This is a genomic window from Grylomicrobium aquisgranense (genome assembly GCF_033971865.1).
Lineage (GTDB): Bacteria > Bacillota_I > Bacilli_A > Erysipelotrichales > Erysipelotrichaceae > Bulleidia > Bulleidia massiliensis.
The window spans coordinates 1-115,343 of record NZ_JALBUR010000003.1; the positions used below are offsets into that span (position 1 = coordinate 1).

Annotated in this window: 106 protein-coding genes, 6 pseudogenes and 1 riboswitch (1 of these 113 running past the window's edge); of the genes and pseudogenes, 75 read left to right on the forward strand and 37 right to left on the reverse strand. The window is 47.7% G+C overall.

Translation table 11 applies throughout. The features are described 5' to 3' along the window. Window positions 1-490: 490 nt before the first annotated feature. Window positions 491-1,924, reverse strand: coding sequence for an aminotransferase class I/II-fold pyridoxal phosphate-dependent enzyme (locus MOZ60_RS02025; protein WP_370595454.1), 1,434 nt, complete (start codon window positions 1,922-1,924; stop codon window positions 491-493). A gap of 65 nt (window positions 1,925-1,989) precedes the next feature. Here MOZ60_RS02025 and MOZ60_RS02030 point away from each other — a divergent pair, with 65 nt between their 5' ends. Then, window positions 1,990-3,738 carry an ABC-F family ATP-binding cassette domain-containing protein gene (locus MOZ60_RS02030; protein ID WP_370595455.1) on the forward strand — a complete coding sequence of 583 codons (1,749 nt, stop codon included), beginning with the start codon at window positions 1,990-1,992 and terminating at the stop codon, window positions 3,736-3,738. A 57-nt stretch (window positions 3,739-3,795) separates the two neighbouring features. On the opposite strand, the gene MOZ60_RS02035 is transcribed toward MOZ60_RS02030, so the two are convergent. Continuing rightward, window positions 3,796-4,848, reverse strand: coding sequence for a threonine aldolase family protein (locus MOZ60_RS02035; RefSeq protein ID WP_370595456.1), 1,053 nt, complete (start codon window positions 4,846-4,848; stop codon window positions 3,796-3,798). Between the two features lie 150 nt (window positions 4,849-4,998). On the opposite strand from MOZ60_RS02035, the gene MOZ60_RS02040 reads away from it, so the two are divergent. Continuing rightward, entirely contained in the window at window positions 4,999-5,814 is an 816-nt protein-coding gene (locus MOZ60_RS02040; RefSeq protein ID WP_370595457.1) for a Cof-type HAD-IIB family hydrolase, read from the forward strand. A 30-nt stretch (window positions 5,815-5,844) separates the two neighbouring features. Here MOZ60_RS02040 and MOZ60_RS02045 read toward each other — a convergent pair whose 3' ends face one another. From MOZ60_RS02045 to MOZ60_RS02055, 3 genes are all read right to left on the reverse strand, one after another. Continuing rightward, window positions 5,845-7,092: an ABC transporter permease gene (locus tag MOZ60_RS02045; protein WP_370595458.1), complete on the reverse strand. Its 1,248-nt coding sequence runs from the start codon at window positions 7,090-7,092 to the stop codon at window positions 5,845-5,847. Next, window positions 7,089-7,979, reverse strand: coding sequence for an ABC transporter ATP-binding protein (locus MOZ60_RS02050; protein WP_370595459.1), 891 nt, complete (start codon window positions 7,977-7,979; stop codon window positions 7,089-7,091). Before MOZ60_RS02050 ends, MOZ60_RS02045 begins: the two co-directional genes overlap by 4 nt. Window positions 7,980-8,075: 96 nt before the next feature. After that, window positions 8,076-8,822: a MurR/RpiR family transcriptional regulator gene (locus MOZ60_RS02055; RefSeq protein WP_370595460.1), complete on the reverse strand. Its 747-nt coding sequence runs from the start codon at window positions 8,820-8,822 to the stop codon at window positions 8,076-8,078. Window positions 8,823-8,964: 142 nt separating this feature from the next. Between MOZ60_RS02055 and MOZ60_RS02060 the strand changes: the two genes are divergently transcribed. The 4 genes from MOZ60_RS02060 (at window position 8,965) to MOZ60_RS02075 (ending at window position 12,063) form a co-directional block, all read left to right on the forward strand. Next, window positions 8,965-9,531 (forward strand): DJ-1 family glyoxalase III, encoded by a 567-nt coding sequence (locus tag MOZ60_RS02060; RefSeq protein WP_370595461.1) that lies wholly within the window; start codon window positions 8,965-8,967, stop codon window positions 9,529-9,531. Then, complete coding sequence (locus tag MOZ60_RS02065; protein WP_370595462.1) at window positions 9,528-10,085, forward strand: DJ-1/PfpI family protein; 558 nt, start codon at window positions 9,528-9,530, stop codon at window positions 10,083-10,085. The genes MOZ60_RS02060 and MOZ60_RS02065 overlap by 4 nt, the downstream gene beginning before the upstream one ends. Window positions 10,086-10,346: 261 nt before the next feature. Then, complete coding sequence (pepD, locus tag MOZ60_RS02070; RefSeq protein ID WP_370595463.1) at window positions 10,347-11,783, forward strand: beta-Ala-His dipeptidase; 1,437 nt, start codon at window positions 10,347-10,349, stop codon at window positions 11,781-11,783. Window position 11,784: 1 nt separating this feature from the next. Further along, a complete protein-coding gene (locus MOZ60_RS02075; RefSeq protein ID WP_277635388.1) occupies window positions 11,785-12,063 on the forward strand; it encodes a DUF1905 domain-containing protein in 279 nt (92 codons plus the stop codon). A 42-nt stretch (window positions 12,064-12,105) separates the two neighbouring features. On the opposite strand, the gene MOZ60_RS02080 is transcribed toward MOZ60_RS02075, so the two are convergent. Next, window positions 12,106-12,273, reverse strand: coding sequence for a winged helix-turn-helix transcriptional regulator (locus MOZ60_RS02080; protein ID WP_445972106.1), 168 nt, complete (start codon window positions 12,271-12,273; stop codon window positions 12,106-12,108). Here MOZ60_RS02080 and MOZ60_RS02085 point away from each other — a divergent pair. Further along, entirely contained in the window at window positions 12,193-12,534 is a 342-nt protein-coding gene (locus tag MOZ60_RS02085; protein ID WP_445972107.1) for an aldo/keto reductase, read from the forward strand. The two genes, MOZ60_RS02080 and MOZ60_RS02085, sit on opposite strands and share 81 nt — an antisense overlap. Here the strand turns inward: MOZ60_RS02085 and tnpA are convergent. After that, a complete protein-coding gene (tnpA, locus tag MOZ60_RS02090) occupies window positions 12,531-13,001 on the reverse strand; it encodes an IS200/IS605 family transposase (protein WP_370595465.1) in 471 nt (156 codons plus the stop codon). The genes MOZ60_RS02085 and tnpA overlap by 4 nt on opposite strands. Before the next feature lie 67 nt (window positions 13,002-13,068). On the opposite strand from tnpA, the gene MOZ60_RS02095 reads away from it, so the two are divergent. The 13 genes from MOZ60_RS02095 to MOZ60_RS02155 all read left to right on the forward strand — a co-directional run bounded on the left by MOZ60_RS02095 (window position 13,069) and on the right by MOZ60_RS02155 (window position 25,962). Further along, window positions 13,069-13,245: a hypothetical protein gene (locus MOZ60_RS02095; RefSeq protein WP_370595466.1), complete on the forward strand. Its 177-nt coding sequence runs from the start codon at window positions 13,069-13,071 to the stop codon at window positions 13,243-13,245. After that, a complete protein-coding gene (locus MOZ60_RS02100; RefSeq protein WP_370595467.1) occupies window positions 13,242-14,420 on the forward strand; it encodes an IS200/IS605 family accessory protein TnpB-related protein in 1,179 nt (392 codons plus the stop codon). Before MOZ60_RS02095 ends, MOZ60_RS02100 begins: the two co-directional genes overlap by 4 nt. 416 nt (window positions 14,421-14,836) lie before the next feature. Continuing rightward, a complete protein-coding gene (gene lacZ, locus MOZ60_RS02105; protein WP_370595468.1) occupies window positions 14,837-17,884 on the forward strand; it encodes a beta-galactosidase, LacZ type in 3,048 nt (1,015 codons plus the stop codon). A gap of 147 nt (window positions 17,885-18,031) precedes the next feature. Continuing rightward, window positions 18,032-18,358, forward strand: a complete 327-nt coding sequence (locus MOZ60_RS02110) for a MarR family winged helix-turn-helix transcriptional regulator (protein ID WP_370595469.1) — start codon at window positions 18,032-18,034, stop codon at window positions 18,356-18,358. 67 nt (window positions 18,359-18,425) lie between these two features. Next, window positions 18,426-19,580, forward strand: coding sequence for an iron-containing alcohol dehydrogenase (locus MOZ60_RS02115; protein ID WP_370595470.1), 1,155 nt, complete (start codon window positions 18,426-18,428; stop codon window positions 19,578-19,580). Between the two features lie 260 nt (window positions 19,581-19,840). Beyond that, window positions 19,841-21,157 (forward strand): MATE family efflux transporter, encoded by a 1,317-nt coding sequence (locus MOZ60_RS02120; protein ID WP_370595471.1) that lies wholly within the window; start codon window positions 19,841-19,843, stop codon window positions 21,155-21,157. A 117-nt stretch (window positions 21,158-21,274) separates the two neighbouring features. Beyond that, window positions 21,275-21,643: a RidA family protein gene (locus MOZ60_RS02125; RefSeq protein ID WP_277010354.1), complete on the forward strand. Its 369-nt coding sequence runs from the start codon at window positions 21,275-21,277 to the stop codon at window positions 21,641-21,643. A 2-nt stretch (window positions 21,644-21,645) separates the two neighbouring features. Next, window positions 21,646-22,464 (forward strand): SagB/ThcOx family dehydrogenase, encoded by an 819-nt coding sequence (locus MOZ60_RS02130; RefSeq protein ID WP_370595472.1) that lies wholly within the window; start codon window positions 21,646-21,648, stop codon window positions 22,462-22,464. 36 nt (window positions 22,465-22,500) lie between these two features. After that, window positions 22,501-22,788 (forward strand): DUF5963 family protein, encoded by a 288-nt coding sequence (locus MOZ60_RS02135; RefSeq protein ID WP_277645176.1) that lies wholly within the window; start codon window positions 22,501-22,503, stop codon window positions 22,786-22,788. A 47-nt stretch (window positions 22,789-22,835) separates the two neighbouring features. Then, entirely contained in the window at window positions 22,836-23,159 is a 324-nt protein-coding gene (locus MOZ60_RS02140) for a nucleotide pyrophosphohydrolase (protein ID WP_209451737.1), read from the forward strand. Window positions 23,160-23,189: 30 nt separating this feature from the next. Next, window positions 23,190-24,968 carry a DUF2075 domain-containing protein gene (locus tag MOZ60_RS02145; protein ID WP_370595473.1) on the forward strand — a complete coding sequence of 593 codons (1,779 nt, stop codon included), beginning with the start codon at window positions 23,190-23,192 and terminating at the stop codon, window positions 24,966-24,968. Between the two features lie 96 nt (window positions 24,969-25,064). Next, complete coding sequence (locus tag MOZ60_RS02150) at window positions 25,065-25,412, forward strand: iron chaperone (RefSeq protein WP_370595474.1); 348 nt, start codon at window positions 25,065-25,067, stop codon at window positions 25,410-25,412. 1 nt (window position 25,413) lies between these two features. Continuing rightward, entirely contained in the window at window positions 25,414-25,962 is a 549-nt protein-coding gene (locus MOZ60_RS02155) for a histidine phosphatase family protein (RefSeq protein WP_370595475.1), read from the forward strand. Here the strand turns inward: MOZ60_RS02155 and cls are convergent, their stop codons facing one another. Continuing rightward, window positions 25,963-27,477: a cardiolipin synthase gene (gene cls, locus MOZ60_RS02160; RefSeq protein ID WP_370595476.1), complete on the reverse strand. Its 1,515-nt coding sequence runs from the start codon at window positions 27,475-27,477 to the stop codon at window positions 25,963-25,965. 148 nt (window positions 27,478-27,625) lie between these two features. On the opposite strand from cls, the gene MOZ60_RS02165 reads away from it, so the two are divergent. Continuing rightward, window positions 27,626-28,987, forward strand: coding sequence for an MATE family efflux transporter (locus tag MOZ60_RS02165; RefSeq protein WP_370595477.1), 1,362 nt, complete (start codon window positions 27,626-27,628; stop codon window positions 28,985-28,987). A 105-nt stretch (window positions 28,988-29,092) separates the two neighbouring features. On the opposite strand, the gene MOZ60_RS02170 is transcribed toward MOZ60_RS02165, so the two are convergent. After that, window positions 29,093-29,254, reverse strand: a complete 162-nt coding sequence (locus tag MOZ60_RS02170; protein ID WP_167836254.1) for a DUF6110 family protein — start codon at window positions 29,252-29,254, stop codon at window positions 29,093-29,095. Window positions 29,255-29,785: 531 nt separating this feature from the next. On the opposite strand from MOZ60_RS02170, the gene MOZ60_RS02175 reads away from it, so the two are divergent. From MOZ60_RS02175 to MOZ60_RS02220, 10 genes and pseudogenes are all read left to right on the forward strand, one after another. Beyond that, window positions 29,786-31,423, forward strand: coding sequence for a peptide ABC transporter substrate-binding protein (locus MOZ60_RS02175; RefSeq protein ID WP_370595478.1), 1,638 nt, complete (start codon window positions 29,786-29,788; stop codon window positions 31,421-31,423). Window positions 31,424-31,498: 75 nt separating this feature from the next. Then, window positions 31,499-32,434, forward strand: coding sequence for an ABC transporter permease (locus MOZ60_RS02180; protein WP_108774682.1), 936 nt, complete (start codon window positions 31,499-31,501; stop codon window positions 32,432-32,434). Window positions 32,435-32,437: 3 nt separating this feature from the next. Beyond that, window positions 32,438-33,475 carry an ABC transporter permease gene (locus tag MOZ60_RS02185; RefSeq protein ID WP_108774683.1) on the forward strand — a complete coding sequence of 346 codons (1,038 nt, stop codon included), beginning with the start codon at window positions 32,438-32,440 and terminating at the stop codon, window positions 33,473-33,475. An 11-nt stretch (window positions 33,476-33,486) separates the two neighbouring features. Next, on the forward strand, window positions 33,487-34,590 hold the full coding sequence (locus MOZ60_RS02190; RefSeq protein WP_108774684.1) for an ABC transporter ATP-binding protein: 1,104 nt from the start codon (window positions 33,487-33,489) through the stop codon (window positions 34,588-34,590). Beyond that, window positions 34,577-35,530: an ABC transporter ATP-binding protein gene (locus tag MOZ60_RS02195; RefSeq protein WP_370595479.1), complete on the forward strand. Its 954-nt coding sequence runs from the start codon at window positions 34,577-34,579 to the stop codon at window positions 35,528-35,530. The genes MOZ60_RS02190 and MOZ60_RS02195 overlap by 14 nt, the downstream gene beginning before the upstream one ends. A gap of 141 nt (window positions 35,531-35,671) precedes the next feature. Then, window positions 35,672-36,961: an ATP-binding protein gene (locus tag MOZ60_RS02200; RefSeq protein WP_370595480.1), complete on the forward strand. Its 1,290-nt coding sequence runs from the start codon at window positions 35,672-35,674 to the stop codon at window positions 36,959-36,961. A gap of 158 nt (window positions 36,962-37,119) precedes the next feature. After that, entirely contained in the window at window positions 37,120-37,668 is a 549-nt protein-coding gene (locus tag MOZ60_RS02205) for a GNAT family N-acetyltransferase (protein ID WP_370595481.1), read from the forward strand. A gap of 108 nt (window positions 37,669-37,776) precedes the next feature. Continuing rightward, window positions 37,777-38,048: pseudogene (locus MOZ60_RS02210) on the forward strand (glutathione peroxidase); the annotation flags it as partial. 93 nt (window positions 38,049-38,141) lie between these two features. Continuing rightward, a complete protein-coding gene (locus tag MOZ60_RS02215; RefSeq protein ID WP_370595540.1) occupies window positions 38,142-38,318 on the forward strand; it encodes a hypothetical protein in 177 nt (58 codons plus the stop codon). 57 nt (window positions 38,319-38,375) lie between these two features. Continuing rightward, complete coding sequence (locus MOZ60_RS02220; RefSeq protein ID WP_277635098.1) at window positions 38,376-38,918, forward strand: glutathione peroxidase; 543 nt, start codon at window positions 38,376-38,378, stop codon at window positions 38,916-38,918. 87 nt (window positions 38,919-39,005) lie between these two features. On the opposite strand, the gene MOZ60_RS02225 is transcribed toward MOZ60_RS02220, so the two are convergent. Next, window positions 39,006-40,214, reverse strand: a complete 1,209-nt coding sequence (locus tag MOZ60_RS02225) for a CapA family protein (RefSeq protein ID WP_370595482.1) — start codon at window positions 40,212-40,214, stop codon at window positions 39,006-39,008. A gap of 85 nt (window positions 40,215-40,299) precedes the next feature. Then, window positions 40,300-40,659 (reverse strand): hypothetical protein, encoded by a 360-nt coding sequence (locus MOZ60_RS02230; RefSeq protein ID WP_370595483.1) that lies wholly within the window; start codon window positions 40,657-40,659, stop codon window positions 40,300-40,302. Window positions 40,660-40,990: 331 nt separating this feature from the next. Between MOZ60_RS02230 and MOZ60_RS02235 the strand changes: the two genes are divergently transcribed. The 11 genes and pseudogenes from MOZ60_RS02235 (at window position 40,991) to MOZ60_RS02290 (ending at window position 55,451) form a co-directional block, all read left to right on the forward strand. Beyond that, window positions 40,991-42,358 carry an MATE family efflux transporter gene (locus MOZ60_RS02235; protein ID WP_370595484.1) on the forward strand — a complete coding sequence of 456 codons (1,368 nt, stop codon included), beginning with the start codon at window positions 40,991-40,993 and terminating at the stop codon, window positions 42,356-42,358. A gap of 20 nt (window positions 42,359-42,378) precedes the next feature. Then, the gene (locus MOZ60_RS02240) at window positions 42,379-43,284 is read left to right on the forward strand and encodes a LysR family transcriptional regulator (protein ID WP_370595485.1); all 906 of its coding nucleotides are present in this window, start codon (window positions 42,379-42,381) and stop codon (window positions 43,282-43,284) included. A 19-nt stretch (window positions 43,285-43,303) separates the two neighbouring features. Next, window positions 43,304-44,049, forward strand: a pseudogene (locus MOZ60_RS11545) (carboxymuconolactone decarboxylase family protein). A 107-nt stretch (window positions 44,050-44,156) separates the two neighbouring features. Beyond that, window positions 44,157-45,023, forward strand: coding sequence for an NAD(P)/FAD-dependent oxidoreductase (locus tag MOZ60_RS02255; RefSeq protein WP_277645649.1), 867 nt, complete (start codon window positions 44,157-44,159; stop codon window positions 45,021-45,023). A gap of 277 nt (window positions 45,024-45,300) precedes the next feature. Next, window positions 45,301-45,651: pseudogene (locus MOZ60_RS02260) on the forward strand (ATP-binding cassette domain-containing protein); the annotation flags it as partial. A gap of 135 nt (window positions 45,652-45,786) precedes the next feature. Then, window positions 45,787-46,347, forward strand: coding sequence for an ECF-type riboflavin transporter substrate-binding protein (locus MOZ60_RS02265; RefSeq protein ID WP_370595488.1), 561 nt, complete (start codon window positions 45,787-45,789; stop codon window positions 46,345-46,347). A 79-nt stretch (window positions 46,348-46,426) separates the two neighbouring features. Then, window positions 46,427-48,139, forward strand: coding sequence for an ABC transporter ATP-binding protein (locus MOZ60_RS02270; RefSeq protein WP_370595489.1), 1,713 nt, complete (start codon window positions 46,427-46,429; stop codon window positions 48,137-48,139). Further along, window positions 48,136-48,978 (forward strand): energy-coupling factor transporter transmembrane component T family protein, encoded by an 843-nt coding sequence (locus tag MOZ60_RS02275; protein WP_370595490.1) that lies wholly within the window; start codon window positions 48,136-48,138, stop codon window positions 48,976-48,978. The genes MOZ60_RS02270 and MOZ60_RS02275 overlap by 4 nt, the downstream gene beginning before the upstream one ends. A 15-nt stretch (window positions 48,979-48,993) precedes the next feature. Then, window positions 48,994-49,857 carry an SAM hydrolase/SAM-dependent halogenase family protein gene (locus MOZ60_RS02280; RefSeq protein WP_370595491.1) on the forward strand — a complete coding sequence of 288 codons (864 nt, stop codon included), beginning with the start codon at window positions 48,994-48,996 and terminating at the stop codon, window positions 49,855-49,857. Next, the gene (locus MOZ60_RS02285; RefSeq protein ID WP_370595492.1) at window positions 49,854-50,699 is read left to right on the forward strand and encodes an SAM hydrolase/SAM-dependent halogenase family protein; all 846 of its coding nucleotides are present in this window, start codon (window positions 49,854-49,856) and stop codon (window positions 50,697-50,699) included. The genes MOZ60_RS02280 and MOZ60_RS02285 overlap by 4 nt, the downstream gene beginning before the upstream one ends. Before the next feature lie 72 nt (window positions 50,700-50,771). Next, window positions 50,772-55,451, forward strand: coding sequence for an EAL domain-containing protein (locus MOZ60_RS02290; RefSeq protein WP_370595493.1), 4,680 nt, complete (start codon window positions 50,772-50,774; stop codon window positions 55,449-55,451). A gap of 170 nt (window positions 55,452-55,621) precedes the next feature. Here the strand turns inward: MOZ60_RS02290 and MOZ60_RS02295 are convergent, their stop codons facing one another. The 4 genes from MOZ60_RS02295 to treR all read right to left on the reverse strand — a co-directional run bounded on the left by MOZ60_RS02295 (window position 55,622) and on the right by treR (window position 60,448). Next, window positions 55,622-55,951, reverse strand: a complete 330-nt coding sequence (locus MOZ60_RS02295) for a putative quinol monooxygenase (protein WP_371832618.1) — start codon at window positions 55,949-55,951, stop codon at window positions 55,622-55,624. Between the two features lie 60 nt (window positions 55,952-56,011). Next, a complete protein-coding gene (treC, locus tag MOZ60_RS02300; RefSeq protein WP_370595494.1) occupies window positions 56,012-57,655 on the reverse strand; it encodes an alpha,alpha-phosphotrehalase in 1,644 nt (547 codons plus the stop codon). Between the two features lie 11 nt (window positions 57,656-57,666). Continuing rightward, window positions 57,667-59,622: a PTS system trehalose-specific EIIBC component gene (treP, locus tag MOZ60_RS02305; protein ID WP_370595495.1), complete on the reverse strand. Its 1,956-nt coding sequence runs from the start codon at window positions 59,620-59,622 to the stop codon at window positions 57,667-57,669. 109 nt (window positions 59,623-59,731) lie between these two features. Further along, window positions 59,732-60,448 (reverse strand): trehalose operon repressor, encoded by a 717-nt coding sequence (treR, locus tag MOZ60_RS02310; protein WP_370595496.1) that lies wholly within the window; start codon window positions 60,446-60,448, stop codon window positions 59,732-59,734. Window positions 60,449-60,650: 202 nt separating this feature from the next. Next, a riboswitch (TPP riboswitch) is annotated at window positions 60,651-60,749 on the forward strand. Between the two features lie 92 nt (window positions 60,750-60,841). Between treR and MOZ60_RS02315 the strand changes: the two genes are divergently transcribed. The 5 genes from MOZ60_RS02315 to MOZ60_RS02335 all read left to right on the forward strand — a co-directional run bounded on the left by MOZ60_RS02315 (window position 60,842) and on the right by MOZ60_RS02335 (window position 65,958). Then, entirely contained in the window at window positions 60,842-61,471 is a 630-nt protein-coding gene (locus MOZ60_RS02315) for an ECF transporter S component (protein WP_370595497.1), read from the forward strand. Window position 61,472: 1 nt separating this feature from the next. Next, window positions 61,473-62,351: an ABC transporter substrate-binding protein gene (locus MOZ60_RS02320; protein ID WP_370595498.1), complete on the forward strand. Its 879-nt coding sequence runs from the start codon at window positions 61,473-61,475 to the stop codon at window positions 62,349-62,351. Between the two features lie 2 nt (window positions 62,352-62,353). Continuing rightward, window positions 62,354-63,739, forward strand: coding sequence for an ABC transporter ATP-binding protein (locus MOZ60_RS02325; protein ID WP_370595499.1), 1,386 nt, complete (start codon window positions 62,354-62,356; stop codon window positions 63,737-63,739). Beyond that, a complete protein-coding gene (locus MOZ60_RS02330; protein WP_370595500.1) occupies window positions 63,736-64,464 on the forward strand; it encodes an energy-coupling factor transporter transmembrane component T in 729 nt (242 codons plus the stop codon). The genes MOZ60_RS02325 and MOZ60_RS02330 overlap by 4 nt, the downstream gene beginning before the upstream one ends. 102 nt (window positions 64,465-64,566) lie before the next feature. After that, a complete protein-coding gene (locus MOZ60_RS02335; RefSeq protein WP_370595501.1) occupies window positions 64,567-65,958 on the forward strand; it encodes an MATE family efflux transporter in 1,392 nt (463 codons plus the stop codon). Window positions 65,959-65,996: 38 nt separating this feature from the next. Here MOZ60_RS02335 and MOZ60_RS02340 read toward each other — a convergent pair whose 3' ends face one another. Both MOZ60_RS02340 and MOZ60_RS02345 read right to left on the reverse strand, forming a co-directional pair. Then, window positions 65,997-67,181, reverse strand: a complete 1,185-nt coding sequence (locus MOZ60_RS02340; protein ID WP_370595502.1) for an MFS transporter — start codon at window positions 67,179-67,181, stop codon at window positions 65,997-65,999. Between the two features lie 11 nt (window positions 67,182-67,192). Further along, complete coding sequence (locus tag MOZ60_RS02345; protein ID WP_370595503.1) at window positions 67,193-68,029, reverse strand: Cof-type HAD-IIB family hydrolase; 837 nt, start codon at window positions 68,027-68,029, stop codon at window positions 67,193-67,195. A 141-nt stretch (window positions 68,030-68,170) separates the two neighbouring features. Between MOZ60_RS02345 and MOZ60_RS02350 the strand changes: the two genes are divergently transcribed. Beyond that, complete coding sequence (locus MOZ60_RS02350; RefSeq protein ID WP_370595504.1) at window positions 68,171-68,683, forward strand: QueT transporter family protein; 513 nt, start codon at window positions 68,171-68,173, stop codon at window positions 68,681-68,683. 51 nt (window positions 68,684-68,734) lie between these two features. Here the strand turns inward: MOZ60_RS02350 and MOZ60_RS02355 are convergent, their stop codons facing one another. Next, window positions 68,735-69,739 carry a serine hydrolase gene (locus tag MOZ60_RS02355; protein ID WP_370595505.1) on the reverse strand — a complete coding sequence of 335 codons (1,005 nt, stop codon included), beginning with the start codon at window positions 69,737-69,739 and terminating at the stop codon, window positions 68,735-68,737. 202 nt (window positions 69,740-69,941) lie between these two features. Between MOZ60_RS02355 and MOZ60_RS02360 the strand changes: the two genes are divergently transcribed. Together MOZ60_RS02360 and MOZ60_RS02365 are read left to right on the forward strand one after the other, a co-directional pair. Next, window positions 69,942-70,475 (forward strand): NUDIX hydrolase, encoded by a 534-nt coding sequence (locus tag MOZ60_RS02360; RefSeq protein WP_370595506.1) that lies wholly within the window; start codon window positions 69,942-69,944, stop codon window positions 70,473-70,475. Window positions 70,476-70,734: 259 nt separating this feature from the next. After that, window positions 70,735-73,260: an MBL fold metallo-hydrolase gene (locus MOZ60_RS02365; protein WP_370595507.1), complete on the forward strand. Its 2,526-nt coding sequence runs from the start codon at window positions 70,735-70,737 to the stop codon at window positions 73,258-73,260. An 83-nt stretch (window positions 73,261-73,343) separates the two neighbouring features. On the opposite strand, the pseudogene MOZ60_RS02370 reads toward MOZ60_RS02365, so the two are convergent. Then, window positions 73,344-74,108, reverse strand: a pseudogene (locus tag MOZ60_RS02370) (M15 family metallopeptidase); the annotation flags it as partial. Window positions 74,109-74,357: 249 nt separating this feature from the next. After that, the gene (locus MOZ60_RS02375) at window positions 74,358-75,359 is read right to left on the reverse strand and encodes an IS1595 family transposase (protein ID WP_370595509.1); all 1,002 of its coding nucleotides are present in this window, start codon (window positions 75,357-75,359) and stop codon (window positions 74,358-74,360) included. A 370-nt stretch (window positions 75,360-75,729) separates the two neighbouring features. On the opposite strand from MOZ60_RS02375, the gene MOZ60_RS02380 reads away from it, so the two are divergent. Continuing rightward, window positions 75,730-76,575, forward strand: a complete 846-nt coding sequence (locus MOZ60_RS02380) for a hypothetical protein (RefSeq protein ID WP_370595510.1) — start codon at window positions 75,730-75,732, stop codon at window positions 76,573-76,575. 346 nt (window positions 76,576-76,921) lie between these two features. On the opposite strand, the pseudogene MOZ60_RS02385 reads toward MOZ60_RS02380, so the two are convergent. From MOZ60_RS02385 to MOZ60_RS02400, 4 genes and pseudogenes are all read right to left on the reverse strand, one after another. Next, a pseudogene (locus tag MOZ60_RS02385) lies at window positions 76,922-77,311 on the reverse strand (transposase); the annotation flags it as partial. Between the two features lie 140 nt (window positions 77,312-77,451). Beyond that, window positions 77,452-77,970 carry a transposase gene (locus MOZ60_RS02390; protein ID WP_370595511.1) on the reverse strand — a complete coding sequence of 173 codons (519 nt, stop codon included), beginning with the start codon at window positions 77,968-77,970 and terminating at the stop codon, window positions 77,452-77,454. Then, window positions 77,944-78,051 (reverse strand): annotated as a pseudogene (locus tag MOZ60_RS02395) (hypothetical protein); the annotation flags it as partial. The pseudogene MOZ60_RS02395 and the gene MOZ60_RS02390, both read right to left, overlap by 27 nt. 18 nt (window positions 78,052-78,069) lie before the next feature. Beyond that, window positions 78,070-78,195 (reverse strand): hypothetical protein, encoded by a 126-nt coding sequence (locus tag MOZ60_RS02400; protein ID WP_370595512.1) that lies wholly within the window; start codon window positions 78,193-78,195, stop codon window positions 78,070-78,072. Window positions 78,196-78,297: 102 nt separating this feature from the next. Between MOZ60_RS02400 and MOZ60_RS11550 the strand changes: the two genes are divergently transcribed. The 8 genes from MOZ60_RS11550 to MOZ60_RS02435 all read left to right on the forward strand — a co-directional run bounded on the left by MOZ60_RS11550 (window position 78,298) and on the right by MOZ60_RS02435 (window position 84,874). Then, window positions 78,298-78,672 (forward strand): transposase, encoded by a 375-nt coding sequence (locus MOZ60_RS11550; protein ID WP_371832619.1) that lies wholly within the window; start codon window positions 78,298-78,300, stop codon window positions 78,670-78,672. A 116-nt stretch (window positions 78,673-78,788) separates the two neighbouring features. Beyond that, window positions 78,789-79,415, forward strand: a complete 627-nt coding sequence (gene tmk, locus MOZ60_RS02405) for a dTMP kinase (protein ID WP_277645243.1) — start codon at window positions 78,789-78,791, stop codon at window positions 79,413-79,415. Then, entirely contained in the window at window positions 79,408-80,397 is a 990-nt protein-coding gene (locus tag MOZ60_RS02410) for a DNA polymerase III subunit (RefSeq protein ID WP_167836263.1), read from the forward strand. Before tmk ends, MOZ60_RS02410 begins: the two co-directional genes overlap by 8 nt. Beyond that, a complete protein-coding gene (gene ricT, locus MOZ60_RS02415) occupies window positions 80,381-81,589 on the forward strand; it encodes a regulatory iron-sulfur-containing complex subunit RicT (protein ID WP_370595513.1) in 1,209 nt (402 codons plus the stop codon). Before MOZ60_RS02410 ends, ricT begins: the two co-directional genes overlap by 17 nt. Further along, window positions 81,586-82,443, forward strand: coding sequence for a 16S rRNA (cytidine(1402)-2'-O)-methyltransferase (rsmI, locus tag MOZ60_RS02420; RefSeq protein ID WP_108774751.1), 858 nt, complete (start codon window positions 81,586-81,588; stop codon window positions 82,441-82,443). The genes ricT and rsmI overlap by 4 nt, the downstream gene beginning before the upstream one ends. Window positions 82,444-82,513: 70 nt before the next feature. After that, entirely contained in the window at window positions 82,514-83,224 is a 711-nt protein-coding gene (locus tag MOZ60_RS02425) for an FHA domain-containing protein (protein ID WP_277635652.1), read from the forward strand. Between the two features lie 47 nt (window positions 83,225-83,271). After that, entirely contained in the window at window positions 83,272-84,318 is a 1,047-nt protein-coding gene (locus MOZ60_RS02430; RefSeq protein WP_370595514.1) for a zinc ribbon domain-containing protein, read from the forward strand. Then, window positions 84,305-84,874: an alpha/beta hydrolase gene (locus MOZ60_RS02435; protein WP_370595515.1), complete on the forward strand. Its 570-nt coding sequence runs from the start codon at window positions 84,305-84,307 to the stop codon at window positions 84,872-84,874. The genes MOZ60_RS02430 and MOZ60_RS02435 overlap by 14 nt, the downstream gene beginning before the upstream one ends. An 11-nt stretch (window positions 84,875-84,885) precedes the next feature. On the opposite strand, the gene MOZ60_RS02440 is transcribed toward MOZ60_RS02435, so the two are convergent. From MOZ60_RS02440 to MOZ60_RS02460, 5 genes are all read right to left on the reverse strand, one after another. After that, the gene (locus tag MOZ60_RS02440) at window positions 84,886-86,247 is read right to left on the reverse strand and encodes an MATE family efflux transporter (protein ID WP_370595516.1); all 1,362 of its coding nucleotides are present in this window, start codon (window positions 86,245-86,247) and stop codon (window positions 84,886-84,888) included. 4 nt (window positions 86,248-86,251) lie between these two features. Beyond that, window positions 86,252-87,127, reverse strand: a complete 876-nt coding sequence (locus MOZ60_RS02445; protein ID WP_370595517.1) for a histidinol-phosphatase HisJ family protein — start codon at window positions 87,125-87,127, stop codon at window positions 86,252-86,254. Beyond that, on the reverse strand, window positions 87,124-88,104 hold the full coding sequence (locus tag MOZ60_RS02450) for a hypothetical protein (protein ID WP_370595518.1): 981 nt from the start codon (window positions 88,102-88,104) through the stop codon (window positions 87,124-87,126). Before MOZ60_RS02450 ends, MOZ60_RS02445 begins: the two co-directional genes overlap by 4 nt. Window positions 88,105-88,182: 78 nt before the next feature. Next, window positions 88,183-91,314, reverse strand: a complete 3,132-nt coding sequence (locus MOZ60_RS02455) for a UvrD-helicase domain-containing protein (RefSeq protein WP_370595519.1) — start codon at window positions 91,312-91,314, stop codon at window positions 88,183-88,185. 2 nt (window positions 91,315-91,316) lie between these two features. After that, the gene (locus MOZ60_RS02460) at window positions 91,317-93,890 is read right to left on the reverse strand and encodes a PD-(D/E)XK nuclease family protein (protein ID WP_370595520.1); all 2,574 of its coding nucleotides are present in this window, start codon (window positions 93,888-93,890) and stop codon (window positions 91,317-91,319) included. A gap of 182 nt (window positions 93,891-94,072) precedes the next feature. Here MOZ60_RS02460 and MOZ60_RS02465 point away from each other — a divergent pair, with 182 nt between their 5' ends. The 5 genes from MOZ60_RS02465 to MOZ60_RS02485 all read left to right on the forward strand — a co-directional run bounded on the left by MOZ60_RS02465 (window position 94,073) and on the right by MOZ60_RS02485 (window position 98,676). After that, on the forward strand, window positions 94,073-95,005 hold the full coding sequence (locus MOZ60_RS02465) for a hypothetical protein (protein ID WP_370595521.1): 933 nt from the start codon (window positions 94,073-94,075) through the stop codon (window positions 95,003-95,005). An 8-nt stretch (window positions 95,006-95,013) separates the two neighbouring features. Beyond that, complete coding sequence (locus MOZ60_RS02470) at window positions 95,014-97,065, forward strand: AAA family ATPase (RefSeq protein ID WP_370595522.1); 2,052 nt, start codon at window positions 95,014-95,016, stop codon at window positions 97,063-97,065. Window positions 97,066-97,199: 134 nt separating this feature from the next. Further along, a complete protein-coding gene (locus tag MOZ60_RS02475; protein ID WP_370595523.1) occupies window positions 97,200-97,562 on the forward strand; it encodes a DUF3796 domain-containing protein in 363 nt (120 codons plus the stop codon). Beyond that, complete coding sequence (locus tag MOZ60_RS02480; protein WP_108774763.1) at window positions 97,555-97,755, forward strand: helix-turn-helix transcriptional regulator; 201 nt, start codon at window positions 97,555-97,557, stop codon at window positions 97,753-97,755. The genes MOZ60_RS02475 and MOZ60_RS02480 overlap by 8 nt, the downstream gene beginning before the upstream one ends. Before the next feature lie 132 nt (window positions 97,756-97,887). Then, window positions 97,888-98,676 carry a CPBP family intramembrane glutamic endopeptidase gene (locus tag MOZ60_RS02485; RefSeq protein ID WP_370595524.1) on the forward strand — a complete coding sequence of 263 codons (789 nt, stop codon included), beginning with the start codon at window positions 97,888-97,890 and terminating at the stop codon, window positions 98,674-98,676. A gap of 17 nt (window positions 98,677-98,693) precedes the next feature. On the opposite strand, the gene MOZ60_RS02490 is transcribed toward MOZ60_RS02485, so the two are convergent. The 6 genes from MOZ60_RS02490 to MOZ60_RS02515 are packed head-to-tail and all read right to left on the reverse strand — an operon-like array spanning window position 98,694 to window position 102,760. After that, window positions 98,694-99,344, reverse strand: a complete 651-nt coding sequence (locus MOZ60_RS02490; RefSeq protein WP_108774765.1) for a DUF5028 domain-containing protein — start codon at window positions 99,342-99,344, stop codon at window positions 98,694-98,696. Further along, window positions 99,337-99,978, reverse strand: coding sequence for an ATP-binding cassette domain-containing protein (locus MOZ60_RS02495; RefSeq protein WP_108774766.1), 642 nt, complete (start codon window positions 99,976-99,978; stop codon window positions 99,337-99,339). The genes MOZ60_RS02490 and MOZ60_RS02495 overlap by 8 nt, the downstream gene beginning before the upstream one ends. After that, entirely contained in the window at window positions 99,971-100,819 is an 849-nt protein-coding gene (locus MOZ60_RS02500) for a DUF2705 family protein (RefSeq protein ID WP_135358304.1), read from the reverse strand. The genes MOZ60_RS02495 and MOZ60_RS02500 overlap by 8 nt, the downstream gene beginning before the upstream one ends. Beyond that, window positions 100,806-101,618, reverse strand: a complete 813-nt coding sequence (locus MOZ60_RS02505) for a hypothetical protein (RefSeq protein WP_108774768.1) — start codon at window positions 101,616-101,618, stop codon at window positions 100,806-100,808. The genes MOZ60_RS02500 and MOZ60_RS02505 overlap by 14 nt, the downstream gene beginning before the upstream one ends. Window positions 101,619-101,667: 49 nt before the next feature. Then, window positions 101,668-102,294, reverse strand: coding sequence for a hypothetical protein (locus MOZ60_RS02510; RefSeq protein WP_135358305.1), 627 nt, complete (start codon window positions 102,292-102,294; stop codon window positions 101,668-101,670). 4 nt (window positions 102,295-102,298) lie between these two features. Next, a complete protein-coding gene (locus MOZ60_RS02515; protein ID WP_370595525.1) occupies window positions 102,299-102,760 on the reverse strand; it encodes a DUF2712 domain-containing protein in 462 nt (153 codons plus the stop codon). Window positions 102,761-103,019: 259 nt separating this feature from the next. Here MOZ60_RS02515 and MOZ60_RS02520 point away from each other — a divergent pair, with 259 nt between their 5' ends. The 5 genes from MOZ60_RS02520 to MOZ60_RS02540 all read left to right on the forward strand — a co-directional run bounded on the left by MOZ60_RS02520 (window position 103,020) and on the right by MOZ60_RS02540 (window position 108,282). Then, window positions 103,020-103,484 carry a GyrI-like domain-containing protein gene (locus MOZ60_RS02520; protein WP_108774771.1) on the forward strand — a complete coding sequence of 155 codons (465 nt, stop codon included), beginning with the start codon at window positions 103,020-103,022 and terminating at the stop codon, window positions 103,482-103,484. 143 nt (window positions 103,485-103,627) lie between these two features. Then, window positions 103,628-104,203 carry a ferritin family protein gene (locus MOZ60_RS02525; RefSeq protein ID WP_108774772.1) on the forward strand — a complete coding sequence of 192 codons (576 nt, stop codon included), beginning with the start codon at window positions 103,628-103,630 and terminating at the stop codon, window positions 104,201-104,203. 105 nt (window positions 104,204-104,308) lie between these two features. Then, on the forward strand, window positions 104,309-106,126 hold the full coding sequence (locus MOZ60_RS02530) for a bifunctional UDP-sugar hydrolase/5'-nucleotidase (protein ID WP_370595526.1): 1,818 nt from the start codon (window positions 104,309-104,311) through the stop codon (window positions 106,124-106,126). 43 nt (window positions 106,127-106,169) lie between these two features. Beyond that, window positions 106,170-107,327, forward strand: coding sequence for a toxic anion resistance protein (locus MOZ60_RS02535; RefSeq protein WP_370595527.1), 1,158 nt, complete (start codon window positions 106,170-106,172; stop codon window positions 107,325-107,327). Window positions 107,328-107,388: 61 nt separating this feature from the next. Then, window positions 107,389-108,282, forward strand: a complete 894-nt coding sequence (locus tag MOZ60_RS02540) for a glycoside hydrolase family 25 protein (RefSeq protein WP_370595528.1) — start codon at window positions 107,389-107,391, stop codon at window positions 108,280-108,282. Here the strand turns inward: MOZ60_RS02540 and MOZ60_RS02545 are convergent, their stop codons facing one another. Beyond that, on the reverse strand, window positions 108,283-108,891 hold the full coding sequence (locus tag MOZ60_RS02545) for a YigZ family protein (protein WP_277010687.1): 609 nt from the start codon (window positions 108,889-108,891) through the stop codon (window positions 108,283-108,285). A 65-nt stretch (window positions 108,892-108,956) separates the two neighbouring features. Here MOZ60_RS02545 and mutL point away from each other — a divergent pair, with 65 nt between their 5' ends. From mutL to MOZ60_RS02575, 6 genes are all read left to right on the forward strand, one after another. Continuing rightward, complete coding sequence (gene mutL / locus MOZ60_RS02550) at window positions 108,957-110,864, forward strand: DNA mismatch repair endonuclease MutL (RefSeq protein ID WP_370595529.1); 1,908 nt, start codon at window positions 108,957-108,959, stop codon at window positions 110,862-110,864. Further along, window positions 110,864-111,766, forward strand: a complete 903-nt coding sequence (miaA, locus tag MOZ60_RS02555) for a tRNA (adenosine(37)-N6)-dimethylallyltransferase MiaA (RefSeq protein ID WP_370595530.1) — start codon at window positions 110,864-110,866, stop codon at window positions 111,764-111,766. The genes mutL and miaA overlap by 1 nt, the downstream gene beginning before the upstream one ends. Further along, entirely contained in the window at window positions 111,763-112,344 is a 582-nt protein-coding gene (locus MOZ60_RS02560) for a zinc ribbon domain-containing protein (protein ID WP_370595531.1), read from the forward strand. The genes miaA and MOZ60_RS02560 overlap by 4 nt, the downstream gene beginning before the upstream one ends. 126 nt (window positions 112,345-112,470) lie before the next feature. After that, window positions 112,471-113,196, forward strand: a complete 726-nt coding sequence (locus tag MOZ60_RS02565; RefSeq protein WP_370595532.1) for a Bax inhibitor-1/YccA family protein — start codon at window positions 112,471-112,473, stop codon at window positions 113,194-113,196. A 58-nt stretch (window positions 113,197-113,254) separates the two neighbouring features. Then, window positions 113,255-113,950 (forward strand): hypothetical protein, encoded by a 696-nt coding sequence (locus tag MOZ60_RS02570; protein WP_135358308.1) that lies wholly within the window; start codon window positions 113,255-113,257, stop codon window positions 113,948-113,950. Then, the gene (locus tag MOZ60_RS02575) at window positions 113,950-114,597 is read left to right on the forward strand and encodes a CpXC domain-containing protein (RefSeq protein ID WP_277652590.1); all 648 of its coding nucleotides are present in this window, start codon (window positions 113,950-113,952) and stop codon (window positions 114,595-114,597) included. Before MOZ60_RS02570 ends, MOZ60_RS02575 begins: the two co-directional genes overlap by 1 nt. A gap of 79 nt (window positions 114,598-114,676) precedes the next feature. Here the strand turns inward: MOZ60_RS02575 and MOZ60_RS02580 are convergent, their stop codons facing one another. Further along, window positions 114,677-115,343, reverse strand: the 3' portion of a protein-coding gene (locus MOZ60_RS02580) for a site-specific integrase (RefSeq protein ID WP_370595533.1). The gene runs 479 nt beyond the window's last position; the window shows 667 of its 1,146 coding nt (coding positions 480-1,146); its start codon lies off the right edge, out of view — the gene reads right to left on this strand; it ends in the stop codon at window positions 114,677-114,679.

A 115,343-nucleotide genomic window follows, 5' to 3' on the forward strand; every position in this document is an offset into this window, starting at 1 on the left:
TTGAACAGATTCCATTTACCTGTGCGGAGATCCCAAAGCTTAAAATGCCAATTAACCTCTATGAGGCATATAGCTCATGATATTTTGGTGTTTACAGCCTCATCAACTAAATCTTTGAAAATAGCGTAATAGAAAAAAAGGATCAAAAGAAATGGCTGGCACTGTTATCTGTGATTTTCATATCCATTCCCGGTTTTATTACCATTGTCTGCAGTAGAATCGATCAATACCGTGATTTTTCATTCCCCTCAATATTGCTTCTTTATGTATTCATATGTCTTGCCATTGCGTTGCTCGCCGGGTGTCTTGCAAAGTATCTCTTATTCACGCGTATCCTGGAAAACGTGTAAAGGTAAAATGTCCGCAATCGTTAGTATTGGGCATTTCATTGCAATATAGTTTCGCTCAATACCATAAAAATTGCCTGAATAACCGAAACGGATGAATTCTAATACCCGGTTTACAATCTGCGATTAAAAGTAACTTGCTTTCAACGGCACACTTCCAGATGATGCGGAAAGCCATGACTTGCGGAAACGACCTGCAGGCCGGCATTCTGCATCTTTTTCAAATAGGAAAGCTGTTCTTTGGTAATGACTTCCCCCGGCACAAGAATGGGAATGCCAGGCGGATAGGCAAAGACGGCTTCTCTTGCAATTCTGCCAATGGCTTTGTCTGGCTCTGCATTTTCAGCCTCTTTTTCCATAGCCTGCGATGGTGATAGTGTACCGGTAGTAATGGTATCTGGCAGTGAGATTGGATTCTGGTGATCTTCCTGTGCTTTCAGTTCTGCATCAATTTCCAGCAGTGCTTTTTCCAGCCGGTGGAATCCTTCTCTGGTATCGGCAACACTTGTCATGGCAAGTACGGCATCCATGCGGGTGTATTCTGTTTCCAGATGATACGTTTCCCGCAGTATCTTTGAAAGCGCTGGCCCGGTGATACTGGTGCCCTTTGTACTGATCAGGATCTTGCCAGGATCAAAGTCATAGAATCCAGGATGATTTTCTTTTGCATCGCTGCCATGGCAGAGGATATGCAGGTGCTGCAGACTTTTCATTTCCTGATCAAAACCGGTTAATCTTTGCCAGTATGCATCAAACAATTCTCTGCCATGGTCCTTCATCAGATGAATGCACTGATCACAGCTGCATACCAGTATATAGCTTGGTGAGCTGGTCTCTTCCACCGCAATCATTCTTCTGATCGTATTGGGATCCATTCTGTCTGAGCACACATGTAATATGGCAGTCTGTGTTAAGCAGGGAAGCGTTTTATGCAGACTCTGCACAACGACATCCGCCCCTGTTTCAATGGCACTCTTTGGGAATCTGTGATCTAAGGCAAGATGGGCGCCATGGGCTTCATCAATCAACAGTCTTGCCCTGTGTCTGTGGACAATGTCAGCGATCCCGCTGATATCTGACAATACACCTTCATAGGTTGGCGATACCAGGATGACAAGAGCAATGTCAGAATGTTCCTGGAAGGCCTGCTGGATCTGCTCTGGCTGGATGGAGGCACAGATGCCATCCCTGTCCATTTTGGGCCAGAGATAAATGGGATCTAATTGTGCAAGGGCAATGGCATTGTAGATTGAGATGTGGCAGTTTCTTGCCACAAGTACTTTCTGATGCGGCTTTGAAAGAGCAAGTACAGACGCGATCAAAGCACCAGTAGAGCCATTGACCGTATAAAAAGAGTATCTGCTGTGAAACAGCTCTGCGGCCAGCTTCTCGGAATCTTGAATCCATCCTGCTTTGTCATCTGGATTGTGCAGATCATCGAGATCTGTGATTTCAGTAGAATCAAACATGTACGGATTCATCATGCGTATCAGCTCTGTATTGCGCTTATGCCCGGGCATATGAAACGGATACATATCTCCTTTGGCATAACGTATGTAATTGTCATAGAGTGTCATGGGTGCCTCCTTTTGGTGCAGGTTTGTTTGGATCGTGTACAATAACACAGGAATTGAGGTGGAACATGTTACTGTCTTTGGAAAATGCCAGTTTTAAATATAATACCGAACCGATTCTGGATCATGTGAACTTTGTTGTCAATGACCGTGACAAATGGGGTGTGGTTGGCAGAAACGGTGCCGGCAAGAGTACGTTTCTTGCCGTGATGGCTCAGAAGCAGAAGCTGGATACGGGTGAGATCACAGCAAAGAAGGATCTGGTGATTTCCTACTGCCCGCAGGCAAGTGAGTTTCCTTCAGGCAGAACAATCTTTCAGACGGTCCAGGATGCATTGAAAGAGAAGGTGGAGGATTACCAGATTCAGTCCATTCTGAATAAGCTTGGTCTGACAGATTATGATGCCATGACAGATGTATTGTCAGGCGGTCAGAAGAAGCGCCTTGCGCTGGCCATTGCTTTGATCAGGAAGGCAGATCTCTATCTTCTGGATGAGCCGACCAACCATCTTGATCAGCAGATGATTCTCTGGCTGGAGAAGTATCTGATGAAATCGGACAAAGCCGTGGTACTGGTCACCCATGACCGCTATTTCCTTGCCAGGATTACCAATCACATTGTTGAAGTAGACAGGGGACATCTCTACTGCTATACAGGGGATTATGCGGATTATCTGGAACAGCGTGAAATCCGCAGGGAACAGGCCGAAGCTTCCCGGGCCAAGCGGGAAAACTACCTGCGCCATGAAATTGCATGGATCCGTGCCGGAGCCCAGGCAAGAAGCACAAAACAGAAGAGCAGAATCCAGCGGTATGAAAAGATTGCCGCGATCAAAGATCCTGCTCAGGAACAGACACTGCAGTTACAGGCTGGTGTTACCCGTCTTGGCGGCAATACAATCCTGCTGGAGGATGTTTCAAAGGCATATGGAGATCATGTGCTGTTCTGTCATTTCAGCTATGAAGTGCAGCATCATGACCGCATTGGCATCATTGGTCCCAATGGGTGCGGCAAAAGCACACTGTTAAAGGTCATTGTCGGCCAGATCAGACCGGATACAGGTACGGTGCGCATTGGTGAAACGGTGAAGATCGGCTATTTTGCCCAGCACAATGAAGTGTTCAAAGAGGATGAACGGGTCATGGACTATTTGGAATCCTTCGGCCATACGATCACAACCGCAGATCATGAAACCATTACAGCCAGCCAGATGCTGGAAAGATTCCTGTTTCCTAAAGAAAAGCAGTATCAGCCGATCAAAAAGTGCTCTGGCGGTGAGAAGAGAAGACTGTATCTCTGCAGTATCCTGATGCAGTCTCCGAATATTCTGATTCTGGATGAACCGACGAATGACCTCGATACCGATACGCTGACCATCCTGGAAAGCTTTCTGCAGGATTTCCCGGGTGCGGTATTAGCTGTATCGCATGACCGTTATTTCCTGGATCGGATTGCAGAAAGACTGTTTGTTTTTAACAATGGCACGATTGAAATCCATCAGGAAAGCTATTCTGATTATCTGGATGCACAGGCGGCGGAAAAGAGTGAAGAGAAAGAAAAGAATAAGGAAGTGCGAAAGGTTAGTGCACCCAAGCCGTCCAACCGTCTGAGCTATATGGAAAAGAAAGAGCTGGAGAAGCTGGAAAAAGAGATTCCAGGTGCAGAGCAGAACGTCAGGGATCTGGAAGAGCAGCTGAACAATGCTACTGACTATCCTGAGATCCAGAAGATCAGTGCCGATCTGGAAACAGCCCGCAGTCAGATGGATGAGATGGAAGAACGGTGGATGGAACTGTCTGAGAAGGCAGAAAACTGAATAAAAAAAACAACAGATGATACGCTCCATTAAAAGCGATGATCTGTTGTATCTTGCTTATCGTGTTTCCCGGATGATCTGGCACAGTTTGTCCACATCTTCTTTTGCTGTGGACCAGCTTGTCGCAAAGCGGATCACAGCATGTGTTTCATCATACTTCTCCATGTAGCTGTAGACTGCTTTCTGGCCTAATGTCTCCAGTTTATCATTTGCAATGACGAAGAAGATCTGGTTGGTTGGGGAGTCGAAGTACAAGCTGTATCCATCTTTGACAAGTTCCTGCTTGATCTGGTCTGCATACTGAACCGCATTTTTACCAATGTGCATGTAGAGATCATCTTTGAACAGCTCATCAAACTGGATGCCGAGCAGCCATCCCTTGGCAAGCAGGGCTCCATCCTGCTTGATGATTGTAAAGAAGTGCGGAATCAGATGGGGATCCGGGATGACAACGGCTTCACCAATGAAGGCACCGCACTTGGTGCCGCCGATGTAGAACACATCACACAGTCTGGCCAGATCAGAAAGTGCTACATCATTTTCCTCTGCGGCCAGGGCATAGGCCAGTCTTGCCCCGTCCACATATAAAGGCAGATGATACCTATGGCATACAGCACTGATCTCTTCCAGTTCCTTTCTGGAATATAGCGTGCCAAACTCGGTCGGCTGGGAGAGATAGACCATGCCCGGCATGACTATGTGATCATGGTTATCATCCTGTTCATATTCCTGCATGCATGCTTCAATCTGAGCTGCGCTGATCTTGCCGCATTTTCCCTGAAGCGGAAGTACCTTATGGCCGGTATGCTCGATGGCACCGGCTTCGTGTACACTGACATGACCGCTGTCTGCCGCAATCACACCTTGATATGGCTTCAGCAGCGCCCCGATGACAACGGCATTGGTCTGGGTGCCGCCGGCAAGAAACTCTACTTCCGCATGCCTGCAGTCACATGCTCGGCGAATATGTTCCTTGGCCTGTGCACAGATTTCATCCGTGCCATATCCTGGCATCGCTTTCTCGTTCGAGGCTGCCATAGCCGCAAGAATGGCGGGATGGGCACTGTTTTGATAATCAGAAGCCATCATGATCTTCTCGTTTCTTTCCATAGGAGATCTCCTTTTTCCTGTAAACAGTTACATAGTAGTATTCTTGCCGCCGTCACACAAGCATCTTTGCGGCAGGAGGAGAGATGCAATCATATCTGGCGTTTTTGAGTGCCCAGACGCAAAATGAAAGCAGATAAAGGAGATAATAGTATGTATCGCTTGATTGCATGTGATCTGGATGAGACATTGTTACGGAAAGACAAGACGGTTTCAATGGGAAACCGGAAGGCCATTGCGGATTTTGAGGCTGCCGGCGGCATCTTTGTGTGTGCAACCGGCCGGCCGTTCTGGACGGCGGAAGGCACACTGAAAGAGATCGGCCAGTACAGGCGGTCTGGCTCTTATGTAATCTCGTTCAATGGCGGTGCCATTACCCGCAATGAAGATGACAGGCTGCTCTTTTTTGCAGGAATCAGCTGGGACCAGGCAAATGGTCTGTTTACCAAAGGAAAGCAGTACAATGTCTGCCAGCATATCTATACTCTGGATACGGTATGGGCATACAACATGAATCCTGGTGAAGTGGATTATCTGAATGGCAGACAGGCATTTACCGAGTTTGATCATGATGACTTGTCTTTTCTGAAAGGGCAGGACATCGTCAAGTGCCTGTATGAAAACACAGATACTGACTATCTGCACAGGATTGCCAAAGAACTGGAACCCATGACAGCAGACATGGATGTCAGCTATTCCTCCAACCGCTATCTGGAATTCAATAAGAAAGGCGTCAATAAAGGCACCGGCCTTCAGCACCTTGCCAGCATTCTGGACATAGATATCAAGGACACCATTGCCATCGGTGATAATTACAATGATCTGAGCATGATCCAGGATGCCGGTCTTGGTGTGGGTGTTGCCAACACGGTGGAAGAAATGAAACCATTGTGCGATGTCATTACGGAACATACCTGTGAGCAGGATGGCGTGGCGGAAGTGATCTACAAGTATGCACTGAAGAAGTGATCATAGCAAAAAAGGGCAGAGCCCTTTTTCTTATGCCTTCCAGATCATCTTCAATAATGTGACAGGCTTAATCTTCTGACCATACATCAAGACACCGGTACGGTAGATCTTGGCGGACAGTTTGCCAACCAGGAAGACCGAGATGATCAGGATGCCGATGGAGATCATGATTTCCCATGCAGGTACCGTGGTCATGGCAATTCTTGTGAACATGACCATTGGTGAGGTGAACGGGATGTACGAACATACCTTGATGAAGGTGTTGTCGAGGTTGCCGGATGACATGGAGAACATGGCAATCATGAAGCAGATGACTAGGATCATGGTGATTGGCGTGATGGCTGTGCCAAGGTCTTCGATGCGGGATACGGTGGAACCGATGGCGCCGAACAGAAAGGCATAGATCAGCAGTCCCAGCAGGAAGAAGATGATCATATAGCCAAGCAGTGATCCGGGAATGTTGAAGATGGATGAAAGCAGAGGACTGCCTGCCCAGACGGACCTGTTCAGCTTTGCAAAGAGAATAGCAGAACCGAAGATGACGGTGATCTGGAAGATACCGGCAATACATGCTGAGATGACTTTGCCAAACATCAGTGAAGTCGGCGAAGCACTGGAGATCAGTAATTCCATTGCGCGGGAATCTTTTTCGGCCGCTACTCTTGAGGCAACCATCTGTCCATACATGGCAATGACGGTATACAGTGCCATGACCATGATATAGGCATAGATGAAGGAAGTGGACATGTCTGCACCAAGATTGACAATATCATGAGAGGCACTCAATGACAGGATCGCACCTGCCTTGGCAGCAGACACATTCTCTTCTTCCAGTGCTTTCTGCTGCAGGGCAGTCGTGAAGATGCCGTCGAATGCTTCTGTATTGGCATCATACATGGACTGGTCCTTGACATAGTAGGTATACCGGGAAAAGTCAGCCGCATTGATCATGACAGCGCCATCCAGCTCTTCATCTTTGACTTGTTTCTGCAGCGTGTCCGCATCATCTGTGACAAACTGTACATCATCGGTCGGCAGTGCTTTTGTGATCGCAGACTGGATCGCAGTGACATCCGTCTGATTCATCGTATCCCAGTCAGCACTGACGGCAATCGTATTATTGCTTAAGGAAGAAGGTGTCAGGATGGTCTTGATGAGCTTTGGCACAAACATGATCAATGCCATGATGATCACCGCAATGATGGTCACAGCTTTGAATGCCTTGGAGGAAAAGATTTCTTTCAGCTCAAAGCGCAGAATGATTCCAAACTGTTTCATGCCTTGGCCTCCTTTCCAGCATAGTCCACAAAGATATCTGCCAGTGTCGGCATCATGATGCGCATCTCATCCAGATCATAGCTTTCACTCAGTTCCTGCATCAAAGCATGCTTGTCAGCTTCCTGTTCCATCGTGATGACGGCACCATCTGTCTCAAACGGCTGTGCGTCATACTTCTCAATAATCTCGCTGATATTCTGACTGCGCACAAGCAGCCTGTTCTGCGGATAGGAAGCACGGATATCACGCAGAGATCCGGCAAGTACAATCTTTCCATCCCGCAGGATGGCAATGTCATTGCAGAACTCTTCAATATAATTCATCTGATGGCCGGAGAATAACACAATCTTTCCACGGGCAATCTCTTCCCGCACAGCATCTTCCAGCACCCGGGCATTGACCGGATCCAGACCCGAGAACGGCTCATCCAGAATAACAATGTCCGGATCATGAACCAGTGCGGTAATCAAGGCCGTCTTCTGCTGGTTGCCCTTGGAAAGGGTATCCAGCTTCTTATTTGCATATGCATCCAGGCCAAACTTTTTCAGCCATGCCATACACTGCGCCTTTGCATCAGAATATGCCATGCCCTTCAGCTGTGCAAAATAAATTAGCTGATCCAGAATCTTCTTCTTTGGATAGAGCCCCTTTTCCTCCGGCAGATAGCCAAACCTGATTTTTGTTCGATCAATCGGCTTTCCATCCAGCAGAATCTCACCGCCATCCGCGGGGAAAAGATCCAGCAGGATACGGATTGTTGTCGTCTTGCCGGCACCATTGCGGCCAAGCAGTCCTAAAGCACTGCCGCTTTCTGCCTGCAGACACAGATCCTTCAGTACCTGTTTGCCGGTAAAGGACTTCTGCAAATGTGATATGGTCAGTTTCATCAGACAATCTCCTGTAAGTGTCTATATTATACAGGAGATGACACAGTCTATTGATTAAGAATGCGTAAAGGTATGGTAAAGAAAAAGAAAACAAGCTCAGCGCTTGTCTTCCAGGTATGCCTGCATGATCAGATTTGCCATGTAGATCAGCGAATATGGATGGCTGGCCTTGTCCAGGCGGGATGGATACGGCACAAATAAACTTGTCAGATTTGGATACATGTTTTTCCCGCCGCTGATCATGATCACCGGGGCATGGATGTGCAGATTTTTTGTCTCATTGATGTCAAAGTAGCTGCCGGTATAGCTGAACAGAATGATCAGTTCATCTTTTCCTGCTGCTTTGATGCATGCCATCTGCTGGGTATGGGAAAACAGAGTCGCTGCATCCTTACCCGCAAGGCAGAGATCATCCGCAAGACAGATCGCGGCTGCCTCCGCTTTCATCAAGCCAAACACCCAGATTTTCTGATAGCGGGCAATGGCCTTTGCACACTGCTTCACTGCCTGCATGTTTACAGTACTGGCCAGCCTGATGCCGGCTGCAATCTCTTCCTCTAACACAATTCTGGCATCCTGATCCACCTTTTTCACAGGCTCCGGCTTGTCCAACCCTTCTTTGAGCATGTCCCGCAGAGAGGAAAAGTCTTCAAAGCCAATATCTTTGACAAAGCGGGAAACAGATGCGATGCCGACATGGGCACCATCCGCAACTGCCCTGATGGAAAGCTGGTCAGGATCTGACTGGTGCAGCAGCCAGCGGGCAATCGCCGCATTGGCGGAATCCGGCTTTTCACTGGCAATTTCATTCAGCAGAATAACAGCTGGCTTTCCATAGATCATGACAATTTCCTCCTGCTTTCATCTTACCTTCACAAGGTCTGTTCAGCACATGGAATATGAATGTTTTCCACAATCTGGAAATATCGCATGATCTGTGTTTTGATGCATATTCTTACATGTGCAGCAGGGAGGCAAAGAGGAAATGAAGAAAACAGTTTTGATATTACCCGATGGATGTGAAGAAGGAGAAGCACTGACAATTGCGGATGTGCTGCGCAGGGCAGAGATTGACTGTAAAATGTGTGCGCTTGAAAACAGAGAAGTTACCGGTGCATGGGGCAATGTGATCAAAGCAGATCGGGTGTTAAGCAGAGCGGATGAAGCGGCGGATATGATCATTCTGCCTGGTGGATACAAGGGTGCAGAGAATATGTGTGCAGACAGGCAGCTGCAGGAAATGCTGCAGCAGATGAACAGAGAAGGGAAGATCATTGCAGCAATCTGTGCGGCACCGTTGGCTCTTGAGAAGGCAGGGGTTCTGAAGGGCCATTGCTATACGAGCTATCCCGGGATCAGGGACAGGCTGACGGATGGAACATGGCGTGATGAACTGGTTGTCAGTGATGGCAATCTGATTACTTCACAGGGGCCGGCTCTGGCATGGCGGTTTGCCTATGCGCTGGTACAGGCACTGGGAACTGATCCAGAGGCAGTGAAACAGAGAATGGTGTATGACAAGGCATTTGATGAGAAAGGAGAGCAGGCATGAAGAAGGCAGCGGTATTGATGATGGAAGGCTTTGAAGAAAGTGAAACTGTACAGATTGTGGATCTGCTGCGCCGGGCTGGTGTGACTGTTGCAAAGTTCTGCTTTCATGAGGATCTCTGGGTGCATTCCATGCAGGGAATGGATATCAGGGCAGATGAACCATTTGATGCTGAAAAGGCAAAGGACTGTGACATCATCATTGTGCCTGGCGGCAGGACATCCTGGACGAAACTGATGGAAAACAGTGAGGTTATGGATACTCTGTGCTGGTTCAATGATCACAATAAGCTGATTGGGGCAATGTGTTCCGGGACAAAGGTTGTCCATGCGGCAGGTGTCATGAAAGGAAAGACCGTTACCGGCTATACCGGCTATGACAAAGTTCTGACAGATGGAAACTTTGTGGATGCCCCGGCAGTATGGGATCACAACCTTGTTACCTCACAAGGGCCGGCAACGCCATATCCCTTTGCCTTCAGGATCATGGAGGCACTAGGCATTGATCCTTCCCCTTTGAAGCAGCGCCTTTTGTATCACAAAGCAGGCGGCAGATAAATAAAAGAACCCGGCATGACTGCTGCCGGGGTGCGAATGTAAAAATCTTTGACAGTCTGTTCTTCTGCAATGCCGGAAAACCATGATGAATACAGGTGATCTGGCTTTTTCTGATAGAAGAAAAGTGTAGTATGTGAAAGTCAGGATGAAAAAGATTGCAGAGAGCAGAACAAAAGAAGAAATGGCGGTCTCAAACAGAGTTCTGCTATAGGCAGGCAGAATATTTCAGCTTATCATTAGTGTAATAAGGAGATGGAAGCGATGGAATTTGATCTGCAGAAAAGACAGTGTTACTGGTTCAATGAGATTGCAAAGATTCCGCATGGTTCCCGCAATGAAAGAGAGATTTCTGACTTTGTGGTGCAGTTTGCCAGAGATCATGGATTTCCATGGCATCAGGACAAAGCATACAATGTCACAATTGACAAGCCTGCCAGCAAGGGGTATGAAAATGCATCTGTGCTGATTCTGCAGGCGCATATGGACATGGTATGTGAAAAGACAGCTGACAGTGATCATGACTTTACCAAGGATCCGCTGGATCTGTATGTGGATGGCGATTTGTTAAAAGCAAAAGGTACCACCCTTGGTGCAGATGATGGCATGGGTGTGGCCTATATGCTTGCTATTCTGGAGGATGACAGTCTTGCCCATCCGCCGCTGGAATGTATCTTTACAACGATGGAGGAAATTGGTCTGCTGGGAGCGGAAAAGCTTCATAAAGAAGATCTGCACGGGCATCGGCTGATCAGTCTGGATGGCGGTGGGGAAGTGGTTACGGCTGCTTCCTCTGCCGGCGGCTGTGATGTGAATCTTGACTATGACATGCATATGGCAGAAAACAGTGATCCTGGTTATGTTCTGCATGTATATGGCCTGCAGGGTGGTCATTCCGGTGGTGAAATTCACAAAGAGCGCGGCAATGCCAATATCCTTGCCGCAAGAATATTGGAAGAAGCACAGTGCAATGGCATCAGGGTGAATCTTGTATCACTGGAAGGCGGCAGTAAGGATAATGCCATTACCCGAGAGGCAGAATATATCTTTACAACACCTGCAGATGTATCCTGCCTGCAGGCATCTGTGGAAAAAAGTGCAGCAGCGATCAGGGAAGAGTTACGCATCAGTGATCCTGGCTTTATGGTTGATTGTAAGCCGGATTCAAAGCCTTTGCAGCACGCAGATGACGACTCTTCTGCAGCCCTGCTGGATATGATCTATCTGATGCCGGATGGCTTCCAGCATCGTTCTCTGGCCATTGAAGGGCTGACCCTGACATCATTGAATCTTGGTATTGTTCATACGGACGGAAACAAGGTACACATGCAGACACTGATCCGCTCGGCCCTGGAAAGCGGGGTGGATAACCTGATTGGCATTCTGCAAAGATTATCAGAGCGGCTTGGCATCAGAATGGAAGTTTCTGCAAGGTATCCTGGATGGAATTATGCTGAAGTCAGCCCGATGCGGGAAAAGTATGCCAAAGTGGCAGCTGCCCATGGCAGAAAGCTGGAAGTCATAGCGGGACATGGCGGCCTGGAGTGCGGTATTTTCAAGGGACTGGATCCGGAAATGGATATCATTACGTTTGGGCCGATCGCACATGGTGCCCATACACCGGATGAGGAACTTGACCTGGCATCCTTTGACAGAGCATATGAAATGCTGAAAGAGATCATTGCCCTTTGCAAGGACTGATATGGCCAGAGAATATTCGTTTACTGCCATCCTGCATGAGATTCCTGACAAGGGCGGTGCCTACATCATCTTCCCCTATGATATTCGCAAGGAGTTTGGCAAAGGCAGAGTCAGAGTCCACGCTTCATTTGACGGCATCCCCTATGATGGCAGTATCGTCAATATGGGCGTCAAGGATGAACATGGCAAGATCTGCTACATCATCGGTGTGCTGAAATCCATCCGGAAACAGTTAGGCAAAAAGGATGGTGACAGCATACAGGTAAAGATTACGGCATAGTAAAAAGCGCAGGAGCTTAACCGCTTCTGCTTTTTTAACATGCTAGAATGTTCCAGACATATTTTCTATGCCCCATTCACACAGACTATAGACCACTTTCTTCAGTGTCTTTCCGCGCTCTGTCAGGGAATACTCCGGCTTTGGCGGCACCACCGGATATACTTCGCGGTGAATCAGTATGAAAGCAATTCGCTGCATCCTGCCGATCATGTGATTCCCTTCTGCCAGGCCCATGACATTGTCGTTCAGGCATGGGGACCACTAGGCCAGGGACAGGGCGGTCTGTTCACAAATCCCATCGTGACACAGATCAGTGGAAAACATCACAAAACACCTGCCCAGATCATCCTGCGCTTCAGCCTGCAGAAAGGCATTGGCATCATTTCAAAATCCGTTCATCTGGAACGCACGAAACAGAATCTTGATTTAGTTGCGGCGCATACCCCGTTTATAGCAACACATGTCGTTTAGGCGGGGCTAGCCGCATTTCTTCTTCCTGCATGACGGTGATATCCTTCATTATCACGCTTTCCCTGTTCCTGAATATAAATTCTTATTGCTTCTTCTGTAGCATCGGATACGGTACTCAGGAAGTAGCTGTCAGACCAGAATGGATCATTCCAATCATATTTTTCCAATGCAGACGAAAACTCTTTTCGCAGCAGACGGGAAGTAACGGTTTTATAATTATTCACCAATTTAGAAAGCTGCGTCTGCGGAGATGCTTCAAAAAGAAGATTCACATGATCTTTATCTGTGTTAATTTCCAGAATCTGGCATTTCCAATCGTCTTCTATCACTTTGTGGCTGATCTGGATCAGCCGATTCGAGAGTTCTCCTGTGAGCACTGGATGCCTGTATTTTGTAACGACAACTAAATTGTACTGAAGCTTGTAGATTGCGTGCCTGTTCTTATGATATTCAGTGTAATAGTCCATATTAATGACTCCTTCTGCATAATATTACCGCTAAATATGTTGTACTGTACATAGAAGGAAATAAACCATGCAGGTTGTTGGCAGCTATGGTGTGCGTATTCGGGATGACTATGATGCACTGAAAAGAACAGCAGATCTCTTTTCGAATGCCATTGCCGATCTTGTCCGCCCTGCACTTGAAAATTGGAAAACCTTTGTGAAGAAAATACCTCGCAAAGGCGTCAGAGAATGCTTGAATGCATGATTCATTCTTCTGATGGGTTCTCTTCATCCGACTCCTTCGATCAGAGGTTCCCAAAATTTCCATCCTATTATCGCAGAGCTGCTATTACACAGGCACTTGGCGTCGTTTCTGCTTATCAGTTAGCACTGAAGAACTGGAAGGAAAACGGCCGCAAAGGAGAAGTGCCAAAGCTGGATTCTTGCAGTCATCGGATGCCGGCATTGTATCGCGGCAACACATACAAGCCGGTAATAGACAAAGAAACCGGCGAAGTGCTGCCTTATGCAGCAAAGATCAAGGTGTTCCGCAATAACGACTGGGTATGGGATACCGTTCGCCTATCTAAGACAGATGTTGACTACCTTGGCAAAAGAGGCAGAAACGGAGAAATTTCTGCTCCTGTGTTGGAAAAGAAGCACGGCTGCTGGAATCTGAGATTTGTGGTAACGGAAACTATAGAATTATCCGCAAAGCCTGTATCGGAGCAGAAAATCTGTGCTGTTGACCTTGGCGTAAATACAGATGCAACATGCAGTGTCATGGACTCTAAGGGTACTGTCCTGGCGCGTAAGTTCATTATGCGCGGAAGAGAAAAAGACTCTGTGAACAATGCCCTGCATCGGGTATCTGTATTCCAGTCTCTGCATGGATCACATGATTCCGGACGGCTTTGGAATATTGCAAAACGAAGAAATGCGAATCTTGTACATCAGATCGCGCGGGAGATTGTCAACTTTGCTATTGCGTATGAATGTGATGTCATTGTCATGGAGCATCTGGATACAAAAGGCAAAAAACGTGGCAGTAAGAAGCAGAAGCTTGCCATGTGGAAGCACGCTGACATTCAGAAAACCGTAGAAAGTCTTGCCCATCATTATGGGATTCGTATTTCCCATGTCAATGCGTGGGGTACAAGCCGCCTTGCATATGACGGAAGCGGGCGTGTCAGGCGAGGGAGAGAAGTATCAAAAGATACGCCATATGACGTCTGTGTATTCAAAAGCGGGAAGATCTACAATTGCGACCTTTCCGCCAGCTACAACATCGGAGCCCGTTATTTTATCCGCGGGGTGTTTATGGAATCACCCAATCTTATGACAAAAGTCTCTGGGATTGGGAGTGGAACCCAAAGGACGTTGGCTGACCTATGGAAGATCAACAGGGTCTTGTACCCTCTGCTTCCTGCGACAGTCTGACGATCCCGACATAAGTCTGCGAAACGTTAGTACAGATGGGCACATAAGCTTCGGCTTGTGTGCTGTGCTGTTACCGTATCGTTTGTGTAGACGTAAGTCTGAGGGAACACAAGCCCTCAGAAGCCCCGTCTATAGTGCGTCAGCACTTAGGCGGGGAGGTTCACATCCTGGATTTCTCGCTGTCTGAGACAGAAATGAAGCAGATTTCATCGCTGCAGACTAAGGATGCAAGCTTCCTGCATTCGCCTGACTTTGTTCAGATGCTTTGCAGCAAGTGGCATGCCGCCAGATAACGCCGAAGAACTGTTATCCCTGCACTGCAGAGATGGCAGTTTTTTACGTCTTGGCTGGACATTGCGTCTGGAAGCATCACGGGCTATGATGGTCATACAAGCATCAACAAGGAGAAAGATCATATGGAAGAAGATATCAGAAAGACTGTTGAGAATGTCAGAACATGCAGGCAGAATGTGCTGCCGGCACATTCAGATCATGTGTGGTACCGAAGTGAAGAAGAACTGCAGGCACAGAAGTCATCGTATCGGATGTGCCTCAATGGCATCTGGAAGTGCTGCTATGCAGAAAACTTTGACGGTACACCGGATGGCTTTGAACAGTGTGACTTTGATGTATCAGACTGGGATGAGATTCAGGTTCCTGGTCATATCCAGCTGCAGGGCTATGACAAGCCATCCTACAATAATGTTCAGTATCCATGGGATGGCAGAGAACCGCTGCACATCCTGGAAACACCAGAGAAATACAACCCAGTCATGAGCTATGTCACCTTTTTCACTGTGCCGCAGGCAATGCAGAGCGAAGAAATGCGCATCTCATTTGAAGGTGTGGAATCCGGCATGGCTCTCTGGTGCAATGGCAGCTATGTTGGTTACAGCGAGGATTCCTTTACACCGCATGACTTTCTGCTGAGTCCGTATCTGCATGTCGGCATCAACCGCCTTGCCGTCCAGGTCATCAAGTGGACACCATCCTCCTGGCTGGAGGATCAGGATATGTTCCGCTTCTCCGGGATTTTCCGTGATGTCTGGCTGTACAGCGTTCCCCATGATCACATTGAAGATCTCAAAGTGGAAGGCAGCTGGAACGAGCAGAAAAATATCGGTACGCTTCATACAGAGCTGCAGATATCTCAGCCTTCTGGCTGTACAAGCTGGAAACTGCTGTATCAGGGAAGAGAGATCGCATCCGGGACAGTTGAAAACAAAGAACATGTCAGCTTTGACTGCATCGTGGATCAGCCAAAGCTATGGAGTGCAGAAGCACCCCATCTGTATCAGCTGCTGTTATATACCGGAACAGAATGGATCGTGCAGGAAACAGGTTTCCGTAATATTGAAATCAAGGACAGGCAGATCCTGCTGAATGGAAAACGGGTTGTGTTCAAGGGTGTCAACCGGCATGAGTTTGACTGTGACCATGGCAGAGTGCCAGATCCAAAGCAGATCAGGCAGGATGTGGTTCTCATGAAGCAGAACAACATCAATGCGCTGCGTACTTCCCACTATGCCAATGCACACTGGATTTATGAAGACTGTGACCGGTATGGCATCATGATGATTGCCGAAAACAATCTGGAATCGCATGGTATTTTCGATATGGTTCTGCAGGGTAAGATACCACAGTCTGAGGCACTGCCTGGAGACCGTGAAGAAGTGCTCGATCTGCTATTGGACAGAGTCAACAGCACCTATCAGTGCAATAAGAATCATGTGTCCATCCTGATCTGGTCGGTTGGCAATGAATCCTATGGCGGCAAAGATATCTATGAAATGTCACAGTTGTTCCGCAAGCTGGATCCTCACCGTCCTGTGCACTATGAAGGCATCATGCACGACCGCAGGTACAATGACACATCCGACATGGAATCACAGATGTATACACCAGCTGCCCAATGTGAGCAGTTCCTTCAAAAACATCCTGAAAAGCCGATGATTCTGTGTGAATGTTCCCATTCCATGGGCAACTCTACCGGCGGTCTGCATAAATATATCGAACTTGCCTATCGCAATCCTTTGTTTCAGGGATGTTTTATCTGGGATCTGGCGGACCAGACCATCCGCAGAAAGAATCGCTTTGGACAGGAGTATCAGGCATATGGCGGCGACTTTCTGGAGCGGCCAAATGATGCGGACTTCTCTGCTGATGGCTTACTGACAGGTGAGCACAAACCATATGCCAAGATGCAGGAAGTCAAAGCCGTCTATCAGGACATCACAGCGGTGATCAATAAGGATACGATTCAGATCACAAACCATGCTCTGTTTACCAATACAGATGCGTATGATGCCGAGATTGTGCTGAAACAGGAAGGCATGGTACTGCAGCGGATGCCATTGCACGTATGTGTCAAGCCAGGTGAAACAGCAGAGATTTCCAATCCGATCACAATCCCGGATGCACCGGGTGAATATACAGAAACCATCAGCTGGCAGCTGACGCACGATACGCCATGGAATCCAGAGGGTACAGAAGTCTGCTGGGCACAGGGTGTATTTACAAACAAGATGAAACAGGAGGTGCATGCCGGCAGTCTGAAAGTGATTCATGGTGATTACAACATTGGAGTCATTGGTGATGGCTTTGACTTCCTGTTTGAAAAGAACAAAGGCGGTCTGACATCGTGCCGGACCGGAAACTGTGAATGGCTGGAGGCAGTGCCGCGACTGAACTTCTGGCGGGCACCAACCCAGAATGACAATGGCTATGGCATGCAGCAGAGAATGGGAATGTGGAAACTGGCATCACAATACCAGACAGCCTTCCCAGTGGAAATGTCAGAGGCAGAAAAGCAGGTTTTTGCTGGATATCCAATTGTCAAAGAACAGGACAATTGTGTTTCGATCACATGGAAATACTGGCTGCCTGGTACAGGCGGACAGACAGCAGATCTGACTTATCAGATCTACGGGGATGGCACGGTGCACATGGAGGCAGTCATGGATCCAAAGGAGGGCCTGGCAGACATGCCTGAATTTGGCATTCTGATGAAATGGGATGCGGCCTTCTCACATCTGAAATGGTATGGCCGAGGTCCGGCGGAAACCTATTGTGACCGCAATCATGCAAAGATCGATGTGTATGCCAACGCGGTAAAGGACAATGTGCAGCCCTATATCGTGCCACAGGAAACCGGGAATCATAACGGCACTCGATGGGCCGAAATTTCAGATGAGGAAGGAAACAGAGTCCGCTTGATGTCAATGCAGAAAGACGGCATGGATTTCTCTGCCATTCCGTATACACCTGCACAGTTGGAAGAGGCCAAGCATCCATATGAGCTGCCTGCCAGCAGTTATACCGTTGTGCGCTGCAGCCTGAAACAGATGGGTGTTGGCGGTGATAACAGCTGGGGTGCGCAGCCATTAGAGGAATATCATCTGAAACCAGATCACAGACTGGTCTTTGATATGGCATGGAAAGTGATACCAGCCAGCAGAAAATAGAAGAGGTATCATCTTCCTGCAGTTAAAACAGGATCGTTTCTCTTAAAACAGTAATAAACGATTGCTATCACAATATCGTATTAATGAAGCACCAATGAAGCAGAACGTATCTGATGTGATAGAAGCCTATTATGAATATATGCACGCATGGATGCGGCATATGCCGAATATGCCAGGTCTGTCGGATTGAATGAATCCTGTCTTTCGGTATTGTCAGTGATCTGTGCACATGACAACTGTACGCAGACGATGCTGAAAGAGATGTGCAGCCTTCCCAAGCAGACGATGTATACCGCGGTGACATTCTTTCTGAAGAAGGGATGGATCCAGATGGACGATATGCCGGATGATCGCCGGAACAAGACGATTCACCTGACCAAAAAGGGAAAGAAGGAAGCTGGCAGTATCGTCAAAGCAGTGCGTGGAAGTGAAGAACAGGCAATGTCAGATCTCAGCAGATCAGAACAGAAATAACTGCTTGCTTTAACGGAACGATATGTCAGTGCCTGCAGTCAGGCAGTCCAGGACAGGAGGAAATAAGATGGAAAGCTTTGAATATCAGGCTGGAACAAAAGTGTTGTTTGGCAAGGGGCAGATTGAGCATCTGCCTGAAGAAATTGGAAAATTTGGCAGGAAGGTGCTGCTTTGCTATGGCGGCGGCTCGATCAAGCGCAATGGCATTTACCAGCAGATTTATGATCTGTTGAAAGACTGTGAAATCTATGAACTGGCTGGCATTGCCCCCAATCCCAGAATCACCAGTGTCAAAGAAGGCATTGCCCTCTGCAAGGAACATGGCATTGATGTGGTTCTGGCTGTTGGCGGCGGCAGTGTGATTGACTGTGCCAAAGTTGTAGCAGCTGGGGTGTATTATGACGGTGATCCCTGGAAGATGGTGTCTGAAAACATCCAGACCGAAAATGCTCTGCCGCTTGTCAGTGTGCTGACTCTGGCTGCGACGGGCAGTGAGTATGATGATGGTGCTGTCATCACCAACCTGGATACCAATGAGAAACTTGGCTACGGCAATCCGCTGACCATGCCAAAGGTGTCCATTCTGGATCCAACCTATACGTATACAGTACCGGCAAAGCAGACTGCAGCTGGCTCCATTGATATCATGTCCCATCTGCTGGAACAGTACTTTGGACCAGATAATACATATCTGGCAGATCAAATGCTGGCAGGTGCGATCAAGACAGTGATCCGCTATGCGCCTGTGGCAGTCAAAGAACCTGACAATGCCCAGGCAAGAGGAGAACTGATGTGGACATCATCGCTCGCCTGCAATGGGATTCTCTCTCAGGGCTGTGCCTATGGCGGCTGGTGCTGCCATGCGATTGAACATGAACTGAGTGCTTTCTATGATGTTACCCATGGTGTTGGTCTTGCCATCATCACGCCTAGATGGATGCGCCACATCCTTAATGAAAAGTCGGTTGGCCGCTTTGCCCAATATGGCAGAGATGTCTGTGGCATCACAGGTCTTGATGATCAGGAAACAGCCGAAAAGGCCATCGATGAAACCGAGAAGTTCTTTGCGTCACTAGGTGTACCAATGACACTGAGGGAGCTTGGCATTGGTGAAGAACACTTTGATGAGATGGCGGAGCATGCTGGCAGAGGCAGACTGGCAAATGCCTATGTTCCACTGTTGAAAGAGGATGTCAAAGCTATCCTGCATGACTGTCTGTAAGCGATGAAAACAAAGCTGCTGTATTAAGAAAACATGACAGAGGATCTGAAGATTTCAGCGCTGTTTGGAATGGGAGAAAGCTGGAAGACTCTGCGCATTTCACCAATCATGATCGTTGTATGGAGCATTAGCTGCATCATTACAGCATACTATGAAGGAGTGAAGGAAGACACGCAGAAAGATGCTGCGCAGATGGCGAAACAATGCACAGCCCGCCGGAAACAACAGCAAAATCACTCTATTTTTTGTACAATGGCCATATGCAAAATGAAATCTTTACAACAATGCCTGTACACAAGGCATATTTCAAAGCAGCCCTGCCGGTAGTCATGGGCATGGTTGTCTCTCTTGTCTACAATCTGGTAGACACATGGTTTATTGCCCAGACTCAGAATACATCACTGGTGGCAGGTGTTTCCCTGTGTGCACCAATCTTTTCTTTGATGATTGCCTTTGGCGATATCTTTGGCCTGGGGGCAAGCACAGCCATATCACGGTTTCTCGGTCAGAAAGAGTATGACAAGACCTCAAAGATGAGTTCTTTTGCCATCTATGCCTCTATTGGCACCGGCATCGTCACTGCACTGGTTCTGGTGCTGCTGCGCTATCCGATCCTGCATCTTTTAGGAGCGCGGGAAGATACGATCCAGTATGCGATGTCCTATTACATCTGGATTGCCATTGGTGCACCGGCGATTATTCTCAACATCGTGCCCAACAATCTGCTGCGGACAGAAGGCTTTGCCGGCACAGCCATGATCTGTACGATCATCGGTTCTGTATGCAACATCATCCTGGACCCGATCTTCATCTTCACATTGCATATGGGGGCAGCCGGTGCTGCGGTTGCGACTGTGATCAGTAATGTGATCTCCGATATTCTCTTCCTGTATGTCATTCATCACAGAACAAATTATCTGTCTTTGGACATACATCAGGCAAAAGCACAAAAGCAGCTGGTCAAAGAAATGCTGGTTATCGGTATTCCGGCATCGATTACCAATACGATGCAGAGCCTGGCCGTCTTGTTAACAAACCGTTTCCTGCTGCCCTATGGCACCAGTCAGATCGCAGGATATGGTATTGCCGCAAAGGTGAATATGGTCAGTGTACTGATCATGGTTGGCTTTGCCTTCGGTGCACAGCCATTGCTGGGATACAGCTATGGCGCCAAAGATAAAACAAGACTGAACGAAGTCATCCGCTTCGATATCATGGTCGAATGCATCACCGCATTCATCTTCCTCATCGTATCCATGATCTTTGCCCCGCAGCTGATCCGGTTGTTCATCCAGCAGGCAGATGTTGTCACAGCAGGCAAAAACATCCTGCGCTGCATGATGGCAACAACACCTGCCATCGGCATCGTCCTGGTATGTACAACGCTGTTTCAGGCAGAAGGCAGAGCCATGCCAGCCTTTGTACTTTCTATTTCCAGACAGGGTGTCTTCCTCATCCTCTTCCTGCTTGTGCTGTCTGCCATCTTTGGCTATTGGGGTGTGCTCTTAGCACAGGCGGCTGCAGATATCGCAACATTACTGATTGGACTTGCCTTCCTGAAGAAAACAACTGCATGACATCGTATCAGTGATGACCTGTTTCTATATGAGAGACAGGTTTTTCTTTGCCTCAGACAGCAGTTTTGTGGCTATACTGCATACATACAAGACTTCAGTCAGAAAAGAGGAAAGAATATGAAAGAGATTATTACGAAAGATGCACCGGCAGCGATTGGACCGTATGCCCAGGGCTATATTTCCGGGAACTATGTGTTTACATCCGGTCAGATTGGCGTGGATCCTGTTACTGGAAAGGCGCCGGAAGGGATTGCCGCCCAGGCCGCACAGTCCTGTAAGAATGTGGGTGCTGTGTTAAACGCAGGCGGCAGTGATTTTACCAAAGTGATCAAGACAACTTGCTTTCTTGCGGATATGAGCGACTTTTCTGCTTTTAATGAAGTGTATGCAAAGTACTTTAAAGGCAAGCCGGCAAGAAGCTGTGTTGCCGTGAAAACACTGCCAAAGGGACTATTGTGTGAGATTGAGGCAATTGCGGAGCTTTGAAAATGACACAAGAAGAAATCAAGAAGCTGATACAGGCAAACCGTGATTTCCTGAAACCGATGGAAGATGTACCGGATTATCAGAGTGATCAGGACCTGAAGAAACCGCAGCCGCCATTGGTCAAAGAACCAATGACGGATCAAAGCATCAAACTGCCTGTGAACTATCAGGATCTTATGATTGACAATGATTTCCTGCATGTGATCAACAACCGTCAGTCGCACCGTGTGTATACACAGCAGAAGATGAGCTTGCTGCAGGTAAGCTATCTGCTCTGGTGTTCCCAGGGAATCAAAGGCATACGTGGAAAACACTATGCCACACTGCGGACCGTTCCCTGTGGTGGAGCCCGCCATGAGTTTGAAGTCTATATGGCTATTCAGAACGTGGAAGGCTTAAAAGACGGTCTTTACCACTACCTGCCGATGACGCATTCCATTGAGCTGCTTAAAACAGTGTCTGATCTGAAAGACTTCATTTCTCAATCATTAGATGGCCAGGTCTGGGCATCAAAGGCAAATGTTGTCTTTTACTACGGCTATGTATGTTACAGAGCAGAATGGAGATATGGTATCTATGCCGGCAGGATGATCATGGCAGATGCTGGCCACATCACTGAGAATCTCTACCTTTCTGCAGCAAGCATTTCGCTCGGTGGATGTGCCATTGGCGCTGTAAATGGGAAACTGGCAGACCAGACATTCGGTCTGGATGGCAATGATGAGTTCATTCTGTATGCCATGAGTGTCGGCACTATATCAAAGCAGGACAAAGACAAGGAAGATGATATCTATGCCTTTGTGAAAGAGCAGGGACTTTGATGGTACAATAGCTTTGCATCATCCGAAGGCTGGCTAGTGAAGAAGAAAAACATCAGAATCATGATTGCACTGACGATGGGATTTGTACTTGCAATGATATGCATGAGCATTGCCATCTATTATGGCTACACAAAGGCATACCGTACAGATGTAAGTGCACTGACAGTCCGAATGCTTGGCATTCCGATTTACCAATTAACACAGACTGGCGCAAAGTATGCAGGCAGCCCCATGGGCCCTTATATGGGTGCTGTGTGTGGAATCTTCATGATACTTTCTGTCTGCGTGGAAGAAACCATTCGAAACATGCATCATCATAGATGAACATCCAAAGATAATATATACAGAAGCTTGGGCAGGAGAAAATGACAATGATTACGGATGAAACAATCAAGCGTATCATTCAATTTACAAAGGATCGTGACTGGGACCAGTTCCACAGTCCGGAAAATTTAGCCAAATCTATTTCGATAGAAGCTGGTGAACTGCTGGAATGCTTTCAATGGGATGGAAACCATTATGACAGGCAGGCAGTAAAGGAAGAACTGGCGGATGTAATGAACTACTGCCTTCTTCTTTCCGACAAGCTGGATCTTGATCCGGACCGGATTATCAATGAAAAGATTGATCAGAATGAGAAGAAATATCCTGTTGAGAAGGCGAAAGGAACAAGTAAAAAGTATACTGAATTATGATATGAAGTGTGCTGCATAGGGGTGAGAGGAATGGATAATCCGGTGATCTATCAAATCAAAGATAATGAGACGGCACTGAAATGTCTGGAAAATGAACTGGAAACAGGACCGGATCAGAAGAATGCCAGATTTATCCTGCGATATCCAACTGTGTATATCCACAATCTCAAAGGCAGCGATCATTACGAGGTGTATATCGGCGAGTCCAATAATATCATCCAGAGAACGATGCAGCATTATGAGACGGCAAAGCAGAGTGATACCTGGCAGCATCGCTTTATTCAGGATGAAAACGCAAGACTGTTCATCATCGGACATGATCACTTCAATAAGTCTCTGACACTGGATGTGGAAAACCGTCTGATGCATTACATGCTTGGCGTGCAGAAGGTGGAACGCATCTATAACCGCCGCGGCAATGAGCAGGACAAGTATTTCCCGGAAGAAGAATTCAATGAAATTTTCCGCCGGATCTGGAAACAGCTGCATCATCTCAATGCAGACTTGTTTCCGGAGCAGCGGCTGATTGAAGAATCGGATATTTTCAAGGCATCCCCTTTCCATAAGCTGACTGATGAGCAAAAACATGATAAAGATATGATTCTGGAGATCATTGATACAGCTTTGCAGAGCCATGAAATCGGTCAGTTGATCTTTGTCTCAGGAGAAGCAGGTACTGGCAAGACTGTCCTCAACAGCAACCTGTTCTATGAACTGTGCACTGCAAAAAAGACGGATGGTTCTCTGTATAACTGTCATCTGATTGTCAATCATGACCAGCAGTTGAAGGTATACCAGCAGATTGCCAGGAAGCTTGCTTTGAAGAGCGTGGACCGGGATATTGTTACCAAACCAACAGCCTTTATCAATAACCATATTGGCAGGCCGCCGGTGGATGTGGTGTTTGTGGATGAGGCACATCTGCTGTGGACACAGGGCAAGCAGTCCTACCGCGGGCATAACCAGCTGGAAGATCTGAGGAGGATGGCCAAAGTCACCGTCATCATGTTTGACGAACATCAGACCCTTCATACGCAGGAATACTGGGATCCTGACTATGTAAGCAGGCTCAGGTCCGAGGCAAGAAATCAGATCGGTTCGAAAGGCATCAGCTACTATTTTGAGCTGAAACAGCAGCTGCGTATTCAGGGCAGTCAGGAAACGGTGCACTGGATCAGAAATTTCACAGATCATCTGCAGCTGGATCCGATTCCGGCAGATGAAAACTATGATCTGAGAGTGTTTGACAGCCCAAAGGAACTGGAGCAGGCAATCCGGGCAAGGGCAAGCCATGAACATACAAAGCTGTCCAGGATTCTTGCTACATTTGACTGGGATTATATTGATAAAAAGAAGCCGGAACAGGATGATTACTGGTATGTCACGATTGGCGACTGGAAGATGCCATGGAACCTGCAGCTGCCCCGCGTTGCAAATGGCAGAAAGCAGCAGAAACAGCTGAAGGAAATGTCGTGGGCAGAACAGCCTGTTTCTCTTAATGAAGTTGGTTCCACCTTTACAATTCAGGGCTTTGATCTCAATTATGCCGGAGTCATCCTGGGTCCTTCGGTAAAATACAGAAATGGCAAAATTGTCATCGATCCTTCGCAGAGTGCAGATAAGAAAGCTACCCAGTTCCGCACGCTTGCAGATGGAAGCCGGGCACAGTTTGGCAGGGAATTCATCCGCAATGAGATCAACGTGCTGCTGACAAGAGGGGTACAGGGATTATATCTGTATGCGGTGGATGATGAGCTGAGAGCAGCATTGCTGAAAGCGGCAGGACCTGCCATGAAAAGATATTCCTGAAATGGCGGCGGTTTTTGCCTGCTGAAAAGATGATTCAGGAGATTGCTGAAAACGGCAGGTGTTTATTGACAGGACATATGAGGGAGGAAGTGTCTCTTGAACCCGATTGATGAATATATTGCTGCACAGGATGAAATGGTGCAGGAAAATCTGAATGAAGTGCGTGATGTGATCCGGGCACAGCTGCCGGATGCTGTTGAAAAGATATCCTGGGGGATGCCTACATGGTGGGATCAGCATAATCTGATTCATATGGCAGCTGCGAAACATCACATTGGTATCTATCCTGGCGGTGATGGTGTAGAATACTTCACTGCTGAGCTGAAAAAGCGCAATCTCCGTTACAGCAAAGGGGCGATTCAGATTCCTTATGGCAATCAGTTGCCCCTGGATCTGATCAGAGAACTGGCAGACTGGTGCGGTGTGCATCACCGGGAGAAATGATATGGGAAAAGTATATTTTGTCCGCCATGGTCAGACGGTATGGAACGTGGAAAACAAGATCTGCGGATCCACCGACAGTCCATTGACAGAAAAGGGAAGACAGCAGGCGAAGGAAACCGGCATGGAATTAAAGAGAAGAATCGATGCTGGTGAAGTGCATATTGATGAGATTCTGTGCTCGCCATTGAGCCGTGCACATGATACTGCATCTGAGATTGCAAAGATTACGGGTCTTCCTGTACGCGTGGAGCCAAGACTGCGCGAACAATGCTTTGGCAAATGGGAAGGACTTGCCCGTGACAGCAGGGAATTTGCTTTGGCAAGAAGGAACTTCTGTGACAGCTATGACGGCGGGGAATCCATGATGCGGATGGCGCAGCGCATCTATAATCTGCTGGATGAATTGAAGCAGGATACAGATAAGACCTATCTGCTGGTCGCACATAATGGCATTGCCAGAATCACGGAATCCTACTTCCATGATATGACCAATGAAGATTTCGCTGCCTATGGCATCAAAAACGGTCAGATCATTGCATACGATTTCTGATCACATTTGTGCTGCAAACAGCTTGATGAAGCCGATAGCCATTCGCTGGAAGATGTTTTCTTTAATGTCGCCTTTGTGCATCTGATGAGATACATGATAGCATGCAATCATATCATCTCTGATATTCATGACTTTCTTTGAACCGCACAGATATGTGCCGTTTTCAAAGTGCAGATACAAAGAGCGGTAATCCAGATTGATGGTGCCTACAGTGGCAGCTTTATCATCGCTGACAAAAACCTTGGCATGATTGAAGCCGGGTGTGTATTCATAGATCTTCACACCTCCCGCAATCAGATTCTGATAGAACGATCTGGTGATATACCAGACTGTTTTTTTATCCGCAACACCAGGAGTCAGAATTCTGACATCCACACCCCGCTTTGCGGCAAGAATCAGAGCATTCTCCAGTTCTGTGTCAATAATCAGATAGGGCGTAGAGATATATACATACTTCTTTGCATTGTTCAGGATGTTCATGTAAACATTCTGACCGGTGCTTTCATTGTCAAACGGGCTGTCTCCATAGGCGGCAATATAGCCATCCGCTTTACCCTGTTCAGCCTGGGCGTGAAAGATGCTGAAATCCTCATCCGTTGGCCGCAAAGCATTCCAGTTAGTCAGAAACAGAACAGTATAGGACCAGACAGCTTCACCCTTGATGCGGATACAGTTATCTTTCCAGTGTCCGTGTTTTACGATGCGGTTGATATATTCATCCGCCAGGTTGATACCGCCGGAGAAAGCTGTCTTACCATCAATCACCATGATCTTGCGGTGATCCCGGTGATTCATGACTGCACCAATGACAGGATTGAGCTTGTTGAAACGCACACATTTGATGCCTTCCTGCTCCAATTGCTTTGCATAAGAAGCTGGCAGAGTGGCAAGAGAACCCATGTCATCGTACATCACCCGTACATCCAGGCCCTGCTGTGCCTTCTGCTTCAGAATCTCCAGCATGCCATCCCACATCACACCTCTTTCAATGATGAAGTATTCCAGAAAGATGAACTTCTCTGCTTTGCGCATCTCTTCCAGCATGACAGGATAGCCGTCATCTCCGAGTGGATAATAGTCAAAGCCGGTATTGTGATAGATCGGGAAGCCGGCAGTGGCACTGAGATAGTGCACATCACCGGACAGATCCGGCATTTCTGCCTGCAGATCATGAAGAACCCTGGGATCCTGCTGCAGACAGCAGCTGGCTTTTCTGGTTTCCCTGACAAGAGCAGAGATTGTTCTGGAAGCGACCAGATTGGCACCCAGGAATAAGTAGATCAGTGTTCCTGGCAGCGGGAACAGTAGAATCAGCAGAATCCACATCATATCAAATGACAGGTGGCGGGAATTGTTAATGACAGTGATGACAATGACCGTGCTGATCAGTCTGAGTACCAGATCTACCCATGCAAAGCTTGTAAAGAAGTGGAATAATCCCAGAACAATTGCGATTTCAATGATACCGCCCAGAATCAGAATTGCCGGCCGCAGCAGTTTCTCAACATATTTCATAAGCAGTGATGCCCTTTCCGACATAATGTGAGCCGTTATGGTGCTATTATACGACATCCTGCCAGAACAAATTTCCAACATTTGGAAAAACAGTAAACACAATGGTAAATCTCTGCTAGAGTTACTGCATCAAAGGGAGGAAGAGGAGATGGAACAACAAACAGAGACATATGACCGCAGAAAACTGCTTCAGGAAACAGTGAAACTGGCATGGCCCGCTGTTCTTGAAAGCTTTTTTATATCTCTGGCAGGGATGATTGACACCATGATGGTTTCCTCCCTTGGCACCTATGCGGTGGCAGCAGTTGGTCTGACCACCCAGCCAAAGTTCATTACCCTGGCAGTCTTCTTTTCAACAAATGTGGCCGTTTCTGCCCTGGTTGCAAGAAGAAAGGGACAGAATGACAGGCGCAATGCTAATGAAGTATTGGTAACAGCACTGTGGTTTACAGTGATTGTCTGCATTGCTTTGAGCATCCTGTCTGTTGCATTTGCCAGCCCCATCATCAGACTCTGCGGTTCCAACAGTGATACCCATGATGCGGCTGTGATCTACTTCCGGGTCATCCAGGGCGGCATGATCTTCAATGTACTGACCATGGTGATTAACGCAGCCCAGCGCGGCGCCGGCAATACCAAGATCGCCATGACAACCAATATCGTTTCTTCCCTTGTCAACATTTGTTTTAATTATTTACTGATCAACGGCAACTTTGGTTTCCCGGAATGGCATCTGTTCGGTGCTGCTGTGGCAACGGTGCTTGGCACCATCGCTTCCTTTGCCATGTCACTGCAGTCCCTGTTCAAAAAGAACTCTTTTGTTTCGATTCCCTATATTGTAAAAGAAAAGGTCAGTGCTTCCTGGAACGTCATGAAGTCCATCTGGCATCTCGCCTATAACCTGTTGATTGAAAACTTTGCAATGAGAGTGGGCTTTATGACAACGGCCGTCATTGCTGCAAGACTTGGCACCGATGCCTTTGCGGCCCACCAGGTAGGTATGAATTTCCTGAGCCTGACATTCTCCTTCGGCGATGGCATGCAGGTCGCTGCGGTTGCTTTGATCGGCCGCTCCCTTGGTGAAAAGAAACCAGATCTGGCAAAGATCTATGGCAGCCTCTGCCAGCATGTCGGTCTGGCCATCTCCATCGTTGTTGCCATCATCTTCTTCTTTTTCGGCAAAGCATTATTCTCCATGTTCTTCAATGCCCCGGACATCCTGTCAGATGGTGTGCTGATCTCCAGATTCATCATCGTCATTGCCCTGTTCCAGGTCTCTCAGGTCATCTACGGCGGCTGCCTGCGCGGTGCCGGTGATGTCAAATACTGCCTGTTTGCCTCACTGCTCAGTGTGACGCTTATCCGTACCATTGTTACATGGCTGCTGACATCCGTATTTGCACTTGGCCTGACGGGTATCTGGCTCGGTGTTCTTTCTGATCAATTCTCACGCTTTGTTCTTCTCAGATACCGTTTCGAGAAGGGCGAATGGACACAACTGCGTATCTAAAAAGACATGCCTGCTTATATCAGACATGTCTTTTTATCAGGAGGATCTAGGCAATTGCTGTCTTGTCTGCATGTATGCTTTCCTTCTGCTTTGGCAGCAGGGATGTCATGCTGTGAAGGTCTTCATCAATGAAGTGCCGCCCCGCTTGCAGGCAGCGGTCACATGCGTATAAACTTGCTTGGCATCCCTGCTGGCCAGAATCGAAACACCGGCAGTGCCAAGCAGGAAACCGTACGCAATCATTCTTGCATTTGTCCAGGAACTCATGAATCTATTCTCCTTTTTTATACAGTTAGTATATATAAACAAACTAGTTTTGCTTTAACGCATACACAGATTTTGTCAATGTGCATTTGTACTGGCTTCAACAGTCTTTTTGCAAGTAACACAAATTTGAAATGATGACTTTCAGATATGAAAGCGCGATGGGGGAACATTGCAATCAGATACGTATGCGATTTGGTACATGGTGCTGCATCTGAAGGGACACATGCCATGCCTTTGCCAAAATATGCATTTTTGTTTTTCTGATCATAAATCAAAAATCTTTTGAAAAACAGACAATAACAAGGTATGCATTTTGCAGAATTTGTTTTTCTATAGCACAAACTGGCGAAGAAAAACAGAAAAAAGTGTCTGAAATATGATTTTAAAAGTAAAAATCAGGGCCAAATGTAAAAAATTACATGAAAAGTGGAGATAGAGTTAACAAATTATGAAAAAATTATGAAATTTATGATTGTAAATTTCATCAATGACCTCTAAAATTTCAAGTAATTCCAGAGAGGGGGAATATAAATGACAGCTTACAAGAAACCACTGGCATTGGCTCTTGCTTTGGCAATGCTGGCGGGCTGCGGAGGCAGCGGTGGTGGTACTGCTGCAGCCAGCAGCGGAACATCTGGATCCGGCAAGACGGTAACCGTCGCAATGGATGCAGATTTGAACACAATGGATTATGAGTATGCAACAGATGGCAACTCCTTCATCATGCAGTCAATGTGTGAAGCAGGACTGGCACAGCTGGATGCGGATGGTCAGGCACAGCCTGATCTGGCAGAGAGCTGGGATGTCAGCGATGATGGCAAGACATATACCTTCCATCTGCGTGATGGCATCAAGTGGTCCAATGGTGATCCGGTGACTGCTTCTGACTTTGTCTATGGATGGCAGCGTCTGGTCGATCCTGATCTGGCTTCTGAGTACAACTTCATTGAAACAACAATCGGTGTTGAGAATGCGGCTGATATTATTGCCGGTACCAAGGATAAGAGTGAGCTTGGTGTTGAGGCAACCGATGACAAGACATTTGTTGTTCATCTGACCCAGCCATGCGGATTCCTGCTTTCACTGATGGCATTCCCGTCCTTCTTCCCGCTGAATCAGAAGTTCTATGAGTCTGAAGGCGACAATTTTGCCCAGAGTATTGATGATCTGCTGTACTGTGGTCCGTATACAATGACAGACTGGCAGACAGGCAACCAGTATACATTCACAAAGAATGATGATTACTGGGATGCATCCAATACAGATGTTGATACTGTAACCTTCAAGTTCCTGCAGGATACACAGTCCGCTATGCTTGAATATCAGTCTGGCAATATTGATGTTGTCAAGCTGGCCAGTGAGCAGGTTGATGCATATAAGGATCAGGAGGGCTTTACAACCCGTCTGCAGGGCTATGCTTGGAGACTTGATTATAACTTTGACAATGCAACACTGCAGAACAAGGACCTGCGTGAGGCAATCACGCTTGCCATTGACCGTGACAGTATTGCCAAGGATGTTCTGAAAGATGGTTCTGTTGCGGCAGAGGGCTTCATTCCGAAGGAATTCGCATATGGACCGGATGGCAAGGATTATCGTGATACTGCCGGTACACTGATCAAGGAAGATGTTACGGCTGCGCAGGCTGCATATGCCAAGGCTAAGGAAGCTCTGGGTGGAGATGTCACAGTTACCCTGTTGTTCGAGGATTCTGAAGCGAGCAAGGCTGTGGCTGAGAACCTGCAGCAGCAGCTGCAGACGAATCTGCCTGGCCTGACTGTCAATCTGGATTCCAAGCCTAAGAAGACAAGACTGGATCTGATGACAAAGCATGAGTATGAGATTGGTCTGACCAGATGGGGTCCTGACTATGCAGACCCGCAGACATATCTGGATCTGTTCAAGTCTGATATTGCTGGTTACAACGGCTCTTACAGCAATGATGATTACAATGCGCTGCTGAACAAGGCTGAAACAGGTGATGATGCATCTGATGCTGAGGCACGCTGGGCTGATCTGGTTGCTGCAGAGAAGATGCTGCTGGATGATTATGCAACCTGCCCGGTATATCAGAATGGCGGTGCTATGATGATCAATCCGAAGGTTACAGGAATTGAGTTCCACAACGCAGGTGTCGATTCCTATCGTCATATGAAGAGAGCTGCTTAAGGCTCATTCATCACACAACGATCATGGAGCGGGTTTAACAAAACTCGCTCCATTCTATGTTAGAAAGGATAGTTTATGACAAAATACATACTGAAGCGATTGCTGATCAGTATCCTGACCCTGCTGGTCATCATCTTTGTCCTGTTCCTGATGCTGGATCTCATGCCGGGATCTCCATTCAATGATGAGAAACTGACAGCATCCCAGAAGGCTGCCCTGTATGCCAAGTATGGGCTGGACAAGCCATTCTTCGTGCGATTCCTCAAATATCTCGTCAATATGCTGCATGGAGATCTCGGTGTCTCCTACGTATTGACCAAGAACAGATCAGTCACAGCAATGCTGATGGGACCGCTTGGCGTATCCATCCGCATTGGCGCCCAGGCCATGGTGCTTGGCTCGATTCTCGGACTTCTGCTTGGCATTGCCGCAGCACTCCATCATAACAGCTGGATTGATTCCCTGTGCTCTGTTGTCTCCATTCTTGGTGTCTCCATTCCATCCTATGTATTCGCCCTGCTGCTGGCCTTCTACATCGGCTTCAAGCTCAAGTGGGCACCGATCCTCTACAACACCTCCATCCCCTTCTCATCCAGTGTTCTCCCTACGATTGCACTTGCCATGTTCCCAATGGCTAACATCTCCCGTTTCACCCGTTCTGAAATGATCGATGTGCTGGGATCTGATTATATTTCCCTGGTTGAAGCAAAAGGCGTCAAGGAACGTCCGCTGATTGTCCACCATGCCCTGCGTAATACCTTGATTCCGCTGGTTACCATCATGGGACCGCTGCTGGTCAACCTGCTGACAGGTTCCATGGTCGTGGAAAAGGTGTTTGCCATTCCCGGCATTGGTATGTTAATGGTGCAGGCGATTCAGTCCAATGACTATAACGTTGTCATTGCGTGTGCCTTCACGTATTCCGCCATGTATATCATCATGATGCTCATTGTTGATGTGCTCTATGGCGTCATTGATCCTCGCATCAGAGTGGCGAAAGGAGGAAATTAACCTATGAGTGAAACAAGCAGACCTGTTCTGACAGATGAAGTCATCGACGATTATACAGAAGATGATTTCCAGTTTGTTCAGCAGAACGAAAAGCTTCATGACAAGGTGTATAAGACAACATCGTATGCGCACGATGTCTGGGTATCCTTCTGCAAGAACAAGGGCGCTGTTGTCGGCATGGTCATCATTCTGATCATTATCTTCTTCGCTATTGTCGGTCCGATGATCTCAGGCTATTCCGGTGAAGCGATCAACCAGGCAGAGCAGTCACTGCCGCCCCGTATTCAGGGCCTTGCAAAGCTCGGTATCTTTGCCGGCAAGGAAAACGGCGTCAATGTCTATGCACAGAAAGGCTTCACGAATGTGTATCACTGGTTTGGCACCGATACCAACGGCCGTGACCTGTTCACCCGTGTCTGGGAAGGAACCAGAGTCTCACTGATTATTGCCTTTGCCGCAGCCATCATCGATATTGTGATCGGTATGTCCTATGGTCTGATCTCCGGCTACTTCGGCGGTAAGGTGGATATGGTCATGCAGAGAATTGTCGAAGTGCTCAATGGCATTCCGACCCTGGTTGTTGTTACCCTGCTTGGCCTGGTACTGCCAAGCGGCATTACCTCCATCGTGTTTGCCCTGATGATCACCGGATGGATCGGCATGTCACGTATTGCCCGTGCTGAAATGCTGAAACTCAAGGAAAGTGAATATGTTCTTGCGTCCAGAACCATGGGTGCCAAGAGTTTCTACATCATCTTCAAGGACATCATGCCCAACATCTTCGGACAGCTGATCATCATGTCCATGTTTTCTATTCCCAATGCCATCTTCACTGAAGCCTTCCTGTCCTTCGTGGGTCTGGGCATCCAGCCTCCGCAGGCATCCCTTGGCTCTTTGATCTCTGATGGCTACAAGTCCATGACCGTGCATCCATTCATTCTGGTTGCGCCGATCATCGTGCTGGCTCTGCTGATGCTGAGCTTCAACCTGTTCGCAGATGGCATTCGTGATGCCTTCGATCCGAACCAGAAGCAGGGATAAGGAGGAAGCGTATGTCACTTGTACCACGTAAGAAAGAGGACCGTGTCCTTTCTATCCGCGATCTGAATATCTCATTTGAAACATCTGCCGGTAGAGTCAATGCCATCCGCGGTGTCCGCATGGACCTGTTCCGCGGCGAGACCATTGCCATCGTTGGTGAGTCCGGCTCTGGCAAGTCCGTTACCGTCAAGACCATCATGGGCATCCTGGCCAGCAACGGCCGCATTGATTCCGGCACGATCAACTATACGTATACGGATGAAAAGGGTGAAAAGCAGACCGTCGATCTGACCAAGCTGTCTCAGCGTGAAATCCGTTACCGCTTCAATGGCAAGCACATTGCCATGGTCTTCCAGGATCCGATGACGTCTCTTGATCCAACCATGCAGATTGGCAAGCAGATCATGGAGCCGATTACGACTCATGAGAATGTGTCTAAGGAAGAAGCCCGCAAGAGAGCTCTGGATCTGCTGAGGGAGGTTGGTATTGAGAATCCTGAGAAGCGTTTCAAGGAATATCCGCATCAGCTGTCCGGCGGCATGAGACAGCGTGTTGTCATCGCCATTGCCCTGGCCTGCAATCCGGATATCCTGATCTGTGATGAGCCGACTACGGCACTGGATGTGACCATCCAGGCCAAGATCCTGGAGCTGATCAAGAAGCTGCAGGAAGAACATAACATTTCGGTTATTTACATTACCCATGATCTTGGTGTTGTGGCAAAGGTAGCAGACTATGTGGATGTCATGTATGCCGGCCGCATCATTGAGAAGGGTGATGTCAATGAGATCTTCTATGATCCGCGCCATCCGTATACATGGGGCCTGCTGGCTTCCATGCCGGATACAGATACGGATTCCACCCGTCTGTTTGCCATTCCTGGCACCCCGCCGAACCTGCTGGAAAGAATCCAGGGTGATGCCTTTGCACCGCGCAATCCGTATGCGCTGGCCATTGATTACAAGGCGGAACCGCCGATGTACAACGTTGGCGGCAAGCACAGAGTTGCCTCATGGCTGTGTGACCCGAGAGCGCCGAAGGTTGAGATGCCTGAGCAGCTGAAAGATCGACTGAAGAAGATGAAGGAGGAGGATGAACGCTATGCCGGAAATTGATTACAATCAGGAACCGCTGCTGCATGTGGAAGGCCTGAAGCAGTACTTCCGCATCTCCCGCAGCTATACAACCAAGGCTGTGGATGGCATTTCCTTCGATATCTACCGTGGTGAGACATATGGCCTTGTCGGTGAATCCGGCTCGGGCAAGTCTACCACCGGCAGAGCCATCATCCGCCTGTATGATCCAACTGCCGGCAAGATTATCTTTGACGGTCATGATATCTCGGGCAAACTGTCCAAGAAGGATGAGTCCTTCCTGAGAATCAATATGCAGATGATCTTCCAGGATCCGATGGCGTGCCTGAACCCTCGTAAGAAGGTCAAGGAAATCATTGCCGAAGGACTTGAGCTGCATCACCTGTATAAGGATAAGGAAGACCTGGATAACAAGGTCTATACGATTCTGGATCGTGTCGGTCTTTCTCATGAACATGCGACCCGTTATCCGAACCAGTTCTCCGGCGGCCAGAGACAGCGTATTGGTATTGCAAGAGCATTGATCATGCATCCGGAGCTGGTCATTGCTGATGAAGCCATTTCCGCCCTGGACGTTTCCATTCAGGCACAGGTTGTCAACCTGATGAAGGACCTGCAGGATGAAATGGGCATTACATATCTGTTCATTGCCCATGACCTTGCCATGGTCAAATACATCTCTGACAGAATCGGTGTCATGCACCTGGGATACATTGTCGAAACAGGCACGACGGATGAAATCTTCTCCAATCCGATTCATCCGTACACAAGATCACTGCTGTCTGCCATCCCGCATCCAAATCCTATTGTGGAAAAGAAGAGAGTGGCACTGAGCTATGATAAGGACAAAGAAGGTGTTGATTACAGCAAGGGTGTCATTCACCAGCTGAGCAAAACACATTCTGTCCTGGCCACAGACGAAGAATTCGCCAAGTGGTCCAAAGAACATTACAACGCATAATTTACCCTTACATATCCTCCTTGATGGAACCTGCAGAATGAGCCCTGCAGGTTCTTTTATTGCTTGTGATAAAAAACTTTGCATGATAATATGCAGTCGAAAGAAGACAATAATTATTAATAAATTCCGGATGGTTATACTATGATAGAAAGAAAAATATATCTTGAAAAACTGATAAGGAAACAATGGAACGGTCGGATTAAGATTGTAACTGGTATTCGCAGGTGTGGAAAGAGTACCTTGCTTTTTGATCTGTTCACAGATTATCTGAGAACACAGGGTGTGTTGGACAATCAGATTATTGCGGTCGCTCTTGATGATGATCAGAATGCGGATCTGCGGAATCCGGACCATCTGTCTTCTTTTGTTCGTGAAAAAGCATCTGACCGTACGCAGAAGTACTATGTGCTGATCGATGAGATTCAATATGCAATTTCAAAAGAAGAGCTGAAGCAGGAGGACAGGCCTATCAGGCTTTATAGTGTCTTAAATGGGTTCCTGCATCTGAAGAATATTGATGTTTATGTGACTGGAAGCAATTCAAAAATGCTTTCCAAGGATATTTCAACTGAGTTCAGAGGACGCGGCGATGTTATCCATATGTATCCGCTGTCTTTTGGTGAATATTACGCAGCTTCCAACCTTGATAAACAGGATGCTTATAACGAGTACAGCATGTATGGCGGCATGCCCTATCTGCTGAAATTAGATGAAGATGAGGATAAATTCGACTATCTTTCAAACCTGTTTGAAGAAATCTATTTCAAGGATATAGAAGAAAGATACACGATTGCGCTTCCCTCTGTTCTGAAATCTCTGACTGATGATTTATGCTCTTCGGTTGGCTCTCTCACAAATGCTAGTAAGATTGCCAGAACACTTCAGAGTACTCAAAATATTCATGTAAATCCGGAAACAATCAGTAATTATCTGAATTATCTTACGGAAAGCTTTTTGTTTTCAAAAGCGGATCGATATGATGTGAAGGGAAAAAAGTATTTTGAATATCCCTCGAAATACTATTGCACTGATGTTGGTCTGAGAAATGTCCGACTCGGTTTAAGACAACAGGAAGAAACCCATATTATGGAAAACATGATTTACAATGAGCTTCTTGTCAGAGGCATGCATGTGGATGTGGGGGTTGTTCCTGTATCTGAAAAAACCGCTGATGGAAAATATATCCGTAAGAACTGTGAAATCGATTTTGTGGCGAATAAAGGATACAAACGGTATTACATCCAATCTGCGCTGAATATGGATTATGAAGAAAAAGAACAGTCAGAGCTGAGGCCATTAAAGTCTGTACAGGATTCTTTTAAGAAAATCGTAGTGTCAAAGTCTTATGGAAAAAGTTGGATTGATGAAGATGGCATACTGAGAATCAATCTGATTGATTTCCTTCTGGATCCTGACAGCTTGGATCGATAAATCCAGGTAGTTATCATCAATGCATGTGCTGAATAAGCTCTTCAGGCATACTTTGTGAGAACTAAAACGATAATCACATCCGGAAGTTACTCATAAATTAGATAAAATTACGGATGATCATTGAGAAGAGACCTGGCATAGAAAATGGAGAATAAACAATGAATCATTGTGGAACCTGTAATATAGAAACCAAAAGACTATTGCTAAGAAGATTTGAGATTGAGGATGCTGCGGTAATGTATCACAACTGGGCATCTGATCAGGAAGTCACTAAGTATCTGACCTGGCCTGCTTATACAAGTGTGGATGATGCAGAGAAGACATTGAGGGAATGGATTTTTCCCTATCAGAATTCTTCCTATTACCAATGGGCAATTGTGCCAAAGGATCTCAATGAACCAATTGGCTCCATTTCGGTTGTTGGCATGGATGAAAAGACAGAAATGATGGAAATCGGATACTGCATTGGCAGAAAGTGGTGGCATCAGGGAATCACATCCGAAGCACTCAAAGCAGTCATTGATTTCCTGTTCGACCAGGTAAAAGCTAATCGGATTCAGGCAAGGCATGATGTCAATAATCCAAATTCCGGCCTGGTGATGAAAAAGTGCGGAATGCAGTATGAAGGCACGATGCGCTGTGCTGCGATCAATAACCAGGGACTTTGCGATATGAGTTACTATGCAGTGTTGAGATCAGACAGGTAATCAGGAATCTGGCATACGCTTTTTGTGTGGAATTGTGAGCATCTCGTTTGAAGTATGATGCAACTAACTATATGATCGTGGCAGAAACCAACAAAGGAGAAAACTACCATGAGTAACGTATATGATTATTCTGTTCCTACCGTTGACGGCGGTACAAAGTCACTGAGAGATTTCCAGGGCAAGGTCATCCTGATTGTCAATACAGCAACAGGCTGCGGCTTTACACCGCAGTATGAACCGCTGGAAAAGATGTATGAGGACCTGCATGACAAGGGACTGGAGATTGTGGATGTTCCGTGTAACCAGTTCTATGGTCAGGCCCGGGCAGTGATGAAGAGATTCATGAGTTCTGCACACTGCACTATCATACAACCTTCACGCAGTATAAGAAGAGTGATGTCAATGGTGACAATCAGCTGGATCTTTACCGCTATCTCAAGAGTGTGAAGGGCTTTGAAGGATTCAGCGGCCCGATGGCAGACAAAATGAATGATCTGCTGTCCAAGGTGGCACCGGACTACATGACAACCACAGACATCAAGTGGAACTTCACAAAGTTCGTTGTGGACCGTGAAGGCAATGTCGTCAAGCGCTTTGAGCCGACGGCTGACATGGCTGATGTCAGAGCATACGTTGAAAGCCTGCTGTAAGAAACACGATTGTGAACGAATGAAATTCTGCTATCATTGGCACTGGAGACAATGACAATGAAAAAGATTGAGACATACAGTCTGCCATGCATGGATGGCAGCCAGCAGTCACTCCGGGATTTCAGCAATCAGGTATTACTGATCGTCAACACGGCGACGGAATGCGGCTTTACCTGGCAGTATGAGCAATTGCAGCAGATGCAGGAAGACTTTCATAACAAAGGCTTTACCGTGCTGGATATTCCCTGCAACCAGTTCATGGGACAGGCACCGGGATCAGACAAGGATATCCATGACTTCTGTGTGGAAAACTATCACATTACATTTCCCCAGTACCACAAGAGTGAAGTCAATGGCATCCATGAACTGCCCCTGTATACCTATCTGAAATCACAGCAGACATTCCATGGCTTTACAGGTGAAGAATCAGAATTAATGGATGATCTGTTACAGGAATGGAAGCCAGACTATAAAAAGACATCAGATATCAAATGGAATTTCACCAAGTTTGTCGTTGACCGCAAAGGCAATGTCATCAAACGGTTTGAATGCACCGAAGATATGGACGATGTCAGAAAGTGTATTGAGCAGACTCTGTAAGACAGAACCAGAAAATGCAGACCACATATCCTTATGGAAGTGTGGTCTATTTTTGCAATCTGGACAATTTCTACATGCTGGCATTCATTATTCCAATCCAATATCAATACTGTCATCCATGGCATGAATGATCCGGATATCATCCTGATAATATATGTCATGATCTGGCAGTTCTTCATCCGTGAGATCCTTGAACATCCTGCCATGAATATTTCCCCAGTGATCATCATGGGCTGTATAGATCACATCGGCACGTACATCAGAGATGCTTGTCTGTGCAGTTCCGTCTGTTTCTGTTTTTGTGACCGTAACAGAGCCAATGAGTCCGGTTAATACGGATTCCGGTGTGCCGCCCATGGTGGTGTCCTGGGAAGAAATACCATTGCCAAGTGCATAGAAGACAACGGCATGATCACCGATGTGGGTGACCGGCTGGATGTTATGGGGATGGTTGCCGATGATGATATCTGCACCGGCATCTGCTAACTGCTGGGCAAGGGATAATTGTTCCTCGTCAGGCTGGCTTATGTATTCGGTTCCCCAGTGCATGGAGACAATCACGACATCTGCTTTCTGGTCTGCTTCTTTTACCCAGTCCAGCATCTTCTGCGGATCATCCCGATAACAATTCACCAGATATTCTTCGCCATCCGGGCATACATTGCCATTCATGCCATACGTCCATGCATTGAAGGCATAGGTAATGCCATTGCACTCATGCACATCAACCGCATCCTGCTCTGCCTGGGATTCGTTTGTACCTGCTGATATGACACCAGCTTTTGAACTCCAGTACGCATCACTGTTATGAATAGCCTGCTCTCCTCGATCCAGACAGTGATTATTTGCCTTGGACACCAGATTGAAGCCTTTGGATACCATATAATCACCAAATGCCTGCGGACCATTGAAGGTGGGAAAGTAGCTGATGCCTAGATGATCACCACCCAGAATGGATTCCTGATTGTAGAAGGCAAGATCGTACTCTTTGGCCTGATCTGTAATGTCATCAAACATACTGAAATCCCAACTGCCGTCTGCCTGCTGTGCCTGGGCCAGAAGCTGTTCCTGGGTGAGGGCATCCCCCAGCAGGAACAGACGGAAGGAATGCGTATTGCTTTCTGGTGAGGAAGAAGGAGATGAAGATGACTGTGCAGTCACCTGTTCCACTTCTTCTTTCTGATTACTGCCTGTACATGATCTGAACAGGAAAGTGCCTGTGATCAGGCAGGCACAGGCAAGTAATGAAACCTTGATGCTTTTACGCAGATGACGCTTCTTTTTCTTCTTGGACATGATGATCTCTCGTGCTCATTATATATAAGAAAGAGCAGGAATCCAGAAGAACAGAAGCATCACCGGAATAAATAAGGATACGGTATTATTGATCTTCTTCCGTGCAGATGTCACTTTTCTCAACAAATTTGATGATTTTTAGCTTCTCCACCCAAGCTGGCCTGAAAAAGGAAAGAAGAAAAGCCAGCACGATTTCTATAAGAAAAACGATCCATTCTCCGTATCTGGTAAAAACCATTTTCCCGGCAATTGCCCGTGATACGAAATCAAGTAATTTCATGACAATATATAATTCGATAAAGAAGAGCGGCCAATTATACTTCACAACAAAAGTTTTATGACAGCTGCCGCAGGTATATGTGTCCTTGGAAAACCGTTTCTTTGGTTTGTTGATATGCAGTTTTGCCCCGCAGTTCGGACATTTGAAGTTTGGATTGCGTCTCATATCATTCTTAATATTAATATTTATACATTTGGGAGGCAATCTTACAAGTGTATGGCGCTATTCTTAATGAGGGATGATCTGTCCGCCTATATGTTCCGATTGTGTAACCCTCCGGATAAACAAATTCATGATAAATAAGCCAACTGCAACTATTATGAACTTAGCTGTTTCTGCTGATATTTGCGTCATATGCGGTGTAATGTGTCCAGATATAACTGATTGTGAAAGATATGCATAATTTGAATAGCACGCTATGATGCAATAAGCATTTCTGATAATTTTGACTGAGTGCTATTCTTTTTCTGCAAGGAAAGTGAATGGTGATGCAGAAATGGCAGAAGCAGTGAAGGATACAAAAAGAGGCAGGGAATTGTTTACAGACCGTGATCTGAAGCATCTGATTCTGCCGTTCCTGGGGGAACAGCTGCTTGTTTCCCTGGTGGGAATTGCAGATGCGTTCATGGTGAGCTTTGCCGGTGAAGAGGCAGTGTCGGGCGTAACGCTGACCAATATGCTGGTGACGTTTTTCCTGTATGTGTTTACAGCTCTGGCATCCGGCGGGGCAGTCGTAGTCAGCCAGTATATTGGCAAGGGCAGCCGGGAAGAGTCAAATGATGCGGCCAGTCAGCTGCTGATGGTATCTGGCGTGATATCCGGCCTGTGCATGGTTCTGGTCCTGCTGTTCAACAGACCGTTGCTTTCACTGCTGTTTGGCAGAGTGGAGCCGGGTGTCATGGCAGCCTGCGTTACGTACCAGCGTATTGTTGCTCTGTCATTTCTGCCATTAGGCATTTACAATGCCGGGGCTGCTGTCTGCCGCAGCATCGGCCGCACATCGATCACAATGAAGATCTCCATTCTGGCCAACATCATTAATGTTGTCGGAAATTCCATCGGCATCTTTGTCCTGCATGCAGGTGTTGCCGGCGTTGCCTGGCCGACCTTTCTGTCCCGTCTTTTCTCTGCAGTTGCCGTCACCATGATCTGCTTTCACAGGGAACTGCCGGTATATTATGAAAACAGGCATATCTTCGCTTTTGAAGGTGATATGGTTCGCCGCATTCTTGGCATTGCCGTTCCCAACAGCATTGAAAACGGCATCTTCCAGCTGGTCAAAATCGTTCTCAGTACCATCCCGACAATGTTTGGCACTGCCCAGGTAGCTGCCAATGGCATTGCCCAGACCATCTGGTCGCTTGCCGCTTTGATGGTCATTACCATGGGACCAGTCTACATTACGGTCATCGGGCGGTGCATGGGTGCTGGTGATACTGAAGCAGCGGAATATTACTTCCGCAGGCTGAATAAAATCACGGTTGTTTCTGCAGTTGCCTGGAATGCGGTGATTCTTGCACTGACACCGCTGTTTATGAGAGTCTATCCGGTATCGGATGAAGTCAGGCACCTGGTTGTTATTCTGGTATTGATTCACAACCTGTTCAATGGCGCTGTCTGGCCATTTGGCGGTGCTCTGCCCAATGGTCTGCGGGCAGCCGGCGATGTGCGCTTCAATATGATTGTCTCCATCGCTTCGACAGTTCTGGTCAGATTTGTATTCTCTTGGGTGCTTGGCGTGCAGATGAAAATGGGTGTCATTGGCGTGGCGCTTGCCATGGCAATGGACTGGTGTGTGCGGGCTGTGATCTGCCTGTGGCGCTATAAGCAGGGTAAGTGGAAGACAATGACAGTGATACAATAAGAAAAAGATGAGGTAGAAGAATGGAACTGAGACTGCTGGAGTATTTCCTGATTACTGCCCGCGAGCAGAGTATGAACAGGGCTGCGCAGGTCATTCATATCTCGCAGCCTTCGCTGAGCCGGCAGATAGCCCAGCTGGAGAAGGAACTTGGCGTAACGCTGTTTGTGCGCAGCAGTCATGGCATCTGTCTGAGTGAAGAGGGCATTCTGCTGGAAAGAAGGGCACGGCAGATCCTGGATCTTGTGGATAAGACGCAGGAGGAGCTGCAGGACAGTGAAAGTCAGCTGGAGGGTACGATTGGGATCGGCTGTGGTGAGCTCAAGGCCATGAAGGAAGTGGCGCGGATGATGAAGGACTTCCAGAAGGCGCATCCCCGTGTGAAATTTAACGTGTTTACAGGAAGTGCGGATGATGTCAGTGAGCGTCTGCAGCGCGGCCTGCTTGACATGGCAGTTCTGCTGAAACCGGTGGATCTGACAAAATATGCCTATATCCAGTTGAAAAGCGCGGAGCAGTGCGGAGTGCTGATGAAAACGGATGATCCGCTTGCCCGGAAAACCGGCATTGAGGCAGCAGATCTGCTGCACAGGGAGCTGATCGTTCCATCCCGTCCGGAAGTGCTGAATGATCTGGAGCACTGGTTTGGCAGGTATTATCCGCAGATGCAGATCCGCTGTACAGACAACCTCGCTGTCAACAATGCCTATCTTGTGCAGGAAGGCGTCGGAATCTGCATCATGGTCAACAGCATCACCGAGCTGCTGGATCCTTCTCTCTTTGTTTTCAGGCCATTGAAGCCGGCTTTGTGCCAGGGCTGTGTTCTGGCATGGCCGAAGGATCTGCCGCTGTCCCTTGCTGGCAGAAAGATGATTGCACAGCTGAAGGAACAGTACAGCATGCAGGATCAGATTGAGGAAGCATCATAAAAAAGGAGAAGACAGGAGTATGAAAAAGATTGTTCAGACAGCAGGCCGGGATGCTTTGGGGGAGTTTGCACCGGATTTTGCTCATTTTAATGATGATGTTCTGTTTGGCGAGAATTGGAACAATACCGATATCGATGTCAAAACACGGTGTATTGTGACCGTGACGGCACTGATTGCCAGCGGGATTACGGACAGTTCGCTCGCCTATCATCTGCGCAATGCCAAAGCACATGGTGTTACCAGAAAGGAAATTGCTGCCATCATTACGCATATTGCCTTCTATGCCGGCTGGCCAAAGGCATGGGCAGCTTTTACGATTGCCAGGACAGTATGGGAAGAGGAAGCAGAGGAAGACAAAGATGCCTTCCAGAATGAGTCTTCTTTCCGATCGGAGAACCGAATGCTTTGTCAGCGTATTTCTCTGGCAGAAGCTGGCTGTCAACAATCTGTGAGAAGCCGTTTGCAATCTATAATGTAACGTTTGAGCCGGGCTGCCGCAACAACTGGCATATCCATCATGCAAAGCAGGGCGGCGGCCAGATCCTGATCTGTGTCGGGGGATCCGGCTGGTATCAGGAATGGGGAAAGGATGCCGTACAGCTGAAACCTGGCACGGTGATCACTATTGCCCCGGGGGTCAAGCACTGGCATGGCGCTGCCAGAGACAGCTGGATGGCCCATCTTGCCATTGAAGTGCCAGGCGTGGAAACTTCCAATGAGTGGTGTGAACCGGTCAGTGATGCGGATTACGGCAAGCTTCAGTAACAGAGCGAAGGGGACTGCAGAAATGCAGTTCTTTTTGATATTGGGCATTCTGTTTGGTTAAAAATGGCTTACCTGCGTATAATGTGAAAACAACGGAGGTTTACGATATGGAAAATCGTTATGATATTGCCGTGATCGGCACGGGGCCGGCTGGACTGGAGGCTGCCATTACTGCCAGAGTGCGCAATAAGAATGTGATTCTTTTTGGATCAAAGGATCTCAGCAATAAGATGCAGGTAGTCAAGCATCCGATTCTGAATTATCTTGGTCTGCCGTCGGTGACAGGAGAGCAGATGGCTGCTGCCTTTAACAAGCAGCTGGAAGAGCTTGGCATCACCATCACCGAAAAGCGAGTGACAAGTGTGTATGCAATGGGTGACTACTTCACTTTGCAGCTGGATGACAACACGATGGCAGAGGCCAGCACGGTCATCCTGGCAACAGGTGTGGTTGCCGGCAAGCCGTATCCTGGTGAAGAGAAGTTCCTGGGCAGAGGTGTCAGCTATTGTGCAACATGTGATGCGCCTTTATATAAAGGAAAGGATGTTGCGGTCATTGGCGGTTCAAAGAAGGAAGAAGCGGAGGCAGACTTCCTTGGTGAAGTGTGCTCCAGCGTAACGTACTTCCCGCTGTACAAGGATGAACCGGAATTCAAGAACAATGTCAAAGTTGTCAGAGAAATGCCGAAGGAAATCCGCGGTGAAAAGAAGACAGAGGCGCTTGTTACATCCGGTGGTGAATATCCGGTGGACTGTGTATTCATTCTGCGTGAGGCACAGTTCCCTGGCCAGCTTGTCCCGGGTCTTGAGACCGATGGCAATGCCGTCAAGGTAGACCTGCAGATGAAAACAAACATCCCGGGTCTGTTTGCGGCGGGTGATATTGCTGGGCGTCCCTACCAGTACATCAAGAGTGCCGGTCAGGGCAATATTGCTGCCCTGTCAGCAGTGGATTACCTGGCATCACTCAGGTAATGCATGCAGGAGTCTGTCTCCTGCTTTTTTTATGCGAGCTGAGTTTATTGTTCATGTTAGCTGTGACAAACTCTAGCATGATTTCAGACGCATGAGCTTTGAGGGGGGAGAATATGATCAAGACGCGTCTGATTCGATTGCTGAAGGCATTGGGAAAATATGTGGTGATGCAGGTGGTGTAGCAGTGGATTTCCCTGCATGCCCAGATCATGATTGTGACTAAGATTGCCGGTCTGATCGGGGTGTATGGCAGCACCGGGTGACACAGAGGACTGTTGTATCGGCAGCTGCCAGAAAGGCAAGCATTCATGACTTCATTATGCGTCTGCCTGATGGCTATGACACCAATGTTGGTGAGCTTGGTGATACATTGTCGGATGGTGAAAAGCAGAGGATTGGCCTGACCAGGGCATTCCTGCATGATGCTGCCTTCATCCTGCTGGATGAGCCGACAAGCAATCTGGATGCACTGAATGAAGGCATCATCCTGAAATCATTGGCGATGGAAAAAGAGGGAAAGACGATTGTTCTTGTCTCCCACCGCAAATCTACTTTATCCATTACTGACCATATCTATGAGATGGAAAAGGGCAGGCTGGAAACAACCGGATCTTCAGAGCAGGCATAAACCTGCTTTTTTTGCATGGCATTCATTCAGGATGAATTGCAAACGCTCACAATGAAATTATTTTCTGAAAAATAATAAGAATATGTGTAAATAATGTTATAATCATGCCGTTTCATTAATAAAGGGGATGAAATGATGGATAAGAAATTTTCTACAAAGTCAATTGTCGCTACGGGTCTTGGTGCAGCTGTTTTCCTTGTGCTGTTCATGTTTGTCAAGATCCCTTCTCCGGTACCGGAGACCAACCTGCAGATTGCCTATGGCATCTCTGGTTTCTTCGCTGCCCTGTATGGTCCTCTGTGCGGCTTCCTGGTTGCCTTCATCGGCCATGCACTGAATGACTTTATTGCCTATGGCAGCCCATGGTGGAGCTGGATTGTTGCTTCTGGTCTGAGTGCTTTGATCACAGGTCTTTGCGCCAAGAAGATTGCGCCGCAGGTTGAGGATGGCAAGTTCTCCGGCAAGGAAGCAGGCACATTTGTGCTGTACACCGTGATTGCTCATGCAGTCAGCTGGATCGTTGTGGCACCGGTTCTGGATATTGTCATTTATGGTGAATCTGCCAAGCTGGTCTTTGCCCAGGGTGCCATTGCCTTTGTGACAGATGCCATCACAGCTGCTGTGGTTGGCTTACTGCTGCTGAAGGCATACAGTGCAACCAAGGTTTCCAAGGGATCTCTTGCAAAAAACAAGTAAGTAACAGCATTTCAGTTTCATGCAGGAACATTGCCCTCTTTAGGGCTGTGTTCCTTTTGTGGTTTTAAGGAGTATGCAAATGGATAACGATGTCATCATAGAATTCCGGCATTTCAGTTTTCAGTATTATGCCCAGGCAGAGCCAACCCTGCATGATATCAATCTGAAAATCCACCGGGGTGAAAAGATTCTGATTGCCGGGCCAAGCGGCAGTGGGAAAAGCACGCTTGGCAATTGTATCAACGGCCTGATCCCCAATGCCTACCGGGGTGAGATGAAAGGCGATCTGATCATTGATGGCATCCAATGTCCTGCTTCTTTATTTGCTTTGTCACAGAAAGTCGGCACGGTGCTGCAGGACAGCGACGGCCAGTTCATCGGTCTTTCGGTTGGCGAAGACATTGCCTTTGCTTTAGAGAATGACCGCATTGGACAGGATGAGATGAAGCAGAGAGTCGCAAAGATCGCAGCCAGTGTCGGCCTTTCGGATCTATTGCATCAGAATCCGCATGAACTTTCCGGCGGTCAGAAACAAAGATGTTCCATGGCTGGTGTCATGGTGGATGATGTCGATATCCTGCTGTTTGATGAACCTCTGGCCAACCTCGATCCATTGACAGGCAGAACTGCCATTGAGCTGATCAATGATCTGTGCAGAGATGGCAAGACGGTCATCATCATTGAACACCGCCTGGAGGATGTGCTGCACTGTCCGGTGGACCGCATCGTACTGGTCAATGATGGCAGAATTGTCATGGATGATACGCCGGCAAACCTTCTGTCTGCCGATGTGCTTGGAAAATACGGCATCCGGGAACCACTGTATCTGACCGCATGCCGCTATGCCGGTGTAAAGATCACGGAGGATATGCATCCGGAATCACTGCAGACGATGGACCTGACACAGGCAAAGCCCAGCCTGGCAGCCTGGTTCCATCAGAATGCTTCCAATCCATCCCAGCCAGAAAGAGAACCTCTGCTGAACATCAGCCACATTTCTTTCAGCTATGATGGCATCAAGCCAATTCTTTCGGATGTATCTGCGGTTGTCCACAAAGGTGAGATGTTAAGCATCGTCGGTAAAAACGGTGCCGGCAAATCTACCTTGTCCAAGATCTTGACTGGCTTTATCAAGCCAGATGCCGGTACGGTCACAATGGAAGGCACCGACTTATCCCAGTACACCATTTCCGAGCGTTCTGCCTTCGTCGGCATCGTTCTGCAGGATCCCAACCAGATGATCTCCAAGACGGGCATCTTTGATGAGGTGGCTTTAGGGTTGAGAATCAGAGGCGTGGATGAGAAGAAAGTGGATGAAAGAGTCACGCGTGTATTGCAGATCTGCGGATTGTCTGAGTTTAAAAACTGGCCGATCAGTGCCTTGAGCTATGGACAGAAGAAACGGGTGACCATTGCGTCTATTCTGGTATTGAATCCAAAAGTATTGATTCTGGATGAGCCTACGGCCGGCCAGGACTACTATCATTACAGCGAAATCATGGAATTTCTGAAGAGTCTGAATGAACAGGGACAGACGATCATTCTGATCACGCATGACATGCATCTGATGCTGGAATATACACCAAGGGCAATTGTATTGTGCGATGGAAAGATTCTGGCAGACGGGCCTTCCTATCAGATTCTTTCCAATAGAGAACTGAGTGAGAAAGCCAATCTGAAGATTACATCCCTGTATGAGCTGGCTGAGAAAGCCGGTATTGATCAGCCTCAGGAATTTGTGAAGTGCTTTATTGAATATGACCGCAGGGCCAGAAAGGAAATGACAAGATGAATCTGAAACTGAAAACATTCTCCTATGCCCAGCTGAATACCTTCCTGCACAGGCTGAGCGGCGTGACCAAACTGATCTGTTTCCTGCTTCTGACAAGTGCCGTCATGTTTACCTATGACATTCGTGTCATCCTGAGCATCATGGTCATGTCACTCATACTCATGAAGATTGCAAAGATCCGCTTCTCTCAGGTGCGAATCATGTATATCTATGTCTTCATCTTTCTGATTGCCAACTTCTTTCTCACTTTCCTGTTTGATCCCCAGTATGGTGTCAGAATCTATGGCACAAAGCATATTCTGTTCACCATTGCCGGCAGTTACATCGTCACCCAGGAACAGCTGTTCTATGAGATTTCCAAGTTCTGCAAGTATCTCAGTGTCATTCCGCTTGGCATCATCTTTGTTCTGACAACCAATCCGAGTGAATTCGCCTCATCGCTCAATGGCATCGGCATCAGCTACAAGGTCGGCACAGCCCTGTCTTTGACGCTGCGCTATTTCCCGGATGTGGCCGGTGACTATGAGACGATCAAGATGGCCCAGGAAGCCCGCGGTCTGGATATGTCCAGGAAAGCAAGCATGGGTTCCCGTCTGAAAAACTCTTCTGCCATTCTTTCCCCGTTGATCATGACAACCATGGACCGCATTGATCTGATCTCCAATGCCATGGATCTGCGCGGCTTTGGCAAACATAAGAAAAGAACGTGGTATGTCAGAAAGCCATTGACCAAAGAAGACTATCTCAGCATTGTCATCAGTGCCCTTGTCTTATTCGGCGCTTTGTATGTTCGTTTCTTCATCAACCATTCCTATTTCTATAATCCATTCATCAAATAACAGGAGGTATCTATCATGTCATCCATCATTTCTCCGATTCAGGAAATGCTCGTATTTCAGACCGACTTTGGCTATAAGGATTCAACCGTGGCTGCCATGTATGGGGTCGTCAAGAGTGTCGACCGCCATATTGAGATCATTGACAGCACCCATGAACTGCCTCAATTTGATATCTGGAGTGCATCCTACCGCCTGTGGCAGGCAATGCGTTTCTGGCCAAAGGGAACCATCTTCGTGGCAGTAACTGATCCTGGGGTCGGCACCGCCAGAAAGGCATGTGTATGCTATACAAAAGACGGCTATTACATCGTCACGCCGGACAACGGTTCTTTAACACATGTGGCAAAGTACAACGGTATTCAGGAAATCAGGGAGATTGATGAAACAATCAATCGCCTGCATCATGCCGGTACCGATGAGACATCTGTCTTCCATGGCAGAGATTTGTTTGGCTATTGTGCTGCCCGTCTGGCGGCCGGCATCATCGACTTTGAACAGGTTGGACCTGCCTATGATCCAGCTGATGTTGTGAAACTGCCCATGCCGCAGGCCAAGTACTGTGATCAGAAAGCTGCTGGGATGATTGAGATCGATGATCCCAACTTTGGCAATCTGTTTACCAACATCGATACCAACGCGCTTCTTGCCCATGGCTTTGCGTATGGAAAGAAGATTCATGTCATCATCCGTCATGGTGATGATGTTGTCTTTGACAGAGATCTGCCGTTTGAAAAGTCCTTTGGCATGGTGAACAAGGATGAGCCGCTGGCTTATAACAATGAGCTCATGAATCTCAGTTTTGCCGTATCACAGGGCTCCTTTGTCAACACGTTCCATGTCGGATTTGGCAGTGAATGGACCGTTGAGGTAACGGCATGAAACCAAGTATTGTCCTGCAGACAGATTTTTCTTTGTCCTGGTCTGCGGTATCTGAGATGAAGGGCGTGATCCGCATGGTGGACCATGATGTCGAGATTGTAGACAGCTGTCATGAGATCCGCCAGTTTGATCCGTTTGAGGCATCACTTGCTTTGGAAACCATTGAGCCATACTGGCCTAAAGGCACGATCTTTGTCTCAGTCGTGGATCCAGATGTTGGTACAGACCGAAGGGCATGTGCGGCGCTTTTGAATGATGGCAGTATTGTCATCACACCGGATAACGGCTCATTGACACATCTGAAATATTCTGTCGGCATCAAAGAAGTGCGCCAGATTGATGAACGCATCAACCGGTACCATGGTCCGCATGAGGCAGCCGTTTTTGATGGCAGAGACTTGTTTGGCTATTGTGCCGCGAAGCTGTCTGCCGGCATCATTACCTATGAGCAGATTGGTCCTGCCTATCCGGTCAGTGAGGTAGTGGAATGCGAAGAGTATCATCTGAAACCAGAGCTGAAAGACAATGTGCTTTCGTGCTTTGTGATGACAGGACTGCCTCACTTTGGCGGCATTCAGTTCAATGTGGACAATGCAATGTGGCGCCGTCTGGAGATTCCAACTGGCACATTGATTCATGTGGTGATTTCACATTCCGGGCATTGTGTCTTTGATCAGAATGTGGTCTATGCCAGAAGCTTTGGCTATGTCAAACAAGGCGAACCCGTGCTGTACTGCGGTTCCTCCGGCTATCTGAGTCTGGATTGCAACAAGGATAACTTCATGGCGAAGTATGGCGTTTCCTTTGGTAAAGACTGGCAGATACAGCTGCGATTGTCCTGATTTTCTGTCTCTGCGCGGTATGATAGCAGTGTAGATGCTGCGACACACCTTGTTGACAGCAGGGAGCATGTTATGAATGAGCTTTCAGCATTTCATCAGTTTTATGATGATATGATTCATGGTATATGCATTGTCCGGACAGATGGCACAGATGCGATTGTGTATGCAAACAAACGTATGCTGGCGATGTATGACTGTCAGACAGAGAAGGAATTTCTTGCTCTGGCAGAGGGACATGTGCAGGGTTTGTTTTTTGAAGGGGATGACCAGCTGGACTGGAAAGCATTTCTGACCACGGGTGGGCATGCGCATGTGACGTATCAGACTTTACAGAAGTATATGCGTTCTGCTGAGTGTGCTTTTCGTCCTGTGACGTTTGGCAGTCAGACGTATATTCTTGTTCAGATGATGAATCTGGAGGTTGCTCTGCAGGCACACAATGTGGATGACCTGACTGGCTTTCCGGCAGTTTCCAGGTTTTATCAGCAAGCGCTTGAACTGGCCAGAAAGAAGCTGGAAGATGGCAGCTTTACGCAAATGTGTCCGGTAAGATTCAATATTGCCAATTTCCGGGGCTTTAACCGTGAATATGGCATTGATGCCGGTGACCGCTGCCTTGGCTATGTGGCAGCCCAGCTGAAGCGGGTGTTTCCTGATGGTCTGTTCAGCCGGGCAGACGCGGATAATTTTGTGGCACTGCTGCCAAGGAAGGATCTTCAGGATAAGATTGATGAAGTGTGTACTGCCGTCAATCATTATCTGGGGCAGAGAAGTTTTGCCATGAAGGCAGGCATTGTCGTATTTGACAGTGATGCGCCTTCTGATGTCATCCGCCATTCTTTTGATATGGCAAAGATTGCCTGTGACAGCATCAAGAATGATGGTGAGCACTCCTGGGCTGTATTCAGGAAAGAGATGGAGAGGCAGCTGGAAATGAGCCGCTTCGTTCTGGATCATTTTGACCAGGCTCTGGAGAAGGGCTATATCAAAGTGTACTATCAGCCGGTGATCCGTACTTTTTCAGGACGGATGTGCTCGGCAGAGGCACTGGCAAGGTGGGAGGATCCGCAGCTTGGCATGATTTCTCCGGAGATCTTTGTGCCGGTTCTGGAACATGCCAGAAGGATCGGCCGTCTGGATCAGTATATGATTGAGCATACCGTGCAGAGTCTGCATGATATGCTTGCCAGCGGCAGGGCGGCTGTGCCGGTATCCCTGAATCTGTCTCAGCTTGACTTTGATCTGATTCAGCCGCTGAAGTGTCTGAATGAAGCCTGTGCGAAGTATCAGGTGCCGCATCACTACTTTCATGTAGAAATTACAGAACGGGTGCTGGCTGAGAATCAGCAGCACATGGCCAGCATCATTCGCGGCTTCCATGAGGATGGCTATGAAGTCTGGCTTGATGATTTTGGCTCTGCGTATTCTTCTCTGAAATCACTGAATCGGTTTTCTTTCAATCTGATCAAGCTGGATATGGATTTCTTCCGCAGCTTTGATGCGCGCAGCCGGGATATCATCACCAGTATTGTCAGTATGGCCAAGCGTCTTGGCATTCATACCCTTGCCGAGGGCGTGGAGACGCAGGAACATCTCGATTTTTTGAAAGAGATTGGCTGTGAACGGATTCAGGGGTATTACTACAGTGCACCGGTGCCGCTGCTGTCCCTGGGGGATGTGCTGGCCAGAAAGATGGTGACGCTGGAAACGGGGCTGGAAGCTTCTGTCTATAGCAGGGCTGGCCTGCAGGACATCATTGACAATGATCCGTCCGCTCTGTTTCTGTGTGAGAATGGAACCGTACGGATGCTGGCAGGAAATGCGGCTTTCCGTCAGGAACTGAAAGAGATTGGCATCAGTATCTCTGATGCACAGAATGGTACGCTGCTGGCTGGCAATCATACGTCAAAGCAGAGGGTAATGCAGTATCTGAAGAGTGTGTTTTCCGGGCCTGAAGAGCCGTACCTGTTTGTGGATAATGGCCATTATCTGAGACTGCAGGCTGAATTTGTGTCAGGTGTTTCCGGTTTCTGGGTTTTCCGGGCAAGCCTGCTGAACCTCAGTCTGGAAGATCAGATGGCAGGCAGCAGGCAGGAACGTTACCTGATGCAGACAGGACCACTGTTTGACGGCATGTATCTGATGGATCTGCAGAAAAATGAAATCAGGGTGATTCAATGTGTGCATCCCAGGGTTTCCGTTGGCCAGGTATTCCCGGATATAGCTGAATCCTTTGCTTCTTTCAGCAATGAGCTAGTTTATCTGGATGATCAGGAGCGCTTTCTGAAGTTTATTTCTGCTGCCCGTCTGGAGGCGGCTCTGTCTGCCTCGCAGTCCGGATATATCCAGGATGTATTCCGGATCCGCCGGGAAGATGGCAATTACCGCTGGACGATGTTTTCTGTGGTGAATGCAGATGATCCTGCCGGCAGGAAGCTGCTGCTGTGTGAACAGAAAGTATTCTTTGAACTGGAACAGGGACCGCAACAGCAGCCGCTGTTTGTATCCTCTCTGCATCCGGCGTGGACGCAGGATCAGGAAGTTCTGCATCAGTATATCCGGGATGCAGGCTTGCTGAATGCATTTTACCGGTTTGGCGGCATTCCGCTGTTCTGGAAAGATACAGAGGGAAGATTTCTGGATGTCAATCAGGAGATGCTTGACGTGCTTGGTCTGAAGCAGCGTCATGATGTCATTGGCAGAACTGCTGAGGAACTTGGCGTATTTGTGGATGCAGGCATGATCAGTGAGAGAGAACACCGGGTGCTGAGCCATGGTGAAACGGTGCATTTCAGTGCTCTGACGGTGTGTGACGGCATCAGCAGAACGGTGCCGGTTTGTGTCTTTCCATGGTATTATGACAGTTATATCGGCGGCACTGCCGGCGTGGTCCTGAAGGATGAGGCTGAGAAAGAGCAGTCATTTTTAAAGGATGCTGCTACTGGCTTCCTGAATGATTATGGTGCTTTACTGACGGGGAATGCTCTGGATAGGGCACTGCGCAGCAATGAGGCGGATTACACTGCCATTCTTCTTTCCCTGCGTGGCTTTGACCATCTGATCAGAGTCTTTGGAAAAGAATTCAGCCGCAGGGTTCTTAAGGCAATTGCCGGCGTTATCCGCCAGAGTTCTCTGGATGCAAGGGCGATCTGCGCTTATCTGAATCAGGGCAGGATTCTGCTGCTGGGTGTTCAGGAGATAGCTGCGGGCTTGATCATCTCCGCACAGACGATTCTGGAGCGTATTCAGCAGCTGAATGAAGTGGATGGCGTCGAGTGTCATTTTACTGTGGATCTGTCCATTGCATCTGGCTCTGAGGCAGACAGTTTCACCGGGCTGCTGGGTCTGCTGCACCAGAGGTGCGGACAGAGTATGTCTGCACAGCTGAATCAGACAGAGAAGCATCAGGGGATTACCTTCCCGCTGGCTGCCCTGGATGATGCCCAGGAAAGAATCTGCCTGATTGATCGGGAAAATGAAGAACTGGTGTATCTTAACAAGGCGATGCGGCGCGATCTGAATCTGCCTGCAGATTATGATCCCGCTGGTTCCAGATGCTATGAGATTCTGCAGGGACGCAATACACCCTGTGAGCATTGTATGCTGAATACACTGGCTGAGAATACCATGACCAGTCGCCGTATCTTTTTCCGCAATGCCAGTGAGGCTTATAATACCCGCGATTTGCTTGTGCAGTGGAAGGGAAGAAGCCTGCGGATGAGCATCTGCTTCCCGGATGACGACGGCCGTTCTGCGCAGGTCAGCAGAATGCTGCATGATGAAATATGGGCCAGTGAAGCCATTGCCTCTGGCATGGGAGAAAAGAATACATCTGCCGGCATACAGAAGACAGTGGATGAAATCGGAAAGAATCTGCAGGCGGAGCATCTGCTTGTCTTTGAAGAGCGGGCAGATGGAACGGTATGCTGTACGTATGAATGGTGTGCAGCGGATTCTCCTGCTTTGAAGAACGAACTGCAGAGCGTGCTGATGAGCAGGCTTGTTCCTCTGTACAGGATGCTGGAGACAAACAAAGTTGTCATGATTGCCGATTATCCGTCATTCTTTCAGGAACATCCGGATTTCTGGCTGCCAGGCTACGAAATCCGCAATGTGATTTCCGGCCATCTGGTCAATGCCGGGGGATCGGTCGGCTTTACACTTGTACTGAATGCCTATGAGGAAAACTTCCATCAGGCCGGCTATATTCTTTCTACACTGACAGACTTCCTGTCGGTGATGATCCAGAACCGCAACAATATTTCTGAGGCACTTTCCCACAGTCTGCGTGATCCCATGACGGGTGTATTGAACCGGGCCGGCCTGGCAAAGTATCTTTCCACAAGGAAACGACAGGAAACGGCAGCGTTCATCAGTGGTGATATCAATGGCCTCAAGGAAGAGAATGACCGGCATGGCCATCTCTCTGGCGATCATCTGATCTGCAGCATTTCAGACATTCTTGTCAGCTTTGCAGATAAGGATCATGTGATCCGCATGGGCGGTGATGAATTTCTGATGATAAAGGAAGGCATGGATGATGCCGGAGCACGGGATCTGATCCAAAGGATCAAGAATACATGCCAGACGGAAGGATACAGCATTGCGCTTGGCTATACCATTCACAGTGGCTCTATCAGCAATATGGATGATATTGTCAGAAAGGCAGATAGGGCCATGTATGAGGACAAGGGACATTACTATCATCGCCGTCGGAGCGATTCTCCTTTTGACAGACGCAAACATGAATGAAAATGGGCTGCTGTCTGGCTGTCAGATAGGATGGCGGACTGCGTGCAGCCTTTTTGTGCTTGCACGGATAGATATACAGCGAAAATATGTGTAATCACAAAAAATGAGCTGTAACAGCTTATTCAACTGTTACAGCCCCTTTGAAGCCCGGTTTCCTGCAGCCGGGCAGTTCATCTGCGAATATATGCTTTGTCATCCGGATTATCTTCCGTGGATACATAGCGCTCTGCCTCCATGTGCAGATCATATTTATCCCGCAGTTTTGCCAGCTGCTCCATCATAGGAGAACGATGATGGGCATCGAGTGCCTTCTGATCGTGCCAGCTGTCAATTAACAGAATGGTTTCCGGATCATTCAGGGGAATGAAGTACTCATAGCGCTCATTTCCCGGTTCATTGCGGATGGCATCCGCAATGCCGGAGGATTCCATCTCCTGGGCAAATTTTCTGGCACTGCCATTGGTGCCGTGGTAATACAGATTTACAGTCAGACGCATCATTTTTACCTCTTCTTCAGTATAGCAAAAAGGAATATGCTTTCGACATACTCCTTTTTCAGCTTATTTCTTGTAGAGAACAAGACATTCATATGGCTGCAGCGTCATATGTGCATCAATGCTGTCTCTGTGTACATTTGTTAACAGAATCTCGCTGCCTGCCGTATCATCCAGATCAGCCTGCGTCTGTGTGCCATAGAAGTTGCATAACACAGTCAGCTTTTCATTCTTCCATATTCTCTGGTATGCAAGAACAGAAGGATGCTTTTCAAGCATCGGTACATATGTCCCTTCCTGAATGATCTTCATCGTTTTGCGCAGATGAATGAGCTGCTGGTACCAGGCAAAGATGCTTTCCGGATCTTTGCGGTCATTTTCTACATTGATCTCCTTGTGTGTTTTACCTAGCGGAATCCATGGTGTGCCGGTTGTAAATCCGGCTTTTTCACTGCTGTCCCAGCACATCGGTGTTCTGGCATTGTCACGGCTGCGCTCATTGAGGATATGCAGGACCTCATGCTCGCTCTTTCCTTCCTTTTTCAGGATATGGCAGGCATTGATGGATTCCACATCACGGTACTGGCTGATGTCACCAAAGCCGGCATTGGGCATGCCAATCTCTTCACCCATGTAGATGTACGGCGTGCCGCGCATCAGATGAATTGCCGCTGCCAGCATCTTGGCAGATTCCTTCCGGTATTTTGTGTCATTACCGAATCTGGATACCGATCTTGGCTGATCGTGGCAGTTCCAGAACAAAGCATTCCAGGCATGGTTTTCCTGCATGCCGACCTGCCATTCATTGAGCAAATGTTTCAACTGCATGAAATCAAATGGCTGCAATTCCCACTTCTTTCCATCCTTGTAATCCACTTTGAGATGATGGAACGAGAACACAGAGGAGAGTTCATGGCTGTCATCACCGGCATAGCCGGAACAGTTTTTGACAGTTGTAGAACTCATTTCACCAACCGTCATTGCCTCGGGATCATTGCCAAAGCTGTTCTTGTTAAGCTCTTTAAGATAGGTATGTACCAGCGGCTGATCGGTATAGAACTGGCGGCCGTCAAAGTTGTTTGGATCATCTTCAAATGACGATTTTGAGATCTCATTGATGACGTCGAAGCGGAAGCCATGGACACCTTTTTTCATCCAGAAATTGACAATGTCTGCCATTTCTTTTCTGACGGCAGGGTTGGTCCAGTCAAGATCCGCCTGTGATACATCAAAGAGGTGCAGATACCATTCGTCAAACTTTGGCACATATTCCCAGGCTGGACCGCCGAACTTTGACTGCCAGTTGTTGGGAGGCACGCCCGGGCCTTTGCCTTTTTTCCAGATGTAGTAGGCTTTGTACTTTGGGTCGCCCTGCAGAGCTTTCTGGAACCATTCGTGTTCGGTGGAAGTGTGGTTGAAGACCATGTCCAGCATGATATCTATGCCGCGTGCTTTGCATTCTTTGACAAGTTGCTCAAAGTCGGCCATAGTACCATAGCGGGGATCAATATTCCGGTAATCCTGTACATCATAGCCGTTATCCTTCTGCGGCGAAATGCACATGGGATTGAACCAGATACAGTTGATGCCCAGCTCCTGAAGATAATCAAGACGGGAAATCACGCCCTGAATATCACCCCAGCCATCTCCGCTGGCATCACAGAATGATTTTGGATAAATCTGATAGACGACAGTACTGCTGCGATCCATCGCACGCCTCCTTAGCTAAGTTTTGCAATTCCTGTTTCACCAGCCTGTACGGACTGGTCTTTCTTTAATAATGTTACCGCGGTTCCATCTGTCAGGATGACCGGTGTTACAGCAGATTTACCCTGTGACTTGATATAGTCCAGATCCACTTCCGTCAATACATCTCCCTGATGGACAGTATCACCCTGCCTGACTCTGCCATGGAAGCCTTTGCCCTCAAGCTCGACCGTATCCATGCCAATGTGAATCAGTACTTCTTTGCCGTTGGCAGCCTTGATTCCATAAGCGTGTCCGGTTGGAAAGGCAACTGTGACTGTACCGGAGAACGGTGCCACAATCTTTCCATCCGTTGGTTCAATCGCAAAGCCATCACCCATTGCTTTTGAAGCAAATGCCTGATCCGGAACATCTTCAATTGCAATCAGCTTTCCACTTGCCGGGGATGCCATTTCTTCGCTTTCTTCTGCCTTTGTGAATGCGGCAGGAGCAGCTGCCGGTGCTTCCTCTTCAGTATCAACAGTTGTGATGCGGTCTTCGGTTGTCAGTCTCTTTTTGCCGATGATCAGTGTCAGTACAAATGGAATGACAATTGCTGCGGCCATAGCCAGGAAGAAGGCACCCCAGAACTGCGGCATGATGGACAGGAAGCCTGGAATGCCGCCGACACCGATGGCAGAGGCATTGACGCCAAAGCCGACGGAAATGATGGCAGCTATGCAGGAACCTGTCATGGCGCAGTAGAACGGGAATTCATACTTGAGGTTGACACCGAACATAGCAGGCTCGGTAACACCCAGCCAGCAGGAGATGGCAGAAGGAATATTGACTTCCTGTGCTTTTGCATTTTTCTTCTGCAGAACGGACATGGCCCATACAGCAGATCCCTGGGCAATGTTGGATAGAGCGATCATCGGCCAGAGCATTGTGCCATGAAGCGGCGTATCGGCGATCAGCTGCAGATCGATGGCATTGGACATGTGGTGCAGACCGGTGATGACAAGCGGGGCATAGAAGAAACCAAAGATCGCAGCGAAGATGATGCGGAACTTTCCGGAGATTCCGGCATAGACGACATCAGAGATCCATGTGCCAAGTGTCCAGCCGATCGGGCCCAGAACGAAGTGGGCTGCCATGACGGCCAGCAGCAGTGAGCAGAACGGGACAACAATCATCTTGATGACGGATGGTGTGATCTTGTTGAAGAAGCGTTCCAGATAGGCAAGTGTGAAGGCTGCCAGCATTGCAGGAATAACCTGTGCCTGATAGCCGATCATTCTTGCAGATGCAAAGCCGAAGTTCCAGACATAGTCAGGTGCCCAGGCATCGGCTGCCATGCCGGCAACGGCATAGGCATTGACCAGCTGGCCGGAGACAAGGGTCAGACCAAGGACAATACCAAGCATTTCAGTACCGCCCATCTTCTTCTGAACGGACCAGCAGATACCTACCGGAATGCCGGTATGGAAGACGGCTTCACCAATCAGCCACAGGAATTTGTCTACTCCAGCCCAGAACTGGGAGGTGGCAACAAGTGTCTGAGTGCCGTCACCGAAGATATACAGAGAATCAATGACATTGCGGAAACCAAGAATCAAGCCGCCGACAATGATCGCAGGAATCAGTGGTGCAAAGATTTCAGCCAGATTGGTCATCAGTTTCTGAACGGGATTCTGGTTGGACTTGGCTGCCTGCTTGACAGCATTCTTGGAAACACCTTCCAGACCGGAGATCTTGATGAAATCGTTGTAGTAGTCAGCGACATCGTTGCCGATGATGACCTGGAACTGTCCGGCCTGTGTGAAGGTTCCCTTGGTAGAAGGCAGGGCCTCAATCTTCTTGACATCTGCCTTGGACTGGTCAATCAGGACAAAACGCATTCTGGTGACACAGTGAGAGACTGCTTTCACGTTGTCTTTCCCGCCAACGTATTCCAACAGTTTTGAAGCATCATTTTCGAATTTTCCCATATTTGCCTCTCTATGTACATGTACGTACATGTTCTGCATAGTGATCATATCTTGTACGTACATGTATGTCAATAGCAAAATGAAAACGCTCTCCGCAAAAGAGAGCGTTTCATGCTTTGGGATTTCTTCTGGCAAAATCACGGAACACAAACTTGTCCGGGCGATGACGGCTGGATGTGTACTGGAAGACACGTGCATCGTCCAGATAGGTGAAGGATTCCACATTGACAACCATGTTGAAGTGCTTCATATCCAGCCAGCGCATATCCTGATTGGTTGCACTCTGGCAGGTGATCTTCTTCTCGGCATAGGCAATCGGCAGATGCAGTGTTTTTTCCAGATATGCATACAGGGAATCGGCTGCGATTTCCCTGGTGATGCCAGGACAGATCGCAGCATTGAGAACATCGGTATCCAGGATGATGGCTTCGCCATCGACGCGCCTGACTCTTTGCAGAAGATAGATCCAATCATCCGGATTCATCTTCAAATACTTCTGAAACTTCTCATCCGGATGCGTCTTTTCACAGCAGATAACTTCAGTTTCTACATGGTTTCCCATGGTTGGAGCAAGCTCCTTGAAGGAGACAACGCCATTGACCGGAAAGGCGAACCGGTTGATGGACAGTACGATGGAACCGATCCCTTTTGCCTTCTGGATATAGCCATCCTGTGCCAGCAGTGACAGTGCCTTGCGGATGGTATCACGGGATGCGCCATAGTGTTCCATCAGTTCATGCTCTCCCGGCAGGCAGGAACCGGCAGAATAAGTGCCATCCTCAATCTGTGCCCGTATTCTGTTTTCAATCTCCTGATACTTTGACATATGCTTTCCGTGTTCATTATACACGGGTAATTTTCAGGATGTCATGGGTGGAAAGACACCAAAGCAAATCTGTTTGCTTGTATCAGATTAGATTCGTAACCCATGAAAGAATGTTTTGCATATCACCCTGATCCTGAATTCTGCTATGATATTCGCTCCTTGACTGCAAATTGTATGGTGCTAGAGTAGGAAGCGACAAGTGAATATCTGCTGGGGGAGCGTCAGCTGAGAGTGTGCGTTGCACAGACCCTTTAAACCTGATTCGGACAATGCCGATGTAGGGAAGTGATGATGATCAGAATTTTTTTCAGCAGGAAAAATAGTTCTGATCATTTTTTGTTAAAAGATGCCCTTTTCTGGTGGATAACCGCCCATGTCTGAAAGGGGATCTTCATGAAAGAAGAAAAAGAAAGTATCATGCATCATCTGGAGCTGCGGGATGTCATTCTGATGGCCGGCTTTGGCATTATTTTTGCCATTGTGTATCTGGCTGTTTTCAATGTTGGAATGGGCCTTTCTGCTGCACTGACCACAACTGGTCTTGGCGATTTCTCATTTGACATCATTTATGGCGTCTGGTTCATGGCCGGAACAATGGCAGCTTACATCATCCGCAAGCCAGGGGCAGGCTTGATTGCTGAAGTGCTGGCTTCGGTTGTCGAATTGTTAATGGGAAACTCTGGAGGCATCGCTGTTGTTATTACAGGTCTGATCCAGGGACTTGGTACAGAACTTGGCTTTGCCATTTTCCGCTATAAGAGATGGGATATGGCATCTCTCTCACTGGCATCTGTTCTATCCGGTGTCTTCATTTATGGCTATGAGCTGTATTACCTCCAATATTATATGCTGCCATTTGGGATGCATTGCGGCCATCTGATTATTCGTTCCATCAGCGGCATTGTTTTCTCAGCACTGATTGTCAAGGCTGTCTCAGATGGCCTGGCAAAGACAGGTGTTTTAAAGAATTATGCAATTGGCAAAACGGTAAAGCATGCAGTTGTTCATGAAGAGGAGGCATGACATGGAAAAACTGAAGATTGTTTTTGACTGGTTCCCGAATACGATTCATGCAGGTATTCTCGCAGCGAAAAAGAATGGGGAGTATGAAAAGGCAGGACTGGATGTAGACATTGAGGGACAGGTACACCACGCCATGGATCCGTCCACTACGGATATGATCTGCGGACCGGAAATTTCGATGTTAATGAACATGGAGCATGGGGTTGCTCTGACCGGTATTGCCCAGTTTACACAGAAATGTGATTCTGGACTGGTTTCTTTGAAATCTGCGGGAATTTCCAGAATGAAAGATTTGGAGGGAAAGAGACTGACATACTGGGATCTGCCCTGGTATCATCCGGCTGTTGGCTATCTTGTTGAGAAAGATGGCGGTGATTACAGCAAGGTCAAGAAAGTGATGATGGATGTGGGGGATATCGTCTCAACACTTGGTACAACAGCAGATGCGACATGGGTCTATGAGAACTGGGAAAAGTATGCTCTGCTCGATGCTGGCAAAGAAGTCAACTACATCAACTTTGGAGATATAGATCCGATTTTCAACTTCTGTGCACCGGCAATTGCAGCAACCGGCAATGCGATTGCCAATAAGGCAGATGCGCTGCGTACCTTCCTGCATGTTACGGATCTTTCGTATCGCAGGATGGCTGCAGATCCAGAGAAGATTCTTGAAGTCAGCGATATGATCCCGGAAGCAAGCAGTGACAACATGCTTGTCGCTGGTGCTAAGCATCTAGCACCGATCTGGATTGATGAAAATGGTAAATGGGGACGTATCAAGCCGGCGATGTGGAATAACATGGCAGACTTCCTTGTTAAAAAGAACGTCATTTCCAAGCGTAGGGAGAAAGAATTCACGAACGAATTCTTTGATGACTGACTGTGAACATTTCTGCTTCACATTTGAGCTTTGCCTATGATGAGCAGGGACCTCTGATTCTGAAAAACCTGAGCTGTGAATTCAAACAGGAGGATATCACCCTGCTGGATGGCAATACCGGGGAAGGAAAGTCAACTTTCCTGTATCTTGCGGCAGGGTTGTATCCGCATTATGCCGGTGTTTTGAAAGAAGGTACCGTACTTGTAGATGGAAAGGATCCTGGGAAAATGGATCCATCTGAACGCTGCCATTATGTTGGTATGATGTTTCAGAATCCTGACCTGCAGTTCTGTATGGATACGGTACGCAATGAGATGATCTTCTGTTTGGAAAATCTTCAGGAAAAGAAGGAAAACTTTGAACAGAAAATCAAAGAAGCACTGGCTTTCTGCGGTATTTCCCATCTGGAGAACAGAAAGCTGATGATCCTGTCAGGCGGCGAAAAGCAGAAAACAGCATTGGCATGTTTATGGCTTCTGAGACCCAAATGGCTGCTGTTGGATGAGCCATTTGCCAGCATAGATCAGACATCCCGGCATGATCTTGTTCAAAAACTAATGCAGATGCACAGACAGTACGGTACAGGCATTGTGGCGGTGGACCATCATCCTGAAAACTGGCTTGGTGCTGCCACTTCTGTATGCCATATGCGCAATGGTCAGATTTTTCCTGGAAATCTGCAAGATCTGAATCCTGAACCAGTGCCATACATGGCAGATACAGGAAGAAATCATATTGGTGATGTTGTGCTGCAGATGCAGGATGTGTCTGTATGGCATCAGGATGAGCAGCATCCTGTGATTGATCATGTAAATCTGACTCTTCGCCAGGGTGGCAGCTATGCCATCCTTGGCGAGAGTGGATCAGGTAAAAGTACTTTGTTTGGCGCTGTATTCGGTTTGTATCCGTACCATGGGAAGATTCTTTTTCCGGATAAAGAGATCAAGAAAATGAGGCACCATCTGGCTGGACAGATTGGGATGATTACGCAAAGCCCTCAGGATCAGTTTATTGGCGGAACCGTACGGGACGAGATTGAGGCTGGCATGAATAAAGATAATAATGATGATGCCCAGAAAATCCTGCGTGAAATTCATTTGTGGAAATACCGTGATGTTTCTCCTTATCTTTTAAGCCAGGGACAGCAGAGAAGACTTGGTGCAGCGGCAATGATGAACAGCCGCTGCCGGCTGCTGTTATGTGATGAGCCAACCTGTGCCCAGGATCCTCAGAGTGCATACACGATCATGACCAACCTGTTGCAGGAAGCCAGAGCAAAGCATATTGCACTTGTGTTTTCCACACATGAACAAGAACTTGCAAAGGTATTTGCGGATGAAATCTGGATGATCAAAGATCATACTTTGGTCAGAAAGGAGATTCGATGAGCTCTCTTAACCCATCTACGAAACTGATTGGACTTGTCGTGATGACAATGATTCTGGCAGGCGTTCACAATCCAATCCTGAATGTTGTTGTTTTTCTGGTGGCATCCATCCTCTGTCTGCAATCATTGATCAAGGAACACAGGGGTGTTCATCTCTATTTTTATCCAATGATTCCTATTACCCTGCTGGCAATTGGAATGTTCTTTACCGGATACCGTTTCACTTCTGCGCCATCTTCGGTTGTAAACAGTCATATCATGACAGGTTCTACACTGGCAATGATTCCCGGGAATGTTTATAACGGCCTGATCTTTGCCTCAAGAGTGCTTGTGTATGCATCAATCGGCCTGCTGTTTGCTTTGACTAGTGACCCGGTCACAATGGTGCGCTCCTTTGAAAAACAGCTCCATGTCCCGCAGATGTTTGCCTATGGGCTGCTTGCGGCATGGAATGTATTTCCACACATGGCACAGGAATACAAGAAGACAAAGATTGCCTTCCAGGCTAGGGGCATTCATGTACTGCCATTTTCTCCTAAGCTGCTTGTAACTCTCATGGTGAAAACAACCAGGTGGTCAGATGAACTTGCAATGGCAATGGAATCAAGGGGCTTTTCCTCTCATCAGACAAGAACCTCCTATCAGGCTCCTGTCATTCGGAAACGTGACATGATATTTCTTGCCGTAACGTGCGTCCTGTTTCCATTCTGTTGTATTGTACTGTAAGCTTCTCAACTGAAAATCAGCAGTAAATTGGAATTACTGCTGGTTTTCAGTTTTCTGTTTTTACCGGAATTTTTGAAACAATGAATCATGAGGGAAAGCACGGTGAATAACAGAAAGCGGTATACTTTTGGTGTTATGAAAACTGATGAAATATTTGCCAGCGGCAAGATGAGCAGTGTGATCTGGAAGATGGCAGTGCCTGCCATTGCAGCCCAGCTTGTCAATCTTCTCTACAGTATTGTGGACCGTATCTATATCGGACATATTCCTGACATTGGCACAACGGCTCTGGCTGGTGTTGGTGTGTGCAATGCCATCATCATCCTGATCTCTGCCTTTGCCATGATTACAGGCGGCGGTTGTGCACCGCTTGCCTCTATTGCCTTAGGCTCCGGCAGAAAGAAACGGGCCAGCCAGATGATGAACAATGGCTTTGTCATCATCATGGTGCTGGGGGTGATCCTGATGGTGATCTTCGGATTGACGATTGATCCGATGCTCAGACTGGTCGGTGCCAGTGACGCTACCCTTCCATATGCACATACCTACCTGTCTATTTATCTGCTTGGTACCTTGTTTGTCATGGCTGCCATCGGCATGAACCCATTTCTGAATGTGCAGGGGCATCCCGGTCTGGCCATGTCTACTGTCATCCTTGGTGCGGTATTGAATATCGTACTGGATCCTGTGTTCATGTTCGGCTTTGGCATGGGTGTTGCCGGTGCGGCCTGGGCAACCATCCTGTCCCAGTTTGCCAGTGCCCTGTGGATCATTCTGTTCCTTGTCTCAAAGAAATCATCATTGCGTCTTTGCTTTGCGGATATGAAGCCCAACAGGGAAATCATGCATAAGATCTTTGCCCTTGGTATTTCCCCGTTTGTCATGGCATCCACCGAAAGCATCATCGGCTTTGTCATGAACGGCATCCTGGTTAAGTACGGAGATCTGTATGTCAGCGTATTGACCATCATGTCCTCATGCATGCAGATGATTGCCGTACCGCTCAACGGCTTCCAGAACGGTGCTTCTCCGGTCATTTCCTATAACTATGGCCATGGCAGCCCGGACAGAGTCAAAGAAGGCTTTAAAGTGATCTTCCTGAACATGACCTTGTTCAACTGCTTCATGAGCCTGATGATGATTTTCTTCCCCGGCTTCTTTGCCGCTCTGTTTACCAGTGATGCCACATTGATTGCCGGCGTTCAGAAAGCCATGCCTCTGTTTATGGCAGGCATGACCGTGTTTGGCATGCAGAGAGCCTGTCAGACTATGTTTGTCGCCCTGAATCAGCCAGGTGTTTCATTATTCATCGCCCTGCTCAGAAAGATCTTCCTGCTTGTGCCGCTGGCATTCCTGTTCTCCCATTTCTTTGGGGCCATGGGTGTCTTTGGCGCCGAAGCTGCAGCTGATGCCTTTGCTGCCATTACATGTATTCTGCTGTTCAGGCATATCTTCCCTGGTGTATTGCAAAAGATGAAAGTACAGCAGGCATAAGAAAAACAGGCGTGAAGTCCTTTATGGATTCCACGCCTTTATTGTGCTGTTATGCTGCTTTTTTGCAGTACTGCCAGCATGATGGCCATGACGGCCGGGAAGATGATGGCAGCCAGCAGGCCTGCCTGCAGGTTGTTATGGCTGGCAGCGGAGATCATGCCGGTTAATGTCGGGCCGGCATTGCAGCCCAGATCCCCGCCTAAGGCAAGTAATGCAAACAGCGCCGTACCGCCTGTTGGCAGCTGTCTTGCCGCAATGGAGAAGGATCCCGGCCACATGGCCCCTACAGCAAAGCCGACAACGCCGCATCCTGCCAGACCGATCCAGCTGATCGATGTCAGGGATGCCAGACAGTATCCGATGATGCATAACAGGGCGCTGAAGATCAGATATTTTCGGATGTCGATGCCATGGGTGCTGGCATGAATGACACGGGAGAGTCCCATCAGGAAAGAAAACAGGCATGGTCCGGCCAGGTCTGCCGCGGTCTTGGAGACATGCATGCCGCTTTCGGCAAAGGCAGATGCCCATTGGCTCATGGCCTGCTCGGAAGCACCGGCGCAGATCATCAGGACAAATAACATCCAGAACAGAGGCTTAAAGAGTAACTGGTGTACGGGCATGGTTTTTCCCTGCTCTGTCAGTGTGTTGATCGGGACGATCGAGAAGATAAAGCCATTGACGATTGGCAGGATGGCCCAGAGAAAGGCCAGGATCGGCCAGTGATGGATGGAGAAGATGTGGAAGAACAGAGTGGAGACCAGTGTAACGGCGACAACACCCCAGCAATAGAAGGAATGCAGTAAGCTCATGGCTGATGCTTTGTCATCCGTTGGACAGGCTTCAACGATTGGCGAAATGAGGACTTCGATCAGGCCGCCGCCTATGGCATAGATAATGACACTGATCAAAAGCCCCACAAAGGCATTTGACAGAACATGCGGCAGGATGCCAAGCAGGATGAGACCCAGGACAGCACAGATATGCGCCGCAACGATGCTGGTGCGCCATCCGATCTTATCGACAAACTTTGCGCTGAGTAGATCGATGACAAGCTGGAAACCGAAGTTGAATGTGATCAGGAAGGTGATCTGTGCCAATGGAATGCCATATTCTTTCTGGAACGTGACAAACAGCAGCGGTGCAAAGGAATTGACGACTGCCTGGGTGATATAACCTGCATAGCAAGCATGGATGGTTGCTTTATAGTTGGAACGCAACATTATATTCTATTTCAGATATCCAGATGTCTGTACAGTGACTTTGCAATGCCGTCATTGTCATTGGTATCTGTTACTTCATCCGCAATCTCTTTGACTTTCTCTGTGGCATTTCCCATGGCAACCCCGATCCCGGCATATTCCAGCATGGAAATATCATTCTCGGCATCACCGAAGGCGATAACTTCTTCGGGTCTGATGTGCAGCTTTTCCATGGCCATTCTGATGGAAGTGCCTTTGTTGATGCCTTTCGGGCAGTACTCATAGTAGAAGTTGGCAGTAAACATGCAGGACAGCGTGTCTTTAAAAGGCTCTCTCATTTCCTGCCAGTGTGCCTGCAGATAGCTGCTGTCAGCTGCAGTGAGAATTTTGTGGACCGGGAAGTTGGTAAAGGATACCAGATCCTTTGCTTCCATCAGACGGTAATCACAGCAGCGGGATTCATATTCGATGACATTGAATTCTCTGTCACCATCATGAATCATGCCGGCAAAGACATTCTCTACCACAAGATATTCGCCATATGCAATCATCGGAATCACATCAAACTTCTTCATGTGCTTCAAAACGGCAGTGACAAGGTCCTGCGGCATGGTGATATCTACCAGTACTTCCTGGTTTTCACAATCGGTGACACGGCCGCCATTGTAGGCAACATACAGGCCATGATGATATGGCATATCCAGCAGGTTTCCATACTGTACAACCCCGCGGGTCGGCCTGCCGCTGGCAATGACCAGAATGATGCCTTTATCCTGCGCATGCTTCAAAGCTGTGAGTGTTTTCGGCGTAATCTTTTTTTCACTGTTGGTCAGTGTGCCGTCAATATCCAGAAGTATTGCTTTGATCATATTCTATCCTCTTTTATGTGCCGGACTATTCTAGCATGAATGCTTGCCATATCATCCCCGGGTGGTAAAATTTTTTATCGGACACTTGTCCCGTCAGTAGCGGCTACCTGACGTAAAACGAAAATAAGGAGATGTTTTTTCATGAAAAAAGTCAATCTGGACAGTTTTGCAAAGACTGCCATGATCGCTGCCATCTACACGGTTGTTTCCCTTGCACTGGCACCGTTTTCCTTCGGCAATATTCAGGTACGGATGGCCGAAGCACTGACGATTCTGCCACTGATCTATGAACCGTCGATCTGGGGTGTGACACTTGGCTGTTTCCTGACCAATCTGATTGGTGCTGCCATGGGTGTCAATCCGACCGGCATGCTGGATGCGGTGGTAGGAACACTGGCAACCTTCCTGGCTGCCTGGTGCACATACAGGCTGCGTAACCATACGATCAAAGGGTTCCCGCTGTGGTCCATTCTGATGCCGGTGATCTTTAATTTCTTCTTTGTCGGCGCAGAACTTTCAGCACTCTATTTCCAGGGAAATTTTGTACTGGGACTTCTGATCATGGGCGCAGAAGTTGCCGTTGGAGAACTGATTGCAGTGATTCTTGGCTGGCTGTTAGTCAAGGCGCTGTCCCGGACAAAGATTTTCGAATAAAACGTGAAAAAAAACATGTACTGTTCCAATTGCCGCAGGAACGTGCATGTTTTATTTTCTGCTGATGGTCAATACAAGGAAGAACAGACCGCCAAAGACACCAATGACAGCTGCCAGCAGCGGCCAGTTGATGCCATTCTCTGTGGAAGCTTCTGCAGCTTCTGTATCTTCTGTATCTGTACTTTCTGCCTGTGCGGTTTCCTCACTGGATCCTGTTTCATCATTGGCTGCGGCTGTCTGTACCGGTGCATCATTGGCAATGCAGTCCTGATTGTACTGATACAGCAGATCATTGGCAGCCGAACAGATCTCAGCACTGTCATATCTGCCTTCCACATCTACCATGACCACAGCCAGATAGGGCTGATCACTCATGACGATTTCGGCCACATCATTCACATAGTCATACCATCCCTGCTTCTGATAGACCGTTGTCTGCTGGGAAAGATCGTTGTCAAAACCGTTGCTCTGATCGGGATCGGACATATAGGAGAGCAGTTGTTGAAACTGATCCTGGTTGTTATAGAGGTACTGAAGCACATCCATCAGGAAGTCTGCCGGATAATCATTGTCTTGATAGGTGATGGGATCGATGCCGCCTTCTTCCTGATACTTCTGGGACCCGAAGGTTTCAAACATCAGATCTTTGTACTGATCATAGGAGCCAAGGGCATACATCAGTGTTTCTGAGGAAGGATTGTCGGACTGTACAATGGAAAGATAGTGTGCCTGAGACAGGGTGTACATGCCGATGGCTTCATCCGGGTCGATATTGCCGGCATTTTCCTGCAGGTAGTAATACATGTTCAGCGGCAGCTTGTAGGTACTTGCCGCAAACATATAGGTATCGCCATTGTACTGCCAGTATTCACCCGATGCTGTGTTGCAATAGGCAAGCGAAAAAGAGTCCTCATCCAGATCATACTCTTCCATAAACTGCTGAACTCTGGCATCCAGAGAAACAAAAGACACCTGGTCTTCTGCCTGTACGGGTGTGATGACCATTGCCCCGGGCAGAGAACAGGCGCATAACATGTTCAGAAGTCTCTTTTTCACAATGTCAACATGCTACCGCAAATCTTAAGATTTTTCCTGAAGGTTATCTGAACATTCATGCAGAATTGTGCAAATGATGTATTGAAATGATCTGAAAAAGCAGAATGATGCATCATCCCTGCTGGCTTCGGGCTTCATCATGGCAGATGCCGGCATGTTTGTTTATTATAACAGGCAGTATTTGTTAGAAAGAAGGAGACATATGAAAGAAGCTTCGGTGATGGTTCCGTTTCTGGATCAGACATCTGAACCGGATATTCTGTTTGAAGTCCGCCAGCGTTCCATCCCGCAGGGCGGAGATATCTGTCTCCCGGGCGGACAGAAAGAAGCTGATGAGACAGCGCAGGCAACAGCGACCCGTGAGACATGTGAGGAACTGCTGATCAGGCAGGAGCAGCTTCATGATGTGACGCCGCTGTTTACACTTCCGGGTCCCGGCGGCATTGCTGTACATGCCTTCCGCTGTCATCTTGCGGATTATCATCATACGTATGGGACCTCTGAAATTGAAAGTGTCTTTACGATGCCGCTGTCATGGTTTCAAACACACGAGCCATCAGTGCTGGAAGTACAGATGGAGATGAGACCGGAGGATCAGGCTGCCATCAGGGAACTGATCCACCGGTCTGATTATGCTTTCCGTCCGCAAACCAGAGTCATGCGCTTTTACAATACAGACCATGGCGTGATCTGGGGATTGACGGCAGAGATCCTGTACCGCATCATGCACCCGTGATCAATCATCCTGTGATTCATTTTATATGACGAGTGATACGGCACGCAGAACCAGTGCTCTTTGCCTGCTGTAATACCATTGAGAAAGCAGTAAAGCAGAAATGATGGCAGGATGTGGATCGGCATAGAACAGCCTTTTTCTGTGATTGTGTCATATCCTGGCAGGAAAAGGAACAGTTTTCTACTGAGATGTTCTGGCTGACTTTCAAAAAGAATGAGAACGGTACAGCATGGTAGAATGGAAAGCACGGAGGAAAACTATGGAATTTGTGTTTGCCGGTGGTGCCAGAGAAGTGGGAGGCAGCTGTATCTATGTCAGACTGAAAGAGATGGGGATTCTGATGGATGCAGGCATTCATCAATCAGGCAGTAAGGATCCTCTGCCTGATTTTCAGGCTGTCCAGCAGGCTGGCGATGTGGATGCGATCATCGTTTCCCACGCCCATATGGACCATACGGGTTCTCTGCCGGTGATTTCCAAAGCATATCCCGGTGCAAGGATTTATATGACGCCGATGACCATGGATCTGACAAGAATCCTGCTGGCAGACAGTCTGAAGCTGATGAACCGGGCAGAGGGCAGTGTCCCTTTATACTCACAGGATGATGTGGATGCCATGATGGCAAGGGTGGTGCCGGTTCCTTTTGAAACACCGTACCAGATCAGAGAAGGCATTACATTTACGTTTTATCCTGCCGGTCATATTGCCGGAGCTGCCTGCATTTATCTGATGACACCGGAAGGCTCGATTTTCTACTCGGGAGATGTGTCTGGCTTTGCGCAGGAGACCATTGAAGGAATCCGGATTCCAAGACTCCGCCCGGATGTCGGCCTGTTTGAATCGACTTATGGCAACCGGCTCCATGCCAACCGTCAGGGCGAGGAGCAGAAGCTCATTGATACGGTCAGCGAGGCAGTCCGGCAGGGAAAGAAAGTGCTTATTCCTTCCTTTGCCCTGGGCAGATCGCAGGAAGTGCTGCTGATTTTAAGCAGGGCCATGGCAAAGAAACAGATTCCGATGGTGCCGGTGTATGTGGATGGCATGGTCAGGGATATGACGATGGCATATCTGCGATATCCAACATATCTGCGGGCTGTGCTGGCCAGAAAGATCATGAAGGGACAGAATCCGTTCTTTCATGATGCGATTCAGCCTGTCAGCAATGCGATGGACCGGAAGGAACTGGTGCATCAGAAAGGACCTGCGATCTTTGTGGCAAGCTCAGGCATGTTAACGGGTGGACCAAGTGTCACTTATGCAAAGGAACTGGTGCCGGATGAAAATGCCGTGATTATCATCACCGGCTATCAGGATGAAGAAGCACCTGGCCGTACGCTGCTGAATATGATGGATGCAGATCAGGAAGAAAAAGATGCGGTGATTGATGGCACCCTTCTGCCAGTGAAGTGCAAAGTTGTCCAGGTCGGTCTGTCTGCCCACTCTGACAAGTCAGAACTGCTGGCATTGATGGAGCGTCTTGGCTGCCATCAGATTGTGCTGGTTCATGGTGATGAAGATGCCATGAGTGCCCTTGGCACAGAGCTTTCCGGCAATCTGGCCAATCATGTCTATCAGCCATCCACCGGCACTTCCCTTTCTTTCTCGTTTCATCACCAAAGAAAACAGTTGCCTCAGCAATTATCAAATACCATGCATGGTACAGATATCGCTGATCCACAGCAGCAGAAAACACTCTATGCCTTCTGGCAGCAGAACTATCCTTACCGCACTTTTACCATGCAGGATCTGTATGCAATGTATACCGGCAGAACCATCCATGCCGATCAGTATGATGCACAGGAAGAAGAACAACTGCAGCAGTTTGCCAATATCATTGAAAATTCTGTCTATTTCAGCCGTGATGCCAGAAGGATGTTTCTGTTCAGACGAAACAATGAAGCAGAGATTGCGGAACAGACAAAGAAGAAGGAACCTGCCATGCAGGATGTACAGGCAGAACTGAGCGAGCTGTTAAAAGAGATTCCTTATCGGAAACTTGGCTTTTACCAGGATGAGAAAATGGTGAAGATCATCTGTGACTATCCCGATGCCTTTGATAAGACTGTACTGCAGAATGTGGATGAGAAGATCTTCCATGATACGGGCTGGCATGTATCGCTGCATGAGGCCATGAACCACCAGGCAGCGGATATTCTGCTGCACAATCTGTTTGCCGGCAATGTGAAGAAGATTTCCTACTATGAAGAAAAGAAGGAATATGTGATCAGCCTGCTGGATGAGAGCAAGGCAGATCCGTCTTTTTCTGAACTGTTTACCAAGACAACCGGGTGGAAGCTGGCCTTTGGAATCCCGAGTGGTTCTGCCGTGTCAGTGCCGGAATCATCTGCAGTACAGGATGAAATGATGATCCTGAGCCATGGGAAAAATCCGCTTGAACAAAACGCTGCCATGACACTGATCCATGCCATGTTTGCAGGGGAGGATGTCAAACCATATAAGCTTGGCATCAAGACGGTCTCAGGTGTGCGCTGCTTTGAGGCTGCCTTCCTGTCGCCACAGCTTGGTCTGGGAAAAAAAGAACTTCTGCAGAAGTGTGCCGATGATACGGGCTGGAATATGCATATCGCAGCCAGTGTGAACCAGAATGCCATTCAGATTCTGTTGGCACAGTTATGCGCGCAGTATGGCATTTCTCTATCGAAGAATCCCTCGTATCTTGCGGGTGAAAAGACGATGGAGATCCGGACTGTGCAGGAGATTCCGGAAGAAATGAAAGACCGGTTCCACAAAGAAACCGGTCTGTATCTGAGAAAGAAAATCTAACTGTTGTAGTCGCCGCCGGAAATGCCGAAGTATTCTTCAAAGGACAGGTCCGGATCGATGTTATACATGGCAGTAGCTGTATCGACACCGACATAGCGGTAATGCCATGGCTCATAGTCATAGCCGGTATAGTCTGTCTTGCCTTCAGGGTAGCGCATAATGAAGCCGTATCTGTAAGCATTGTGATACAGCCACTGGCCGGCATCGGTATTGATGAAGCTCTTGTCACAATACGTGCTTTCATCATCTCCGTTGAGATCTGCAGCCAGCCCAGTCTGATGATCGGAATATCCAGGCCGTGAGGAAATGGAATCCGCATAGTCGGTGCCATCATCATCCACATATTTGTTGTACAGTGTTGTCTGCAGGTCATAGGAGCGGTATCCGGAGCCCAGCGTCAATGTGATGCCGTCAGCCTGTGCGGCCGCAAACATATTCTCCATCGCCGTGGCAGCCTCTTCCCGCATTACGGCATTGTTATAAATCTGGGCAACATTAACATAACGCACATCCTCAGGGGCATAGCCCGATGGCAGAGGATGTTTTTTGTTTGCACAGAAGAGAATGCTGCTGGGATCTGTCAGACGGGTATCATTTTCCGGATCTGTGGATGCCGGTGTAAAGACGGCAGTGGGATTGGATGTTGAGGCGGCAGAAGCGGAAGAATCAGCAGTTTCCGATGCCTGCGCACTGGAAACAGCAGAGGCAGACGGGGAAGCGGCAGCACTCTGTTTATGACGCATCGTATCCACAAGAGAAACAATGCTGGCCAGGATCAGAGCCATCACGGCTATTACGACAACCAGGCGCTGATAGCGCAGATGTCTTTTCTTTCTACGGTATTTCATGCCCCGACATGATAGCACAGAAATGATTGTCAATGCAGGCAGACTTAGACTTAGACAATATGTAAAAGCCTTCCATTAACTTGTGTGTTAGCACCTGTGAACACGAATACGTATTCCCCTGCTGTTGCTGACATCGTCAGCTGCTGCAAGGGAATCAGGAAAAAGGTTGGAAATGATACAGAGATCGTTGTTAGGTATGAAGCTGGCTGCCTTGGATGCGTGCATAGATGATTGTGTAATGATGTTTTTTTAACCAGCTGATTCACTTCTAACCAGGTTAATGTATTCTCTCTTTGATTCAATATATACTTGTCTGTGAAGATCGAATGATGCATATCTGTTGATGTAAATACTGCTGACATTGCGATACTGACGAATGACTTCATTGATTTTGCTGTGAAGGCTGTTAACTGTATTCAGATGATTTACCTGGTCATACGAAAGGCCAGATTTCAGTTCCTTATGCGGGCAGTTTCTCTCAGAAAGCACACCATCATATGCACGCTGGCTATCCGTCCACACAAATGTTCCTTCTTTAATGTGAGTGCACACTTTCTTAAGCTCTTCTGTTCTTGGCCTGCCAGTGTTCTCGGTATGACTAAATGATTTTCCATTTCTCTCAACTACGCTGCTGAGGCATACTTTGTCATGGGATATTCCTGTTCTCCGCTTTTGCGAAGGCCGATAAATTGTCACCTGATGCCTGGCATCATCTATTTCCGCATGAACAAGGCCTTTATGGCACTCATTGATGTACTTCTCATCAGCTTCACAAGGCTTGCTTAAGACTGTTTCTTCATTTGCCGCTTCAAGAAATGCCAGAAGCTTGTGTCTCATACGGAAAACTGTGACAGTATGTTTGTCAATCTTAGCTGCCGTTTTCTCAAGTGAAACGTTATTGAATGTATCCTCAATAACCGTATTCCAGATATCACGCGAACAGTGTGAGTAGAAGGTCAACTGTCCACGATCTGCTGTAAAGCGGCGGTGACATAGAGGACATTTAAAAAGCTTCTTAGAGCGCTCTCTCTTGCCATCTACTTCTTTGTAGGTGTAGCCGCCTTTGCCAAATGTATCAATTTCTTCATGACACTTTGGACAAACCTGAAAAGAGTATTCACTTGTTTTCTCATTCAGGTCCAGAAAATCATTAATGGTGCGAATCACCTTATCCTTCTGGTAAGGAAACAACGATTGTATTTTCTCGGAGATCTCATCAAAATCAGTTGTGCCAATCAGTTTATCATCCATGGAATTCACCTCACATGAATGATGATAATCAGCCAGCTTAGCATTACTGTACCTGAACAAGTACAGCAACCATAGAATTCACCAATTTGTTAATATGCCCTTAGAAAAAGATGCAGCGGGAAATTATTTACAGTGATGTAGTTCTGACTAGTTGACTGTACTTTTTATCATATGATATATACGCAAATAACAACAGCCTTTTTTCTAATCTAATTATCTTTTATATTTTTGATAGGAAAATGGAGAAAGGGGGGATATGCAATGTTATCATTTTGTCTATCCAGGTATAAGAATGGAGATAATCTCAAAAAGAATCAATTGAAAAATGCGCGTGATTATTGAGCAAATATATGTTTGAAAGGAGAAGAACATGAAAAAAATCGCCAAAGCGTTGATTGCTGTCCTTGTTGGAATCGTCGTAGCATTTCAGCCAGTATCTGTTTATGCAGCACCCGAGTCAGATAATCTTTCATTGGAAGATAGATACTATCGTATTCTAGCAAGCCGAATTGCAAAGAGTCCTCATTTAGCACCGGTCTTTGAAAAAAACAGTTTGTATGCAGACGATTTTTCCATATTTAGTTCTATTAACGACAAGCCCACTGCTGAAATCGTTGCAGAAAACAGTAATACTGGGGAAGCAATCATTCATGACACTAACAATGACTTGCTTATTTATACAGATATAATAGATGATTCACAACTGACAATGATCATTGAAGGTAATCGATATACAATTATCGCAGATGAATATGATATATATTGTGTATCTGAATCTGGCGAGTCATTAAAAGTATTGGAATATTTACCAGACAATCCTTCAAATGAGGATCATAGCGAAGAAAAAATGATGGCAGCAGCATCAGGTTCATGGATTTTGATGGCTCAGCACATCAAAGGAACAAACACATTACTCCTGCAGGCAATATCGGAAATTGTAACTATTAGTGGACTGGTCTCGTGGAATTGTATTTGTCCTGCAATAGGAAGAATCCTTGTTATTGTAGGCATCTTTACTCTTGTTGGTCAAAAAAAGACAGTAACACTTTATACTGATTATGATCGATATTATAAATCTGATTGTACAACGTATTTCAGAGATTATGTCCGTTTTTATCAGTACAATAATTACACCGGATATGCTGGTGACGGATATAGCTATTTCCATTCGGTAAGGCCAGACTACGCTGGTCAAAACTGTCTGGCATATGCATAAGCATGATGAAAAAATCGCATTTGTTTCATGAGATCATTACGATTCTCGGCTTCACATTAGCACTTGCAATAAATATGCATGCAGTAAACGGCACATTTCAAGACATTATTATTTTTGCTCTGGCACCAGTTGTGATTATCCTAATGATATTGCATCCACGCATGAATAAAGAAACCACAGTAGACCCCATAAAAAGCCAGCGAATTCTAAATACTGTATATATGTGCAGTATGTTACTGCTGATTCTGCTTGCAGCATCCTATTATTCGTAATCTTTTGACTCTTCTAGCATCTTGATGGGTAATTTTCCTTCAGAAAATGGCGAATAACCATTGATGAAGGATTTTTATATACATGCAGGACGATTCGGTAACTTGATCTTGATATTTGAGCGCACAAGCATGATCAGATCCACCATGTTCTGATAGTTCTTGAAGCCATAGGATCTGTGCACCAGAAGACTGATTTTATTGTTGTTTGCCTCTACTCTGGCATTACTGATGACTGTCCTGATGAAGTTCAGAATGTACTCCATGTGCCGCTTGATCTTCTTGCTCAGTTCTCTGAACGTCTTAATTCTGCTTCTGTCTGCCCACATCGTCCAATGCTTCAGTTCTTCCCTTGCAGCCTCTGGATCATTCATTTTCAAGATGATGCGCAGTTTCTCCTTTAAACGGTATGCTCTGCTCAGGACAGGATCGTTGATCTGAATGCTTTCAAGCTTTGCTCTCTGGCCTTCCTCAGTCTCTCGGCCGCCTTATCATCTGAAGCCGGTCTGCCGCAATGCCTTTTTCCTGCTTCCTTCTCTGCCTCCTTAAGGATCGCACGTGCTCTTTGCCATGATTCTTTACGAATAGAATCCAGGGCTTCAGTTGCCTATTCCACAACATGGAATGGATCTGTACATTTGTCCACCTGAGGGCACCATTCATTTATAGCATCTGTGATCCACCTGGCCTCATCTCCTGATACTACTTTCAGGCTGGCACGCTGTTCCTCACTCAATTCCTTAAAGAACTCTTCTATCACTGTCTTTCCGTGATCTTTATGGACACATACCACAGTATTGGTTTCGTGATTGACGACAACCGTAATATAGCGATGCCCCTTTGAATAGCTGGTTTCATCAATACCGATCTTTCTCAAACCGTTGAGTCTTTTCTTACGGTCTGGCTCGAGGTCATCCATTGCTCTGCTGAGGCATCTTCCTACTGTGGCCCATGAGATCCGCATGTACTGAGAGACAGCTGTCTTGGAGAGCAACTTGGCCATCCAGGCCACCGTCATATCAAAGTCTTTGGTAAACAAAGAGTTCGGATAAGCCCATGGTACCGCCATTGTTACTACACCATGCACAGGACAGGTACCGCGCGATGATTCGGCTTCAATCTTCATAATGATGCCGCCACAGTCAAGAGCTCTCCATGTTCTCACTTTGTTGGAACGGTCATACTTAGGAATCTTGCGATTGCAGTAAGGACACCTGCAGGAAGCTCACTTGACAAGATGAACACGGGTTGTAATTGTACCTACGCCTCGATCATCTTCAGAATAAGTACAATTAACGATCACTGTATCCTTGATGCCAAGGATCTTCTTCAATACGCTATTAGTTGTCATCTTTCTTCTCTCCGTGTTCTTTTGGTTGAGTAATACGTTACAGAAGTCAGATGACTTTTTCTATATCAAATTATTATACGTGCATGGAATTTTGGCCCATCAATATGTGCGAAGGATCAGAACTTTGCGTCATTCCTGGGCCTGGTTGCAGGAGAACTCAGCAGCAGCGATGATCAGAATCAGATGGGAATAACAAAACAGGGAAACACCTTTTTGAGAAAACTACTTGTCGAATGTGCACAATCCTTCTCCCGGGCATCATCTGGCAAAAGTGAAGCACTGAAGAAGCGGCAGGAAGGCAACGCTTCTGAAGTCATTGCATATGCGGACAGAGCGAATGAACGCCTCCGGAAGAGATACATGCGTCTTGTACTGCACGATCGAAAGAGCCATAACAAAGCAACAGTATGCCTTCAACAGCAAAGGAAAAATATTGAATCAATCCGAAACTGGCACTTGGCATTGGCTTTTACATAACAGCATATGAATACTCACATTTGAATATTCAGATTTTGCGCCAAATCTTGCAGAGCCCTTTTGGCACCAAAAGTATGGATGCAGAAGCTGAATGTGTTCGTGGTATAATTTCTGCGATGAAAAAGGGACTGTTTATAACATTGGAAGGACCGGATGGCTCTGGCAAGACAACGGTATCCACAAAAGTTGTGGAATCTTTGTCGAAGAAGGGCTATCAGGTCATGTATACAAGAGAGCCGGGCGGCAGTGAGATTGCGGAGAAGATTCGCAGTATCATTCTTGATCCGGCCAATACGGCAATGGATGCCCGCACAGAGGCTCTGCTGTATGCGGCCAGCCGCCGCCAGCATCTTGTCGAGATTGTGCTGCCTGCTTTAGAGAAAGGCATCACGGTGATTTCTGATCGCTTTGTGGATTCCTCTTTGGCATACCAGGGCTGCGGCAGACAGATCGGCATTCAGGAAGTGTATGACATCAATCTGTTTGCAACGGGCGGCAGAATGCCGGACCGCACGTATTTTCTTAACGTGCCTGCTGAGACAGGGCTTGCCCGCATCGCCAGCCGTACCTATCTTGACCGTCTGGATCAGGAGAGTCAGGCATTTCATCAGCGTGTTTATGAAGGCTATCAGAAAGTGATTGCCATGTATTCAGAGCGGATTGAAGTAGTGGATGCCACCCGTGATGCGGATACGGTAGCTCATGATGTGGAGGCCCGCATTCTGGGACTGCTCAATGGTTAAAGAGCTTCTGCAGAAGATGGAACCGGTTGTGTATGAGGCATTGAACAATGCCTGTACCAGCGGCAGAATCTCGCATGCATGGCTGTTTGCAGGCCCGCCCGGTACGCCGAAAAAGGAAGCAGCGTATCTGCTGGCACAGAGTCTGTTCTGTGAGAAACAGGATGGGCTTGCCTGCGAACAGTGTGAGGAGTGTATCAGGATTGCCAATAACAGCCACATGGACTTTGCTGTGCTGGATGGATCAAAGAAGGCCATCAGTAAGAATGACATTGATGAGCTGCAGAGACGCTTCTCTTTGACAAGTGCGGAAAAGGGCAGTGGAAACCGCTGCTATCTGATTTTGAATGCAGAAAACAGCTCGGCTGCTGCCATGAACAGTATGCTGAAGTTTCTGGAGGAACCCGGCGAAGGGTTAACAGCGATCCTGACAACGGATAACATCGGCAGGCTGCTGCCAACGATCATCAGCCGCTGTACAGTGCTCTCTTTCCGTCTGCCTGGTGCTGATTATTACCGACAGATTGGCAAAGAACATGGTATGGCAGATGATGACATTTCCCTGCTGTCCCGGCTTGTACGAAGTCCTGAGGAACTGCTGGCAGCACCATCCTCTGCCCCGTGGCAGAATGCCGTGGCCATGTTTCAGCAGTATCTGGGAAAGAACGGTCCGTTTTCAGAATTGCTGGTAGATTATGACATCAGCTATCGTCAGAGTGAGAAGGCAGATGGCGCTGCCATGGTGCAGTACTTCCTTGGTCTGCTGGATCTGTATGCCCATGATGTAATTCTGAGAAATCAGGATGGCCCGAAGTGGTATCGGGAAGCGTTGGCAGATGCCCGTGGCAGCCAGGATGACTATGGCAGGCTGATCATCATCTGCAATCAGCAGAAAGAGCGCTGCAATAAGTTCAATGATGTGAACTTACTGATGGCGCAGACATATGAAAGACTGGAGGATTTTAAACGTGAGTCAGGAACTTAAGGAAACCAGGGAACCTGTGGAAGCGGTGAATTATACGTATACGGTGCCGGTGCGCTTTGAAAATGCCGGCAGGCCGTATTCTTTTGGCACAGAGAATGCTGAGATCCACAAGGGAGAACATGTTGTGGTGGAAACACAGCAGGGCCTGGAGCTTGGTGTTGCCGAGGCAGATGCCGTTGCCGTGGCCAAATACGGCCTGCGGATGCCGACCCGGCCCATCATCCGGGTGGCAACAGCACGCGATCTGCGCATCAATGAAGAAAACAAGCGGGAAAATGACCGTGCCTTTGCCATCTGCAAGCAGGAAATTGCAGATCTCAAGCTGGATATGAACCTGCTCAGTGCGCAGTACACATTGGACCGCTCCAAAGTGCTGTTTGTGTATCTGTCTGATCAGCGGGTGGATTTCCGTGAACTGCTGAAGAAGCTTGGCAGCCGGCTGCACTGCCGGATTGAGCTGCGCCAGATCGGCGAGCGTGACAAGGCCCGCATGGTAGGCGGCATCGGTATGTGCGGCATGGAATGCTGCTGCAGAAGGTTCAAGAGCAGATTCGATGTCATCTCCATCAATATGGCCAAGAACCAGCTGCTGGCACTGAACATCGACAAACTATCCGGCATGTGCGGCAAGCTGATGTGCTGCCTGAAGTATGAAGACAATGATTACAAGGAAATGACAGCCGGCCTGCCCAAGATGGGATCTCAGGTAGAGTATGATGGCGAGATTTACCGCATCACGAATATGAATGTGATGTCCAATGAAGCCAAGCTGGAAAACCGTGAAAATGCGGTATTTCTGACACTGGATGAACTGCGTGAGAAGGCCATTCCCCGCAAAGGCGTGGTCATGCAGCGCAAAAAGGATGATCCCGGTCATCCAGTGCATAAGAATATCATTCATGTCGGCCAGCATCCTGAACACCGTGAAACGGAACACACTGGGCATAGTGAACCGGTTCGTGAGATGCGTGACAAGAATGCCCGCATGGCAAGAGGACACCGCCGTGATGTGAATGCAAATGAGCCGGCAAAGAACAGCCGCACAGAAGTGCGTACATTTGGCCGCCGGAATAAGAATGAGCAGGGCAGTAAGCCGTCTGTGAAACCTGCCGCTAAACCTGCCGATCGGAAACCGGCAAAGAATGTGACGGTGCGCACGTTTGGCCGCCGCAAGAAAGAGGAGAACGCGTGAAACGCCAGAAATCATTTGAGCAGGAAGGACCAAAGCTGTATCTGGTGCCGACACCGATCGGCAATCTGAATGAGATGACGCCAAGAGCACGGGAGGTGTTATCACAGGCAGATGTGATTGCCTGTGAGGATACACGGACAAGCGGGCAGCTGCTCCACCATTTTGGCATTTCCAGCCGTCTGATTGCCTATCAGAACTTCAATGAGGATACAAGTGCCAGAGGCATCATCAAGCTTCTGCAGGAAGGTAATACCGTTGCCCTGATTTCAGATGCCGGCTATCCATTGATCAATGATCCCGGCCAGAGACTTGTCATGGATGCCGTGGATGCCGGCTTTCCGGTCATTCCGGTATCCGGCTGCTCCGCTTTTCTGGATGCGCTTGTGGCATCGGGATTAAAGGCACAGCCATTCCTGTTTGTCGGCTTTCTGCCGCCTTCCCATACCGACAGAATCAAATCACTGCAGATGTACAAGGACTATCCGATGACATTGATCTTCTATGAAGCACCGCATCGGATTGAAAGAATGCTAACAGATGTTCTTGCTGTATTTGGAAACCGGCAGGCAGTGCTGGCCAGAGAATTAACCAAAGTGCATGAGGAATTTCTGCGCGGCACTCTGGAAGAGCTGCTGGAAGTTTGCCCGTCTTTAAAGGGTGAGATGGTTTTGATGGTGGAAGGTGCCAGGCAGGAAGAAGCAGAGCTGAGCAATGATGATATTCTGCAGTGTGTCAATGCACTTGTGGAAAATGGCATCAGCCGCTCGGATGCGGTGAAGCAGACGGCAAAGAAACTTGGCGTGCCAAAGAATCGCGTGTATGAGCTTGTGCATGGCGATCCGCATCAGAAGTGAGCAGGATAGTGAAATTGTGGCTGTTTGATGTAAAATAAGGAAGAATTTAGCGAGCGAAAGGAATCGATTTATGAGTGCTATACTGTCTGATCCGACGCTGGTCAAAGCATTGCTGGTTGTGCTGGTGGGCATGATCATTGTGCTGAGCGTGGCGGTTGTTGTACTTGCCATTAAAAAGAACCAGATCGTTTATGTCGAGAAAGAAGTCCCGGCTGCATCATCGCTGACATCGTCATCTTCACATGCTGTCAGACCGGTGCATGCAGCACCAGCCGCGGCTGCCACAGCGGCTGAGCCGCTTGTGCTGAACAAGGCACAGCCAAAAGATGATCTTGACCTGATGCAGTTCAAGAATCCTCATGCGGATGAAGATGAAGCTATGGAGACAAATGTTGTGCCATCCATGCACAATCAGCCTTCCAGCCGTATTCCGCAGCAGGCAGAAGAATCACAGCCAGTCAATCAGGCCATCACGGGTGTATCTTTGACCATCATGATCGGCCAGTCCAAAACGGAAGTGTCAGTCAGAAGCTTTCCGTGTCTGCTTGGCAGAGAGGCAGATGTCTGCGATGTCATTATCTCAGAGCCGGCCGTATCCCGCCGTCATGCAAAACTGCTGCTGGAACATGGCGAAGTCTTTGTGGAAGATGTATCCGAACATAATGGCACGTTCCTGAATGATATGAAACTGCCGCCGCTTGGCAGGGCAAGACTGCATACAGGCGATTTGATCACCCTTGGCAGAGCCCACATCCGGGTCAATGCATGGCTGTATAACTAACCCGGAAATCCGGGCTTTTTTGGATCATTGGGGAAAGGAGATTAACCATGAAAAAGTGTATCAACTGTCAGGAAGAAATTGCGGATGACGCTGCCTTCTGCCCGTTCTGCGGAACAAAGCAGCCGGATTTAGCTGAAACAAAGACAGAACCGGAAGAAGTAAAGGACGAAGAAACAAAGCCTGCTGAAAATACAGAAAAAGAAAAGTCTCTGGCAGCTGAAGCGCCAAAGCAGGAAAATGAATCAAAAGAAACAGAGGCACCTGTAGAAAACAAGTCGGAAACGGCTGAACAGGAAGCCCAGAAGCAGGAAGCTGCTGCAGAAACGCCTGTGGAAAACAAGGCCGAAAGTGCCCAGGTGAAATCTAGTGAACCGGTTGAGGAAGTTAAAACTGGGGAGACTGCTGAAACAAAACCAGAAGAAAAGACAGAACCGGAACACGCTGCTGCCCCAAAGGCAGAAAAGAAAACAGAGCCTGCTGCAGAGAACGTGAAGATGCAGATGCCGAAGGCGGATATTGACTGGAAGATGTATCTGATGCCGTTCTGGAATGTGATCAGAGATCCGTTTGCGATTGTGAGTCTGCCATGGGTGGATGTTGGCGTGGCCATTCTGCTTTCTCTGATTGTCAATACATGGCTGACCCGTTCCTTTGCGGTCAGTACACTGGAGTTTGTGCTGCAGGCAGTTGGAAGAACGGATATCAATGTCTCGATTGCCATGAACAACATGGGCTATACATTCTCTTCCTTCTTCCAGTGCGGAATGGTCATGACAGTGATTGTGATTGGCTTCCTGTTCCTGGCCCGCTTTATCAGTGAGCGCAAAAGAGCAAATGCCAGCGTCATTCTGCAGCAGATCAGTGCATCCTTGTTCTTTACAAGCCTGCTGGCACTTTTGACGATCATCTTCTCAGCCATCACACCGGTGCTTGGCACCTTCGGCGTGCTGTGCCTGCTTGTCTTTGAAGTCCTCATTCTGCATCAGGATATGCAGAAGATAAACGGCTGGCTGCAGCTGATCATTCTGACACTCTTTTTGATCCTGCAGGTTCTGGCTGTGTACCACATGATGCCTACCAATGCCTGGTTTTAAGTTTCAGGAAGGAAGCGGCATCCCGGTTGTCTGGATTGGCAAGGAACCGCAAGATATACCTGTTTCCAATCCCATCCTGTTTGTGTATGACTTTGACTGGGACAGCTGTCTGTCACCATGGCCTTCCCCTAAGGTGTTTAAGAAAGGCCATGATTTTGCCGGAAACGCAGATACCTTTCTGGCTGAACTGAAAGTACATCTGCCTCAGAAATCTATCCTGGCCGGCTATTCTCTGGCGGGCTTATTTGCCCTGTACGCTGCCACAAAAGAAAACTGTTTTGCCGGTGTGCTTTGTGCATCTGGATCCTTATGGTATCCCGGCTGGATTGACTGGCTGAAAGCACATCCTGTTCAGGCAGAGGCGGTCTACCTTTCACTGGGTGATACAGAAAAAAACAGCCGCAATCCGGTCCTTGCGTCTGTTGAGGATAAAACATTGGAAACACAGCAGTATCTGTCAATGACACATACGTTTGTGAAGGAACCGGGCAGCCATTTTGCGGATGATACACCGCGCGTTGTACATGGGATTCAATGGCTCAACAGCGTGCTTTAGGGCACGCTGTTTTAATATGCCCTGGTCAGATTCTGCAGCCACTTGTAATGGTAGAAATGAACCATGACCCATGGAATCTTGCCGACTTCATCCAGGCATGTGCATGCATAGACGGCCAGGATGGGCCAGTGAAGCACAAAGGCACCGGCTAAGGCGGTTGGAATGGCAATGCACCACATGGTGACAATGAGGGAATGAATATCAAACTTTGTATCACCGCCGCCGTCAAAGATGCCATTGATCATGATGGTGTTAACGCATCTGCCGATCATGTAGAACGATGTGATGACAAGCATGCCAATGAGGTATTGTCTTGCCATGCCGGACAGTTTATAAAACTGCAGGACAGCCGGAATGACGGCCAGAATGATCCCGGTTGTGACAAAGCCGACCAGGAAGCTGATCTTCATGATTCTGATGCCGTATTCCTTTGCGGTATCCATGTGGTTCTGGCCAAGTTCATTGCCAAGGACAACACCGGCGGCACCGGCAATACCGTTGCACATACAGCAGGCAAGATCTCTGACGACTGCCGCCACACAGTTGGCAGCGGCGGCATCCTGGCCTAAATGTCCCATGATGGCCGTGTAGAATGTGAAGCCAACACCCCACAGCAATGAGGCAAACAGCACAGGCAGGGAAATACGGGCAAAGTCTTTGCTCAGCAGCTTGTTCTTGTGAAACAAAGATTCCCATTGTGGATGGAGATAGCCATCCGTGTAAGAAAGAGAGATGGACCAGATGAGCTCAATGATCCGGGAGATCAAAGTGGCGATGGCTGCACCTCTTGCCCCAAGAACCGGGAAACCAAGCAAACCGAAGATCAGGATCGTATTGAGACCGATGTTGATGAAAACGGTGACGGTGGAGATCATGGCAGCCGCATGAGCATGTTCACTGACTTTCATCATCATCTGGAAACTCTGTGATACTGCTACAAGGAAGTAGGACCAGCCGGCGATGCGCAGGTACTGGCAGCCGATTTCTTTCAGAGTTGGATCATTGGTGAAGAAATCCATGAGAATACCTGGCGAAAAGACACAGGCAATGCCGAAGATCAGGTCAATCAGAACAGACAGCCTGAGCATGATATGAAAGATATCTGTCATCGCATGCAGATCCTGCTTTCCCCAGTACTGGGCTGCCAGGATGGAACCGCCGGCTGTGATGGCGGAGATGAACATGGTCATCACAAACTGGACCTGGGTTGCCAGTGATACGGCTGACATGGAGTTCTGATCGAGCCGTCCAAGCATGATGGCATCGGCGGCTGCCACTGCCGCCAGCATCAGACTCTGCAGGGCCAGGGGAAGGGCCAGAGAGAACAGCTTGTGATTGAAGACAGCATCAGAAAACAAACCTTGTTTCTTCATGCCGTCAATCCTCAATCTCATGGAAGATGGGCTTCATATGGTCAAATGTGCAGAACTGCGTGATGCCGATCTCTTCTTTGACAACCCGGCGGGCATCCTTGAAGTGGTCACCGACATACTTTGTGCTGTGGGCATCAGAACCAAAGGTGAAGAGGGTGCCGCCAAGGTCTTTATAGAGCTTGAGAATCTTCCGGCAGGGCTGGGTATCCTTGAGGCCATAGTGCCAGGAAGACGTGTTGATCTCAATGCCTTTGCCATCCGCAATAGCCTGTTTCAAAATGGCCGCAATGAGATCCTCTTCTTTTTCAAATGGACAGGGACCTGCTGGATCATAGCGGGACAGCAGGTCCAGATGCGCCAGAACACTGTAATGCTTGAAGTTCTGCTGCACATGCAGAATCCCCTCATAATAGTCATCATTGTATTCCTTCTGGCTCTTTCCCTTGAAGTAGTCACCATTCCAGAATTCTTTGTTATGTACCTGGTGCATGGAGAGCAGCACAAAGTCCAGATCATTCTGATACTTTGCATACAGCTTTTCATAATCACCAATCGTATGGGTCTGTATGCCAAACTCCAGACCGGCTTTGATGGCGATCTTTCCTGCATACTGTTTTTGCAGGGTATGCAGCTTCTCAAAATAGCGGGGATAATCCACATTGGCAAGCGGATCCTGTTGGTCTGAGGAAGAACTGATGCCATCCCCGCCGCGGTAAAGAATGCCTCTTGGATCATCCCAGTCACGCTTGATGCCATAGTCCACATGATCGGTAAAGCACATCTCATCCAGGCCAATGGCAATGCCCTGTTCAATCTGATTTTCCATCAATTCTCTGGAATCATCTGAAAACTCACAATGCAAATGATAATCCGCAATCATCTTTCTTCTCCCATCTTCCTGCTTTTCAGGATATCTCTTCCTATTTCGTATAAGCCGGTCCAAAGCAGACTGTCTTTGTCCTGTACATGCACAATCTGAATGTGCGGATCCAATCGGATCCCATACGTTTCTGGATGCAGCTTTTCGTTGGTCAGCTCACTTGTCCAGGCAATCAGATCCGGATCCAGCACGGCTGCCAGAGCACCCATGCTTTCAGCTAACATGCGCGCTGGCTCCTTCTTCGTTCTCTCTTTCTTTTCTTTCTCTGTGCCCCACGGCAGATAACGCATCTCACCGGCCTGATGACTTGTGCCGTTGTACAAACGGCCATGGATCACAATACCGCAACCGATTAATTCCGCAGCTGGCTGGAACACCAGCACTGCTGTATCTGTATCCGGATATGCATGCACAAGGCCGATGCACATCGCATTGGCATCATTCTCATTCACCCACTGCAAACCATTTAATTCCTGGATATCATGCAGGTCTTTATGGGCAAGCAATGGCAGATCACAGACCCCGATCGTGCCATTGATACAGACACCGGGGATACTGATGACAAGCACCTGGACGGCAGGATCACTTGTGCGCAGTGTTCCAAGGGCATGCCTGAAATCCTGCAGGGATCCTTTTTCCGACGGCATGTCCTTACGGAACACAGGGCTGCCATCCAGCTTTCTGCTTTCCAGCAGAAAACAGAAATCATTACCCTGCCTTACACACGCCAGCATACCTACATGGCAGTACTCTGGATTCAGGCAATACTGCTTGGCATGGCGGCCGGTGCGTGAGGGTATATCCGATACATACAGAATCTGTCTGGACAAAAGCAGTTCCCTGAGAATGTTTGTCATCCCGCCGGTGGAAATCCCACACAATGTACAAAGTTCCATCCTTGTATGGCATTTTCCGTCAAAGAAGATCTGGCGTACCGCATCAATATCATCCTGTTTCAGCTTCGTATTCCGATTCATTCGTCAACCTCTGACGAAATGATTATACACGCTTCCTTTTCTCTTGCAACAAAACAAAAGCACTGCTTTCACAGTGCTTCAGAATGCGATGAAATCTTCATTATGGAAAGAGTAGCCATAGGTTTCAATGATTCTTTCGGGATACAGGATTTCCAAGGCTCTTCGGTAGGTATCAATCTGTGTCTGATATCTCTTCTTGATTTCGGCATCATTGGCATCATCTGTCTTGAAATCGATCATGATGACCTTGTCTGGATCTTCTGCCACAAAGTCCATGGCACCTGTGATGGCATGCCTGCTTTCTGTGTCGATCACATAGAATGCATATTCTTTGTGAATATGCATCTGCAGGCACTGCCTGTACAATGCTGTGTTGGCAAAGTGGACAAGCTTCTGTTGATCAGCAGGGGTAAGTCCGTCCACATGAATGTCTTCCATGGTCCAGACTTTGTCTGGCAGTGACGCAATGGTTTCATGCATGAGAGTGCCATAGGCCTTGCCGGACTCATGGCTGCTGCGGGACAGCGGCGGAATGCTTGTGTATTCTGTTTCACTAGGCCGCAGGGCACCATTGATATCCTCTTGTGCATGCATGTGCGGCAGCTGGGCAGGATATACTGTTTTCTTCTTTGTCAGCTTTGGCACGGCCGCAAGTGATTCATGATGCACTTCAAAGTACGGTCCTTCCTTCATCGCGGCCAGGATCAGTCCGCTCATGCCCCGCCTTGCGGCAATCACGCCTCTGGTCAGGCTGCGGCTGTAATCACGCTTTGGCTCACTGTCCACAATGAACAGACGCTGCTGGGGCCTGGTCAAAGCAACATACAGCAGACGGATAAACTCCTCCTGGTCTTCCAGGTTGCAGGCATGGGATACAGCCAGTTCCTGGACGGTTGGCCGTTTCAGGCGGGTATGGATATCCATCCAGCCAAGGCCGAGTTTGAGCTCATCATGGATGATGACAGGAGCTTTGTCATCCTGGAAGCGGTTCTGAGAGTCCGACCACAGAAAGACAATCTTGTACTGCAGGCCTTTGGACTGATGAATCGTGCATACTCTGACCACATCATCATCTGTGCCATGCGACAGCGCTTCACTGGATTTCTCATCAGCACCATTGCGCATCATCATCAGGAAGTCATACAGGCTGACAGGCTGCTTTGCATTGATCTTCTGGCACAGAAAGTCAAAGTTTGCCTGGTCTTTATCAGAAAGAAGATCGTAGAAATTGTTTGTCTTTGCAATCTGGTCCATCAGAGCAGGAATGCCATCTTTGTCTGCCGTCTGCCGCAGTCTGGCAAATGCCTCAAACAATTCCGGATGTGCTTCTCTGACACCCTGTACAAGTGTCTTATGGCCAACTTTCATCTTTGCAAGCTCTTCATCTGAGAACTGACAGAACGCACTGGTCAGCACGGTGGTCATACTGATGGCATCATCCGGATTTAACATCCATCCGGCCATAGCCTGAATCAATAGGCACAGATCAGACTTCCAGAATCCTTCTCTGGTATCGATGTCATAGGGAATGCCGGCATCATCAAAGGCATTGCGTAAGGGAATCTTGCTGGCATGGGAGCGTACCAGCACCGCAAAGTCAGAAAACGGATGACCGTCTTCATGCATGGCGGCAATGTGGCTGGCAATCCAGGCAGCCTTTAACTGCTTGGCATCTTCATTCTCTTCTTCTTCGTCCTCATCCCCTTGTGCCTGTGGGGAAGACACAAAGGTAAAGATGACAGGCACCGGTTCTTCCTTTTGCTCTCTGCGGCCGATGGCAGCCTTGTCATCTTCCGTATATCGATCATGCATGCCTTCCACATTCATCAGACTGCCAAACAGGATGTTGTTAAACGTGACGATGCTTTCCATGGAACGGAAGTTGTGGCGCAGGGTAATATGCTTTTCTTCAGGATCTTTCAGGCATGCCCGCATCAAGGCAGGCCGGGCACTGCGGAACCGGTAAATCGACTGCTTGACGTCACCTACCCGGAAGACATTGTCCTTCTTCGCCACGGCATTGATGATCGCATTCTGCAGCGTGCTGGTATCCTGAAACTCATCGACCATGATCTCATCATAGCTGTCCCGGATGCGGGCAGCTGTTTCACCATGATCAGCCTGCAGAATCGCAAGCACATAGCGCTCCATATCCGAGAAATCCATGCATGTATTGTCTGCTTTCATCCTGGCAAGCGTATCTGCTGTATTCTCACATAGATCCAGGAAGTCATTCACGATCGGTACCATGTCATTGGCATCAGATACAAGCGTGGCTTCATCTTGGGCACCTGCAAGCAGGACTTTGATACGGGCGGAAAAATCCTTGCGGGCACGGTCATAGGGCAGATTCTTTGTCGAAGCAGATGTCTGCAGTAAAGCAAGTGTTTCCAAAGCGGACAGATACAGGCCCCAGCTGTGCTGCTGCAAAGCATCCAGTACATTGACAATGCCATTGCGCACACCCTGCAGCGTCTTTGGATCAACTTTTTCATCCCCCTGGGCAGCAGTCTCCATCTCATCCAGCAGGTCATTCAGATTGGAGACAGACAGAATCATGCGGTCAAAAAAGGCGGCCAGAATATCCGGATCAAAATCGGGCAGTGACTTCACCGGGCTGTATTTGTCACGGCAGTCCTGATAGAAGGCAGATGGATCAAAGGCAGACTGGGCATGGGTATTGACGCTGTTTACAGCCTGTTCCAGGGCACTGTAATCTTCACTGCGGGCGGAAAACGTCGTGGCCAGCCGGTATGCCTTTTCCATGTCCATGCTGCCAAGACACTGGCAGAACGCTTCATGCGACATGACCTGACGGGTGCCTTCATCCAGCACATTTGTGCACACTGCCGGATCCAGGCCGATCACAGCCGCATATTTCTGGATGATGGCAAGACACCACGAGTCAATGGTTGTAATCTGAGCGGCAGATAAAGCAATGAGCTGGTCACTGATCCAGTTTCGTTCTTCCTTTGTCTCTGCCTGGGCCAGATGCTGGCTCAATCCTGAGGCCAGCCGGGATTTCATCTCCTGCGCTGCAGCCTTCGTAAAGGTCATGGCCAGGATCCTTTCCAGCGGTACATGGTCAACAAGACAGCGTTTCAATAACCGCTCCACCAGCACGCTGGTTTTGCCGGCACCAGCTGAAGCAGACACAATCACACTGATCCCCGTTGTATCACGGGCATCCATCTGTTGTTCATCCAGCATGCTTAATCCTCCTTGATCGGTCTGATCTTTTCATAGCGGCCATGGAAGCGGCAGATGCCGCGGTAATCACAGAATGTGCAGGCACCCTCCTTGGGAGAAAGGGCAATATTGCCTGCTTTGATCTGCTTGTAGAAATACGAATACAGATGTTCCATCAGCTCTTTGGCCTGTTCAAAGTCACGGATCGTCGTCAGGGATGCGATGTGCTGGCCATTGTCATCCAGCTCGGTTCCCCGCTTGATAAACGTCCATCCAGACAGCTTTCTGGCATTCAGAAACGATGTCTGCACTTCTTCCGGTGTCTGCTGATTCCAGACAATTTCTCTTTTCTTGCCGCGTCCCTGGATGACAGAAGCAGACATGGTGAGATCCTTTGCCTTCAGGGAATAATAGTAGGCACCAGCCGGTGTCAGACCAGTGATTTCCTGGGCAATCACAAGATAGGTCAGCAGCTGCAACTGCAGGCCGGCTTCTACCTTTGGCTTGGATAACGTATGCTGGGACGACTTGTAGTCAATGATGCGCAGCAGTTCATCGCCATAGACATCCATGCGGTCAATGGTCCCCCGCAGTAATACATTTGTGCCGATCGGATGATGTTCAAAGTGATACTCGGCCTTCTGCGGCACAAAAGCAGTATGTTTTTCAAAATCCTGCAGAAAGGCCAGGGCATCCAGCAGGGAATCTGTCATCCGATGGCTGGATAAAGCAAGCAGGTGTGTCTCATGAGGATGTGCCTTGGCAAGCTGCCCATAACAATCCTCAACAAATGCCTGGACTTCTTCTTTCTTCATTTCCGCATACTGTTTGTGATACTTGTTTACCGCCATTTCCATCAAGGCATGCTGCATGGTGCCGATAGTAGCTGCATCCAGCATCGCCGCATCATTTTTGCGTACTTTCAGACCGGATTCAATAAACCAGCTGTAAGGACAGGCAAACCAGCGCTCAATGGTCGAAATGGAACCGGTGGCTTTGCCATGGTCCAGGTAAAGATCAGCTGCCAGAGAAGCGGAAAGCTGATGTTCTTTTGCGGCAAATGGCTGCAGCCGTTCTGGCCGCATGCCTTTTACATGCTTTCCAAACTGTTCCTGCAGTTCATAGGCAGCCTGGATTTCTCTGCCTTCATAGTCACTGACACTCCAGGAGTAATGGATGGCTTCACCGCTGCCGGGCACCCATTGCAGACAATCCATCCAGGCATCATGGCGCTGCCGCAGTGTCGGATATGCCTTTACATTTTTGACGTAAGCTTCATCAAACAGGCCTGTGCATGGCGCAAAACCGGGCCAGCTGGTGCCGTCGCATCCTGCCACATAGCTGACTTTGCGCTGTGGAACCGGATGTTTCAGATCGGTGACCAGACAGAAGGTGCTGGTGATCGTGTGATGAGACACCGACGCATTCTTGAAACCGGCCAGAAGGAACTGCAGATCATCCATAGTTTCGATCTGATCCAGTACATTGCTGAGTGTTTTACGCAATGCCATCAGTTCATCAGCTGTATTTTGATCCTGCAGATCGGGATGATGGCGCAGAATTTCAAAAGCATGCATGCATAGATCGGCGGGGTCCTTGGAAGAAAGCAGGGTATCCAGATACGGCCTGCAGGCATCAAACCAGGTCTGTGCTTTCTGTTCCAGCATCTGCCATGTTCCTGCCTGATTTGCAAAGACTGGATGGCTGGCAAACAGGTCAGATACATGGGCGGGTGGATCGCTGCTGGTGAGCATTTGTGAGAAGTAGTCCATCAGGCTGCCGTCTGCTTTGATCGGGAAGCAGTTGGCTGAGATGGCTTTGGCAAGCGATGTGCCATCATTGTGCAGGGCGGCTTCGACAAGCAGGGCAAAACGGAAGGCCATACGGCTTGGCTCACTGCCTGTCAGGCTGGAAAAGGGAATGCCATAGCGGCCGAATACTTCCTGTACAACAGGCAGCTGGGCTGCCGGACTTGTCAGGATGAGCGTACATGGCACATTCTCGTTACAGATGCGCTGGGCAATGCATTCAATCTCCTGGCGGGGGTTCAGGGCATGGGACAGGTCCGCATGAGAGACAGAACTCTCTTCATGCCATTGCGGCAGTACCTGCTTCAACTGCTGCATCAGTCTGTAATCAAAGTCATTCTTTGCAAACCATGGCAGGATGCAGGCATCCGGGTTGGCTTTGATGGCAGCCAGGTCATTTTCAAGATGGGCAATGGTGCTTTTCTCGCTTAATGGCAAGGTCATCGCAGCTTCTGTCAGCATCTTCAGCTCCCTGTCACGCTGTGATGCCTCTGGCAGTGAAGAGGCAGGAATCTGCAGCAGAATGCAGGTTCTGGCAAAAGTTAAGATTTCCTGGAAGAAGGCTGGATAGTGGAACATCTTTGCAAAGACAGGAAAGTCATCTCTCTTTGGCAGGATGGCTTTCTGCAGCAGTAAGGCAGAAAGCACAGGGTCGTCAGGGATGGCATGGAGCAGAGTGGCAAGCGGCTTGATCTGCAGGCCGCCAATGGCATTGTGCTCACTCTGCAGTGCCATTTCATGCAGCAACAGCTCACCGCGGTAAGCTTCGGTAATGATCATCTTTGTCATGTCATGATTATAGCATTTCAATACGCCTTAAGATGGCGCCTGTACGCTGTTGGTAAATGCAAAGGACCTGCAGGACATGATATAATCATGACGATTCAAACAAGGAGTTTTTGATGAGAAACTATAACAGAAATTATTGGTGGCTGTTTCTTCTGTTCTTTATATTCATAGGTGGTGATTTAATGGATTCGATCGTGCCGCTTGTCATCATGATCATCGCTGTGGCCGCAATTGCCTTTGCGGCAGTCAATTCCAGCAAAAAGGCAGATGACGCCGGCAGAAGCAGGCGTTCCTTCCGCTCTTCTTCCGTGCAGCTTTCACCAGATCAGCGGGCCAGAATCAATGTGTTTCTGCGCAGATATTTTCAGCAGCGTCCTGCTTTGAAAGTGTCGGACAGCTTCACGCTTCGCCTGCATGGATCCCGCTATCAGTCTCTGACATCACTGGATGTTTACCGGGATGGCTCATATCTGGCTGATTTTGACAGTTTTGCCAGCCGCTATCCGGATACCTGTGAGCAGATGATCAGGACATTGCTGCAGATGGCACGCGGTCAGGAAGCAGTGCGGGATGATGTGGTGGATGTGGAAGCAACCGAGCATATGGATACGCCGGCAGAAGAAAAGAAGGGGCCAGAGAAGCAGCCGGATCAGAATCCGAAGCAGGAAAAGAATGTCCAGTATTTCATTGATGAGATCAATCGGCTGAACCAGGATATTCCAGACAGGGAAATTTCAGATTCTTTGTATGAGACATGTGCACTGCTGAAGCAGATTCAGCAATTGCAGAAGAAGTTTCCGGATTCTGCCTCCAAGCTTGAGAAGCTGTATGCGTACTATCTGCCGATCCTTTTGAAGATATTGAATCAGTATGATACGCTGCAGAGTGTGACCAGTGATCCGAACTTTGCACCAACCAGGCAGAAATTGACCAAGACGATAGCTTTGATCAACCAGGCGATGAAGACCATCATTTCTTCGATGACAGACCAGGATTTTATCAATCTGTCTGCGGATATTTCGACTCTGGAGGCTGTGCTGCAGAAGGATGGCCTGGCAGGTGATACGGGCATGGAAATGCCTTCTGGTGAGAATGAGGACAGCAGGAAAGCGTAAGGAATACTATGGGGAAAGACCGTCGGGACAAGGAAGAAGAGAAAGAGCGGCTTTGGAAACAGGTGATGGGGAAGGACCGCTCTCTTTCAGCATCTGATCTGGAAGGACTGCAGGAAGTCAGTGATGAAAAGAATGTGCTTGTCAGTGATGATCAGGCCATGTCACAGCTGCATGCGATTCTTTTGAAGCAGCAGAAGCAGCTGGAACAGATGAGCAAAGAGATTTCACCGGATCAGAAGAAGCTGAATGATGATATGGATGCACTCAATCAAAGCTTGAAAGAGGATTACCATGTCCAGGAACCCAAAGAGGAAAAACCGGTTGATGACAAAGCAGTCTTTGCACAGATGGAAGAGGTTTTGAACAAGGAGATCATCGGCCAGAAGGAAGCCGTGCATAACTTGTGTGCTGCTTTGCGCCGCCCGTATGTGATGGGAACTGAGAAAAATCATGCCCGCAATGTGATTCTGATCATGGGTAAAGAGGGTGTCGGCAGACATGCCTGTGTGGCAGCAGCTTCCCGTGTTCTCTACCAGCATCAGATCTTTACTTCACCCGATGTGAATACCATTGATTTATCCCGCTATACAAGTGCTTCTCAGGAACAGGTCTTTGTACAGGATCTATACCAGGCACTGCACCAGAATGGCGGCATGATCGTGTTTGAAAACTTCAAACAGGGCTTTGCGCCATTTCTGCGGATGGTTTCATCACTGGCGGAAAATGGCAGCGTCCTGCTGAACAAGCGGTATGTGCTGCGCCAGGGCATCCTGGTGGAAAATCAGAGCGGCCTTGTCAAAGATGCCGTCGATTCCCTGTCTGCGCAGGACAAATATCTGATCTTTATCACGCATGGCTCCCTTTCTGATGTGCAGGATGCCTTTGGTGCGGATTTTATGAAACATGTGCTGGATACCATCACCTTTGTCAGCCTTGATGCGGATGCAGTCAAACAGATCATTTCCAGACAGACAGAACAATTAAAACAGAAGTGCGACAGTCAGCTCCATGTCGCATTGACCATTGAGTCATCCCTCAATGACTGGGTGCTTTCCCACTATGATAAAGAACATGGTGCGGATGCCATCATTGCCCAGTTCAATGATTTCTATATCAGCCTGTCTGAGGCAGTGCTGAAAGATAATGCGAAAGAAATTTCATTGCAGGTGGAAGATGATGTGCCATATGCACGCTATGATGGTAAAAAGATATCCATCTGCCGCAGCCAGAACAGCCAGGCAGAGATGGATGCTGTATCAAAGGAACTTGACTCTGTCATCGGCCTGGATGATGTGAAAAGCTATATCCGTTCTCTGCAGGCTCATGTGCTGATCAACCAGCGCCGCCGCCAGCAGGGTCTCAAGACGACTGAGATTTCCAAACATATGATCTTTACCGGCAATCCCGGCACCGGCAAGACAACCATTGCCCGGCTGTTTGCACGGTATATGAAAGCCATCGGCGCTTTGTCGCAGGGACAGCTTGTGGAAGTCACTAGAGCCGATCTTGTCGCAAAGTATGTCGGCCAGACAGCGCCACTGACCATGTCCGTGATACGCAGTGCACTTGGCGGTGTGCTGTTCATTGATGAAGCCTATTCCCTGTATAGAGGCAGGGATGACAGCTTTGGCCTGGAAGCGATTGATACACTGGTCAAGGCAATGGAAGACAACCGGGATGATCTGATTGTCATCCTGGCTGGCTACAAGAAAGAAATGGCAGCTTTTCTGGAAGCCAACTCCGGCTTGAAGAGCCGCTTTCCCAATATCATCGAATTCCCGGATTATACAGGTGAACAGCTGATGGCCATTGCAGATCAGATTGCAAAGGGAAAGGGATACCGCATTGAGGACAGTGTCAAAGCACCATTGACTGCCTGGTTTGATCAGAAACAGGCAGAAAGTGCTGCCACTGCCGGCAATGGCAGACTGGCCCGCAATACCATTGAGGAAGCCATACTGAAACAGTCAGAACGTCTGCTTAAAGAAGAAAATGCTGATATGGACCTGTTAAAGAAGGAAGACTTCAGCATCCTGAAAGAGATGGAACAGGCAGAATAACAGCAGCGATCATCAAGATCAGTATCCAATACGGTGCTGGTCTTTTTTACAAATAATCGATAACTGTTGATAAAAATGTGGTGAAATTATAACATTATGATAGATATACACCACATAACAAAGGAGATAAGAATATGAAAAGACTGAGACGAATTAACTACATGGGCTTTCTCTCCCTGCTTGCTCTGGTTCCTGTCATTGGCTGGAAAACAGGGAATCATGGCTTATGGGCATTCTTTTCTTATTTATATTATCTGAAGTATTTCTGGGTGATTCCGGATGAAATGTTTATCCAGCAGGTACGTAAAGCTTCCGTGATTGCCTGTCTGGCAGGAATCATCTCACTGGTTCCGCTGATGATTCTTGGCTCTTTCAGTTTTCAGGGAAGAGACGCCGTTGCAATTCCATTTGGCATGTGTTTTGGTGTCATCGTGCTGCTGTTTGGTGTCAGCTTCGCTATTCTTGAAGCAAGGGAAGAAACTGCTGCCAATGATTAAAAACAGAATCAAAGAATATCGTGCCAGATACAACATGAAACAGGAGGATCTGGCCCGCATGGCTGGTGTCCGCAGAGAAACAATCGGCAACCTGGAAAAAGGAAAATATAACCCTTCGCTTGTACTTGCATGGAAAATTGCTGAGGTTTTCAAAGTGACAATTGAAGATATCTTTACAGTCGAAGAAGAATGATGGAATATCAGTCAGGAGTTCTCTTGCACAATCCCCATTGGGAAAATGAAGAAGACTGATCATGCCGTCTGCAGGTTTTACTGTAGGAGGCATACTGTTAACAAATCAGAATATCTTATTAGAATAGGTTTCATGAAAAAACTGTCAGTAACCATTTTGAAGATACTTGTGTTTTTTATCGGATGGGCTGTTTTGTCAGGGATCATCGATATTCCTGTGGAGAATCCGGCTTTGTGGCGTTTCTTTGCAGAACTGATCCCATTTGCAGTCATAGTCGCTTTTACAATTGTATTTTTGTTCAGGGAAAAAGGAGAAATCTCTATTCCGGTGAGAGATCCTTCTGGCAAAGGAATAATGATAGGCTGTGCAGTGGGAATCTGCTGGATCGGCATTGTTTCAGGTGTTCTGCTGCTGTCACATCAGCTGACGATTGTCGGAAAGAATTCGGTTTCCATGCTTTGGCTGTGGATCTTATCCGCATTCATAAATACTGTCATGCAGGAACTGCTGGTCAGAGGATATATTTACCAGCTTGTCAGGCAAAGGTATTCTCTTGCGGCCGCAATTATTGTAACAACAGCATTATTTACGCTGATGCATGGCGGGGCCTTTGAAGCAGGCATTCTTCCGGTGATCAATGTCATTACCATGTGTTTGTTTACGACGGCTCTGTATGAAGCAGAGAACACACTGGCTGCGCCTGTCATGGCCCATGCGGTCTGGAATATCGTCGGGGGAATCTTCCTGGGAGGAGTTAGTCTTGCGGATGATTATCCATATCTGTTAACACTGCGTGCTTCTGCAAATACCTTGTTATCCGGCGGTACTTACATGATCGAGTCAAGCATCATCACGCTTGTAGTCAATATTCTGCTGTTGATGGTTTTCTGCCGGAAGATCAAAAGTGCAGAAAATTATTGACATTTACTTTTGGGCGACTAATTGCTAGTGCATTTTATAGCCACCCGTTTTTCGATCGGTGTAAATGTAAGGATCAATGCCATATCTTCGTTTGCGATCTGTTTCCAGCGGCGATCACTCATTCTTCCCTGCGATAAACTAAATACCCACTTCATCTGATATTTCTCATCAGGCAAAAACACCAATGAAGTGCTGGCATCCGTATTGTCCTGAAATACAGGATTTGCATACGCCATTAATTCCCGGTGTGGGAATACATACCAGTCAGGTCCAGTGAGTTCAAATGAATTGAAATTGACAGCATCGTCTGGACTATATGCTCCATCAGATTTTTCTACAAAATCTGGGTTTTGATTATCTATCGTAACAGTTAACTCAACAATCTTATCTCCCAGCAGAAGTTGAAAATCACTGCGATCCTTATGTATTTTCTGAAGGTAGTCATTTGTGTCATACAAATGGCAGTCATCTACTGTGACATGCAGATTTTTATATAACACTGCTCCTCCACTTTTATCATCTTCAAAGTCTACTGTATCGCCAATCTGATATTGAACCACCGGATTTCTTACGCCTACTTTGAATCCATCATTCAACATTGTATAGCGGACTGCCCACATCAGAATTCCAGCAATTACAAGAATCGTAATCATTCGTTTTTTATTCATGAAGCAGTTCCTTTTCAATAATCTGTCCATTATCCATATGGTAAATACAATCAGAAACCTTTCTTAAGAACTGATCATAATGACAGGCAAGAACAATCAAAGCACCACGTTTTTTCTCTTCCAGTAAAATCTGTTCAATCATTTCGACACCTGCGGCATCAAGAGCATTTGTAGGCTCATCTAATAAAATGATTTCTGGCTTTTCCATTATTGCAGCAGCAATACCAAGTCTTTGTTTCATACCCAGTGAATACTTCTTTACTTTCTTTTGATTATCCCCCAGTCCGACACGATCAAGAGTCTCTCTGATGTCATCATCATTGATATAGCCATTCAGGTCAGCAAGGAATTTCAGATTGTGAAAGCCATCATATCCACCAAGAAAAACAGGGTTTTCAATCAGAACACCGGTCCTGTCAGGAAAATCAATATCATTTCCAAGCTGCTTGTCATCGATCAACACTTTTCCTTCAGTAGGCAGTATGAGACCGCACATCAGTCTCATCAACATAGTCTTTCCACATCCGTTATAGCCACACAGACCGTAAATATGACCTTGATGTAATTCCAAAGTCACATTGCGGATCACCGTGTTCTTTTGTATTACTTTTGTAACATTTTCAAATTTAATCATCGAATTTTTCCCTTTCAATGATATCTGCTTTCTGAAATATCATGTTTCCTAACAGCCATGCGGCGATGATCAGAAGCAAACCACTGATGATTCCAAGTCGGTAATTCAATCCATCGACAATAAATACTGATGAGTGATTCAGCATGAGGTATCCAGGAAGAATAACCGGGGAGACAACAAAGAGAACCATTGTCATATAAGCATTCACTAGTATGAAGCTTCCAATCGTTCCGATCAGCAGACTGAAGAAAAGCTGAATCATATTCATAGCACCGATAATCGTTATTGGAATGCTTAGCAGTAATGCTGCTGTTGTTCTTGCATCAAGATTGAGGTTATTCTGTGCTGCAGAATATGTTCCATTTGCGGCAGCTTCAATAATTTCTGATGACAAGATAAATGAAATTCTTCCATTGCTGCAAAGGCAGAAAATTGCAGTAGACAGGATTACCAAAGCAACAAATACTGCACTCATCAGAATGCAAGATACGCATTTTGATGCCCACCACTTTTTTCTTGTACTCGATCTGATCAGCATCTGTGCTCCATAACCATGAAGATCCTTTTGCACAAATCCTGTGATGACAAAAAAGCTGATAATCAAAAGAGCCATCCAGAAAAACGGATATTCAAACTGCCCCGACTTAACGAATGGGTCTGTTCCGGAGAAAATATAAAGAAGGTAGTCGCCAATGCTGGCGTGTAAATCAGGATTAATGTTGTAAAAAAGACCGCTGATTTGCAAGCAATAAAACCATGTGAACAGGGGAACGATAAGATATCTCCTGTTTTTGATAATTTGTTCTGTAAATTCATACCTGAGAAGTCTACAAAACTTCATACTTTCTTCCTCGGAAATAAACAAGCGCTCCTGATACAAGTATGATACACGCTAAATTTAAGAGTATCGCCCATCCTGGATGATAAGTATTCGGGGCTGCTGTTACAAGATTAATCCATTCCGTTCCAACTCTGGCTTCGTTTTGATAAATGGGAAAGACCTCGGAAATAACCGCCTGCAGTATATATACGATCAGCATTGAGGGAACCAGGACGATACGTCTGCGAATAAAGAAGCCTAAGGCACAGCACAACATACTGAAGGCTCCACCCCATAAAAAAGAAATAATAAACCAGATCACTGCATACAAAACAGGATGCGTATAGAAAATTACTGAGCAGAAATCTCCAGCGAAAATTCCTGATGTCAGATAATAAATTCTGGGTATAGTAGTTTGCTGCATCATTGACAGCAATAATATATTAACCAGCAAAGCTGCACTGATCACGGCACCGCCAGAAAGAAAGGAGGCTGTAATCTTGCCCCAGAAATACTCTTTTCTTTTTTCTCTTACCAACAGTTGAGCAGCATATCCGGACCGCAGGTCTTCTGCCAGACTCCATGCATAAGGAAGAGCTGCAAGCACTGGATACAGAATAAAAAACATTCGTGATGCATAAGTATTATTTGGCATAGCCATCCATTTAATAAAAATACTTTGAGGATAGTGATAAGCAATAAAATTATGCAATTGCTGCACAAAATCCGCAACCGGAAAAATCATTACAATAGCTGCTGAAGCCCAGAAGCCCCTGCTTGACAGCATCTTTTGAATCTCTACTTTAATTTTTTCTTTCAACAGTATTTCTCCCCATAGAAACTCATCATCAGAAATGTGTGATAATTGGTCAACTCATATTTACATGAATAAAAAACCCATCGGCTCCGTTTGCGTGATCTGTCAGATAAAGCTGATCCATACTTTCTGCTTTTACCAGAAAACCAACAGTGTAGTCCATTGAATCTCCCTGGGGCAGCCGATACGCCATCGAATGTATTTTGGAATCATATGGTGAATCAAAATATATTACTTCATCCCAATAATCAGGCATATCGCTCACTTGCTCCAGATTTGCCAGATAAATGATATCAGCGCGAAAGCAATCTTCAGGAAGATCATCCCAGCTTGGAAACATATCTGGATGGGGTACAGCATTCAGATTCGTGACACGCAATTTTACAAGGATCAGATGATAGCCATCCTTTAACTGGTCTTTCGAAGCATCATAAGCACTTGCAAATGTCTGGAACTCGCTAAGCTGATCTTCATACTGAGCAAAGCTGGTCATCAATCCAGTTTCCAATATCTCATAAGATAATTGCCCAGAAAAAAAATCTGATGTAAGAACAAAGCTCTGCTCATTCTCGTACTTTTTCACCTGTTTTTTGATTTTTGAACTAGTGAAAGCATTACCACATCCTGTCAATAATGATACTAATACTACCAGCAATAAAGCTTTCTTTGAATGACCCATATGATCAATGCCTTGCTACAATCATTCCTGAAGTTCTAATGCTATCTGCGCTCCAGCGTCCTGAAACAACATCCGAACGAATGATATTGTCTGACTGCAACTTTAATCCGGCAAAGCGATATCCTGCTTCATAAATACCATTATAAATTTCATATTCATATCCGATATCCAAACTGACTGAATTGGTCGGACTCCCTGTATAATCTTGCGTAAGATTCGAATTCCACGAAGTAGAACCACACGCCCATGTCTGAGCTTTGACAGAATTCCCGGCTTTAGTAACGTATGCATATACAGAAGATGCATTCGACTTCTCACGGGGTGCACTTACAGGAGTAAAGCTTCTTGCAGAAATAGTAAAATTTGTAAAATACTTATCTTCTGTAGACGCATGTACTGCGATACATGGTGCCAATAATAGTGATGAAAAAAGAGCTGCTCCCCAAACACGTTTTGATTTTTTCATTTTCTTCCTCCCTAGAAAAAATATTCTGATATGAAAGCGCTTCCTGAGGGAATAATACATGGCCATATTTCTGCTGTCAACAGCAAAAAAACTGGCAAACTATTTTACATTTATCTAACACAGAAATACTATCTTTACCATTTCGCATTAGCAATGATTAACCATTGGCATCCTTCAAAAATTGCGCTGAAGCTGCCAAAACATCTTTTTGGAATCTAAAGGGATTGGATGTGCTACGATCAGGGCAGGAGGCAATACCATGGAATTTCGCATTGAGGAGAAGAAGGCATTTACCGTTGTTGGCATCAGCCGTCATTTTGCATTGGAGGATTGCTATGCCAGAATTCCAGAGTTCTGGGATGAGATCATGAAAGATGGGGATCACAGGCGCATTCTTGGTATGTTTGGCGTCTGCTATGATTCCGATGGCAAAGGAATGGAGTATATGATTGGAGATCTCTATCAGCCTTGGAAACAGTTTGAAGATGGCGATACGGCATTCTCATTTGAGGATGGGCTTTGGGCGGTCTTTCCATGCCATGGTGCTTTACCGGATGCTTTGCAGAAAGTAAATACAGAAGTGTGGTCGAAGTGGGTGCCTGCGCATCGGGATACATATGCACTGCGTGCCAATTACAATATTGAACTGTATGCACCGATGCCAGAGAAGGCAGAAGATATTTACACAGAGATCTGGCTGCCGGTAAGGAAAATAAATGGCTGATTGTAAGTATTCAATGATCATTTTGTAAAATCCGTACTAATCAGGTCAGCTTACTTGAAATCCATGTGGGATATCATCATAATAGACAGTGTTCACCGAGATGGTGAGATTGGATTGATTAGAAAACTGGAGGAAAATTGAAGATGAAGTACAGATGTGTTGTATGCGGTCACATTTATGATGAGGAGAAGGAAGGCGTCAAGTTTGCTGATCTGCCTGAGGATTGGGTCTGCCCTGTCTGCAAGGCTCCGAAGTCCAAGTTTGAGCCGGTTGATGAGACCGAGGATCTGAAGTGGGATTCTGAGCATGTTGTAGGCGTCGCTTCCAATGTTCCGGAAGAGATCAAGGCACAGCTGCGCAATGAGTTTGCTGGTGAGTGCTCTGAAGTTGGTATGTACCTGGCCATGAGCAGAGCTGCCATCCGTGAGGGCTATCCGGAAGTCGGCATGTTCTACAGACAGGTTGCTTTTGAAGAGGCTGATCACGCTTCCCGTTATGCTGAGATGCTCGGTGAGGTCGTTTCCGCTTCTACAAAGGAGAACCTGAAGGTCAGAGTCATGGCTGAAAATGGTGCAACCAATGGCAAGACTGCACTGGCTAAGAAGTGCAAGGAACTCAATCTCGATGCCCTGCATGATTCTATTCATGAAATGGCAAGAGATGAAGCACGTCACGGCAAGGGCTTCAAGGCTCTGCTCGACAGATACTTCAAGGACTAATCTGCTTCATCAGGCTCCGGATCTTCCGGAGTCTTTTTCTTTTCTTTGTTTAAGATTTCTTAAGGTTTCGTTTGCATGGGTGGAAATTTGCTACAATGATGGCATATGGGGAAACTATTGAAAAAGGGGATCATTTCCTTGCTTTCTGTTCTGGCTTTGGTTCTGTGTACTTTGCCGGTGAAAGCAGAAAACCGGACGATCCGGATTCTGTTTACATCCGGTCTTCTGGCACAGCTGGATCCCATTCTGGAAGTCAATGAAAATGGGGAAACGATACAGACAGGCGGTTTTGCAGGACTGGCAGGCACGATTGCCAGCCAGAAAAACGATGCCACGCTTGTGCTGGATGCCGGAGATTTCTCCTATGGCACGTCAGCATCCGTTTTGATACCAGATGGCACGGTGTTATCACTGCTGAAACAGATGGGCTATGATGCCGTGATGCCGGGAGAAAAAGACTTCTCTTATGACCATGACAGTCTTGTCTCCATGTGGAATGCACCGGTGGAAAAGCCGTATGCTGTGCTGGACAATGTTTCTCTGGAAGGCACAGACATCTTTCTGCCATCCTTATTATTAGAATGCGGTGGAGTGCAGGTTGGCATCTTCGGCGTCATGTCTGACAGTCTTTCAGGCGATGGCATTTCGGTGCAGGATCCCCTGGAATCTGCCAGTGCTTCTGTGAAGGCACTGCAGGCAGCCGGTGCACAGTACATCATTGCGATGTGCCATGATGCCGCCAGGGAAGATACATCACGCTTGTGTGATATTCTGGCTGACAAGATCGAAGGGATTGATCTGATCATCAATGGGCACCAGGATGAAATGACTTCTTCACCATCCCGGCAAAAGGATACCTGGATTGTCAATGGAGACAGCCAGGGCAGAAATCTTGGCGTTCTGGATATCGATGTGGATGCACGCACAATCTCCTCATGCCAGTATGTCAGAATCGATCCTTCTCTTGCGGATGAATCTGTGCTTACAGCGGTGAATGATGCCAGGCAGCAGGCAAAAGCGAAGCTGCGTGCTCTTGGTCAGGATCCGGATCAGACTGCCGGCGTGAGTGATCATGTGTATACAGATCCAAATAATGAACAAAGCGACACACGTGATTTCATCATGGATGCCTTGAGTGATGCCTGGAATCATCAGACAGCGCTGCCGGGCCGCTATGCCGTGTCACTTGCTGGTGCTGATGAGCTTGTCATGCCATTGCCCAATGGTCAGATCACAGCGATGAATCTGCTGGATACCGGTCTTGCCGGCAATGATGCAGGCTCCTTGTCACAGCCATTGTATGGTGCCTATGTCAAAGGTTCAGATCTGAGGAAGATCTGTGAGATTGACTATCATGAGGGGCAGCGGAATGCTTTATCACAGCTTGCCATGGGCAGGATGAAGTATACAGTGCTGGATCAGCGGCTGGCGATGAACCAGGTGGTGGATGTCTATGTGCGGGAAACAGATAAATACTGGGCAAAGGTGAGTGATGATGCCTATTATCCGCTTGTCTATACAGCCCGTGTGAAACAGATTCTGGATTCAGCAGGTACGGAAAGCAGAGGGATCCTGCAGGTGACACTGTATGGTGATGCCAAAGCAGCCACATCTGCCAGCGATACACCTCTGAAGGCATCCGATGGCACAGAAATGAATGCGCTGTGGGCAGAAATGGCCTATCTGGAATCTTTCCCGCGCGGTGAAAATGCCGTGCACACCCTCTCGGGGCAGTATCAGAGTACCATCCAGAAAGTAACAGCCGTTAAAATGAACGTACACAACTACTTTGTGCATACATCCCGCTTTGGTTGGATGGTGTACCTTGGCATTGTAGGTGCTGTGGTGCTTCTGATCATCATTGTGCGTATCTTTGCCTGGATTTACAATCGCCTCCATCCATTACAGGCAGGGGATGATTGAGCACAGAGGACATGCTATAATTTCTGAAAAGCGAGGGATGATCATGAGTGAAAATAATAAGGAAGTACAGGCAGAACCGGAAATTGAGCTGACACTTGGCGGTGCGGATGAAACACCTGCCGCAAAGCAGGAAGAGGCAAAGCCGGAAGAACAGCCTGCGGCGGATGCCTATGATGAAAGCAAGCTGAGCCCGAAGGAACAGGCAACGGTAGATAACTTTGCCAAGCAGATTGATATTACGCAGTCCAATATCGTGCTGCAATATGGCTCTCAGGCCCAGAAGAAGATCACGGATTTCAGTGATACAGCCTTGAACAATGTGCGTACCAAGGATCTTGGTGAAGTTGGCAAGCTGCTGGGTGATCTGGTTGTGGAGCTCAAGGGTACGGCAGAGGCTTCAGAAGACAAAGGTCTGTTTGGCATGTTCCGCAAGAGTGGGACAAAGATCGAAGCCATGAAGGCAAAGTATGCCAAGACCGAAGCCAATGTGGATAAGATCGCGGATGTGCTGGAGGATCATCAGATTCAGCTGCTGAAAGATATTGCTTTGCTGGATCAGCTGTATGAGCGCAACCAGCAGAATACAAAGGAACTGACGATGTATATCATTGCCGGTAAGAAAAGACTTGCACAGGTGCGGGAGAAGGAGCTGCCTGCTCTGCAGGCCAAGGCAAAGGCATCCGGTCTGCCGGAAGATGCCCAGGCTGCCAATGATCTGCAGAATGCGTGTGACCGCTTTGAGAAGAAGCTTCATGATCTGATGCTTACCCGTACGGTGTCCATCCAGATGGCACCGCAGATCCGTCTTGTGCAGAACAATGACACAGTCATGACGGAGAAGATTCAGTCTACGCTTGTCAATACCATTCCGCTGTGGAAGAACCAGATGGTTCTTGCCCTTGGGGTGGAACATTCCCGCAAAGCAATGGAGGCAGAGCGTGCTGTTAACGACATGACCAATGATCTGCTCAAGAAGAATGCCGAGACACTGCATCAGGCAACCGTGGATACGGCCAAGGAATCTGAGCGCGGCATTGTCGATCTGGAGACTTTGCAGCATACCAACCAGGAATTGATTGCCACATTGGATGAAGTGCTGCAGATCCAGAAAGAAGGCCACCAGAAGCGGATGGAAGCGGAGAAGGAGCTGACCCGTATTGAAGGTGAACTGCATCAGAAGATGCTGCAGGTAAATCAGTAACGGATCAAATAGAAAGACAAAGAAAAACAGCTGCCGCCGGCAGTTGTTTTTAGAGGACACGATGGCAGCGAAAAGAAGACGCAGAAAAACACGCACAAGAACATACAGAACCAGAAGAACATACCGCCGCAGAAAGACATCCAGCCGGATGCCGCTGTTTCTGATCGGTATTTTCGTGCTGATTGTGTGTGCTGCCATCACTTCCTGCATCAACCGTGAGGATCATTATGAATATGATCCGGTGACAGATGTGCAGATGAATACAGAAAACCGTGAATACAACATGTATGACATGACCAGTCTCATCAGTAATAATGGTATTTACAGCTATGAGGATGATCGCTACACATCACAGTTTGGCGTGGATGTGTCTGAGCATAATGGCACCATTGACTGGGCAGCCCTGAAAGCAGATGGTGTGCAGTTTGCCATGATCCGCATTGGCTATCGGGGTTATGACCAGGGTACCATTACCGAAGACTCTGCTTTTGCCAGAAATATCAAAGGTGCACATGATGCTGGCATCCAGGTAGGCGTCTACTTCTTCTCACAGGCAGTTTCTGAGGATGAGGCTGCACAGGAAGCCAAGTGGGTCATAGAGCGTCTGCATTCAGAATCCATTGATCTGCCGGTAGTCTATGACATGGAAATGTATTCGGATGAAACCAATGCCCGCGGCAATACCACAACCCGGCAGCAGCGTACTGCAGATGCGGCAGTCTTCCTGGATAATATTGCCAATGCCGGCTATTCACCGATGCTGTATGCCAGCACCGGCACGTATGACACAGTCTTTGATCCGCAGTATCTGACCGGCTATCCGTTCTGGGTGGCAGAATATGATACAGTATGCAGCTATCCGTATACCTATGCCATGTGGCAGTATTCAGAAAGCGGCATGTTAAATGGTGTATCTACTAACGTAGATCTGGATATCCGTCTGATTGAGAAGTAATTATTCTGCGTCTTTGAACACCATCATCGTGCGCAGATATTTTGGCGTGACCGTTCCCCGGGAGAGGTCTTTGACCTTCTCAGGGAACGTTTTGTTTTCGGTTTCCACCAGTACGGTAATGTCTTCATCATACAGCGTGTCTTTGATGGTACCCTGCTGGCGCAGCCATGTCTCAAGCGTGCCCTGCATGGCATAGGGATAGCGTACCTCATATACATCCACCGGCACTTCCATGACTTTAGGTGCACTGGCAATTGTATCGGCCGTGATGCCGCCATAGGCACGGATCAAACCGCCGGCGCCAAGCTTGATGCCGCCAAACCAGCGCACCACACAGGCACACACATCCTGGATGCCGCTTTTCTTCAGTGCTTCCAGCATGGGTACCCCGGCAGTGCCGGCTGGCTCGCCATGATCATTGGACCGCTGCAGCTGATTGTTTTCCCCCATCACCCAGGCTGTGCATACATGGGTCGCATCGTGGTATTCCTTCTGCACTTCATGGATGAAGGCACGTGCTTCTTCTTCTGTGTGTACGGGACGCAGAATGCACAGAAAGCGTGATTTGCGGATGATGGTTTCCTGCTGATATTCTTCTTTGATCTGCATGAAAGGTATTATACACATCCTGCAGGAAAGAAGACAGAAGATGGGCGATCGATGATAAGATAGATATGATGAGCAGAATACAGCAGCTTGATGCACAGATTGCCAATATGATTGCGGCCGGCGAGGTCGTGGAGCGGCCCATGGGGGTTGTCAAGGAACTTGTGGAGAATGCCATTGATGCCGGCAGTACGAGAATTGTCGTGTCCATTACGGATGGCGGCATTGAAAAGGTACAGGTAGAGGACAATGGCTGCGGCATGGATCATATCGATGCCAGATTGGCTTTTCTGCGCCATGCGACAAGCAAAATCCGTGTCCAGAATGATCTCTGGAATATTCATACATTAGGATTCCGCGGGGAAGCCCTGCCTTCCATTGCGTCTGTTTCCAAACTGACCATGAACACAAGTGATGGCAATGATGCCACCCACATTGTCATGGAATACGGCAAAGAGACGGCCTATGAAGCCATGGCATGCCCGGCCGGCACTTCGATCACGGTGGAGGGTCTGTTTTACCATACCCCTGCCAGACTCAAACATCTGCGCTCCGCCAGTTATGAGGCATCTTTGATCCAGAATCTACTCGTTTCCTTTGCCCTGAGCCATCCGGAGATTGCCTTCCGTCTGTTTTCCCAGGATAAAGAAGCATTCCGTACATCCGGCAATGGCAATCTGCTGGAAGTGCTGTTTCAGGCTGCCGGCAGACCGGCTGCAGAGAATGCCGTAAAGATTGATCTGAATGACTTTGATTACCGGGTATCCGGCTATATCGTCAAGCCGGTTATTACCCGTGCTTCCCGCACCATGGAACATGTTTTCATGAATCATCGCATTGTACGGGATTTCAAATTATACAAGGCGATTCAGGATGGCTATGGCAATGGTCTGCCAGCAGGCAGATATCCATTAACAGTCCTGAATATCGACATGGATCCCCATCTGCTGGATGTCAACGTGCATCCTTCCAAGTGGGAAGTCCGTCTGTCCAAGGAAACACAGCTGGAATATCTGATCCGTGATGGCATTCATGATGCTTTGAGCGAATCAGTACCGGTGCCGGAAAGCAAGCCGGTGATCCGTACACCGTATTATCATCCCCAGTCCTTTGATGCCGAAGAGCTGCGGCCCAAAGATATGCCGGTGAGCGAAGAGAAAACAGAGCAGACAGAAAGCATACGAAATAGACAAAACCCCAGGGACAGCCAGCTTATCCAGAAGCAGGAAACAGAAAATACAGAGCCAATACCAGAACCGGAGACAATCGTCACAAGTCAGTCTGCAATATTGCCTGCAGAAGAAAGCAGAAATACGGCGGAAACACCTGTGCAGAGTGAAATTGCACAGGACAATGCCCTGCTGTCTCATTACAGTGTGCAGGAACAGACGAAGTATAAGCCACAGAAAAAGTCGTTTCCGATGATGGATGTGATTGGCCAGTATAAGGGTAAGTGGATTCTGTGTGCATGTGAAAAGGGCCTTGCCGTGATTGATCAGAAGCGGGCAATGGCAGTGGCAGAGACACAGAAGGTGATTGACAGTCTGCAGAAAGCACCGGTGATGTCTTCTTTACTGGTGCCGATTACCATCCATGCCGGATCTGATCTTGTCAGCCGTCTTGGTGTGATCAATGACCAGGTATCCTGCCTGTATATTCACTTTGAGCCATTTGGCAGTGATACTCTGATGGTGCGTGAAATTCCTTCCTGGCTGCAGGATCTGGATCCTTCTGCTTTTCTGGAAGATCTGGTGGATGGGTTCCGCCATGAAGAAAAAGTAGATGCATTGGCACAGTTGAAGAAGGAAATGGCAAAAGCGATATCTCTGCGCAGTCAGAATACAAATCTTGGCAAAGAGGAGATGCAGTCTTTGTTAACACAGCTGTCTCAGTGTGAGGATCCGTTTGTGACGGCGGAAGGAAAGCCGGTCTTTGTGATCGTGGATGAAAAGACACTGGCAAGAGGGTTCCGCTGATGAAGAAGGTGCTTGTGATAGCCGGGCCTACGGCAGCCGGCAAATCCGATTTTGCCGTAGAAATGGCAAAGCAGTTGGATGGCATTATCATCTCCGGTGATTCAATCCAGGTATACAGAGGCTTTGATATTGGCTCTGGCAAGATTACCAAGGCAGAGATGCAGGGAATCCCGCATGAGCTGATTGATATTCTTGGACCGCGTGATCATTACAGTGCGGCCGACTTTCAGAAGATGGCCCGTTCCATCATTGATACAACAGAGAAATTTCCGATGATCTGCGGCGGTACCGGTCTGTATCTGAAAGCATGTCTGTATGACTATGCTTTCCCGGCAGAAAACCATGAAGGGACAATCGATCCGGCTCTTGATCAGATGGATAACGATGCCTTGTATGCACTGCTTGTGGAAAAAGATCCTGTGCAGGCAGAAAAGATTCATCCCCATAACAGAAGGCGGGTGATCCGGGCACTGACGATTCTTGCACGTCAGGGCAAGACGATGTCTTCTCTGGAAGCTGCCCAGACGCATATGCCCGTTTATGATATCTGGATTGCCGGCTGTACGATGGACAGAGACAAGCTGTATGCACGCATCAATGCACGTGTAGAGAAGATGTTTGCATTGGGGCTGGAACAGGAAGTGAAAGACTTGCTGCAAAATGGCAGCACGTTTTCGGATCAGGCGATGCAGGGCATCGGTTATCGGGAATTTGAGCCGTATATAAAAGGTGAATGTACGCTGGATGATGTAAAGACACAGATTCAGACACATTCCCGTCAGTTTGCCAAGAGGCAGTACACATGGCTGCGCCATCAGCTGCCTGTACACTGGTTTGACATTACGGATGAAAAGGAAAAACAGAAGATGGCGGAAGAGATCATCAATTGGAGTAATTCATGAATATGTATGAGAAGATCAGGCACCTGATACGCACCAATGCCTGGTATGACTTTGGCATCTGGACAGGTATTTCCATTGTTCTGGCAGGCGTGATTCTGCTGGGATGGCATCAAAGATGGTCGCTGGATGCCTTTGTGCTTGTGGCTGCCATGGTATTGATCCCCGGGGCAGTGATCCTTCTTTGTGTCTGCCAGCATCGTCTTGCAAAGCTGCGCACCCTGATTCAAAGCGGCGGTACAGTGGACGAATTTAAAGAGGAAACGTGGATCGTCTTGCAGAAAGGCCTGTTCCTTGGCAGAAACTGGCTTGTGCAGCAGGATGGCAGCCATGTATTTCCTGTTCAAAGACAGCAAATTCAGGATCTGCAGGTGGAAAGAAGACTGGATGGCAATGGCATTCTGCATATTCTGGCAAATGGGAAAAAGATGACATGCCTGCTGGACATCCAGAATCATCCTGAAATTGAAAATATTCTTGGATCATGGCATCATGGCAGCATCATCTGTCCTTCGTGTCTTGGCATCAATGATCCTGAGAATCGTTTCTGCACACATTGCGGTACGCCATTGCCGCATTAATGTGAACGTTTGATGAAAGATGAAAACGTTTGGGCATGGTTGTATAGTACCTGGATTGACAAACGTTTTGAAACACGTACACTGATAAATACCCCGATGGGGGACAGCGAAAGGAGCTGAAAATTCATGGAATTCAATCGTGAAAACGTCTATTCCGCGGGCGGAACCCTGCAGTCGTATCTGTCCCGTGTCTTTGTGACCATGGGTGCCGGCCTTGGCATTACTGCCCTGGTAGCCGCCCTTGGCTATTTCAATATCATGTCAGGAGGCTGGATGTACAAGATGCTTGCCAATGGCTCCATCAGGATGGCATTCCTTGTGGCATTCATCGTCCAGATCGGTCTTTGCATTTCAATGGGAAGAAGACTGACAACCATGTCAAACGGCACAGCCAGAACCATGTTCTATGTCTATGCCGGTGTCACCGGCTTCACCTTCTCAATCCTGCCTCTTGAATTTGGCCTGGCAACAGTGTTTACCGCCTTTGCTTTTGCGGCAGTCATGTTCTTTGCCTGCGCCGTGATCGGCCACTATACAAACGTGGATCTTTCCCGTTTCTCCGGCATCATGATCGGCGGCCTGTTCGCTCTGGTGCTGGCCTCTGTACTGGCTCTGTTTATCCCATCACTGCGTAATGGCCTGGTGATCTCCTATATTGGCGTCATCCTGTTTGGTGCCTTAACTGCATGGGATATGCAGAGAGTCAAGGCAATCTACTATCAGACCCAGGGCAATGAAATGCTCAGCGGCAATCTGGCTGTCTATGGTGCCTTTGAGCTGTATCTGGACTTCATCAACATGTTCCTGTATATCCTGCGGATTGTGGGATCCCGCAGCAGTTCCCGGAACTGATTGTGTTTCTTGCAAGGCAGGGCTTCCTGCCTTTTTTCTTGCTATAATCTTGGTGGAAATGAAGATAGAAGAATACAGATTAAATGAATACAGGCATCAGTTTCTGACGATTGAAGCAGATGATCTGACCGAAACCTTGAAGGACCGTATTGAGATTCATGAGGATGACTGCTTTGCCTTGTGTTCCTGCTATTGCAGCGATGATGGCGAAGTGATGTTCAATGTGCTTTCCGTCGGCCCGGATTGGGAAAACTGTACGCGCGGGCTGGATGATCCCGAGATGCTTGGCTTCTGGTCAATGCAGGATGTCTTTGGCCGTACGGCAAGACTGGTTGAAAGTGATGAGGATCTTTTGAAAAAGAATGCATCGTTTCTGGCCGGTGTGGAAAAGAACGTAGATGAGGATCTGCTGTTTCTGCGCAATGATGCCCGTCTGGATGATCTGCGCAATGCAGCCTATGCCGATATTGTGCTGACTGGTTTTCTTTCGGATGATGAGATTCATGAATATGAAGCCTGTCTGTCAGGAACAGATGGTCCATTTATCACTGGTTATACAGCTGAGGATGTTCCGGGCTTGCCGGACCATACACCGTTTAAGGCCATGCCGTATGCCGTGGATGATCAGGTCAGGCTGCTGGCATTGTTTATAGGAGACAAGCTGAGCGTCTCGGATGAGGAAGCCATGCAGAAAATCAGGCAACTGTCTGAACAGCTTGGCATTGCATATGAAGGGAGAGTGTACCGCAGTTAATGAGTAAGAATCATGATGTGAAATATAAATGTCCGTATTGTGGATATGTGTTTGATATGACAGTCTATGATGCTGTGAACGTCCAGCAGGATCCGGATCTGCGTGACCGCTGTGTATATGGTGAGATTTTCCAGCAGGAATGTCCGCACTGCCACAAGCAGTTCCTTGTCCAGAACGATCTGCTGTATGAAGATCCGATCCATAAGTTTGCCATCTGGGTATGTGCCCATGACTTTGGCAAAATGGATATCAGGGCTTTCACAAAGCCGCTGGTACAAAAGGGCTATGTTCTGCGCCGCTGTGCCACCGTCAAAGAATTCACGGAAAAAATCCAGATTCTGGAAGATGGTGTCAATGATGTCATGGTGGAACTGGCCAAATATGACTGCTTCATCGAATTTGTGGACAACAAGAAAGGCAAGCCGGAGGACATCACTTCGATTGAATACCAGCGCACAGAGAATGATGTCATGCACATCAATGTCAAAACCGGAGATAAGGGCATGGCCTTCATGATTCCAACAGCGATGCTGGAAGAAGAGATGAACCAGAAGCCGGAACGCTATAAGGTGGATGACAGTGAGATGCCACTGGTCAATGCAGACTGGATGGTTTCACTGTTCATGTCGCCGGCTGGCAGAGCCTGAAACATATATAAAAGGGAGTCTCACCAATGAAAGTGGACTCCTTTTTTACGATAGAAAGACAGATGCCGCAGAAATGGCTTTAGATATGTACCGCGTTCAGACCGATTGCCTCTTTCAGGAAGTCGTTTCCCATCTGGACAGCAATTTCATCCACCAGTGCTTTGCGGTCTGCCGGATATTCTTTGTACCAGCCGCCGATCCAGCCATCTTCAATCAGAGGCAGAAAATCATTCTCGAGCTGTCTCATTTCAGTCAGGATGTGATTCTTCTCTGCCCGTGACTTGGAGGTATCCATGGATGCCCGCAGACGTTTCTGATCCAGCAGAGAATCAAAGATGAGTTTGGAACGGATGGTGCCATACAGATATAACTGATAGGGCGTGATGGCGTTGGGGTTCAGGCCTGCCTGTGTGCATGTTTCGGCCAGCAGACTGTGCAGTGCCCGGTAGGAATAGGCTTGTTTCCGGCTGGTCAGGAAGAACGGACGGTCTTCTTTCTGGCTGCCGATGCCAAGGTGATAGGCACGCAGTTTCCTGCTGTAATCACCAAAGAAGCGCCATACGGCAGTTACCTGCCATGTTGCTGTGCCGCTGGCACTGCGGCTGATGAGCTTCATGCGGGCATCCGGCATCACTCTTCTTCCGGTTGTCTTCTTCTCCAGATACGTACCATCATTGAATGTCAGCAGCAGTTCTTTCTCATTGCGCGGATTGATGGTGAAACTGTCCAGACGGATGTTTTCCAGC

Excerpts from the sequence above, each read along its gene's own strand:
- MOZ60_RS02025 (WP_370595454.1), bottom strand. The coding sequence starts at position 1,924 with ATGACACTCTATGACAATTACATACGTTATGCCAAAGGAGATATGTAT.
- MOZ60_RS02030 (WP_370595455.1), top strand. The coding sequence starts at position 1,990 with ATGTTACTGTCTTTGGAAAATGCCAGTTTTAAATATAATACCGAACCG.
- MOZ60_RS02035 (WP_370595456.1), bottom strand. The coding sequence starts at position 4,848 with ATGGAAAGAAACGAGAAGATCATGATGGCTTCTGATTATCAAAACAGT.
- MOZ60_RS02040 (WP_370595457.1), top strand. The coding sequence starts at position 4,999 with ATGTATCGCTTGATTGCATGTGATCTGGATGAGACATTGTTACGGAAA.
- MOZ60_RS02045 (WP_370595458.1), bottom strand. The coding sequence starts at position 7,092 with ATGAAACAGTTTGGAATCATTCTGCGCTTTGAGCTGAAAGAAATCTTT.
- MOZ60_RS02050 (WP_370595459.1), bottom strand. The coding sequence starts at position 7,979 with ATGAAACTGACCATATCACATTTGCAGAAGTCCTTTACCGGCAAACAG.
- MOZ60_RS02055 (WP_370595460.1), bottom strand. The coding sequence starts at position 8,822 with ATGATCTATGGAAAGCCAGCTGTTATTCTGCTGAATGAAATTGCCAGT.
- MOZ60_RS02060 (WP_370595461.1), top strand. The coding sequence starts at position 8,965 with ATGAAGAAAACAGTTTTGATATTACCCGATGGATGTGAAGAAGGAGAA.
- MOZ60_RS02065 (WP_370595462.1), top strand. The coding sequence starts at position 9,528 with ATGAAGAAGGCAGCGGTATTGATGATGGAAGGCTTTGAAGAAAGTGAA.
- pepD (WP_370595463.1), top strand. The coding sequence starts at position 10,347 with ATGGAATTTGATCTGCAGAAAAGACAGTGTTACTGGTTCAATGAGATT.
- MOZ60_RS02075 (WP_277635388.1), top strand. The coding sequence starts at position 11,785 with ATGGCCAGAGAATATTCGTTTACTGCCATCCTGCATGAGATTCCTGAC.
- MOZ60_RS02080 (WP_445972106.1), bottom strand. The coding sequence starts at position 12,273 with ATGATCGGCAGGATGCAGCGAATTGCTTTCATACTGATTCACCGCGAA.
- tnpA (WP_370595465.1), bottom strand. The coding sequence starts at position 13,001 with ATGGACTATTACACTGAATATCATAAGAACAGGCACGCAATCTACAAG.
- MOZ60_RS02095 (WP_370595466.1), top strand. The coding sequence starts at position 13,069 with ATGCAGGTTGTTGGCAGCTATGGTGTGCGTATTCGGGATGACTATGAT.
- MOZ60_RS02100 (WP_370595467.1), top strand. The coding sequence starts at position 13,242 with ATGATTCATTCTTCTGATGGGTTCTCTTCATCCGACTCCTTCGATCAG.
- lacZ (WP_370595468.1), top strand. The coding sequence starts at position 14,837 with ATGGAAGAAGATATCAGAAAGACTGTTGAGAATGTCAGAACATGCAGG.
- MOZ60_RS02110 (WP_370595469.1), top strand. The coding sequence starts at position 18,032 with ATGGATGCGGCATATGCCGAATATGCCAGGTCTGTCGGATTGAATGAA.
- MOZ60_RS02115 (WP_370595470.1), top strand. The coding sequence starts at position 18,426 with ATGGAAAGCTTTGAATATCAGGCTGGAACAAAAGTGTTGTTTGGCAAG.
- MOZ60_RS02120 (WP_370595471.1), top strand. The coding sequence starts at position 19,841 with ATGCAAAATGAAATCTTTACAACAATGCCTGTACACAAGGCATATTTC.
- MOZ60_RS02125 (WP_277010354.1), top strand. The coding sequence starts at position 21,275 with ATGAAAGAGATTATTACGAAAGATGCACCGGCAGCGATTGGACCGTAT.
- MOZ60_RS02130 (WP_370595472.1), top strand. The coding sequence starts at position 21,646 with ATGACACAAGAAGAAATCAAGAAGCTGATACAGGCAAACCGTGATTTC.
- MOZ60_RS02140 (WP_209451737.1), top strand. The coding sequence starts at position 22,836 with ATGATTACGGATGAAACAATCAAGCGTATCATTCAATTTACAAAGGAT.
- MOZ60_RS02145 (WP_370595473.1), top strand. The coding sequence starts at position 23,190 with ATGGATAATCCGGTGATCTATCAAATCAAAGATAATGAGACGGCACTG.
- MOZ60_RS02155 (WP_370595475.1), top strand. The coding sequence starts at position 25,414 with ATGGGAAAAGTATATTTTGTCCGCCATGGTCAGACGGTATGGAACGTG.
- cls (WP_370595476.1), bottom strand. The coding sequence starts at position 27,477 with ATGAAATATGTTGAGAAACTGCTGCGGCCGGCAATTCTGATTCTGGGC.
- MOZ60_RS02165 (WP_370595477.1), top strand. The coding sequence starts at position 27,626 with ATGGAACAACAAACAGAGACATATGACCGCAGAAAACTGCTTCAGGAA.
- MOZ60_RS02170 (WP_167836254.1), bottom strand. The coding sequence starts at position 29,254 with ATGAGTTCCTGGACAAATGCAAGAATGATTGCGTACGGTTTCCTGCTT.
- MOZ60_RS02175 (WP_370595478.1), top strand. The coding sequence starts at position 29,786 with ATGACAGCTTACAAGAAACCACTGGCATTGGCTCTTGCTTTGGCAATG.
- MOZ60_RS02180 (WP_108774682.1), top strand. The coding sequence starts at position 31,499 with ATGACAAAATACATACTGAAGCGATTGCTGATCAGTATCCTGACCCTG.
- MOZ60_RS02185 (WP_108774683.1), top strand. The coding sequence starts at position 32,438 with ATGAGTGAAACAAGCAGACCTGTTCTGACAGATGAAGTCATCGACGAT.
- MOZ60_RS02190 (WP_108774684.1), top strand. The coding sequence starts at position 33,487 with ATGTCACTTGTACCACGTAAGAAAGAGGACCGTGTCCTTTCTATCCGC.
- MOZ60_RS02195 (WP_370595479.1), top strand. The coding sequence starts at position 34,577 with ATGCCGGAAATTGATTACAATCAGGAACCGCTGCTGCATGTGGAAGGC.
- MOZ60_RS02200 (WP_370595480.1), top strand. The coding sequence starts at position 35,672 with ATGATAGAAAGAAAAATATATCTTGAAAAACTGATAAGGAAACAATGG.
- MOZ60_RS02205 (WP_370595481.1), top strand. The coding sequence starts at position 37,120 with ATGAATCATTGTGGAACCTGTAATATAGAAACCAAAAGACTATTGCTA.
- MOZ60_RS02215 (WP_370595540.1), top strand. The coding sequence starts at position 38,142 with ATGGCAGACAAAATGAATGATCTGCTGTCCAAGGTGGCACCGGACTAC.
- MOZ60_RS02220 (WP_277635098.1), top strand. The coding sequence starts at position 38,376 with ATGAAAAAGATTGAGACATACAGTCTGCCATGCATGGATGGCAGCCAG.
- MOZ60_RS02225 (WP_370595482.1), bottom strand. The coding sequence starts at position 40,214 with ATGTCCAAGAAGAAAAAGAAGCGTCATCTGCGTAAAAGCATCAAGGTT.
- MOZ60_RS02230 (WP_370595483.1), bottom strand. The coding sequence starts at position 40,659 with ATGAGACGCAATCCAAACTTCAAATGTCCGAACTGCGGGGCAAAACTG.
- MOZ60_RS02235 (WP_370595484.1), top strand. The coding sequence starts at position 40,991 with ATGGCAGAAGCAGTGAAGGATACAAAAAGAGGCAGGGAATTGTTTACA.
- MOZ60_RS02240 (WP_370595485.1), top strand. The coding sequence starts at position 42,379 with ATGGAACTGAGACTGCTGGAGTATTTCCTGATTACTGCCCGCGAGCAG.
- MOZ60_RS02255 (WP_277645649.1), top strand. The coding sequence starts at position 44,157 with ATGGAAAATCGTTATGATATTGCCGTGATCGGCACGGGGCCGGCTGGA.
- MOZ60_RS02265 (WP_370595488.1), top strand. The coding sequence starts at position 45,787 with ATGGATAAGAAATTTTCTACAAAGTCAATTGTCGCTACGGGTCTTGGT.
- MOZ60_RS02270 (WP_370595489.1), top strand. The coding sequence starts at position 46,427 with ATGGATAACGATGTCATCATAGAATTCCGGCATTTCAGTTTTCAGTAT.
- MOZ60_RS02275 (WP_370595490.1), top strand. The coding sequence starts at position 48,136 with ATGAATCTGAAACTGAAAACATTCTCCTATGCCCAGCTGAATACCTTC.
- MOZ60_RS02280 (WP_370595491.1), top strand. The coding sequence starts at position 48,994 with ATGTCATCCATCATTTCTCCGATTCAGGAAATGCTCGTATTTCAGACC.
- MOZ60_RS02285 (WP_370595492.1), top strand. The coding sequence starts at position 49,854 with ATGAAACCAAGTATTGTCCTGCAGACAGATTTTTCTTTGTCCTGGTCT.
- MOZ60_RS02290 (WP_370595493.1), top strand. The coding sequence starts at position 50,772 with ATGAATGAGCTTTCAGCATTTCATCAGTTTTATGATGATATGATTCAT.
- MOZ60_RS02295 (WP_371832618.1), bottom strand. The coding sequence starts at position 55,951 with ATGATGCGTCTGACTGTAAATCTGTATTACCACGGCACCAATGGCAGT.
- treC (WP_370595494.1), bottom strand. The coding sequence starts at position 57,655 with ATGGATCGCAGCAGTACTGTCGTCTATCAGATTTATCCAAAATCATTC.
- treP (WP_370595495.1), bottom strand. The coding sequence starts at position 59,622 with ATGGGAAAATTCGAAAATGATGCTTCAAAACTGTTGGAATACGTTGGC.
- treR (WP_370595496.1), bottom strand. The coding sequence starts at position 60,448 with ATGTCAAAGTATCAGGAGATTGAAAACAGAATACGGGCACAGATTGAG.
- MOZ60_RS02315 (WP_370595497.1), top strand. The coding sequence starts at position 60,842 with ATGAAAGAAGAAAAAGAAAGTATCATGCATCATCTGGAGCTGCGGGAT.
- MOZ60_RS02320 (WP_370595498.1), top strand. The coding sequence starts at position 61,473 with ATGGAAAAACTGAAGATTGTTTTTGACTGGTTCCCGAATACGATTCAT.
- MOZ60_RS02330 (WP_370595500.1), top strand. The coding sequence starts at position 63,736 with ATGAGCTCTCTTAACCCATCTACGAAACTGATTGGACTTGTCGTGATG.
- MOZ60_RS02340 (WP_370595502.1), bottom strand. The coding sequence starts at position 67,181 with ATGTTGCGTTCCAACTATAAAGCAACCATCCATGCTTGCTATGCAGGT.
- MOZ60_RS02345 (WP_370595503.1), bottom strand. The coding sequence starts at position 68,029 with ATGATCAAAGCAATACTTCTGGATATTGACGGCACACTGACCAACAGT.
- MOZ60_RS02350 (WP_370595504.1), top strand. The coding sequence starts at position 68,171 with ATGAAAAAAGTCAATCTGGACAGTTTTGCAAAGACTGCCATGATCGCT.
- MOZ60_RS02360 (WP_370595506.1), top strand. The coding sequence starts at position 69,942 with ATGAAAGAAGCTTCGGTGATGGTTCCGTTTCTGGATCAGACATCTGAA.
- MOZ60_RS02365 (WP_370595507.1), top strand. The coding sequence starts at position 70,735 with ATGGAATTTGTGTTTGCCGGTGGTGCCAGAGAAGTGGGAGGCAGCTGT.
- MOZ60_RS02375 (WP_370595509.1), bottom strand. The coding sequence starts at position 75,359 with ATGGATGATAAACTGATTGGCACAACTGATTTTGATGAGATCTCCGAG.
- MOZ60_RS02380 (WP_370595510.1), top strand. The coding sequence starts at position 75,730 with ATGAAAAAAATCGCCAAAGCGTTGATTGCTGTCCTTGTTGGAATCGTC.
- MOZ60_RS02390 (WP_370595511.1), bottom strand. The coding sequence starts at position 77,970 with ATGAAGATTGAAGCCGAATCATCGCGCGGTACCTGTCCTGTGCATGGT.
- MOZ60_RS02400 (WP_370595512.1), bottom strand. The coding sequence starts at position 78,195 with ATGACAACTAATAGCGTATTGAAGAAGATCCTTGGCATCAAGGATACA.
- tmk (WP_277645243.1), top strand. The coding sequence starts at position 78,789 with ATGAAAAAGGGACTGTTTATAACATTGGAAGGACCGGATGGCTCTGGC.
- MOZ60_RS02410 (WP_167836263.1), top strand. The coding sequence starts at position 79,408 with ATGGTTAAAGAGCTTCTGCAGAAGATGGAACCGGTTGTGTATGAGGCA.
- MOZ60_RS02425 (WP_277635652.1), top strand. The coding sequence starts at position 82,514 with ATGAGTGCTATACTGTCTGATCCGACGCTGGTCAAAGCATTGCTGGTT.
- MOZ60_RS02430 (WP_370595514.1), top strand. The coding sequence starts at position 83,272 with ATGAAAAAGTGTATCAACTGTCAGGAAGAAATTGCGGATGACGCTGCC.
- MOZ60_RS02435 (WP_370595515.1), top strand. The coding sequence starts at position 84,305 with ATGCCTGGTTTTAAGTTTCAGGAAGGAAGCGGCATCCCGGTTGTCTGG.
- MOZ60_RS02440 (WP_370595516.1), bottom strand. The coding sequence starts at position 86,247 with ATGAAGAAACAAGGTTTGTTTTCTGATGCTGTCTTCAATCACAAGCTG.
- MOZ60_RS02445 (WP_370595517.1), bottom strand. The coding sequence starts at position 87,127 with ATGATTGCGGATTATCATTTGCATTGTGAGTTTTCAGATGATTCCAGA.
- MOZ60_RS02450 (WP_370595518.1), bottom strand. The coding sequence starts at position 88,104 with ATGAATCGGAATACGAAGCTGAAACAGGATGATATTGATGCGGTACGC.
- MOZ60_RS02455 (WP_370595519.1), bottom strand. The coding sequence starts at position 91,314 with ATGCTGGATGAACAACAGATGGATGCCCGTGATACAACGGGGATCAGT.
- MOZ60_RS02460 (WP_370595520.1), bottom strand. The coding sequence starts at position 93,890 with ATGACAAAGATGATCATTACCGAAGCTTACCGCGGTGAGCTGTTGCTG.
- MOZ60_RS02465 (WP_370595521.1), top strand. The coding sequence starts at position 94,073 with ATGGATTCGATCGTGCCGCTTGTCATCATGATCATCGCTGTGGCCGCA.
- MOZ60_RS02470 (WP_370595522.1), top strand. The coding sequence starts at position 95,014 with ATGGGGAAAGACCGTCGGGACAAGGAAGAAGAGAAAGAGCGGCTTTGG.
- MOZ60_RS02475 (WP_370595523.1), top strand. The coding sequence starts at position 97,200 with ATGAAAAGACTGAGACGAATTAACTACATGGGCTTTCTCTCCCTGCTT.
- MOZ60_RS02480 (WP_108774763.1), top strand. The coding sequence starts at position 97,555 with ATGATTAAAAACAGAATCAAAGAATATCGTGCCAGATACAACATGAAA.
- MOZ60_RS02485 (WP_370595524.1), top strand. The coding sequence starts at position 97,888 with ATGAAAAAACTGTCAGTAACCATTTTGAAGATACTTGTGTTTTTTATC.
- MOZ60_RS02490 (WP_108774765.1), bottom strand. The coding sequence starts at position 99,344 with ATGAATAAAAAACGAATGATTACGATTCTTGTAATTGCTGGAATTCTG.
- MOZ60_RS02495 (WP_108774766.1), bottom strand. The coding sequence starts at position 99,978 with ATGATTAAATTTGAAAATGTTACAAAAGTAATACAAAAGAACACGGTG.
- MOZ60_RS02500 (WP_135358304.1), bottom strand. The coding sequence starts at position 100,819 with ATGAAGTTTTGTAGACTTCTCAGGTATGAATTTACAGAACAAATTATC.
- MOZ60_RS02510 (WP_135358305.1), bottom strand. The coding sequence starts at position 102,294 with ATGGGTCATTCAAAGAAAGCTTTATTGCTGGTAGTATTAGTATCATTA.
- MOZ60_RS02515 (WP_370595525.1), bottom strand. The coding sequence starts at position 102,760 with ATGAAAAAATCAAAACGTGTTTGGGGAGCAGCTCTTTTTTCATCACTA.
- MOZ60_RS02520 (WP_108774771.1), top strand. The coding sequence starts at position 103,020 with ATGGAATTTCGCATTGAGGAGAAGAAGGCATTTACCGTTGTTGGCATC.
- MOZ60_RS02525 (WP_108774772.1), top strand. The coding sequence starts at position 103,628 with ATGAAGTACAGATGTGTTGTATGCGGTCACATTTATGATGAGGAGAAG.
- MOZ60_RS02530 (WP_370595526.1), top strand. The coding sequence starts at position 104,309 with ATGGGGAAACTATTGAAAAAGGGGATCATTTCCTTGCTTTCTGTTCTG.
- MOZ60_RS02535 (WP_370595527.1), top strand. The coding sequence starts at position 106,170 with ATGAGTGAAAATAATAAGGAAGTACAGGCAGAACCGGAAATTGAGCTG.
- MOZ60_RS02540 (WP_370595528.1), top strand. The coding sequence starts at position 107,389 with ATGGCAGCGAAAAGAAGACGCAGAAAAACACGCACAAGAACATACAGA.
- MOZ60_RS02545 (WP_277010687.1), bottom strand. The coding sequence starts at position 108,891 with ATGCAGATCAAAGAAGAATATCAGCAGGAAACCATCATCCGCAAATCA.
- mutL (WP_370595529.1), top strand. The coding sequence starts at position 108,957 with ATGATGAGCAGAATACAGCAGCTTGATGCACAGATTGCCAATATGATT.
- miaA (WP_370595530.1), top strand. The coding sequence starts at position 110,864 with ATGAAGAAGGTGCTTGTGATAGCCGGGCCTACGGCAGCCGGCAAATCC.
- MOZ60_RS02560 (WP_370595531.1), top strand. The coding sequence starts at position 111,763 with ATGAATATGTATGAGAAGATCAGGCACCTGATACGCACCAATGCCTGG.
- MOZ60_RS02565 (WP_370595532.1), top strand. The coding sequence starts at position 112,471 with ATGGAATTCAATCGTGAAAACGTCTATTCCGCGGGCGGAACCCTGCAG.
- MOZ60_RS02570 (WP_135358308.1), top strand. The coding sequence starts at position 113,255 with ATGAAGATAGAAGAATACAGATTAAATGAATACAGGCATCAGTTTCTG.
- MOZ60_RS02575 (WP_277652590.1), top strand. The coding sequence starts at position 113,950 with ATGAGTAAGAATCATGATGTGAAATATAAATGTCCGTATTGTGGATAT.